The sequence below is a fragment of the Methylobacterium sp. NMS14P genome (genome assembly GCF_028583545.1).
In the GTDB taxonomy this organism is placed as follows: Bacteria; Pseudomonadota; Alphaproteobacteria; order Rhizobiales; family Beijerinckiaceae; genus Methylobacterium.
This window is the reverse complement of the sequence record NZ_CP087106.1, coordinates 1,011,697-1,123,245: the sequence shown is the minus strand read 5'-3', so window position 1 is coordinate 1,123,245 and position 111,549 is coordinate 1,011,697. Positions and strand designations below refer to the sequence as shown.

Genomic DNA, 111,549 nt, shown 5'->3' with positions numbered 1-111,549 from the left:
CACGACCTGAGACCCGTCCCAAGACCCGTCTGCGCGATCCCGAGCCGGCCGACGCGCCGCGCGCGCGGAGGCCGCGCGTGAGCGATCCGGCGCGGGACCTGTTCGGGCCGGGCGGCAAGGGCGCCGCGGCCCGCCCGCCCGAGCCGCGGCGGCGCCTGGACGCCTCGGCTTCCGTGGCGACGCTCGCGGCCGCCGAGCCCGAAGGCGGCTACACCGCCTCCGACATCGAGGTGCTGGAGGGACTGGAGCCCGTCCGGCGCCGGCCCGGCATGTATATCGGTGGCACCGACGAGCGGGCGCTGCATCACCTCTTCGCCGAGGTGATCGACAACTCGATGGACGAGGCGGTCGCCGGCCATGCCAGCTTCATCGAGGTGGAGCTCGAGGAATCCGGCGCCCTCGTGGTGACCGACAACGGCCGCGGCATCCCGGTCGACCCGCACCCGAAATTCCCCGGCAAGTCGGCGCTCGAGGTCATCATGACCACGCTGCACGCGGGCGGTAAGTTCGACTCGAAGGTCTACGAGACCTCGGGCGGCCTGCACGGCGTCGGCATCTCGGTGGTGAACGCGCTCTCCGACCTGCTCGAGGTCGAGGTGGCCCGCAACCAGACCCTCTACCGACAGACCTTCTCGCGCGGTCACGCGCAGGGCGCGCTGGAGCTGGTCGGCCGGGTGCAGAACCGGCGCGGCACGCGGGTGCGCTTCCACCCGGACGCCCAGATCTTCGGCTCGCTGAGGTTCGACCCGCGCCGCCTGTTCAAGATGGCGCGCTCGAAGGCCTACCTGTTCGGCGGCGTCGAGATCCGCTGGCGCTGCGCCCCCGCCCTCCTCGAGGGGCTGGAGGACGTGCCGGCCGAGGCGGTCCACCGCTTCCCCGACGGGTTGCGCGACTATCTCGCCCGGGACATCGACGGCAAGGAGCTCGTCACCGAGGCGATGTTCTCCGGCAAGATCACCAAGCCGGGCTCGCACGGGTCGCTCGAGTGGGCGGTGGCCTGGATGGTCGCCGAGGACGGGTTCTCGCACTCCTACTGCAACACCATCCCGACCCCCGAGGGCGGCACCCACGAGGCCGGCCTGCGCGTCGCCCTGCTGCGCGGCCTGCGCGAGCACGCCGAGCGGGTGAACCAGGCCAAGCGCATGACGGCGGTGACCACCGACGACGTCATGGCGACCTGCGCGTCGATGCTCTCGGTCTTCATCCGCGAGCCCGAGTTCCAGGGCCAGACCAAGGACAAGCTCGCCACCGTGGAGGCCCAGCGCATCGTCGAGACGGCGGTGCGCGACGCCTTCGACCACTGGCTCGCCGCCTCCCCGGCCCAGGCCAACAAGCTCCTCGACTGGGTGATCGACCGGGCCGAGGAGCGCCTGCGCCGCCGCCAGGAGAAGGAGGTCGCCCGCAAGAGCGCGACCCGCAAGCTCCGCCTGCCCGGCAAGCTCGCCGACTGCTCGGCGGCCGGCACCGCGGGCTCGGAGATCTTCATCGTCGAGGGCGACTCGGCCGGCGGCTCGGCCAAGCAGGCCCGGGACCGGGCGACCCAGGCGATCCTGCCGCTGCGCGGCAAGATCCTGAACGTCGCCTCGGCCTCGCGCGACAAGCTCGGCGCCAACCAGCTGATCTCGGATCTCACCCTGGCGCTCGGCTGCGGCACCGGCTCGGCCTTCCGCGAGGCGGACCTGCGCTACGACAAGGTGATCATCATGACGGACGCCGACGTGGACGGCGCCCACATCGCCTCGCTGCTGATCACGTTCTTCTACCGCCAGATGCCGAGGCTGATCGACCGCGGCCACCTCTACCTCGCGATCCCGCCGCTCTACCGGCTTCAGCAGGGCTCGAAGGTGGCCTACGCCCGGGACGACGCGGACCGCGAACGGATCGTCAAGACGGTCTTCAAGGGCGGCAAGGTCGAGATCGGGCGGTTCAAGGGCCTCGGCGAGATGATGCCGGCCCAGCTCAAGGAGACCACCATGGACCCGAAGAAGCGCACGCTGCTGCGCGTCGCGGTCCTGGACGAGGCCCGGGAATCGACCGGCGACACGGTCGAGCGCCTGATGGGCAACAAGCCCGAGGCGCGCTTCGCCTTCATCAGCGAGCGCGCGGCCTTCGCCGAGGGGGCCGACCTCGACATCTGACGCGGTCGCCGACACGGGCGCGCCGGCGCAACCTCGCCGCGCCGGCCGACGGGGCCGCTCCGTCCTCGCGGGCGGAGCGAAGCCATCCGAGATCGCGCGACTCCGGTGGACGGGGCGCCGCTGGGTTGCTGCGCTCCGCTCGCCGAGACGGGCTCCGGTCGCGGCCTAGCGCGGCGGCGCGATCACCTTGGCCGGGTCGAAGGGCTGGGCCGCCGCCACCGCGTCTTTGCCCATGTTGAGGACCGCAGAGAACCGGTCGCCGCCGGGCCGCAGCACCAGGGCCCCCGGCTCGACCGCGATGAGCTTGCTGCCGAGGCCCAGGAAGCCGCCGACATCGATCACCACGGCCCTGAGCGTCCCGCCGTCGGTGATCAGGAGGTCCTCGATCTTGCCGACGCTGTCGCCCGCGGCGTTGCGCACCGTCACGCCGATCATCTTCGTGGTCAGGAAGCTGACGGGCTTGAGCCCCTGACGCTTGGCGGCGTCCTCGGCGCTCGCCGCCTCCATCAGCCGCCCCACCCCCTTGCCGTCCGTCGAGGTGCCCGGCCCCGTGCCCGGCAGGATCGTGTCCTTGCCGATCACGCTGGCGTCCTGCGCGGCGGCCGGTGCGCCGGCCAGGCCGAGGGCGGCGAGCGACAGGAGAAGGATTCGGCTTCGCATGGCTGATCGCTCCGCGCGCCCGCTCCCTGCGTGGAAGGCCCTGTCCGGATCCCTGTGGGGCGCCGCGGTCTCAATCGCGGGCGGCGCGCGCGGTTCCGGCCGTCCCTGTCGCACTCGGACCGGTCGACCGGCGGCCCCGGAACGCGAAAGGGCCCGGCCTTGCGGCCGGGCCCTTTCGGTGCGCGGAGCCGGGCGAGCCGGCTCCGGCATTCGATCTCAGTACGAGCCGAACTTGTAGTTCAGGCCGGCGCGGACGACGGCGAACTCGGTCTTGGCGGCGGCGCCGTTGAGGTAGGCGGTGCCGTTCGGGGGCAGGAGGTTGCCGTAGAACACGCCGCCGGCGGCGTTCTTCTGGCGGTCGAGGCTGACGTACAGACCTTCGACCTTCAGGGTCACGGCGTTCGAGCGGAAGAAGTTCAGGAACGAGTCGGTCGGCAGGGCGTACTCGATGCCGCCGCCGGCGGCCCAGCCGGTGCGGAAGCTGTCGCGGAAGCGGTTGCCGGAGAAGTTCTGGTCGTCCTGGCCCGAGCCGTAGGCGAAGCCGCCGGTGCCGTACACGAGGGTGCGGTCGAAGGCGTAGCCGAGGCGGCCGCGCACCGTGCCGAAGTAGTCCAGCCCGTTCCCGCTCGTGGCGACGAAGGCGCGCGGGGCGGCGAACGCGATGCCCGGGGCGCCGCCGAAGGCGTAGTTCTGGGTGGCGTTGGCGCGGCGAGCGAAGTCGACGTACTGGGCATCGGCCTCGAAGCCGATCACGACGCCGGAGCCGGGCGTGAACTGGTAGTTGTAGCCGATCTGGGCGCCGCCCGAGAAGCCGTCGTTGTTGCTGCGGTTGTTGACGCTGACGACGCCGGCGGTGCCGGGCGAGTTGATCAGCGAGCCGCCGGGCAGGGCGTAGTTGCTGGTGTTGCGGCTGTTGGCGTCGAAGCCGTAGCCGGCGTTCACACCGAAGTAGAAGCCGGTCCAGGTGAACACCGGCACCGGCGTGAACACCGGCGGCGGCGCGGCGCGGCGCGGCAGGTCGGCGGCGGACGCCGCGGCGGTCATGCCGGCGAGGACGGTGGATGCGAGGAGAAGCTTCTTCATGGTGGTGTTCGGTCCTGGGGTTAGCTTGAGCCGGCAGCCTTCTAGGCGCTCTCGGATGGCGGGTCTGTCGCTTTCCTGCAACAAGCCTCCTCAGGCTAGGGACATCTCGTCAACGAAAGATGAAGACTAGGCGGCCCCGTCCCACAGCAGACGGACCGGCCGCGCGCCTCGCCCGGGCGCGGACAGTTGCAAAAGGCCGGAAGAGTATCTGCGTTGCGCGTCGCGCATATTGGCGGACGCCGCCGCGATCCGGGCGAGATCGCCCGAGGTCTCTGCTGGGCCGCCCTGGAGCGAACGTTTTATTCCGGCACAACTTTGGCGAGAAAGGCGCGGGTTCGTAAGCGCTCGGTTAACCCTGTTGCCCGAAGGTCCGCCGCACGCGGACTCGTCCGCGATCCCCCATCGCGCCCCGCGCCGAACCCCGGTCCCGGCCGGCGGAGATTGCTGTCCATGCGGAGCCCCGACGATCCGAACCGGACGACCTTCGGCAAGCGCCGGACCGTCGTGGCCGCGCCCGACCCGCAAGCCGGTTCGCAGGCCGGTTCGCAGGCCGGTTCAACTTCTGCGCGGGCGGCGCGCGCGAAGCCGATCGGGGTCGCGGGCCCCCTGCCCTGGGCGTTGCGCGTGGCGGGCCTGGTCGGGATCGTCGCGGTGATCGGCGCCTATCAGCTCGCGCGGATGAGCCGGCCCGACGTCGCGATACCGGGGGCCGCTCTCGCGACGGCGGCGCTTCCGCCGATGGCCGAGCCCGAGACGACCGGCGCCATCGCGGCGGCGCGATCCGCTCGGACAACCCGCCTGGACCCCTGCGTCGCGCCCGCGCCCGACCGTCTCCGCCCCTGATCGGAGGCCGTTCCCGCGGCCGATCCCCTGTGCGCGGGCACGCGCTGTCGCCACTGCGAGATTGACAAGTCGCGCCAAGGCCCTAACTGACAGGGAGCATGCGCCCCGCGGCCCCGGGAGCGTCCGAGCGCCCCGCGCGAGCCTTTCCCAGCCGTTGCCGCGACGGTGTCCTTCGCGCCGGCCGGGCGCGCAACGGTTCCTGAACGCAGATGCCTTTTTCCGACCTGGGACTGAGCGAGAAAGTCCTGAACGCCGTCGAATCGGCGGGTTACACAGAGCCGACGCCGATCCAGGCCGAGGCCATCCCCCACGTGCTGGCGCGCCGCGACGTCCTCGGGATCGCCCAGACCGGCACCGGCAAGACCGCGGCCTTCACGCTGCCGATGCTGACGCTGCTGGAGAACGGCCGCGCCCGCGCCCGGATGCCGCGCACGCTGATCCTGGAGCCGACCCGCGAGCTGGCCGCCCAGGTGGTCGAGAATTTCGACCGCTACGGCACCAACCACAAGCTCAACGTGGCGCTGATCATCGGCGGCGTCTCCTTCGCCGACCAGGACGCCAAGCTGATGCGCGGCACCGACGTGCTGATCGCCACGCCGGGGCGCCTGCTCGACCATTTCGAGCGCGGCAAGCTGCTGCTGACCGGCGTCGAGCTCCTGGTCATCGACGAGGCCGACCGCATGCTCGACATGGGGTTCATCCCCGATATCGAGCGCATCGTGAAGATGGTGCCGTTCACCCGGCAGACCCTGTTCTTCTCGGCCACCATGCCGCCGGAGATCGAGCGGCTGGCCGACATGTTCCTGCACAACCCGCAGCGGGTCGAGGTGGCCCGGCCCGCCTCCACGGCGACCACAATCACGCAGCGCCTCGTCGCTACCGGCTCCGAGGGCCATTCCAAGCGCGAGCGGCTGCGCGACCTGATCCGCGGGGAGGCCGAGCTCAAGAACGGCATCATCTTCTGCAACCGCAAGCGCGACGTCGCGCTGCTGCAGAAGTCCCTGGTCAGCCACGGCTTCGACGCCGCGGCGCTTCACGGCGACATGGACCAGCGCGCCCGCACGACGGCCCTCGACGCGTTCCGCAACGGCGAGACCGCCCTGCTGGTCGCCAGCGACGTGGCGGCGCGCGGCCTCGACATCCCGGCGGTCAGCCACGTCTTCAACTTCGACGTGCCGCATCACCCGGAGGATTACGTCCACCGGATCGGTCGCACTGGCCGCGCCGGTCGGAGCGGCACCGCCTACACGCTGGTCGCCCCCGACGACACGCGCTCCCTCGGCGCCATCGAGGCGCTGATCGGCCAGCCGATCTCCTGGCTCGATGGCGACCTGTCGAGCGTGGCCGACGCGTCCGGCGACACCGGCACGCGCCACCGCGGCCGGTCGAGCGACGGGCGTCGGGGCACGCGCTCCGCCAAGAGCGGCGGCAGGGGCGCCGACAAGGGGAGCGCCGACAAGGGGGGCGCCGACAAGGGCGTCGTCGAGAGGAGCGCCCGGAGCGCCGGCGAGGCCGAGGAGGTCCGCGAGCGTCCGACCCGGTCGCGCGGCGGCCGCGGCGCGGCGCGGTCGGAGAGCCGCCCGGACGACCGTCCCGAGAACCGCTCTGAGAGCCGCCCCGAGACCCGTCCGGAGCCGCGCGCGCCGGGCCGCGCGTCAGGCCGCGGCGGAGAGTCCGGGCGCGAGGAGCGCGGGCGCCGGATCGACGCGGACGGGGACACGCCCGTCGGCCTCGGCTCCCACGTTCCGGCATTCCTGCTTCGACCAGTCTTGGCGAAGAAGGATAAGTAACAGACGTCTGTTTGGGCTTAACTGTCCGGCTACCAGGCGGCCGTATATCAAGTCTGGGTGACGGCGCATGCGCGCCGGACGCCCCGGACCACGGGATACGGATGAGCCAGGAGACCTATTCGGATCGCGATCGCAGCTTCGCGCTGGCGAAGCGCAGCCACGATCTGATTCGCGATTACGGCCCCTCCGCGACGCCGCGCGCCTACGCCGTCTGGTACGCTTACGTCTCGGGGGAACTGCCGCTCCTCGCCGACGCCGTGAAGCGTCTCACCAGCCAGAACGGCTGCCTCACCGAGGGCGACATCGACGACCTGCACGAGACCTATCTCGACGGGCGGCGCCTCGCGAGCACGACCGACGACGTCAGCCGCGTCGTCCTCAGCGAGATCGCGGCCGTCACCGAGATCCTGGACCTCTCCCTGGGCTCGACGGCGCAGTACAGCGAGTCCCTGCGCGGGGTCGCGCAGGATCTCTCCCAGGGCGTCCCGAGCCGGGCGCGGTTCGGCGAGATCGTCGCGACCCTGGCCGCCACGACCCGGGAGGTCGCCGCCAACAACCGGATCCTCGAAGCCCGCATGCGCGAGACCCGCAGCGAGATCGAGACGCTGCGCGAGAAGCTCGAGGCGACCCGGCGCGAGAGCCTGACCGACGCCCTGACGGGGCTGGCGAACCGCAAGCATTTCGAGGAGACGCTGAAGGCGTCCATGGAGACGGCGCGGGCGCGCAGCACGCCCATGAGCCTGATCATCCTCGACATCGACTTCTTCAAGCGCTTCAACGACCTGTACGGTCATCTCACGGGCGACCAGGTCCTGCGGCTCGTGGCGATCGTGATGCGCGAGAATGCCGGCAAGCAGGCGCAGCTCGCCCGGTTCGGCGGCGAGGAGTTCGGGATCATCCTGCCGGGGGCCGACCGGGCGGTGGCCAAGCAGGTGGCCGAGACGGTCCGCGCCAGCGTCATGGGACGCGAGCTGGTCAAGCGCTCGACCGGCGAATCGCTCGGCAAGGTCACCATCTCCCTGGGCGTCGCGGTGCTGCGCCCCGGCGACACGCCGGCCTCGCTGATGGAGCGGGCCGACCTGTGCATGTTCGCGGCGAAGCGCGCCGGCCGGAATCGCTTCCTGGACGACGCCGCCGAGTCGCTGTCGCAGGTGGCCTAGGCCGGGTCCGACCGCGTCGCGGCCGCTTCACCCGTCTCCCGGGGCCGCGCGGCGGAGCCCGGCAGACAGCCCCGCCGACGCGGCACGATCTTCAGCGACGGCGATGCCGGAGGCCGGCCTCGCCTGGGGCGTCGCGGAACGACGGCGCGGACCACCGGTCGTCGGGCTGCACGACCGGGATGCCCGTTCGGGAGCGCGGAACCCTCGGCTCCGCCGGAGCCGGGGCGGCTTGCGCGGTCGCCCGCGCCGACCCGCGCGGAGCCCTCAGGCCTGCGCGGGCAGGCGGTCCGCCGAGACCGGCGTGATCGCCACGGACTCGCCGCAGCCGCAGGCCGACGTCTGGTTCGGATTGTTGAACACGAACTGCGACGCCAGCTTGTTGGTGGTGAAATCCATCTCGGTGCCGAGCAGGAACAGCACCGCCTTCGGATCGACGAACACGCGCACGCCGCGATCCTCGACCACGTCCTCGCCGGGCTTGGCCGCCTCGGCATATTCCATCGTGTAGGACATCCCGGCGCAGCCGCCGTTCCGGACGCCGACGCGCAGCCCGGCGATCGGCCGGTCGGCGTCCGCCATGATCGCCTTGATCCGATCGGCGGCGCGATCGGTCAGCGAGAGAACCTTGAAACCAGCGGACATCGTCACCCTCCCGCCCATCCGGGTTCAAGGCCCGGGGACGCGCACTCTGACGCGCACAAGATAAGCATTGCCTCGGGGCCGGTCCACCGCGGCGGGGTCACACCGGTCCGGCAATCGCCGCCCGAGCCCGCCTCAGGCCGCCTCACCGGTCAGCCGCGCGAAGGCCGCCAGGTCGACGTTGCCGCCGCTGATCACCACGCCGACGCGCCTGTCCTTGACGTCCACGAGGCCGCTCAGCACCGCCGCCGCCGCGAGGCAGCCGGTCGGCTCGACCACGAGCTTCATCCGGCTGGCGAAGAACCGCATGGTCTCGACGAGCTGCGCGTCGGTGACGGTGAGGATGTCGGACACCTGCGCGCGGATGATCGCGAAGGTCAGGTCGCCCAGCGCCGTCGACTGCGCCCCGTCGGCGATGGTGCGGGGCACCGGGATCGTGACGACTCTGCCCTCGCGGAACGAGCGCTGCCCGTCATTGCCCGCCTCCGGCTCGACGCCGATCACCCGGCAGCCCGGCGACAGCGCGGCGGCGGCGAGCGCGCAGCCCGCGAGCTGTCCGCCGCCGCCGAGGCAGGCCACCAGCACGTCGAGGGGGCCGGCCGTCTCGATCAGCTCCTGCGCCAGCGTCCCCTGCCCGGCGATGACGTCGGGATGGTTGAAGGGCGGGATCAGCGTCAGGCCGCGGGCCTCGGCGATCTCGCTGCCGAGGGCCTCGCGATCCTGGGTGTAGCGGTCGTACAGGACCACCTCGGCGCCGTAGCCGCGGGTGGCGGCGATCTTCGCCGCGGGGGCGTCGCCCGGCATGATGATGGTGGCGGGCGCCCCGAGCAGCCGGCTCGCCAGCGCGATCGCCTGGGCGTGGTTGCCGGAGGAGTAGGTGATCACCCCGCGGGTACGGGCCGCCTCCGGCAGGGCGCTGATCGCGTTGTAGGCGCCGCGGAACTTGAAGGCGCCGGCCCGCTGCAGGTTCTCCGCCTTGAAGAACAGGCGGCCGCCGGTCATCGCGTCCGCCGTGCGCGAGGTCAGGACCGGGGTGCGGTGCGCGGCCCCGGCGATCCGCTCCGCGGCGCGGGCCACGTCGGCGAACGTGGGAAGGCCGCCAGCCGCCGCACCGGGTTCGCCCTGCTGGGTGTCGTGCATCGTCGCCTGCATCCCATCCGCCCGGCGCCGCACCGGAAGAAGCGGGCCGCAGCCCCTCATACGGGCGTTTCGGCCCGCATGCATCCGGCCGATTCACATGCGCAAGCGGAGCCATTCGCCGGCTCGCCGCTTATACCCAGCGACAACTTGGCAGGAACGCTGGGGGGCGGCATCGCCATGGCCATCGAGACCACGTGCAGGCCCGCGCAGCGGCTACGCGACGACGGAGTCGCGCCGTGAGCGCCCGGGACCGGGCCTCGTGCGACGCGACGACCGAGGTCACCTTCCGGGGGCGCGGGCTGGCGCTGCGCTCCGGCACGCGGCTGATCCTGCTCGTCTGCCCACTCTGCTCCCAGCGCAACGCGCAGCGCGGCGCGGAGCGCGGGATCTGCGAGTGGTGCGCCTACGTACCGTCTCCGGACCAGGCCGAGCCCGTGGATCGCGGGCACCGCTGAGGTTCAGGACCGGTGTCGGACGCCTCAGAGTCGCCTCAGATCCATGATCTCAGATTGATTTTCGACTAAGTACTATCTCCGGTTGCATGACCGGGCGCGGCTCGTCAAACTCCCGACGGGGGCCTGATTGGAGGGCGCATGCAACCGTCCGAATGCTGCATCTTTCGGATGACCATCGCCTCTGTGATCGGCAGCTGCATCACGCTCCTGCTCGTCCGGGGGCTCGATCCGCTGTTCGCCCTGCTGCTGATCCCGATCGGCGGCAGCGTGGCGACGGTTCTGGTGATCCTGCTGTTCCAGGCCGTGAGCCTGACGCTCGCGGCGCGGTCCGGTCCGCACTGACCGGTCGGTGGCGGCGCGGGTCGGACCCACGTCCGACCCGCGCGCCGCTTCGGCCGCCGATCAGGTGTGGATCACCTTGCCGTAGGCGTCGAGCACGCTCTCGTGCATCATCTCGCTGAGCGTCGGGTGCGGGAACACCGTGTGCATCAGCTCCTCCTCGGTGCTCTCCAGGTTCATCGCCACCACGTAGCCCTGGATCAGCTCGGTCACCTCGGCGCCGACCATGTGGGCGCCGAGCAGCTGGCCGGTCTTGGCGTCGAACACGGTCTTGATCAGCCCGTCCGGCTCGCCCAGCGCGATCGCCTTGCCGTTGCCCGCGAACGGGAACCGGCCGACCTTCACCGAGAACCCCTGCTCCTTGGCCTTGGCCTCGGTCAGCCCGACGCTGGCGATCTGCGGCTGGCAATAGGTGCAGCCCGGGATCTTGGCCTTGTCCATCGGGTGGGTGTGCAGGCCCTTGATGGTCTCGATGCAGATGACGCCCTCGTGCTCGGCCTTGTGGGCGAGCATCGGCGGGCCGGCGACGTCGCCGATCGCGTAGAGGCCGGGCACGTTGGTGCGGCCGAGCCCGTCCGTCACCACGATCCCGCGGTCGATCTTCACCCCGAGCTTCTCGAGACCGATATTCTCGATGTTGCCGACCACGCCAACCGCCGAGATCAGCTTCTCGGCCGTGATCTGCTGGGTCTTGCCGTCGCCGCCCTCGACGGTGGCGGTGACCGAATCGGCGCCCTTCTCGACCTTCGTGACCTTGGCGCCGGTGAGGATCTTGATGCCCTGCTTCTCGAAGCGCTTGCGGGCGAGGCCGGCGATCTCGGCATCCTCCACGGGCAGGATCTGCGGCAGCAGCTCCACCACGGTCACCTCGGCGCCCATGGTGCGGTAGAACGAGGCGAACTCGATGCCGATGGCGCCGGAGCCCATCACCAGCAGGCTCTTGGGCATCGTCTCGGGGACCATGGCCTCGTAGTAGGTCCAGATCAGCTTCTTGTCGGGCTCGATCCCGGGGATCGCGCGCGGACGCGCGCCGGTCGCCACGATGATGTGCTTGGCCTGGTAGGTGCCGGCGCCCTTGGCGCCCTTCGGCGCCTCGGCGCGCTTCGTCTCCTTCACGGTGACCTGGCCGGGCTGGTTGCCCTGCGCGGCGCTGTCGACCGAGGCCTCGCCCCAGATCACGTCGACCTTGTTCTTCTTGAGCAGCATGCCGACGCCGCCGTTGAGCCGGGCCGAGACGCCGCGGGAGCGCTTCACGATGGCGGCCGTGTCGAACCCGACCTTGTCGGCCGTCAGCCCGTAATCGCCGGGGTGCTGGAAGTAGTGGAAGATCTCGGCCGAGCGGAGCAGGGCCTTGGTGGGGATGCAGCCCCAGTTCAGGCAGATGCCGCCCAGGTGCTCGCGGTCGACCACGGCGGTCTTGAAGCCGAGCTGCGCCGCGCGGATCGCGGTGACGTAGCCGCCGGGCCCGGCGCCGATGATGAGGACGTCGTAGGTGTCGGACATCGTGTGCTCCGGCTCAGACCAGCATGCCCATCGGGTTCTCGATCAGCCCCTTGAAGGCCGAGACCAGCTCCGCGCCGAGCGCCCCGTCGAGCACCCGATGGTCGCACGACAGGGTGCAGGTCATGACCTGGACCACGGCCGGCGCCCCGTCCTTCACGACGACGCGCTTCTCGCCCGCACCCACCGCCAGGATGCTCGATTGCGGCGGGTTGATCACCGCGGTGAAGTGCTTGATCCCGAACATGCCGAGGTTCGACACCGAGGTGACGCCGCCCTGGTACTCCTCGGGCTTCAGCTTCTTGGCACGCGCCCGTGCGGCGAAGTCCTTCATCTCGTTGGAGATGGTCGAGAGCGTCTTCTCGTTCGCCCGGCGGATCACCGGGGTGAACAGCCCGCCGTCGATCGCCACCGCGACGCCGACCTCGGCGTGCTTGAAGCGCAGGATCCGGTCCTCGGCCCAGACCGCGTTGGCGGCCGGGACGCGGGTCAGCGCGAGGCCCATCGCTTTGATGACGAAGTCGTTCACCGAGAGCTTGAAGGCGGGCTTGCCGTCCTTGTCCTTGCCGGCGGAGCCGTTCAGCGTCTCGCGCAGCTTCATCAGCGCGTCGAGCTCGCAATCCACCGTCAGGTAGAAGTGCGGGGCGACCTGCATCGCCTCGGTGAGGCGCTTGGCGATGGTCTTGCGCATGCCGTCGAGGGGGACTTCCTCGTAGGCATCCTTGGCGAAGAAGCCCTTGACCTGATCGGTCGTGAGCCCGGCCGGCGCGCCGCCCGCGGGGGCGGCCTTCGGGGCGGGGGCAGCGGCCTTCGGCGCCTCGGCGGCGGGCTGCGCGGCGGCGGGCGCCTTGGTGGCGCCGGAGGCCTTCGCGGCCTGGACGTCGCGGGCGATGATGCGGCCGTGCGGCCCGCTGCCCTGGACGGCGCCGAGATCGACGCCCTCCTGCTTGGCGATGCGCCGGGCGAGCGGCGAGGCGAAGACCCGGCCGCCCGAGCCGGCCTGCGCGCCACCCTGCGGAGCGCCGCTCGGCTGCGCGCCCTCCGGTGCGGCGTTCACCCGCTCGTACGACATGTGGCCGCCGCCGGGCGTGGTGTTCTGCGCCGCGGCCGACGCGTCGGACTTGGGCTCCGGCTTGGACTCGGCCTTGGCCGCGCCGTTCGAGGCGGCCTTCGGCGCGCCGCCGGCCTGCACGCTCGACGGGTCCTCGCCCTCGGCGGCGATGATGGCGATCAGGTCGTTGACCGGCACGTCCGCGGTGCCCTCGGGGACGAGGATCTTGGCGAGGACGCCCTCGTCGATGGCCTCCACCTCCATGGTGGCCTTGTCGGTCTCGATCTCGGCCAGCACGTCGCCGGACTTGATCGCGTCGCCCTCCTTCTTGAGCCACTTGGCGAGGTTGCCCTTCTCCATGGTCGGGGAGAGCGCGGGCATCAGCACGTTGATCGGCATGGCATCAGGTCTCGGGCAAGGCCGGGGCGGCCGGATCGTCGAAGGGGAAGAGGTCGTCGAGGGGGAACGGGACGGCGTCGAACGGCGGCAGGGCCACGGTCTCGCCGCGCTGGACCGTGGCGGGGAGTACCCAGCGCCCGTCCGCGAGGGCGAAGCCTTCGAGTACGCCGGCCGCCGGGTCGAGCAGCCAGAGATGGCCGACGCCGGACCCTGCATAGATCCGGCGCTTCGGCCCGCGATCGAGGCGAGTCGTTGACGGCGCGAGGATCTCGCAGACCCAATCCGGAGGCGTCTCGATGAAAGCATCCTCGGGTTCGGTCGGCATCCGCTCGCGGCGCCAGCCCGCAAGATCGGGCACGACCACCTGGGATCCAAGGTGAAGCTCGGGCTCGATGATGAAGACCCATCCGCCGGGACCGCCGCGGCTGCGTGCGAACGGCCGATCCAGCTCTCCCGACAGGTGGGCCGCGGCAATGCCGTGCCGCGGCCTAGGCCGCGGATGCGTCTCCAGCACGCCGTCGATGATCGCGGCGACGCGATGCTCCGGGACCGCCTCCAGATCCGCGTAGGTCGCTTGCCGGACAGCCGCCTCAGCCATGGTCGGCCGCCATCGTCAGTTGAGGCCGCCGGGGTCGAGCCCCTCGGCCTCCCACCCGGCGCGGATGCGCTCCAGCGCCTCCTCCTCTGACATGTCGGTCTCCAGCGCGTAGGCGCGGGCCGCCTGCCGGGCGAGGTCGATCAGCAGCCGGCCCCAGGTCGCCGGGTCGTCGAAGGAGCGGCGGAGCGCCACGCTGACCGCGCCATCCACCACGGCCGCGCGCAGCACCTCGATGCCGCCCTGTTCGAGGGCATCGGGCGGGATAGCGAGTTCGGCGAAGTCGGTGCTGGAATCCTGGCTCATGGCGCGCCGGCTGTTCCTCGATCCTGGCCGGGGCGGGCGACAGCGTCGCCCGCGCGCCCGTCACTTGTAGCAGACGCTCTTGGCGGCCTCGACGACCTCCGCCACCGTCGGCAGGGCCAGCTTCTCGAGGTTGGCCGCGTAGGGCATCGGCACGTCCTTGCCGGTGATGCGCAGGACCGGCGCGTCCAGGAAGTCGAAGGCGTCGACCATCAGGCGGGCCACGATCTCGGCGCCGACGCCGGATTGCGGGAAGCCCTCCTCCACGGTGATGCAGCGGCCCGTCTTCTTCACCGACTCCACCACCGTCTCGGTGTCCATCGGGCGGATCGTGCGCAGGTCGATCACCTCGGCCTCGATGCCCTGCTCGGCCAGCGCCTGCGCGGCCTTGAGGGCGTAGGTCATGCCGATCGCGAAGGACACGATCGTCACGTCGCTGCCGGTGCGGTGGATCTTCGCCTTGCCGATCGGCAGCACGAAGTCGTCGAGCTTCGGTACCGGGAAGGACTGCCCGTACAGGATCTCGTTCTCGAGGAAGATGATCGGGTTCGGGTCGCGGATCGCGGCCTTGAGCAGGCCCTTGGCGTCGGACGCCGTGTAGGGCGCGATCACCTTGAGACCCGGCACGTTGGAGTACCACGCGGAATAATCGTGGCTGTGCTGGGCGGCGACCCGGGCGGCGGCGCCGTTGGGCCCGCGGAACACGATCGGGCAGCCGAGCTGGCCGCCGGACATGTACAGGGTCTTGGCCGCCGAGTTGATGATGTGATCGATCGCCTGCATGGCGAAGTTGAAGGTCATGAACTCGACGATCGGCTTCAGGCCGGCCAGCGCCGCGCCCACGCCGATGCCCGCGAAGCCGTGCTCGGTGATCGGGGTGTCGACGACGCGCTTCGGCCCGAATTCCTGCAGCAGGTTCTGGGTGACCTTGTAGGCGCCCTGATACTCGGCGACCTCCTCGCCCATGACGAAGACGTCGCCGTCGCGGCGCATCTCCTCGGCCATGGCGTCCCGCAGGGCCTCGCGGACGGTCTGGGTGACCATCGGCGTGTCGGCCGGGAACTCCTCCATCACCGGCTCTTGGGCCTTGTTGGTGATGACGGCCGGCGCGGCCGGCGCCTTGGGGGCGTCGTCGCCGGTCTTGGCGGCGGGGGCGGCCTTGTCGGCCATGCCCTCGGCCTGCATGTCGGGCGTCGGGGCCGGATGGCCGCCGCTGCCGTTGGGCTTGGCGCCGCCGCCCGACTGGACGCTCGCCGGATCCTCGCCCTCGCCGGCGATGACGGCGATCGGCGTGTTGACCGCGACGCCCTCGGTGCCCTCGGCGATCAGGATCTTGGCGAGGATGCCCTCGTCGATCGCCTCCACCTCCATGGTGGCCTTGTCGGTCTCGATCTCGGCCAGCACGTCGCCGGACCTGATCGGATCGCCCTCCTTCTTCAGCCACTTGGCGAGCTTGCCCTCCTCCATGGTGGGCGAGAGGGCGGGCATCAGGATGTCGGTCGCCATGCTCAGCTCTGCGGTCGTCTTTTCGTTGGGGGGGCGGCCAGCTTTGTCGTCCGCGCTCAGGCGTGCGCTTCGAGCAGGATGTCGGTCCAGAGCTCGGACGGATCCGGCTCGGGATCGTTGGTGGCGAACTCGGCCGAGGCGTTGACCGTCTCGCGGACCTTGGCGTCGGTGGCCTTCAGATCGGCCTCCGGCACGCCGTGCAGCTCGAGCAGGCGCTTGCGCACCATCTCGATCGGGTCGTGCTCGTCGCGCATCTTCGAGACCTCGTCCTTGGTCCGGTACTTGGCCGGATCGGACATGGAGTGGCCGCGATAGCGGTAGGTCTGCATCTCCAGGATGTACGGGCCCTGGCCGGTGCGGGCGTGCTCGATCGCCCGGGTCGCGGCCTCGCGGACGGTGCGGACGTCCATGCCGTCGACCTGCTCGCCCGGGATGCCGAAGGAGAGGCCGCGCTTCGAGAAGTCGGTCTGCGCCGAGGCCCGGGCCACCGAGGTGCCCATGGCGTAACGGTTGTTCTCGATCACGTAGACGACCGGCAGCTTCCAGAGCGCGGCCATGTTGAAGCTCTCGTAGACCTGGCCCTGGTTGGCGGCGCCGTCGCCCATGTAGGTCAGGCTGACCTTGCCGTTCTCCCGGTAATGGTCGGCGAAGGCGAGGCCGGTGCCGAGGGAGACCTGCGCGCCGACGATGCCGTGGCCGCCGAAGAACTGCTTCTCGCGGCTGAACATGTGCATCGAGCCGCCCTTGCCGCGGCTGTAGCCGCCGCGGCGGCCGGTCAGCTCGGCCATGACGCCCTTCGGGTCCATGCCGCAGGCGAGCATGTGGCCGTGGTCGCGGTAGCCGGTGATGACCTGGTCGCCCTCGACCGAGGCCATCTGCATGCCGATCACCACGGCCTCCTGGCCGATGTAGAGGTGGCAGAACCCGCCGATCAGGCCCATGCCGTAGAGCTGGCCGGCCTTCTCCTCGAAGCGCCGGATCAGCAGCATCTCGTGATAGGCGTGGAGATCCTCGTCCCGCGTGAACTGGGGCATGTTCGGCGCGGGGCGGTGCGCCTCGGCGGCCTGAGGGCTCGCGGCCTGCACCGGCGCGGACGACGCGTCCTTTGCGGGCTCCTTGGCAGGCTCCTTGGCGGCGTCCATCGGCGCTCTCCCCGTGATTCCACGCGACTTCGTGGGGGTGTAGGACAGCGACGATTGGAAAGCGAGGGCTGCCGCTCTGACAGGAAGCCGCTCTTGTCAGAAGACTTTCGGGACTAAGGAAAACGGGCCCCTGGACTTCCGCGGGTCAATCGCGGGACCTCCGCGGAACTGTCAGGGCGTGATGATGACCACGTCGTTGGCGTGGACCCGGCCCAGGACGATCCGGGCACGCTCCTCCAAGAGGTCGCGGTCGATCTGGTCGCTCTTGAGCAGGTTCACCCGATGCTCCCAGACGGCGCGCTCGGCCTTCACGGCGGCGAGCTCCTGGCTGAGGCCGTAGGCGCGGATCTTAAGGGCCTTCTTGGCCTCGAGGCCGCGGTTGCCACTCTCGGCCTGCCACACGAAATAGCCGACCACGAGCGCCGACAGGGTCCAGAGACCCAGCGGCAACACGACCATTCTGACTCGGCGGCGCACGACCATGGCGCGACCCTCGCGCGGAAAGGTTAACGGTTCTTTTCGACCGCGCCGCGGTCGGGACAGGACCGCGACGGGGCCGGACCGCGGCCGGGACGAACAGGGGCGAGCCTGAGGCATGGACCTGACGCATCTGGGACGCTGGATCGCCGCGCACGCCACGGCGACCGACGACCACGACACCCTGCTCGCGGGCTTCTGCGAGTCGCTGGTCGAGGCCGGCCTCCCCGTCTGGCGGGTCAGCGTCATGGCGCCGGCCCTGGACCCGACGCTGCGCGGCGTCAGCCTGAACTGGCACGCGGGCGAGGGCATGTCCTTCGTCGCCAACGCCCACGGCGCCGACGAGGAGAGCGACTGGCTCCTGAGCCCCGTCTACGCCCTGGTGGAGACGGGCGAGACCTTCGGCCGCTGGCGCCTCGACGCGCCCGGGCTGGCGGTGGACTTCCCGGTCCTGAAAGCCCTCGGGGCGCAGGGCGGCGTCGACTACGTGCTGCACATCGCCGAGTTCGCCCCCGGCACCGCGCTGCGGGGCATCGCGGTCTCGTTCTGCACCCGCGCCGCCGCCGGTTTCACCGAGGCGGACCTCGCCGCGATCGCCGGTGTCCTGCCGTTCCTGACGCTGGCGATGGCCAAGATGGGACTCGCCCACACGTTCCGGGAAGTGTCGGCCACCTATCTCGGCCGATCCACCGCCGAGCGCATCCTCGACGGCCAGATCCGGCGGGGCGAGGGACGGGCCGTGCCGGCCGCGATCCTGCTGACCGACCTGCGCGGCTTCACGGCCCTGGCCGACCGGGTGGATCCGGCCGACATGGTCACGTGGCTCAACGAGCATTTCGACGCCCTCGGCGACCCGGTGGCACGGCACGGCGGCGAGATCCTGAAATTCTTAGGCGACGGCTTCCTGGCGATCTTCCCGGTCCCGGACGCCGACACCCTGCCCTGCCCGGTCTGCGGCGGCGCCCTCGACGCCGCGATCGAGGGGCTCACCGCCAACGCGGCGCTCAACGCCCGCCGCCGCGCCGCGGGGCTGCCCGAACTCCCGGCCGAGTGCGTCGTGCATTTCGGGACGGTCATCTACGGCAATGTCGGGACCGAGCGGCGCCTCGACTTCACGATCATCGGGCGGGCGGTCAACGAGGCCAGCCGGATCGAGAGCCAGTGCGCGGCCCTCGGCCACGAGCTCCTCGTTTCGGACTCCTTCGCCGAACGGTGCGCCCGGCCGCTGGAGCCCGTCGGGACGATCGAGCTGCGGGGCCTGTCGCGGCCGATGCGGGTCTGGACCGTGCCGGGGGAGCCGTCCGGTGCGGCGATGACCTGAGGCGGGCGCCATCATTCCGGGGCGCCGCAGGCGAGCCCGGACCCGGAGGGGCACGCCGGGGGCGGGCAATCCAGACAAGCCGACGCGCCCAGATCTCGCTCCGACAGCGGACCTGGGTTCCGGGCTCCGCTGCGCGGCCCCGGAATGACGGGGCGAAGCGGCTGCGATGCGTGGGCAGCGAGGGGGAGTGCCTCGCCGACTGCCTCAGAACAGCGCGCAGCTCCGCTGCAGCACCAGTCCGACCGCCCCCTGCGCGAAGCGGCGCCGGTAAGCCTCCTGGATCTCACGCAGGGCCGCCACCGCCTCGGGCGTCGGTTCGGTGACGATCAGGACGATGCGGGCGGCCTCGTGGACGATCCGTCCGTCCGGCCCGCGCCACTGGCCCCGACCGGCGAAGACTGTCAGCCCGTCCGGGAAGCGCGGGGTGATCCGCTCGGCCAGGAACCGGTCGAAGGCCGCGCCCGGGACGCGGCCGCCGTCCGGCCGCGACAGGCCGAACAGCAGCTGCGCGCTGAGCGTCGGGCGGGCACCGTCGCAGAGCGGGTCCGCGCGGGCCGGGCCGGCCGCCCCGACACCGAGCAGGCCGGCCAGCAGGATCCGCCGGATCAGCGGCGGGCGAGCTGCTTGAGCGCCGACGGGCCGGCGTAGAGCGCCTGCGGGCCGAGGCCCTCCTCGATGCGGATCAGCTGGTTGTACTTGGCCAGTCTGTCCGAGCGGGCGAGCGAGCCGGTCTTGATCTGCCCGCAATTGGTGGCGACCGCGAGGTCCGCGATGGTCGAATCCTCGGTCTCGCCCGAGCGGTGCGACATCACCGCAGTGTAGCCGGCGCGCTGGGCCATATCGACCGCCGCCAGCGTCTCGGTGAGCGAGCCGATCTGGTTGACCTTGATCAGGATCGAGTTGGCCGTGCCGTCCGCGATGCCGCGGGACAGGCGCTCGACGTTGGTGACGAACAGGTCGTCGCCGACGAGCTGGCAGCGGTCGCCGATCTTGTCGGTCAGGAGCTTCCAGCCGGCCCAGTCATCCTCCGACATGCCGTCCTCGATCGAGACGATCGGGTAGGTGGCGACGAGCTGCGCGAGGTAGTCGACCTGCGCCTCGATGGCGCGGGTCTTCCCCTCGCCCTCGTACGCGTAGGCGCCGTCCTTGAAGAATTCGGTGGCGGCGCAGTCGAGGGCCAGGGCCATGTCCTGACCCGGCTTGAAGCCGGCGGCGCTGATCGCGTCCATCACGAAGTCGAGGGCGGCCTCGGCGGACGGCAGGTTCGGGGCGAAGCCGCCCTCGTCGCCGACATTGGTGTTGTGGCCGGCCTTCTTGAGCTTGCCCTTCAGGGTGTGGAACACCTCGGAGCCCATGCGCACGGCCTCGGCGAGCGAATCGGCGCCCACCGGCATGATCATGAATTCCTGGAAGTCGATCGGGTTGTCGGCGTGCGCGCCGCCGTTGATGATGTTCATCATCGGCACCGGCAGCACCCGACCCTGCACGCCGCCGACGTAGCGGTAGAGCGGCAGGCCCGAGGCCTCGGCCGCGGCCTTGGCCACCGCCAGCGACACGCCGAGGATCGCGTTCGCGCCGAGGCGCGCCTTGTTGGGCGTGCCGTCGAGCTCGATCATCGCCTCGTCGACCGCGACCTGGTCCTCGGCCTCCATGCCGCCGATCGCGTCGAGGATCTCGGTCTGGGCCGCCTCGACCGCCTTCAGCACGCCCTTGCCGAGGAAGCGATTCTTGTCGCCGTCGCGCAGCTCCACCGCCTCGTGGGCGCCGGTGGAGGCTCCCGACGGCACCGCGGCGCGGCCGAAGGAGCCGTCCTCCAGGATGACGTCGACCTCGACCGTGGGGTTGCCGCGGCTGTCGAGGATCTCGCGGGCGCTGATATTGGTGATCGCGGTCATGGAACGTCCTCTCGCGGGGGCCGCGGGTCGGCGGCCGCGCCCAAATCAGAGGGTGCGGCGCATCGCGGCGGCTTATCCGTCAAGCCGCGGCCGGCGGCAAGCGCCGGGACTGTGACGGCGCACAGCCGGGTTCGCCCGGGAAAGCGTCGCGGATCAGGCGGATGCGCGCCGCGCCGGGAGGCTCTATATGGCCGCCCATGACCTCCACCGACGATCTCCAACTCGGCCAGCCGACGCCCTTCCCCACTTCGCCCGAGGAGGCGCGGCTCGACCGGGTCCCGAACCCGCACGCGGACACCGACTACGTCGCCCGGTTCACCGCGCCCGAATTCACCTCGATCTGCCCGGTCACCGGGCAGCCGGATTTCGCGATCCTGGTGATCGACTACGTGCCGGGTGACTGGCTCGTGGAGTCGAAGTCGCTGAAGCTCTACCTCGGGTCGTTCCGCAATCACGGCGCGTTCCACGAGGATTGCACGGTGGCGATCGGCAAGCGGCTCCGCGACCTGCTGGAGCCGCGCTACCTGCGCATCGGCGGCTTCTGGTATCCCCGCGGCGGCATCCCGATCGACGTGTTCTGGCAGACGGGCGAACTGCCGAAGAACGCGTGGCTGCCGGACCCCGGCGTGCCGCCCTACCGCGGACGCTGACCGGACAAACGAGAAGGGCGACCGGCTCGCGCCGGTCGCCCCCGATCCTTCCGGATCTCCGATCTCAGTAGCCGTAGCCGTAGTAGCCGTAGCCCGGAGCGGCGTAGCCGTAGCCGCCGTAGACCGGGGCGTAGCCGTAGCCGTAGGACGGGGCGTAGCCGTAGCCACCGCCGTAGTAGCTGTCGCGGGCCGCGCCCGCGGCGATCGCACCGGCCGCGAGGCCGGCGATGCCGAGGCCGATGGCGGCACCGGTGCCGATGCCGCGACGGCCGCGGTAGTAGCCGTGGCCGTAGCCACCGTAGCCGCCGTGATAGCCGTAGGGACGCGCCTCGGCGCTCGTCGTGACGGCAACGCTGCCGAGGGCCATGGCGGCAGCAGTGGCGATGATACCGATCTTGCGCATAGTGTTCCTTCTCGATCCTCGATCGAACATGCCCAATAACGTGGCCGCATCCGGACAGTTCCAGATTTCACGGCGGGCTTGCGTGCGAATCCGCACTCAGTCGGGATTATGAACCGCCGTTCATCGTTCCCGCCTCTCCGTCGACTGCGGTCAAGCTTGGGTGCCTCTTCGCCAAGAGCCTCCGAACTCTTGGGCGGAACCGTCCGTGGCTGCCGTGACGACTGCGGCGCGCGAGACTTCTGTCCTGTCGCCGCGACGGCCGCTCCGAACGCGCGGAGGAAATCCATCCTCTCCCGGCCCGGCCGTGCTACGGTTACGCGCGGAGGACCGACGATGGATGCCCTGACCCTGATCCGCGACAGCTTCGCGCCGCTGGCCGGCAAGCGGATCGTCGATATCGGGTGCGGCCCCGGCACGCTCGCGCGGCGGCTGGTCGACGCGGGCGCGCGGGTCACCGGGATCGATCCCGGCGCGGCGGCGCTCGCCCGGGCGCGGGACTCCGTGCCGGAGGCGCGCTTCGAGGCCGCGACCGGCGAGGCCCTGCCCTTCCCCGACGCCAGCTTCGACGGCGCCGTGATGCTGAACGCGCTCCACCACGTCCCGGACCCGGCGGCGGCCCTCGCCGAGGCGGCGCGCGTGCTGGTCCCGGGCGGACGGCTCGTCGTGGTCGAGCCCCTGGCGGAGGGCAGCTTCTTCGACGCGCTGCGGCCGATCGAGGACGAGACCGCGGTCCGCGCCGCCGCCCAGGACGCCATCGCGGCGGCCCTCGCCCGCGGCGCCTACACGTGCCGCCGCGACGCGACGATCGCGCGGCGGGAGCGCTTCGACTCCCTCGACGCCTTCCTCGCCCGCGTCAGCGCCGTGGACCCGGCCCGCGAGGCGACCATCCGGGACCGGCGATCCGTAGTGGAGCAGGCCTTCCTCAGGGCCGCGGCGCGCGAGGCCGACGGGCACTTCGGCCTCGTCCAGCCCCTGCGGATCCACGTCCTGGAGCCGGCGGCCGCCTGAGCCTGTCAGGCGGTCCGGCGCTTGGCGAGGCGGTCGAAGGCGAGGAGCTCCTCGAGCAGGGCCGGCATGTCCTTCAGCGCCACCATGTTAGGGCCGTCGGACGGTGCCCGGTCCGGGTCGGGATGGGTCTCGATGAACACGCCCGCCACGCCCACCGCCACGGCGGCGCGGGCGAGGACGGCGACGAATTCCCGCTGGCCGCCGGAACTCGCCCCCTGCCCGCCGGGCTGCTGCACCGAGTGGGTGGCGTCGAACACCACCGGCGCGCCCTGCGTCACCTGCGCCATGATCGGCAGGCTGCGCATGTCCGACACCAGCGTGTTGTAGCCGAACGAGGCGCCGCGCTCGGTGACGATGACGTTGGGATTGCCCGCCTCCGTCACCTTGGCGGCGACGTGCTTCATGTCCCAGGGCGCCAGGAACTGGCCCTTCTTGATGTTGACCGCCCGGCCGGTGGCGGCGGCGGCCAGCAGCAGGTCGGTCTGGCGGCACAGGAAGGCGGGGATCTGGAGAACGTCCACCGCCTCGGCGGCGGGGGCGCACTGCTCGGCGGCGTGCACGTCGGTCAGCACCGGCAGCCCGAGGGTCTCGCGGATCTCGGCGAAGACCGGAAGCGCCCCGTCGAGGCCGATGCCCCGGGCGGCGCTGCCCGAGGTGCGGTTGGCCTTGTCGAAGGAGGTCTTGAACACGAGGCCGACGCCCAGGCCCGCGGCCATCTCCTTGAGGGCGGCGGCGATCTCCAGGGCGTGCTGGCGCCCTTCGAGCTGGCACGGGCCGGCGATCAGCGTCAGCGGCAGGTGGTTGGCGAAGCGCGCGTCGCCGACTTGGACGACGGGGCCGGGTGTCTCGATCTTCGACATGCCGGCCGGTCTAGCCCGCGCGGCGGATCCGCGAAAGCCCGGGCCGGGGCGCGACCCGGCAGACCGTGCGGTCCTCCCAGAGGGCGTCGGTGCGCGGTCCGGTCTCGCACAGCATCAGGATCCGGCCGGCACCGCCCCGGCGCGGGGCATCCGCCAGCAGGCTGGCCTGGTGGAGGTTGAGCGCCAGCACCTCGATCGCGGCGGCGTCCGCCCCGGCGAGCGCCTGCGCGGCGCGGCCGATCAGGACGAAGTAGGCCGGCGCCGGCTCGCGGTCGCGGGAGGCCACGGTGATCCGGGCGGGGGCGCGGCAATCGAGGCTCAGCCGCTCGGCATCCTGCGCCCGGAACACCGCCACGGGGCCGGCGCGCCCGGCCAGGGAGGCGCCGGTGGTGCGGATCACCCGCGCGGCGAGGACGTCGCAGGCATCCGCCGCCCGGGCCGGGGCCGGCCCGAGCAGGAGCGCGCCCGCGAGGACGGTCAGGGGGGTGAGACGCAGCATCGGGACATCCGCGGCGGGAGACGGTCGCCCTTGGGAGATAGCGCGCCCGGCGGCGGGCGCGAAGCCGCGCCGCTCCGCGGGGCGTGGACAGGGGCGCCCGGATGACCGATCTGAGCGGGCGGCGCGGCGCCGCACGCCGCTCGCAGATCAGGCTCCGACGCGGCCATGCTCCGAACCCTCCTCGCCTCCGTCCTGCTGGCCCTGCTGCCACCGGGACCCGCTTCCGCGGAGCCGCCGCCGCAGCCGACCTACGGGCCGGAACTCGAGGGCTTCGCCTACCCGTTCGAGGTGGAGCGGTTCCAGTTCACGTCGCAGCGCCAGCCGCTGCAGATGGCCTATCTCGACGTCCGCCCGGCGACGCCGAACGGCCGGACCGCGGTGCTGCTGCACGGCAAGAACTTCTGCGCGGCCACCTGGGAGAGCCAGATCCGGGCGCTGAGCGCGGCCGGATACCGGGTGATCGCGCCGGACCAGATCGGCTTCTGCAAGTCGAGCAAGCCGGCGGCCTACCAGTTCACCTTCCGGCAGCTCGCCGAGAACACCCGCGCGCTCCTGGCCAAGCTCGGGATCGAGCGCCCGATCCTGGTCGGCCACTCCACGGGCGGCATGCTGGCGGCCCACTACGCCCTGCTCTACCCGAAGGCGGTGGAGCAGCTCGTGCTGGTCAACCCGATCGGCCTGGAGGACTGGGTCGCCAAGGGCGTGCCGCCGACCTCGGTGGAGCAATGGTACCAGCGCGAGCTGAAGGTGACGGCGGCCTCGATCCGGGCCTACGAGACGGCGACCTACTACGCCGGCGCCTGGGAGCCCCGCTACGAGCCCTGGGTGACGATGCTGGCGGGCCTCAACGGCGGCCCCGGCAGGGAGGCGGTCGCCTGGGACTCGGCGCTGCTCTACGACATGATCCTCACCCAGCCGGTGGTCTACCGGTTCCCGCAGATCGCGGTGCCGACGCTGCTCCTGATCGGCCAGAAGGACAACACGGCGATCGGCAAGGACCTCGCGCCGCCGGAGGTGCGGGCGAGCCTCGGCAACTATCCCGAGCTCGGCAAGGCGGCCGCCAGGGCCATCCCGGGCGCGCGGCTCGTGGAGTTCCCGGATCTCGGCCACGCGCCGCAGATGTCCGACCCGGAGGGGTTCAACGCGGCGCTGATCGCCGGGATCGCGGCGCGTTAGGCGCCGATGACCCCTCCCCGGTGCCGACTAGGATGTCGGCACATCGCGGTCGCTGACAGCGACGTGGACCGCAGGGCTCGACGCGCCCCCTCTCCCGAACGGGAGAGGGGACCCGCGCCCGATCCTGGCGCGGGACGGGATCGTCCAGGATCCTAGAAGTAGGACTTCAGCACGCCCCGGCGGCGGACGTCGAGGGTCGCGCAGTGGAACGACCCGCCGAACGGGCCGTAGCTGAGGAACGGCGCCGGGATCGGGTCGAAGCCCCAGTCCTTAAGGGCCTTGATCAGCGTCGGCTGGCTCTGGTCGACGACGATCTTCTTCTCGGTGATCGCCAGGACGTTGATCGAGGTCCAAGGCGAGCACATCGAGATCTTGCTCATGAAGCCCTCGACCGGGTCGGGGCGCGGGGCGACCAGCACGTCCCACTTCTTGAGCACCGCCGGGAGCTTCTCGACGTCGACGTAGTCCGGGTTCACCAGAACCTTGCCGGGGGCGAGCGGCATGAACGACGAGTCGATGTGCATCGGCTGCGGGCAGCGGCTCTCGATCTCGTGGATGCGGAAGCCCGGGCCGAGGTGGCGGCGCAGCCACTCGATGCCCATCAGGTTGGTCACGTTGGAGCGGGTGACGAACAGGTCGCGGCCGCAGCGGACGAAGTCGGCGGCGTCGAAGACCGGCTCGAACTCGTTGACCGTGAACTGCATGGGCTCGCCGGCCTTCAGGTTCGGCACCCGGTAATCGTAGTTGTAGAGGTCGTCGGTCAGCTGCGGGCGCGGCGCCGAGGTCCAGCGGGCGCCGGCGCGGAAGTACTCCTTGAACAGCGACCGGTAGGCGTCGCCCTCGAAGTAGCGCGAGCGCCAGCACATCGGGCTCTCGATGATCTCGTCGCCGATGACGAGGTAGGGATCGCGCGGGCAGGCGACGCAGAAGCCCCGGGAGGACCAGCGCGGCGCCTTGAACTTCTTGGAGAAATCCACCGTGTCGGGACGGCGGACCTTCACGCCCTCGCCGGCCAGGATGGTGATGAAGTTGTCGAGCTCGGCCTGGGCGAGCTTCTTCATGAACTTCGGATACTTCCAGCCGCTCGCCAGCCGGTAGAACGGCTGCGCGGCGCGCGGCAGGTTGAAGATCACCGTCAGGTGGTGGGTCGGGATCGTGGCGCCGTCGAGCGAGCCGACGATGACCTCCTCCAGCGGGTCCCACTCGTTCCACGCCATCACGGGCGACTGGGGAGCCGGCACGCCCGGTCCGGTCCCGCCCGGGAGACCGCCCGCATGCGTGTCGTCGGTCACGGCCTCCAGGGCCGTGATCGGTGATTCGCGCTCCATGACGTGTGCCCCTTCTGCGACGTGCCGCGGCCTTCTGCGCGGGCTTCTCAGCCCGGCCGCCGCTTTGGCCCCCGGTGTGTCAAACGGGTGATAGACACCGCTAATCCGTGCTGCAACGTGACAGAAACGTTCCCGGGCCGACGGACCTATTTCTGCCGCGACCGTGACCGATTTCCCGCATCAAGCCTTTTGCGAGCTTGAAAGACGACAATGAAGCGCCTGACGACCTTGGCCTCGATCGCCGGTCTGTGCACGGTCGTCGGCCTGTTCATGTCCTCCGGTCTGGAGGACGTGTCGGCCGCCGTCGTGAGTGCCGGCTGGGGCGCCGCCCTGGTGGTGCTGGCGCGCCTCGTGGCCGTCGCCTGGGCGGGGCTCGGCTGGTACGTCGTGTTCCCCGCCGGCGCGACCAAGCTCGCCGACTGCGTCTCGCTCCGCTTCGTCCGCGAGGGCATCAACACGCTGCTGCCCGTCGCCACCGTCGGCGGTGACTTCGTCGGCGCCCGCCTCCTGTCGAAGCGCAACGTCCCGGGCGCGCTCGCGGGCGCCAGCATGTTCGTCGATCTGATGACCCAGGCGCTGACGCAGCTCCTGTTCACGGTGGCCGGCCTCGCCCTGCTGGTCCTGATCTCCGGCGACGGCCCGATCGCCCACACGGTCGAGGGCGGGCTGGCCCTGGCGGTCCCGGCGCTCGGCGCCTTCTACCTGATCCAGCGCCGGGCCGGTCACCGCCTGATCCAGGCCCTGCTCAGCCGCTTCGCCTCCGGGCGCGAGTGGCGGGCCTTCGGCGCCATCGACCAGCTCTACGACAGCCTGCGCCGGCTCTACGGCAACCACGGTCGCTTCGCGGCGGCCCTCGCGGTCCACCTCGTCGGCTGGGTGATCGGCACGCTCGAGGTCTATGTCTGCCTGCGGTTCATGGGCTACCCGATCGACTTCGCGCAGGCGCTCATGATCGAGAGCCTCGCCCAGGCCGTGCGCGGCGCGGCCTTCGCGGTGCCCGGCGCCCTGGGCGCGCAGGAGGGCGGCCTGATCGCCCTGTGCGGCCTGTTCAATATCCCGGCCGAGGCGGCGCTCGCCCTGTCGCTGGTCAAGCGCTTCGCCGATCTCGGCGTCGGGCTCCCGAGCCTCCTGCTCTGGCACCGGATCGAGTCCAAGCTCCGGTCCGAGGCGCCCGAGGAAGAGGAGCGCGAGCCGGAGCCGGAGGCCGGGCGCAAGGCCAAGAGGATCGCGCAGCCCGCCACCCTCGGCCCGTTCTACAGCTACGCCCCGCCGCGCATGGGGGCGCGGCTCGGCGACGGCGAGGAGTTGAAGAAGTGCGCCTGACCCGCCGGCTCGCGGCCGCCCTCATCGCCGCTCCCATGGCCCTGACCCTGCTCGTCCCGGCCCCGTCGTGGGCCGCGGACGATCCGGCCGTTCAGACCGTGCGCGACCTGTACGCCGCCTTCTCGGCCGCGCTGAAGGACGGGCCCGGCCCCCTGCCGGCCAGGGTCGAGGCCGTGGGCCCCGCGCTCGACAAGGCGTTCGACTTCCCCGCCATGACCCGCATCGCGGTGGGCTCGAAATGGTCGAGCTTCACCCCGGAGCAGCAGGCGGCGGTGATCGACGCGTTCAAGCGCAGCCTGACCGTGACCTACGCCAACCGGCTGGCCCGCGCCGCCGGCGGCAAGTTCGACGTGACCCCGAAGGTCGAGGAGCGGGGCGCCCAGCGCGTGGTGCCGACCCGCGTCACCGCCGCGGACGGCGACGATTCCGCCGTGGACTTCGTCGTCAACGCCGACAACCGCATCCAGGACGTCCTGCTCAACGGCGACGTCAGCGAGATCGCCGCGCAGCGGAACGCCCTGTCGGCGCCGCTGAAGTCCGGCGGGGCCGACGGCGTCGTGAAGTTCCTCCGGGCGCGGGTCGACGGCATGCTCGCGGCCAAGCCGACGCCCTGAGCGGCGCCGGCGCCAGCGCCGACCTGAACCGGCCGTTCGCGGCCATCGCCGCCTCGGCGGCCGGACGACCGCACGGATCCCACCGGATGGATGTCTCCTCGCTGGCGCTGCTCGGCCTCTCGTGGCTCTCGCTGCTCTGCCTGATCCTGGCGGCGGCGGGCTGCGTCTACGGGCTGGCCGCGGCCACCTGCGCCGGCCGCTACGCGGGGCGCCGCCCGCCCGTGCTCCCCGCCGGCGCGACGCGGCCCTCCGTGACCGTGCTGAAGCCGCTCTGCGGCCTCGAGCCCAATCTCTACGCGAATCTCGAGACCGTGCTGCGCCAGGACTACGCCGGGCCGGTCCAGGTCCTGTTCGGCGTCCAAAAGTCCACCGATCCCGCGATCGGCGTGGTCGAGCGCCTGCAGCAGGCCTATCCCGACGCCCGCATCGACCTGGTGATCGACGGTCGGCAGCACGGGTCGAACCGCAAGGTCTCCAACCTGATCAACATGGCCGAGGCCATCGCCCACGACGTGGTGGTGCTGGCCGACAGCGACATGGTGGTGGGCTCCGACTACCTGGAGCGCCTCGTCGCGGAGCTGTCGCAGGACGGCGTCACCGGCGTCACCTGCCTGTACCACGGCGTCCCGGCCTTCCGGGGCCTGTACGACCAGCTCTCGACGCTCGCGATCGACACCCACTTCCTGCCCAACGTCGTGATGGGCCTGAGCCTCGGGCTGGCGAAGCCCTGCTTCGGCTCCACCGTGGCCTTCACCCGGGCGAGCCTGGAGGCGGTGGGCGGCTTCCGCACCTTCCGCAACGATCTCGCGGACGATTACGCCATCGGCGCCGCCCTGCGCGGCCTCGGCGGCCGCGTGGTGATCCCGAGCTTCACGATCGGTCACACCAGCGTCGACACCGATCTCTCCGGCCTGTGGCGGCACGAGCTGCGCTGGAACCGGACGATCCGCACCGTCGACCCGGCCGGCTACGCCGGCTCGATCGTCACCCACGCCTTCCCGCTCGCCCTGCTGGGCGCGCTCCTGCCCGGCGCCGGGACCGGCGCGCTCTGGGTCGCCGCCGCGGCGCTGGCGAGCCGCGTGCTGCTCTGCCGGCAGCTGGAGCGGGCCTTCGGCCTCGCCCCGCACCCCTACGGACTGTTGCCGATCCGCGACATCCTCTCCTTCCTGAACTTCTCCTGGGCCTTCGTGTCGGGGTCGGTGACATGGAAAGGTCACGATTATCACGTGGTTGCGGATGGCACACTGATCCCGGACGCCGAACTCGGCCGCGATGCCGGCGCGCCGCTCCGCTGAACCCGGCTACCTCTCCCCCGCCCTCCCCCGGCATTGCCCTGAGGCCTTGAACCCCATGCGCACGCTCTTCCTCCAGGCCCCCACCTTCGACGGTTTCGACGGCGGTGCCGGCTCCCGTTACCAGGCCAAGCGCGAGATCAAGTCGTTCTGGTACCCGACCTGGCTGGCCCAGCCGGCCGCCCTGGTGCCGAACTCGAAGCTGATCGACGCGCCGCCGCACAACATCAAGCTCGCCGAGATCGTGGCCCAGGCCAACGACTTCGACCTCGTCGTGCTCCACACCTCGGTGCCGTCGTTCAAGTCCGACGTGAAGACGATCGAGGCGCTCAAGGCCGCCAACCCGAAGCTCATCGCCGGCCTGATCGGCGCCAAGGTCGCGGTCGACGCCGCCGGCGCGATGGCCCAGGCCCCGGTGGTCGACTTCTGCGCCCGCAACGAGTTCGACTTCACCGTCAAGGAGGTCGCCGACGGCGTCCCGATGTCGGAGATCAAGGGGCTGTCCTATCGCGACGCCAACGGTGTCGTGGTCCACAACGAGGACCGCGAGATCATGACCGACATGGATCAGCTGCCCTTCGTCACCAGCGTCTACAAGCGCGACCTGGAGATGGAGAAGTACTTCATCGGGTACCTCAAGCACCCCTACATCTCGTTCTACTCGGGCCGGGGCTGCAAGAGCCGCTGCACCTTCTGCCTCTGGCCGCAGACGGTCGGCGGCCACACCTACCGCACCCGCTCGGTCGCCCACGTGATCGAGGAGATCAAGTACTGCCTGAAGGAGTTCCCGCAGACCAAGGAGTTCTTCTTCGACGACGACACCTTCACCGATAACCTGCCGCGCGCCGAGGAGATCGCCCGCGAGCTCGGCAAGCTCGGCGTCACGTGGTCGTGCAACGCCAAGGCGAACGTGCCGCGCGAGACCCTGAAGGTGCTCAAGGAGAACGGCCTGCGCCTGCTGCTTGTCGGCTACGAGTCCGGCAACCAGCAGATCCTGCACAACATCAAGAAGGGCATGCGGGTCGAGGTCGCCGAGAAGTTCACCAAGGATTGCCACGACCTGGGCATCGCCATCCACGGCACTTTCATCCTCGGCCTGCCGGGCGAGACGAAGGAGACGATCCAGGAGACGATCGCCTTCGCCAAGCGGATCAACCCGCACACGATCCAGGTCTCGCTGGCCGCGCCCTACCCGGGCACCTTCCTGTACAAGCAGGCGGTGGAGAACGGCTGGCTCGACATCGAGAACGCCGAGCTCGTCGACGAGAACGGCGTGCAGGTCGCGCCGCTGCACTACCCGCACCTCTCGCACACCGAGATCTTCACCTCGGTCGAGGAGTTCTACAAGAAGTTCTACTTCCGCGCGCCGAAGATCGCCTCGATCGTCAGCGAGATGGTGCGCTCGCCCGACATGATGAAGCGCCGCCTGCGCGAGGGCGTCGAGTTCTACCGCTTCCTCAAGGAGCGTCAGGGCACCGCCAAGGCGGCGTGAGTCCGGGGTCCGGGGCCTGCGGCCCCGGCGGAGAGTGCGGGGCAGAGCCCCGCGCCTTCTTCCAGGGCTCCAACCCTGGACCCGTCGACACCCGTTACGAGGTTTGCGTGAAGCGTCTGGTCGTCACCGCGGACGATTTCGGGCTGAGTCCCGAGGTCAACGAGGCCGTCGAGCAGGCGCATCGCGACGGGATCCTCACGGCGGCGAGCCTGATGGTCTCGGCGCCGGCCGCCGCCGACGCCGTCGCGCGGGCGCGGCGGATGCCATCCCTGCGGGTCGGGCTGCACCTCGTCCTCGTGGAGGCGTGGCCTACCCTCCCCGCCGCGGACCTGCCCGACCTGACGGACGAAGCCGGCCTGATGCGGGCCGACATGGCCCGCCTCGGCCTCGACTTCGCCCGCAGGCCCGCGGCCCGGCGCCAGCTCGCCGCCGAGATCCGCGCGCAGTTCGAGGCCTACCGGGCCACCGGCCTGCCGCTGGACCACGTCAACGCCCACAAGCACTTCCACGTCCACCCGCTGATCGCCGGGGCGGTGCTGCGCGTCGGCCGCGACTTCGGGATGCGCGCCCTGCGGGTTCCCCGGGAGCCGCGCGAGATCCTGCGCCGCGCCGAGCCCGGAGCCCGGCCGCGGGCCGCCCTCGACATCGCCCCCTGGGCGGCGCTGCTCGCCGTCCGCGCCCGGCAGGCCGGGCTGCTGATCCCCGACCGCACCCTCGGCCTCGCGTGGTCCGGCGCCATGACGCCCGCCCGCGTCGCGGCCCTGCTGGCCGAACTTCCGGACGGTCTGACCGAGCTCTACACCCACCCGGCCACCGCCGCCGGCTTCCCCGGCGAGGCGCCGGGCTACCGCTACGCCGACGAGCGGGACGCGCTGATCGCCCCCGCATCCCGGTCGGCTGCCGACGCGTCGGGCGCGGTCCGCGGCGGGTTCTCCGACTTCCTCGCTTGACCGGGACAGATGTCTGACTTTAGTCAGACAGTATGGGACCTGCCGAGATCGCCCGCGTCCGCCGGTTCGCCCGCGCCGTCACCGCCGAGGTCGGCGCGCTCGATTCCTCGTTCCTGGGTCGCGGCCGCCCCCTGGGCGCGGCGCGCGTCCTGAACGCCATCGGAGCCGGGCGCGCGGAGATCGGTGCGATCCGCACCTATCTCGGTCTCGATTCCGGCCTGATGAGCCGTCTCCTGCGGAGCCTGGAGGAGGAGGGGCTGGTCGCGACGGCGCCGCATCCCGCGGATGCCCGCCGCCGGATCGCGTCCCTGACGGAGGCCGGGCGGCGCGAGTTCGCGGCCTACGAGGCGCTGTCGGATGCCCGGGCCGTCGCCCTGCTGGAGCGCGCGCCGCAGGTGGAGGCGCTCCTGCACGCCATGGACCGGGTCGCCCTGGCGCTCGGCCGCGACGCCGTCGCGATCACGGAGGCCGATCCCGCGAGCGAGTCCGCCCGCGCCTGCCTCGCCGCCTACTACGCCGAGCTGGGGAGCCGATTCGCCGGCGGGTTCGACGTCGCCCTGTCGTGCGACCCCGAGGCCAGCGCCATGGTGCGTCCGCGCGGCGTGTTCCTGCTCGCGTGCGCCGACGGCCTGCCGGTCGGATGCGTCGGACTCAAGGGAGGCGGCGGCGCGGTCGCGGAGATCAAGCGGCTCTGGGTCGATCCCGCGGCGCGCGGGCTGGGCCTCGCCAAGCGGCTCATGGAGGAGTCCGAGGCCGCCGCCCGCGGGCTCGGGGTCCGGACGCTGCGGCTCGACACCAGCAGCGCCCTCCCCGAGGCGCTGGCGCTCTACCGGCGGTCGGGCTGGGTGGAGATCGACCGCTTCAACGACGACCCGTACCCGGACCACTTCTTCGAGAAGGCCGTCTGAGGCCGCCCGGGGCGCCGGCCGCGACGGGCCGGCGCCACTCGCCAATCCTACTTGGCCGGCACCGGGTCCTGGTGCGGGGCGGCCTTGCGCAGGGCCGCGCCGGCCGCCTTCTCGGCTTCCGGACGATCCTCGTCGGGCTGCTCCGGCGGCTCGCCGAGGGTCGCCGGAACCACGAAGAACGCCGCCACCAGGGTGAAGAACAGCGACAGCGCCAGCAGCTTGCCCATGCTGGCCGTGCCCGGATGGCTCGACAGGACCAGCGACCCGAAGGCGCTGCCCGTGGTCAGCGCCGAGAAGAAGATCGCCCGGGTCAGGCTGGAGGCGAGCATGTCGGTCACGCCCGCCCGCCACGCGATCACGTAGTAGATGTGGAACGCCACGCCGACCGCGAGCATCAGCGGCAGGGCGATGATGTTGGCGAAGTTCAGCGGCATGCCGACGATGCGCATCGCCATCAGCGTCCAGAGGGTCGCGATCACCAGCGGGCCGAGGGTCATCGCCACGTCCCAGGGCTTGCGCAGGGCGACCGACAGGATGACGAAGATCAGCACGAAGGCCGTCACCGCCGCCTGCACGAAGGCGCCCAGGATCGTGTAACTCGACTGCGTCGTGGCCACGGGCGCGCCGGTCGCGTGCGGGGCGACCTTCAGGACCTCGTCCGAGAACCGGCGGAGCACCGTGTCGTCGTTCGAGTCGCCCTTCGGGTGGACCTCGATGCGCGCCCGGCCGTCTGCCGCCACCCAGTCGGCCTTGAGCTGCGGCGGCAGGTTCTCCAGCGTGATCTTCTCGGGATGCAGCAGGTCGCGCAGGCGCGCGAGCAGCGGTACCAAGTCCTTGGTCAGCGCCACCGAGGCCGCCTCGCGCAGCTGGATCGGGCCGGCGGCGAGCTTGTCCAGGGTGCCGGCGAGCTGCTTGGCCTCCTGGGCGCCCTTCGCGTCGCCCTTGGCGTCGGCCGAGAGGCCGTTGAGCGCCGCGGCGGCGTCCTTGAGCGCCTTGACGTTGTCGGCGTCGGTCGGCGGCGGCGGCCGGCGGCCGGGATTGAGCACCGGGTCGAGGAGCTGGGCCGTGTCGGCGATCTGGGCCAGCTTCTTGTCCTGATCCCGCGGCACGAAGGTGTCGATGCTGTTGACCGAGGCGGTGACCGGCAGGGCCAGGAGCGTCTTCGACAGCGACGGGACCTCCGCGACGCTGGGCGCCAGGACGTCGATGAAGTTCGGGCTGGTCTCGGGATTCTTGATCAGGTCCAGATAGGTCGCGATGGACTGCGTCTTGGCGCTGCGCAGGTGCATCGGGTTCGAGTCGAACGGCAGGTGCCAGAGCAGCGGCGCGCCGGCCAGGGTCACGAGGCCGACGCCGATCAGGATCGGCTTGCGGTGCCGGATGATCCACGGGTCGACGCCGACGAGCCAATCGGTCTGGACCGCGGCCTTCTCGCCCACCGGCTTGAACACCGCGATCAGCGCCGGCAGCAGGATCAGCGAGAACAGGAAGGCCACGATCATGCCGACGCCGGCGATCAGGCCCAGCTCCGACACGCCCCGGAAGGCCGTGGGCAGGAAGGCGAAGAAGCCCGCCACCAGCGACACCGCGGCGAGCGTCAGCGACCAGCCGACGCCCCGGGCCGCGGCGCGGATCGCGCTCTCCAGGGTCGGCTGCTCGTAGCGGTCGGCCCGGTAGCGCACCGAGAACTGGATGCCGAAATCGATGCCGAGTCCGACGAACAGGGCGGCGAAGGCCACCGAGATCGGATTCAGCTCCTTGACCATGATGAGGCCCAGGGCGGCCGTGACCACGAGGCCCGCGAAGGTGGTGATGATCACCGCGCCGACGAGCTTGCCCGAGCGCAGGGCCAGCCACAGGAACAGCACGATCGCGCCGACGATGATGCTGTTGTTGAGGCCGGCATCCTCCGACAGCGTCGCGAACTCCTCGTCCGCCACCGCCACCGTGCCGGTCAAGCGCATCCGCAGGCCGTTCTGGCCGTCGATCCCGAGATCCTTGGCGACGTTGCGGATCAGCTTGGTCGCCTGGTAGCCCGGCTCCAGGGCGTTGAAGTCGAGGACCGGCTGGATCACCACGAACTTCATCTTGTCGGTGACGCTGGTCTCACCCCCCGACAGGAGCTCCTGCCAGGACATCCGCGCCGGCTGACCCGCCAGCACCTTCTGCAGGGTGGCGTCGATCTGCCCCATGGGCTTCTCGAGATCCTCGATCTTGGCGTCGCCGGTCTTCACGCCGCGCGCGCCCAGCGTCAGCACCCGCATGATGCCCCGCAGCGACGGGTCGGCGGCGAGCGGCCCGAGCAGACCCTGCTGCTGGGTCAGCGCCTCGAGAGTCTTGTCGAGGTCCGCCTGCGACATCAGCAGCAGGCCGTTCTTGTTGAAGAACGGTCCGCCGTCGGGCCGGTAGACCGTCTCGATCAGGTTCTTGTGCGCCGTGAGCGCCTTGGCGAGGTTGGCGGCCGCCTCCTCGGTCTCCTCCGGCGTCTCGCCGTTGATGACCGCGACGATGGTGTTGCTGCGCTGCGGGAACGCCTTCTCGAAATTGATCTCGTCCTGCCGCCACGGCTCCTTCGGGTCGATCAGCCGCTCGACATCGGTGTTGATTCGGAACAGGTGCGCCGCGACTCCGAGGCTCGCGACCGTGAGGAACGCCGTGAAGGCGATCACGATCCACCGATACCGCACCGAGAACGCGACGAGACTTTCGATCACGAGCACCCTGCCTGTTCGCGTCGGACGCGCCCCGTGCGCGACCGGCTCCTGCCATCTGTCCGGTCCGGACCCGGGCCACCGACGCGGGCGGGCTCAGGGCTCCGCCGCGCGATCGCTCCGCGATTCGGTCGGGGGCGCATCGGGTTCGAGGAACGCCGCACCGCCCGATCTGAACGCGCCGCGCGCGTCCGGCCACCGACTGACTTCGCCCGATGCGGCCCGCGATCAGGATACCCGTCGCGGGCCAGGACTTGCATCGCGGCCACGAGGCTCAGTAAAGAGGGCGATGCCAGATTGCAACGCGGCCGCCATGGCGCGCATCCCGCGCCCGCCCGTGTGCGCTAGCGCACGGCGATTCCGGCGCGGCCACCCGAATCCTGGGATTACGGTCGTATTGCCGACGCAATGCACGTGCTGTCCTCAACGATCGGGCGCTTCCGTCCACGGACTTCGCACACGCGGTCCATGTGGCGCCGTTGCGTCAGGAGCGGAATAAGATGTCATCGCCCCGCCGAAACGGGGTCGTTTCAGATTAGTTCCAAGCTAGATCGCTGGAATTCGAGATTTTTTCGCGTTAAGCACCCCGATGCCCCGGGGTCGACGAAGTAAGGAGCCGCAATCTTGGGTATCCCCCTCCGGTACGTCGCGAAGATCGGCGGCTACATCCTGAAGCAGCACCTCACGGGCCGCAAGCGTTACCCGCTTGTGATGATGATGGAGCCGCTGTTCCGCTGTAACCTGGCCTGCGCCGGCTGCGGCAAGATCGACTACCCGGACGAGATCCTGAACAAGCGCCTCCCGGTCGCCGACGCGCTCGAATCGGTGCGCGAGTGCGGCGCCCCGGTGGTGGTGATCGCCGGCGGCGAGCCGCTCCTGCACAAGGACCTGCCGCAGATCGTCGAGGGCATCATCGCCCAGAAGAAATTCGCGATCGTCTGCACGAACGCGCTGCTCCTCGAGAAGAAGATCAAGGAGTACAAGCCCAGCCCGTACTTCACGTGGTCGATCCATCTGGACGGCGACAAGGAGATGCACGACCAGTCGGTCTGCCAGCGCGGCGTCTACGACAAGGCCGTGGCGGCGATCGCGAAGGCCAAGGAGATGGGCTTCCGGGTCACCATCAACTGCACCTTCTTCAACAATTCCCAGCCGGAGAAGATCGCCGACTTCTTCGACAGCGTGACCCGGATGGGCATCGACGGCATCACCGTTTCCCCCGGCTACGCCTACGAGCGCGCCCCCGACCAGAAGCACTTCCTGAACCGCAAGGCGACGAAGGACCTGTTCCGCGGCGTGTTCCGGCACGGCAAGGAGAAGGGCCGCGAGAAGTGGACCTTCCAGCAGTCGGGCCTGTTCCTCGACTTCCTGGCCGGCAACCAGACCTATCACTGCACCCCGTGGGGCAACCCGACCCGCACCGTGTTCGGCTGGCAGAAGCCCTGCTACCTGCTCGGCGAGGGCTACGCGGCGACCTTCAAGGAGCTGATGGAGACCACCGACTGGGATTCCTACGGCACCGGCAACTACGAGAAGTGCGCCGACTGCATGGTCCACTCGGGCTACGAGGCCTCCTCGGTGGTCGACTCGGTCCGCAAGCCCTGGAAGCCGCTGGTGCACGCGATTCGCGGCATCAAGACCGACGGCAAGATGGCCCCCGAGGTCAGCCTGGAGAATCAGCGCCCGGCCGAGTTCGTGTTCTCGCGCAACGTCGCGCAGAAGCTGTCCGAGATCAAAGCGGCCGGCGTCGACACGAAGCAGGAAGCCCGCAAGCGCACCGCCGCCTGACCGGCGCGCACGACCGACGAGACGAGATGAGACGAGACCCGCGGCCGCGAGGCCGCGGGTCTCGCCGTTTCCGGATCCCGCGGCGCGTCAGCCGAGCCGCGGCACGTGCGGGGCGCAGTCCCGCGGCAGGGTCCCGTCGAGCCGCGGATCCGGCGCGACCTCGACGTGAACCGCGAAGGGCACGAAGCCCGAGCGCCGGTAGAAGCCGAGCGCGCCGGGATGGTCCAGGGTGCATGTGTGCACCCAGAACCGCGTGATCGGGCGCGCCCAGGCCCGGCCGATCGCCGCGTCCATCAGCGCGCGGCCGAGCCCGGTCCCGACCGCGTCCCCGGTCAGTCCGAGGAAGACCAGCTCGCAGGTGCCGGGCTGGCGGAAATCCAGCTCCAGCATGCCGACGTTCCGCCCGTCCCGCCGGAGCGCGAGGATCTCGACACCGTCGTCGGCCAGGATCGCCGCCAGCGCCCCGTCCGCCAGGGTGAGGCGCGAGAACCAGAGCCAGTCGGCACCGACCTCCCGGAACAGGCTCCGGTAGGTCTCCGGGTCGGTGCGCGCCAGGGGCTCGAGGGCGATCCCGGGCGGGAACGGCCGTCCGGGACGCGGGGGCGGCGGGCGGAGCATCTCCAGGCTCGTGACGACGGTGGCGAGATGCCCCGGCGGCACCGCCGCGTAGCCCGGGGTGAGGGTCGGGATGCCGGTATCCGGAAGCATGGATCTCCTCCTCCGCGGTCGCGCCGGCGCGGCCCTATCACGCGGCCCGCGGGCGGCGGTGCGCGACCAGCCACGGCAGCACGCAGGCCGCCGACACCGCGATCGCGGCGGCGTAGGCCGCGACCGGGTCGATCCGCCCGAGCAGCAGGTGCACGCAGACATAGAAGGCCAGCACGCCGAACGCGCCCTGGGCGCTGCCGCGCACCACGTCCAGCGCGGCGCCGACCCCGTCCTGCGCCCGGGCGAAGACGATGAGCGGCCAGGAGATGATCGGGATCGGCGCCAGGACGCCGCTCAGGCCGGAGCCGAGATGCGGCGCCAGCCCCGAGACCATCAGGACCAAGGCGGTAGCGGCCGCGAGCCGGGCCGGCATGTCCCAGCGCGGCGGGCGCGCCCGGCGGACCGGCGGCTCGGTCCCCGCGCGCGGCCGGCACAGGGCGACCACCAGCGCCATCGCCGGCAGGTCGATCGCCGTGGCGAGCCACAGGCTGGGCTGGATCACGCCGTGGAGCAGCGCGCCCGCGAGGACGAAGGCCGCCAGGGCGAGGAACACGGACGCGAGGATCCCCGTCCGCGGCGCGGCGACGGCGTAGGCGAGATAGCTGACCGTGACGGCGCCGAGCCCCTCCACCGAGCCGATCGCCGCGTCGGCGGCGAAGCGCTCGCCCTGCTCGGCGGCGAGGTAGATCGAGATCGGCGCCGAGGTGAGCGGCAGGCCCGAGAGCAGGCCGCCGACGAGGCTGCCCCACCGGCGCGCGGCCGCCGACACGGCCCACATCAGGGTCGGCGTGACGACGATCTTGGCGGCGATCAGGCTCATGGCGACCGGCGGGGCCCCGGGGCCTCAGGCCGCCTGGGGCGGCCCGTCATCCTCCGGGTCGGCGGGCGAGTTGAGGATGTCCTCCAGCTCGTCGACCAGCCGGTCGACCTGGTCCTCGGTGGCGAGCACCTTCAGCACTTCCCCGGTCTCCGTCTCCACGGCCAGCTCGATATGCGGCCCGACCCGGGCGGTCAGGATCCGGGCCAGGATCTTGATTGCACTCATGCGACTGCCTCCTCCGCGGCGATGAGGCCGACCGCCACCGCCGGCCCACAGGTCGAGATCCCGTCGCGGGCGCCGCCGATCCGGTCCGCTAGCAGCGCCACCAAGGGCGTCGAGGACCGGCCGAGACGCTCGGCGAGGCGCGCGCCCACGAAGGCGCCGGCGCCGCACAGGACGAGGGGCGCGTCCGCGCCGAGATCGGGCCGGCTCAGGAGATCCGCCGCCGCGTCGTGCAGCAGGCGCAGCTGCGCCTCGGCGAAGTGGGCGGCGAGCGCCGTCCAGGCCGCCGCGGGCGCCTCCGCCCGGTCGCGCCCGACGATCCGGGCGAGCCGGGTCTCGCTCTCGGCGACCGTCTTGCCCTTGCGGTCGCCGCTCGGCTGCTGGTCGGCGCCTTCGGGGAGCAGGCCGAGGATGCGGTAGACGTCCGCCATGTGGGCGAAGGTCTCGGTCATCAGGCGGGTCCGGCGGCCCGCGAAGGGGGCGTGGTCGGACAGTGCGATCACCGGCGTGCGCACCGCGCCGGTGTAGACGAGTTCGCCGGTCTCCAGCCGCTCGGCGTCGCTGTAGCCGGTCGCGGCCGGCCGCCCGCCCAAGACGGGAATCAGGTCGGCGGTGGTCGAGCCGATATCGACCAGCAGCGCGTCCGGGACGTGCCGGCCGGCGAGCGCCGCGGTGGCGTGCCAGTTAGCCGAGGCCACGTCCGCCGACAGGGATGCCGCCGCCTCGGGGGCGACGAGGCCGGAGCGGCCGGCGTAGATCCGCACGGTCCCGGCGAGGTGCGACCCGGCCCATCCGGAGAGCGCCGCGACGCCGTCGCGCCGGTCGGCGAAGCAGTCGGTCAGCTCGCCCGTCATGGTCACGGCGTGCAGGGCCGCGCCGCGGGCCCAGTCGGGGGCGGCCTCCAGCGCCCGGTCGAGGGCCGGCAGGCCCTGCCAGAGCGGGCACGGCACCTGGGCGGCGGCCGCGACCCGGCCGTCCTCGACCAGGGCGACCTTGACGTGGACCCCGCCGAGGTCCCACCCGATGGTCGTTGGGTTTGATGAGCGCATGGGACCGCGATGAGCGCCTCGATGGACCACAGGATCGGGCGCCCCGGCTTCGCGGTGATCCCGGTGCTCGATCTCCGGGGCGGCCGCGTGGTGCGGGCGCGCCGGGGCGAGCGCTCCTCCTATGCCCCGATCGAGACGCCCTTGGCAAAGGGCTCGGCGCCGGACGCGGTGGCCCGCGGGCTGGTCGACGCGTGGCCCGCCGCGACCCTCTACGTCGCCGATCTCGACGCGATCATCGACCGCGCCGCGCCCGATCTCCGCGCCCTGGAGACGATCGCCCGCGCCTGCCCGGGGATCGCCCTGTGGGTCGATGCCGGCTTCGCCGAACCGGAGGGCGTCGCGGCGTTCCTGGAGGCCGGCCTCGGGCGACCGGTGATCGGCAGCGAGAGCCAGGCGGATGCCGACCTCGTGACGCGGCTCGGCGACCGGGCGGTGTTCTCCCTCGACACGCGCGGCGCGGAGCGGCTCGGCCCGGCGGCCCTCCACGACGATCCCGCGCTCTGGCCGCCGGAGGTGATCGCCATGACGCTGGCGCAGGTCGGCGCCGGGGCCGGCCCGGACCTCGCGGCCCTGGGAGCCCTGCGCGCGCGGGCGCCGGATCGCCGCCTCTACGCGGCGGGCGGCGTGCGCGGCCCGGACGACCTGCGGGCGCTCCGGGCTGCCGGGATCGCCGGGGCGCTGGTCGCCTCGGCCCTCCACGACGGCACCCTGTCCCGCGCGACGGCGCCCGACCTCGCCTGACGCTTCCGGCCCGGGCCCGCGGCTGCTAAACCGCGCGGCAGAGAGACCACCGACACGAGCCGTCAGACGATGGAAAAGTTCACGACCCTGGAGGGCGTCGCGGCGCCCCTGCGCACGATCAACGTCGATACCGACCGGATCATCCCGGCGAAGTACCTGAAGACGATCCGGCGGACCGGGCTCGGCAAGAGCCTGTTCGCCGAGATGCGCTACCGCGAGGACGGCTCCGAGAACCCGGACTTCATCCTCAACCAGCCCGCCTACCGGAACAGCAAGATCCTGGTCTGCGGCGACAATTTCGGCTGCGGCTCGTCCCGGGAGCACGCGCCCTGGGCGCTGGCCGATTTCGGCATCCGCTGCGTGATCTCCACGAGCTTCGCCGACATCTTCTTCAACAACTGCGCGAAGAACGGCATCCTGGCGATCGTCGTGTCGCCCGAGGATCTGGAGAAGCTGTTCGAGGACGCCGAGCGCGGCGCGAACGCCACCCTGACGGTCGACCTGGCGGCGCAGACCATCCGGGGACCGGACGGCGGCACCCTGCATTTCGACGTCGACGAGGGCCGCAAGCACAACCTGCTGAACGGCCTCGACGAGATCGGGCTGACCCTCGAGCGCGTCTCGTCCATCGACGCCTACGAGCAGAAGCTCGCCCAGCGCGAGTGGGCCTGAGCAGCCTGCTTCGCGTCCCGACGGCGGTCGCGTCGCGCTGAGGCGACCGCCGGTCAGGCCCGGATCCCGGGCCCTGTCTCACCCGAGCCGCACGGACAGCTCGACGTCGTCGGCGAACGGCACCGAGAGGTAGCCGCGGCTCGGCGCGCGCACCCGCGCCAGGTAGTCCGGGCTGTGGTCCGCGTTGTCGGCGACCACGAGGGCGCCCGGTCCGAGGCGGCTCTCCACGAGGCTCAGAACCTCCGGATAGAGCCCCTTCGCCCCGTCGAGGAGAAGCAGGTCGACCGAGTCGGGCAGGTCGAGGCCGAGGGTCTGGAGGGCGTCGCCCTCGCGGAACTCGACGAGGTCCGCGAGCCCGGCCTCCATCAGGTTCGCCCGCGCCCGCACCATCTTGGACGGCTCGAACTCGCAGGTGATGAGCCGGCCGCCGCCGTTGTCGCGCAGGGCCGCGGCGAGGTGCAGGGTCGAGAGGCCGAAGGAGGTGCCGAACTCGACGATCGTCCGCGCCCGGCGGGTCCGCGCGAGCATGTAGAGCAGCCGGCCGGTCTCCCGCGAGACTGCGAGGGGCATGTCCTTGAGCCGGCTGTAGAAGTCCCGGTAGCCGGTGCGGCTGCCCATGAGGCGCGTCCGCTCGTCCGCCGAGAGGTCGCCGATGGCGCTCAAGGGTGAGGAGGCCTCCGCCTGCGCGAAGAGACTGTCCAACAGCGACGCGATACGCGGTTCGGCGAGTGTGGATGCTGAGAGTGACATGGCGCGTTGCTTTCCGTCTTGCGCGTTCAACTGAACACGACGCAGAGTACCGGCGCCCCCTGCCCGTGCCTATTCGCGTTCCGAGCCCCGCCCCATGCCCGACCGGCCAAGTCTCGGAATTTCCAAGCGAAAGCAGCCCCGGCAGGCGCGCTCCAGCGACCTCGTCGCGGCCGTTCTGGAGGCGGCCGCTCAGGTTCTGGCGGAGGTCGGGGCGGCGCGCTTCACGACGGCGCGGGTCGCCGAGCGCGCCGGCGTCAGCATCGGCTCGCTCTACCAGTACTTCCCCAACAAGGCGGCGATCCTGTTCCAGCTGCAGAGCGACGAGTGGCGGGACACGACCGCCCTCCTCGCCGGCATCCTGACGAATCCCGCGACGGCGCCCGGCGCGCGTCTGCGCGCCGCCGTCCACGCCTTCGTGCGCTCGGAATGCGCGGAGGCCGCGATGCGCCGAGCTCTCGACGCGGCCGCCCCGGCCTATCGCGACGCGCCCGAGGCCGCGGAGCCGCAGCTCGCTGGCTCACAGGCCTTCCGCGATTTCCTGCGCGCGGCCCTTCCGGCCGTTCCCGAGGCAGATGTTCAAGTCGCGGGCGAGATCATCGCGATGACGCTCGGCACGGTCGGCGAGCGCATCTCGGAGGCGGTCCGGACCGAGGCGGCCACGGAGGCCTTCGCGGGCGCCCTGGCCGACATGCTCTGCGCCTATCTGGATCGCCTGGGCAGCCAAGACCGGGCCGGCGCGCCGTCCTGAAAACACGCCCCCGGCCCCGCCAGGTGGGCGCGGCCCTATCCCGGCCGGCTCAGCCGGCCTCGCCGGTGAACGCCTCGAAGGCGCGGGCCGTGTAGACCAGGGCGGCGCCCGCGTTCAGCGCCACCGCCACGCCCAGCGCCTCCACGACCTCCTCCTTGCTCGCGCCGGCCTTGCGGGCGGCGTCGGAATGCACGGCGATGCAGCCGTCGCACCGGGTCGTCACGGCGACCGCGAGGGCGATCAGCTCGCGGGTCTTCGCGTCCAGCTTGCGCTCGGTCGGCGCCGCCGCGGCGAGCTGGTCGTGGGCCTTGAGGAGGTCGGGGCTCACCGCACCGATACGCCCGAGCGTGCTGACGAGCTCGGCGCCGTACTGATTCCAGTCCTTCATCATGCGTCCTGTCTCCCTGTTCGGTGGGCCAGCCACTGACGGGCCGGCTCCCGATCAACCTACCGGTTGGTAGGCAAGCGGGTCAAGGCGAGGCGGGTTTCCTCACCGTTCGTTAACCCACATGTCGCCTGAATCCGCGCCCAGACTCCGTTCCGCATCGTGAGGATCGTCAGCATGCCGAAGCACCCGACGGGACCGAGGACGGCGCGCGCGCTCGGGCTGCTCGCCGGCATCGCGGTCCTGCCCCTGGCGAACCTGCCGGCCCGGGCCGATTTCGACAGCTGCCTCGCCGGCATCCAGTCCCAGGCGGCGACGGCGGGCGTCTCGGCGCAGACCTTCCGGTCCGCCACGAGCGGCATCGGCTACGACGACAAGGTGATCGAGCTGTCCCAGGCGCAGCCCGAGTTCAAGACGCCGATCTGGGACTACATGGCGGCGCTCGTCGACGACGAGCGAGTCGAGGACGGGCGCGCGGCCATGCGCCAGAATGCGGCGGCGCTCGCCCAGGCCGAGTCGCGCTACGGGGTCGACCGCTACACGATCGCGGCGGTCTGGGGCGTCGAGTCGAATTTCGGCAAGAACCTCGGCAAGATGCCGCTGGTGCAGTCTCTGGCGACGCTGGCCTGCTCGAACAACCGCCGCCGGGACTTCTTCCGCGGCGAGCTGATCGCCACCCTGCGGATCATCGAGCGCGGCGACATCGCGCCGGAGCGGCTGACCGGCTCCTGGGCGGGCGCCTTCGGCCAGACCCAGTTCATGCCGACGACCTATCACCGCCTCGCCGTGGACGGCGACGGCGACGGGCGGCGCGACGTTGTCGATTCGGTCGCCGACGCCGTCGCCTCCACCGCCAACTTCCTGCACGTCGCCAAGTGGCAGAACGGTCAGGTCTGGGGCTACGAGGTGAAGCTGCCCCGCGGCTTCAACGTCGGCGCCGCGGGGCGCAAGAACAAGAAGCCGGTCGCCCACTGGGCGTCGCTCGGCGTGACGCGCGCGGACGGGCGCCCGCTCTCGGGCGAGGGCCCGGCCGGGATCCTGGCGCCCGCCGGCATCGACGGCCCGGCCTTCCTGGTGACCCGGAACTTCGACGCGATCTACTCGTACAACGCCGCCGAATCCTACGGCCTCGCGATCGCGGTGCTGTCCGACCGGCTGCGCGGCAAGCCCGGCGTCCAGGCCGCCTGGCCGACCGACGACCCGCCCCTGTCGCGGGCCGAGCGCCGCGACCTCCAGACTCGGCTGGCCGCCCGCGGCTACGACGTCGGCGAGCCGGACGGCAAGGTCGGCCAGAAGACGCGCGACGCCATCAAGGACGTGGAGCGCCGGCTCGGCATGACGCCCACGGGCCGCGCCGGCGGCAAGGTGCTGGAGGCCCTGCGCGGCGGATGAGCCGACGGCTGATCACGTCGGGCTCCCCGTTCGAGCGGGATTACGGCTACTCCCGGGCGGTGGTCGACGGGGACACCGTCTACCTGTCCGGGACGACCGGCTACGACTACGCCACGATGACGATGCCCGACGGCGCCGCCGCGCAGGCCGAGGCCTGCTGGCGCACGATCCGCTCGGTTCTCGCCGAGGCCGGGACCGGCCTCGCCGGCATCCTGCGCGTCACCTACTACGTCACCGACCGGGACGATGCCGAGGCCGTGCTGGCGGTCTGCGGGCGGGTGCTGGCGGATGTCCGGCCCGCCACCACGATCGTGGTCGTGGCGGGCCTCCTGCGCCCCGAGATGCGCGTCGAGATCGAGGTGACCGCGCGGATCGGCTAGCCGCCGTACGCCGGGTCCGATCGCGCCGGCCCAGCGCCCACCCCGCGCCGTTCCGCCGGGCCGCGGCGCCCCTCCGATCCGCCGATGATATCGTTCCCCATCGTGCCCGAGCGGTGCGTGCAGGGGGCCGATTCGGTCCCGGTCATTCCGGGTAGTCGGGGCGTTCCGCCCGCGTGCCGCGGGCCTGATCTCAGGTTCTCCTTCGCCGATTGACGGCCCGCTCCTGCGCCCGGCGCGGACCGCGTCGCGGATCCCAGCTTCCTCGCCTGCTCTGCGCATCCGAACCGCGCGTCTTTCAGATCTCGATCCAGATCTGCGAGATTACGTTGACATGCGAGCTCAGATTTATCAGGTCACGCCGCAGAATTGCCGACGTTGGCGATCTTGTGTAACGTATTATGATGAAATATTATTGCGTAATAGTCTTTATCGCCGAATGATGGCGCAGATCGCGCTCGTGGTACTGCTCAGAGCGGTCATCGGTATCGCAGGGCTGCGAATATATTACCAGGAAATGGTGTCGGAGCGGCTGCAGTCCCTGCGCACGGTCACCGAGCTGTTCACCACCTATGCGCAAAGCCTCGAGACCCGGGTCGGGAGCGGCACCCTGTCCCGCGCGGCGGCCCTGGCGGAGCTGGCCGAGACCGCCATGGCCATGCGCTTCGACAGAGGCACCAACTACGTCGCCATCTACGCGATGGACGGCACGGTTCTGGCGGTTCCCGACCGCCGACTCGTCGGCAGCAACCAGCTGGAGACCCGGGTCAACGGCGTTCGCGTGGCCGGAACGCTGATCGAACGGCTGAACACCTCCGACACGGCGACGCTGAGCTATCTCTACCCCCGGCCGGGGCACGAAGGCCTGTCTCCGAAGACGACGCTCGCCGTCAGGTTCAAGCCCTGGGACATCATGATCGCGGCGGGGACCTACACCGACGACATCGGGGCCGCCTTCCAGGCGCTCGCCCTTGCGGCGACCGGCCTACTGGTCGGGGTCGGCGCGCTGGGGGTGATCGGCTCCTTCCTGATCGGGCGCGGCATCACGCGCCCGCTCGACCGCCTCGGCCGCCGGATGCAGGCGCTCGCCGAGGGCGACGGCGCGGAGCCGATACCGGGACTCGAGCGAACGGACGAGATCGGTCAGATGGCCCGGACCGTCGAAGTGTTCCGGCAGGCGCTGGTCGCCAAAGCCGAGACGGACCGGGCGGTCACGCGCGAAGCTGAGGCCAAGGTCCGGCACGCGCAGACCCTCGACGCGCTCATCCGGGCGTTCGAGGCCCGGGCCGGGGCGCTGATGACGGGCGTCTCCGCGGCCGCCACCGAGATGCAGACGACTGCCGAGGCGATGGCGCGGACGGCGTCGCGCACGAGTACCCGGGCGACGCGCGTCGCCGGAGCCGCGCAGGAGACCGCCGGGAGCGTGCAGAGCGTCGCCGCGGCCACCGAGGAGATGGCGATCACCATCCAGGAGATCTCCGGCCGGGTGGCGCAATCCTCGGCCAAGACCGCGCGGGCGGCGACCGAGGCGCGGCGCACCGACGCCCTCGTGGGCGACCTCGCGGACGGGGCCGAGCGGATCGGCGCCGTCGCCGGCATGATCGCGGGCATCGCCCGTCAGCCGAACCTGCTGGCGCTCAACGCCACGATCGAGGCGGCCCGGGCCGGCGAGGCGGGCCGGGGCTTCGCCGTCGTGGCGGGTGAGGTCAAGGCGCTGGCCGAGCAGACCGCCGCCGCGACCGGGGAGATCGCCGCGCGGATCGAGGCGGTCCAGGCCTCGACCCGGCAGGCCGTGGAAGCGATCCACGGGATCGGTCGCACCATGGACGAGGTCAGCACGCTCGCCGCGACCGTCGCGGCCGCGATCGAGCAGCAGGGCGCGACCACCGAGGAGATCGTGCGCAGCGTCGCGCGCGCGGCGGCCGGCACGGAGGCCGTCACCGGCAACATCGCCGACGTCTCGCAGGGCGCCCAGGCGACGGGCGACGCGGCCGAGCAGGTGCTCGGGGCCGCAAACGACCTGTCGCGGAGGTCCGAGCAGCTCTCCGCCGAGATCCACCGGTTCCTCGACGGGATCCGGGCTGCCTGAGGGGCCGTCGGCCAAGAAAAAACCGGCCCGGCTGAGCCGGACCGGTCTGAAACGGGGCGATCGCTCCGGCCTGCGGAGCGGATCGGACGGCTTACTCGGCGGCGGCGGGCGCCGGGGCCGGGGTGTCCTTGGCCTTGTAGCGGTCGGTGCGCTCGACGATGCGGGCCGACTTACCGCGCCGGTCGCGCAGGTAGTACAGCTTGGCGCGGCGCACCTTGCCGCGGCGGGCCACCTTGATCGAGTCGATCATCGGGGAGTGGACCGGGAAGACGCGCTCCACGCCCTCACCGTAGGAGATCTTGCGGACCGTGAAGCTCTCGTTGAGGCCGCCGCCCGAGCGGGCGATGCAGACGCCCTCGTAGGCCTGGACGCGGGTGCGCTCGCCTTCCTTCACGCGGACGTTGACGATGAGCGTATCGCCCGGCTCGAAATCCGGGATGGTCTTGGCGAGGCGCGCGACTTCCTCGCGCTCCAGCTGCTCGATGATGTTCATGGCATAGCTCCGGCCGTCGCGCCGTTCCGCCCCTCATGGGCGATCGGCGCCAGGATTTCGGCGATCCTGTTGTGAGTTGGGCGGCTCTCTACAGGATCGTCGCCGGCTTGTCGATTGGGTTGCTGCGGCGATCCTTCCGCGGTGCCGCCGGCGCGGCGGATCGTCGGTCGATTCGGGATCAGGGCCCGAAGCGCGCCGCCCGGGAAGCGCTCCGGCCTCGCGTCAGCGGCGCTCCCCGGATGCGGGTCGTACTTCGGGCAGCACGCAGGCGGAGAGGAAGGCGGCGAGATCGTCCGTGATGTGGTCGATATGCGGCTCGCGCACCGCCTCCTGCTCGAAGGCCTCGCGGTAGGGATCGGTGACCTTCGGCACCACCAGCACGGTCGCCATGCCGAGGTCGTGCGGCACCGCGAGGTTGCGGGCGATGTCCTCGAACAGGGCGGCGCGTGTCGGCTCGACGGCGTGCTTCTCCAGGAACCGCTCGTAGGTCGTGCGCTCCGGCTTCGGGACGAAGTCGGCGGCGGCGATATCGAACACGTCCTCGAAGTGGTCCAGGATGCCGAGCTTGGCGGCGACGTTCTCGGCGTGCCGGCGCGACCCGTTGGTCAGGATCAGCTTGCGCCCGGGCAGCCGCTCGATCGCGTCGCCGAGGCCCTTGTCGAGCTTGATCGACGAGTGGTCGATGTCGTGCGCGAAGTCGAGGAAGTCGTGGGGATCGATCCGCGACTCGACCATCAGCGCCGACAGCGTCGTGCCGTAGCGGTGGTAGAAGTACTTCTGAAGGGCGCGGGCCGAGATCCCGTCGAGCCCGTAGAGTTGCATCACGTACAGGGTGATGCGCTCGTCGACCTTCGGCCAGACCGCGGCGTCGCTCGGGTAGAGGGTGTTGTCGAGATCGAACACCCAGGTGTCGACGTCGGCGAAGCCGCGCGCCGCGGGCGTGGTGAACTGGGCCTTGTCGGGGTGGTGCACCGGAACCCCTCAGGTTGCTGTAGCCCTGGAATCTGGACCGGAACGGTCAAGCTCGCAAGTTCGATGCTTGCCCGGACCTTGCTTGGCCGGCCCTCCGGGGCGGTCGGGGGTACGACAATGCGCTGGGCGCGCGGAGGTTGCGCCCGCGCACCGCGGCCGGAGGCGGCGCGGTGCGCGGGCGGCCGGGTTCTCAGCCCCGGCGGATCAGGGTGCCGGCACCGTAATCGGTGAACAGCTCGAGCAGCACGGCGTGGTTGACCTTGCCGTCGAGGATGACGACCGCCTCGACGCCGCGCTCGATCGCGTACATGCAGGTCTCGATCTTCGGGATCATCCCGCCCGTGATGGTGCCGTCGGCGATCAGGCGCCGGCAATCCTCCACGGTCAGTTCGGGGATCAGCTTCTTGTCCTTGTCGAGCACGCCCGGCACGTCGGTGAGCAGCAGCAGGCGCTTGGCCCGCAGCGCCCCGGCGATCGCCCCCGCGAAGGTGTCGGCGTTGACGTTGTAGGTCTGCCCGTCCGCCCCGTAGGCGACCGGCGCCAGGACCGGGATCAGCTCGGCCTTGAGCACCGCGTCGAGGACGCCGCGCTCGACGTGGTCCGGCTCGCCGACGAGGCCCAGATCGACGGTCTGCTCCACGTGGCTCTCGGGATCGACGATGGTCTTCATCGCCCGCTTGGCGCGGACCATGTTGCCGTCCTTGCCGCACAGCCCGACCGCCCGGCCCCCCTCGGCGGAGATCCAGCCGACGATCTGCTTGTTGATCAGCCCCGCCAGGACCATCTCGACCACCTCGACGGTGGCCTCGTCGGTGACGCGCAGGCCGCCGCGGAACTCGGACTGGATGCCGAGCCGGTCGAGCATCTTGCCGATCTGCGGTCCGCCGCCGTGCACGACGATCGGCTTCAGCCCGGACTGCTCCAAGAGGACGATGTCCTCGGCGAAGTCCTCGGCCGCGGCCCGGTCGCCCATGGCGTGGCCGCCGTACTTGATGACCACGATCTCCTGGTCGTAGCGCTGCATGTGGGGCAGCGCCTGGGCCAGGACCTCGGCACGCACGTGCACGTTGGGCAGTTCGGTCATCGCGGTCCTTCACCGATCCTTGGGTCGGGTCCTCGGGGGCGGATCCGGGCCTCCCCGTCGGGCGGGGGCGCTTCTACAGGAAGCCGCCCGCGCTGCGAAGCCGCCCCGCGCGCCTTCTCCGACGAGCGCCGCGGACCGGCGGCCGACGCGGGGCGTCCCCGGGCCCGCTGTCAAACTACAGTCATCCTTCGTGGGTGTTGCATTCTCGTGACAGACTGGAGCAGATCCAGGCTGGCCCGGGTTGCATCCGCGTGCGGCCGGGATCATGTTGCATCGCAGCAAGCCGCAGGGCGAGCTGCCGGGAGGGCCCGATGCGGATTGCGATGATTGGGGCCGGATATGTCGGCCTGGTCTCCGGCGCCTGCCTGGCCGATTTCGGCCATACGGTCGTGTGCATCGACCGGGACCCCGACAAGATCGCCAGCCTCAACGCCGGCCGCATGCCGATCTACGAGCCGGGCCTCGACGTCCTGGTTGCCGAGAACGTCCGCCAGGGCCGGCTCGCCTTCCGCTCGACCATGCGGGAGGCCGTGGCCGAGGCCGACGCGGTGTTCATCGCGGTGGGCACGCCCTCCCGCCGCGGCGACGGCTTCGCCGACCTGAGCTTCGTGTTCGACGCCGCCCGGGAGATCGCCGGGGCGCTGTCCGGCTTCACCGTGGTGGTGACCAAGTCGACCGTGCCGGTGGGCACCGGCGACGAGGTCGAGCGCATCATCCGCGAGACCAATCCCGGGGCTCAGTTCGCGGTGGCGTCGAACCCCGAGTTCCTGCGCGAGGGCGCCGCCATCGCCGACTTCAAGCGCCCCGACCGCATCGTCGTCGGCGCCGAGGAGGCCAGCGCCGAGGCGGTGATGCGCGAGGTCTACCGGCCGCTCTACCTCAACCAGGCGCCGGTCATGGTCACGTCGCGGCGCACGGCCGAGCTGACCAAGTACGCGGCGAACGCGTTCCTGGCGGCGAAGATCACGTTCATCAACGAGGTCGCGGACCTGTGCGAGGCGGTGGGCGCGGACGTGCAGGCGGTGGCGCGCGGCATCGGCCTGGACAACCGGATCGGGTCGAAGTTCCTGCATGCCGGCCCGGGCTACGGCGGCTCGTGCTTCCCCAAGGACACGCTGGCGCTGGTCAAGACCGCGCAGGACGCCGGCACGCCGCTGCGGCTGGTCGAGACGGTGGTGGCGGTCAACGACCAGCGGAAGCGCGCGATGGCGCGCAAGGTGATCAAGGCCTGCGGCGGGTCGGTGCGGGGCAGGACGGTGGCGCTGCTCGGCCTGACCTTCAAGCCGAACACCGACGACATGCGCGACGCGCCCTCGCTGGCGATCGTGGCGGGCCTGCAGGACGCCGGCGCCGTGGTCCGCGCCTACGACCCCGAGGGCATGGAGCAGGCGCGGGCGCTGATGCCGGCTGTGGATTACGCCGAGAACGCCTACGCCTGCGCCGAGGGCGCCGACGCCGTGGTGATCGTGACCGAGTGGAACGCGTTCCGGGCCCTCGACCTCGACCGGCTGCGTCGGGCCATGTCGTCCGGCGAAGCGGCCCCCGTGCTGATCGACCTGCGCAATATCTACGACCCCGTGAGCGCCGCGCGCCACGGCTTTACCTATTGCGGGGTCGGACGAACCAAGGAGAGCGTCGCCCGGATCGGGTCTTGATCAACGCCGCGCGGGCCCGCGGACCCGGATTTCTGTGCGGGGGATGCGCGACATCGCGAAGGTTTCTTCCGGAATCGGCATCGATGCCGCTAGACGGACCGCGGCCGCGGAGGCGCAACTGTGGCTTTCTCGTGATCGAGCCCGCGTCTCGACAGCCGGTCCTGCGGTCCAAACTTGGCATTTTGGCCGTAGGAATTGGATAAGCTTCTGATGAATACATGTCACAGCCTCTGGCAATTTTGCCACGCAGGGATGACCTCGCGTTGGGGCTGGTTGGACACCGCAATGGTGCCACAGTAAGGGGTGAGAGGGTACTCACTCGTCGAGAGCCGAGCCGACTTCCGATAACGAGCGTGTGCGAACCGAACGTGACACAACGTACAGACATTGCGATCGTCGGACGCGCATGCCGACTGCCCGGGGCCCCCAGCGTGGACGGCCTGTGGTCACTCCTCTCCGAGGGGCGCTGCGCCGTCAGCAAGGTGCCGGCCGACCGGTTCTCCCTGGAGCGGTTCGCCCACCCGCGCGCCCATGAGCGCGGCAAGAGCTACACCTGGGCGGCGGGTGTCATCGACGACGTGTGGTCGTTCGATCCGGCGGTGTTCGGCATCTCGCCCCGCGAGGCCGAGCAGATGGATCCGCAGCAGCGGATGCTGCTGGAGCTGACCTGGGAAGCCCTCGAGGACGCGGGCCTGCGCCCGTCGAGCGTCGCCGGCAGCAATATCGGCGTGTTCGTCGGCGCCTCGTCCCTCGATTACGGCAACCTGCGCATCCTCGACGCGCCGTCGGGCGACGCCTACGCGGCGACCGGCAACACGCTCTCGATCATCTCGAACCGCATCTCCTACATCTTCGACCTGAAGGGCCCGAGCTTCACGGTCGACACGGCCTGCTCGTCCTCGCTCGTCGCCTTCGACAACGCCGTGCAGGCGATCCGGTCGGGCCGCGTGGACACCGCGGTCGTCGCCGGCGTGAACGTGCTGGCGAGCCCGTTCAACTTCATCTGCTTCTCCACCGCGCAGATGCTCTCGCGCACCGGCCTGTGTCAGGCGTTCTCCAAGAACGCCGACGGCTACGTGCGCTCGGAGGGCGGCGTGGTGTTCGTGCTGCAGTCGGCCGAGGCCGCGCGGCGCAACGGCGCCACCGTGCGCGCCGTGGTCGCCGCCTCCGGCATCAACTCCGACGGCCGGACCACCGGCATCTCCCTCCCCTCGGGCTACGCCCAGGGCGCCCTGCTGGAGAAGGTCTACCGCGAGGCCGAGATCCGGCTCGACGACCTCGCCTTCATGGAGGCGCACGGCACCGGCACGCCGGTGGGCGACCCGATCGAGGCCTCGGCCATCGGCTCGAAGCTCGGCCGCGGCCGGCAGGCGCCGCTGCCGATCGGCTCGATCAAGACCAACATCGGCCACACCGAGCCGGTCTCCGGCCTCGCCGGCCTGATGAAGGCGACGCTCGCCCTGGAGCACGACCTCGTGCCGCCGTCGCTGCACGCGGCCGAGCTCAATCCCGAGATCCCCTTCGGCGAGCTCAACCTGGACGTCGTGCGCGCGCCGCTGAAGATCGGCCGCAACGGCCGCGAGCGCTTCGCCGGCGTCAACTCCTTCGGCTTCGGCGGCACCAACGCCCACGTCGTCATCACCGACGCCCCGGCCTGGTCGAAGCCCGCCGCGGCGACCGCTGAGCCCCAGGCCCAGGTGCTGCTGCTCTCGGCGCAGAGCCGGGCGGCCCTGAACGAGCTCGCCCTCGACTACGCCGAACGCCTCGAGGCCGCCCCCGAGCAGGTCGCGACCGTGGCGGCCGCGGTGGCGCATCGCCGCGAGCGCATGCCCGCCCGCCTCGCCGTCGCGCTCGACGGCAAGGCCGACGTCGCCGCCGCGCTCCGCGCCGTCGGCGAGGGCGAGGACACGCCGGACGCCTTCACCGGCACCGCGGTCGACCGCGTCGCCGAAGTGGCCTTCATCTACTCGGGCAACGGCAGCCAGTGGGCCGGGATGGGCCGCGAGGCCTACGAGGAGAACGCGACCTTCCGCGCGACCTTCGACCGGATCGACACCCTGTTCCGGGTCTACTCGGACTGGTCTCTGAAGGACGCGCTCTACGCCGACGACCTCGACGAGCGCCTCGCGCTGACCAGCGTCTCCCAGCCGCTGATCTTCGCCATCGAGAGCGCCTCGACGGCCGCGCTCAAGGCGAAGGGCCTGATCCCGTCCTACGTGCTCGGCCACAGCGTGGGCGAGATCGCGGCCGCCGAGGCCGCCGGGATCCTGAGCCTGGAGGACGCGGTCCGGGTCATCTACTACCGCAGCCACCACCAGGAGACGACGCACGGCCAGGGCACCATGGCGGTGCTGCTGATGCCGTCCGAGGAGGTCGAGACCTTCCTCAAGGATTACCCGACCCTCGACATCGCCGCCTACAACAGCCCCAAGGCCGTCACGGTCGCCGGGCCGGTGGCCGACATCGACGCCGCCCTCAAGGCCCTGTCGCGCAAGCGCCGCCGCGGCCGCAAGCTCGATCTCGCCTACGCCTTCCACGGAAGGCTGATGGACCCGACCGAGAAGCCGCTGCTGCGGGACCTCGCGGGGCTGAAGGCGAAGGCCGGCGCCACCGCGATGGTCTCCACCGTCACGGGCAGCGTGCTCGACGGCTCCCATTTCGGCGCCGGCTACTGGTGGCGCAACATCCGCGAGCCGGTGCGCTTCTGCGAGGCGGTGCAGGACGCCACCCGCCGCGGCGCCCGCGTCTTCGTGGAGGTCGGCCCGCGCGCGACCCTGATGTCCCATGTCGGCGACGCGGTCGAGCCTCTGGGCATCGAGACCGCCACGGTCGGCGTGATGCACCGCAAGGCCTCCGGCGGCGACCCGATCGCCAAGGCGGTCAGCGCCGCCCTCGTCCAGGGCGCGCAGGTCGACGAGACGCTGCTGTTCGGCGACGCGCCGAAGGGCGACGTGCGCCTGCCCTCCTACCCGTGGCAGCGCCGCCCGTTCCGCCTCGCCGACACCACCGAGGGCGTGGGCGCGATGAGCGCCCGCCCCTACCACCCGCTGATCGGGTCGCGCACGACCTTCGACGGGCTGGAGTGGAACGGCTTCGTCGACCCGGTGACCGTGCCGGAACTGGAGGATCACAAGGTCGACGGCCAGGTGATCATGCCGGGCGCCGGCTTCGTCGAGATGGCGCTGGCCTGCGTCCGCGAGGCCCTGCGCGACGACGAGGTCGTGCTCGCCGACTTCGAGATCGTGGCGCCGATGGTGTTCGCCGAGGACGCCCTGCGCGAGGTCGCGGTGCGCCTGTCGGGCTCCGGCAACGGCATCCAGGTGCTGAGCCGCCCGCGCCTGACCCAGACGCCCTGGCAGCTCCACGCCCAGGCCAAGATCGTCGAGGGCACCTTCTCGGCTCCGAAGGCGCCGGAACTCGACGGCTTCAGCTTCGAGACCGCGGGCGACCACGTGCTCACCGGCGACGCGCTCTACGCCAAGGCCCTCGCCTCCGGGCTCGGCTTCGGCCCGAGCTTCCAGCAGGTGGCGATGAGCGCCCGGCTCGACGACGCCACCATCGTGTCCGACCTGCTGCCGGCCGAGCCCGACACCCGCTACGCCCTCGTGCCGAACCGGCTCGACGCCTGCTTCCACGGGCTGATCCTGCTGTTCGCCGACCTGCTCGGCGAGAACGGCGGCAAGGCCTACATCCCGGTGCGCTTCGGCGAGGTCCGGCTGCTGCGCCCCGGCGCGGTGATCGCCCGCTCGATCATCCGCACCCGCCGCTGCAACGAGCGCTCGATCCTGGCGGACTTCACGCTCCTCGACGCCGAGGGCGCGGTCATCGCGACGATCCGCGAGGGTCGGTTCCAGGCCCTGCGCGCCAAGAGCGGCGGCGACCTCTCGGCCTTCGCGATCTCGCAGGTGCCGGAGCTCGCCACCGAGCCGACCGCGATCCCGATGGAGCGCCGCCCGAGCGTGGCCGCCCGGCTGCGCCCGCTCGCCGCCGAGGCGAAGGGGCCGGCCGACGCCGCCCTCTCGCCGGGCCACCTGCTGCTGGAGGGCTGGGCCACGTCGCTCGCCTACCGCCTCGCCTCCGGGCTGGCGCAGGGCGCGACCGTCTCGGTCACCGACAGCCGCGTGCCGGAGGCCCTGCGCCCCTGGCTGCTGAACGCCCTCTACGCCCTGGAGAGCAGCGGCCTCGCCGAGCGCGCGGGCCAGAACTGGACGCTCGGCGACGGTTCCGCCCTGCCGGCGCCCGACGAGATCATGCGCTGGATCGCCGGTGACCACCCGGACCTCTCGGCCGAACTGGTGCTGATCGCCGATGTCGGCGCCCTGGTCGACCGGCTGCTCGCCGGCACGCTGAGCGACGCGCCGGCCCTGCCGCAGGGGGCGATCGACGCCTTCGTGCTGCGCTCGGCCACCGCGCGCCACGGCGCCGACGTGGTCGCCGACCTGATCGAGCGGAGCCGTGCCCAGCTCCCGAAGGAGCGGGCGCTGCGGGTCCTGCAGGTGGGCTTCGGCCCGCTCTCGGCCCAGACCGCGACCTTCGCGGCCGCCGCCGAGGCCCGGCTCACCGTCTTCGAGACCGACCGCCGGCTCGCCGAGCGCGCCCGCCTGTCCCTCGGACGCGCCGCCGCCGTGGTCGAGACCGCCGAGGAGCTCGCGCCCGGCAGCTTCGACCTGATCCTGGCGTCGGGCAGCCTGCACCGCGGCGACCGCGGCCTGCCGGGCCAGCTCGCCGGGGCGCTCGCCACCGGTGGCCTGCTGGTGGCCGTGGAGCCGGGGGCCTCCCTGTTCCGCGACCTCGTGTTCGGCCTCACGGCCGGCTGGTTCGAGGAGGCCGCGGGCGGCCTGCCCGTGGGCCGGCTCGAGGATATCGAGGGCTGGCAGCGCGTCCTGAGCGCCCACGGCCTGGTCAAGGTCGAGGTCGAGCGGGCCGCGTCCGCCAACGGCGACGACCTGCTGCTGACGGCCGAGGCGCCGGTGCGTCCCGGCCCGGCTCCGGCCCAGAGCTTCGCCTTCATCATCGGCTCGGACGACGAGTTCGCGGCCGAGACCGCCTCCTCCCTGGCGACCCTGCTGGTCGCGGGCGGCGTGCACGTCTCGATCATCCTCGACTCCGAGACCTCCCTGATGGAGCTGGAGAAGGAGACCCCCGACACGGTGGTGTTCCTGGCCGGCGCCTTCACCCGCGGCGGCGAGGCGTCCGAGCGGCTGCGCGACCGCTGCCTCAGCCTGAAGCGCTGCACTGAGCACCTGGGATCCCGCCAGACCAAGCTCTGGGTCGTGGCGCCCGGCGCCACCCGCGACCGCGGCGGCCAGACCACCAACATCGAAGCCGGCGTGTGGGCCTTCTCCCGCACGCTCGCCAACGAGGCCCCGAACCTCGACGTCCGCCGCATCGACCTCTCCCCCGAGATGTCGTCGAAGCGCGCCTCCGAGCGCCTGCGCGACCTCATCCTCTCCGGCACCCCGGAGACCGAGATCGTGCTGGACGACGAGCGGACCCAGGTCGTGCGCTTCCACGCCGGCCGGCCGCAGCACCGGGATCCGGCCGATGCCGTCCCGGCCGAGGCCGCGCGCCTGGAGCGCAGCAACACCGGCGGCCTCAGCGAGATGGTCTGGGGTCCCGCCGAGCGCCGCACCCCCGGCAAGGGCGAGATGGAGATCGCGGTCGAGGCCACCGGCCTCAACTTCCGCGACGTTCTCTGGGCGCTCTCGATGCTGCCCGAGGAGATCCTGGAGGACGGATTCGCCGGCCCCCGCCTCGGCCTCGAGTGTGCCGGTCGCGTCACGGCCGTCGGTCCGGGTGTGAAGGGCTTCAAGGTCGGCGATCCGGTCGTCGCCTTCGCCCAGTCCGGCTTCGCCACGCACATCGTGGTGCCCGACCTCGTCGTCGCGCCGATGCCGCAGGGCCTCGACCCGATGGCGGCCGCCACCGTGCCGGTGGCCTTCCTCACCGCCTATTACGGCCTCGTCTCCTGCGCCCGGATGCGGCGCGGCGAGTGGGTGCTGGTCCACGGCGGCGCGGGCGGCGTCGGCCTCGCGGCCCTGCAGATCGCCAAGCTGAAGGGTGCGCGGGTCATCGCCACCGCCGGCTCCCGCGAGAAGCGGGCGCTCGTGAAGGCACTGGGCGCCGAGCACGTGCTCGATTCCCGCTCCCTCGCCTTCGTGGACGAGGTCCGGGCGATCACCGGTGACGGCGTCGACATTGTGCTGAACAGCCTGTTCGGCGAGGCGATGGAGCGCTCGCTCAACGCGCTCCGGCCCTTCGGCCGGTTCGTCGAGCTGGGCAAGCGCGACTACGTCGCCAACACCCATATCGGCCTGCGCCCGTTCCGGCGGAACCTCAGCTACTTCGGCGTCGACCTCGACCAGGTGATCCAGCACCAGGGCGACGACGGCGCGCGGATGTTCCGCGAGGTGATGGCCCTGTTCAACGACGGCGGCCTGAAGCCCCTGCCGTACCAGCCCTTCACGGCGGCCGAGACCTCGGACGCGTTCCGGCTGATGCAGCAGTCCGGCCACATCGGGAAGATCGTGATCAGCCCGCCCAAGGCCGGCACAATCATGAAGGACACGGCCCGGCCGTTCACGGTCTCGGCCGAGGGCGTCCACCTGCTGACCGGCGGCCTCGGCGGCTTCGGCCTGGAGGCGGCGCGGTGGCTGATCGACCGCGGTGCCAAGCACCTCGTGCTGGCCGGCCGCAAAGGCGCGGCCACCGACGAGGCCAAGGCGATCGTCGCGGAGCTCACCGCGCGGGGCGTGACCGTCGAGGCCAAGGCCGTCGACATCACCAGCCGCGCCTCGGTGGACCGGCTCATCGCCGGGATCGAGCAGGGCGGCAAGAAGCTGGCCGGCGTGCTCCACGCGGCGGCGGTTCTCCAGGACGGCCTGATCTCCAACATCGACGCCGCGGCGCTCGACGCGGTGATCGGCCCGAAGGTGATCGGCGCCCAGCACCTCGATGCCGCCACCCGCGACCGGAGCCTCGACTACTTCGTCCTGTTCTCCTCGGCGACGACCTTCATCGGCAATCCCGGCCAGGGTTCCTACGTGGCCGCCAACGGCTTCATGGAAGGTCTGGCGCGGCAGCGCCGCCGCCGCGGCCTGCCCGCGCTGGCGGTGGCCTGGGGAGCCATCGGCGACGTCGGCATGCTCGCCCGCAACAAGGCGGTCATGGAAGGCCTCGCCGGCCGCGTCGGCGTCACGCCGATGGAGGCCCGCCGCTGCCTCGACCTGATGGCCGAGGCGCTGGGAAGCCAGGGCGCGTCCCCGGACGAGGCCGTGATCGCGATCGCGGCGATGCACTGGGGCAAGGCGCGCGAGCGTCTCGCCACCATGCGCTCGCCGAGCTACGCCGAGCTCGGGTCCGACCAGCAGGCCGAGGCCGGCGGCGTCCAGGCGATCAACATCGGGGCCCTGCTCAAGGGCGGTGATATCGACTCGGTCCGCAAGACCGTGTCGGACGCGATCGTCGAGGACATCGCCCGCATCCTGCGGCTGCCGAAGGACGACATCAGCCGCGTGCGCCAGCTCTCGGAGATCGGCCTCGACTCGCTGATGGGCGTCGAGCTCGGCGCCAGCCTGCAGGAGCGCTTCGCCCTCGACGCGCCGCCCGCCGGACTTTCGTCGGGCATGACCGTCAATGAGCTGTCGGAGTCCTTAATTCAGGCGGTTTCCGCGCCCATGGACGAGACGGCCGGCGTCGCGATGAGCCTCGTCTCGAAGCATGTCGGCGGTGAGGTCGATGCGCAGATCCTCGCGCCTCTCAAGGAACTCATCGAGCAGACGTCCAGCGAGATCAAAGAGACCAACTCATGACCGACACGGCACGGCCGGACGGTGGGCGCGCGGCGCTCGCCGGCTTCGTGACCAACCGGCTCGGGCGCGCGACGCCGCGCCCGGCCCCCGTCAAGACGGCCTCTCCCGCCGGCAAGTCGGCGGCGCAGAACTTCGAGAACCTGCCGGGCTACCGCGAGCTGAAGCTCCAGCGCCAGGCGGCCGATCTGATTGGCCTGGGCAACCCGTTCTTCCGCGTCCACGACGCCAAGGCCGGGGCCACGACGCGGATCGACCAGAAGAGCTTCACCAACTTCTCGTCCTACGATTACCTCGGCCTCAACGGCCACCCCCGGGTGAGCAACGCTGCCCGGGAGGCGATCGAGGCCTACGGCACCTCGTCCTCGGCGAGCCGCGTGGTCGCGGGCGAGCGGCCCGGGCACATCAGCCTCGAGCAGGCGCTGGCCAAGCACTACCAGTCCGAGGGTTGCGTGGTGATGGTGAGCGGCCACGCCACCAACGTCACGACCATCGGCGCGCTGCTGGAAGCCGGCGACGTGATCTTCCACGACGCCCTGTCGCACAACAGCATCGTCACCGGCGCGCAGCTGTCCGGTGCCCAGCGTCGCTCCTTCGCGCATAACGACCTCGACGCGCTGGAGACCCTGCTCCAGTCGACCCGCCACGAGCATCGCCGGGCGCTGATCGTGGTCGAGGGCCTCTACAGCATGGACGGCGACGCGCCGGACCTCGCCGGGCTCGTGGCCCTCAAGAAGCGCTACGACGCGTGGCTGATGGTCGACGAGGCGCACGGCCTGGGCGTCACCGGCCGCACCGGCGCCGGCCTGTTCGAGCATTGCGGTGTCGATCCCCGCGAGGTCGACATCTGGATGGGCACGCTGTCGAAGACGCTGTCCACCTGCGGCGGCTACATCTGCGGACCGATCGCGCTGATCGAGTACCTGAAGCACACCGCCGGCGGCTTCGTGTACAGCGTCGGCATGTCGCCGCCGCTCGCGGCCGCCGCCGAGGCGGCCCTCGCGGTGATGCATGCCGAGCCGGAGCGGGTCGAGCGCCTGCGCCAGAACGGCACCCTGTTCCTGGCCACCGCCAAGAAGCTCGGCCTCGACACCGGCTTCAGCCTCGGCCTCGCGGTCGTGCCGATCATCGTCGGCGACTCGCTGAAGGCGGTGACGCTGTCGGACCGGCTGTTCCGGCGGGGCATCAACGTGCAGCCGATCATCCACCCGGCTGTGCCGGAGCGGGCCTCGCGCCTCCGCTTCTTCCTCACGTCCGAGCACACCCCCGACCAGATCCGCGACACCGTGAACGCGGTGGCCGAGGAGCTGGCCGCCATCGACAAGGGCGGCTCGCTGATCGAGCAGCTCCTGGCCAAGCGGGTCTGAGCCCGGCCGGGGCCGCGGGCCCCGGTCGCCTGAGAGCCTCACGAAGCCGAAGGGGGCGCGGATGACATCCGCGCGCCCTTCGGCATTCGAGCGACCGGTCTCCGCGGCCTCGGTCGGACGCGCGCATCGGCAGGATCGACGCGACGGGAACCGGGGCCGCGCGATCCCGGCGTCCGTCGCGAGGCGTCGGGCGCTTACTTGGTGTAGAAATAGGCGGTCGAAAGCGACGAAACCGGTCCTGTGACGCCGTTGAAGGCGGTGAGGACCTTCTGGACCTCGGTGAAGGGCGCGTTCGACACGTAGATCAGGTCGCGGTTGCGCATGCGGAACGCCTGGGAGACGAACAGGCTGTTGGGGTCGCGCATGTCGATCCGGTAGACCACCGGCACCAGCGGCGTGCCGAGCAGCCTCGAGCTGGGGCTGAGCCGGCGCACGACGCTGGCCGGCTCGAACCGGAAGATGAACGTCCCGGCCGGGTCGGCGGCGAAGTCCGACAGGCCGCGCGCCTTGGCCAGCGCCTGCGCCAGCGTGATGCCGTCGGCCTGGAACGGCAACTCGGTGCTGTTGCCCAGCGCGCCCACCGCGATGAAGGTCTGCGGGTCGCGCACCAGGGTGAGCACGTCGTTGGGCCGCAGGTAGATGTTCTCCCTGGGGTTCGACACCACCGTGGTCAGCGGCACGGTCGCGGTCACCGGACCGCGCGAGAGCCGCACGAAGGTCTCGTTGACCGGCGCGCGGTTGCCGCCGGCGGCGGCGATGACGTCGAGGATGCGGTCGCCGTGGCCCGAGAGCGGCAGGCGGGCGCCGGCGGCGCCCTCGCCGGTGACGGTCACGGCCTGGGAGATCGGGCGGGTGACCGAGACCAGCACCTGCGGCTGGATGGCCTTGCCGGCGAGCTCGTTCTCGATGAGCGACTGGACGTCCTGGGTCCGGCGGCCGGCGACCTTGATGCGGCCGGCGTAGGGCACCGAGATGGCGCCGTCGCGCCCGACGGGCTGCTCGGGGATGAGGGCGGACTTGGAGCCCGCGGAGAAGCGGTCGGCGACGAGCGGCCCGGAGAACAGGCCGCCGGACCCGGCTTCCCAGACGGAGACCGAGACCATGTCGCCGATGCCGATGACCGGCTCGGAGGAGGGGCGGTGATCGCCGAAGGAGGCGAGCAGGCTGTCCAGGGGGCGGCCGCGCAGGGCCTCGACCACCGAGGGGGTGACGTCGATGATCTCGTAGCGGGCAAGGATCCCGCCGTCGGCCGTGGCGACCTCAGCCCCGGCCTGGATCGCGCTCGCCGTCGGACCCGCCGCGGGCAGGTACGTGCAGCCGCCGGCAGATCCAGCCGCCAGGGCGGCCATCAGGGCGGTGCACGCCGTCTTACGCAGCATCACAAAGACTTCTCCTCGCCGAGCCCGCGCCATCGCTGGCCCGGGCCGGGATATCCAGTTTGACCGCCAAACGCTGCGATCGCTTTAACGGCCGCGCCGGAGCGGCGGCCGCCGTACGGACGGTTGCGCTATCCGCGGGCAATGCGTCACCAGCGTGGCACAGCCACGCTTATGCCGCGCAAGCTTAACCGTATCATGTCCCCGCGGCGATGTCCGCAGGCGCGGTCGCGAGACTCCCGCGCAGCGCCCGCCCGAGCTCGTCGGCGGCGATGTCGACGCGGCGCGGGGCCTCCTGCGGGCGGCCGAAGCGGAACAGGGCGTACTCGGTGGTCCGCCCGCCGAAGCCCGGCTTGCAGCTCGGCAGCGACGGTGCGTGGTCGCCGAACACGCAGAGCGTGATGGTCTGGCCGCGCTCGCGGGCGATCGCGTCCAGGCCCGCGACGAGATCCTCGACCATCCGACCGGTATTGGCGACGTGGTGGAGATACTGCGCCTGCGGATCGTCGATGCCCGGCAGCCGTCCGGGCTTCCACGGGCCGTGGTTCTCCATGGTCACGCAGAACAGGAACAGCGGCGCGCGCCGGGCCCGGACTTCCGCGAGGAGCCGCGCGCCGAGGGCGACGTCCCCGACATAGGGGCCGACGCGCGGGGCCTCCGCGAACGCCTCCCCCATCACGAGATCGGCGAAGCCGAAGGCCTCCATCACCCGCGCCCGGCGGAAGAAATCGCGGTGGAACGGGTGCAGGAACAGGGTCCCGTAGCCCCGTCCACCGGCGAGCCGGGCGAGGCTCGTCGGCTCGTCGCCGCTTCGCGACGTGTAGGGGTCGTAGCGGCCGAAGCCGAGGCTCTCGGACGGCCGGCCGGTGAGCACCGCGTGCTCGCTGCGCATCGTGTAGGCGCCGTGCGCCGGAACCCGGAGGCGCCCGTGCTGCGCGGCCCGGGTGCGGAACAGGTCCATCGCCGGCAGCTTCGCGCCGCCGAGCCGCTCCGGATCGACGAAGGACTCGAGCTGGATCACCACGACGACGTCGTCGCCCGGGCCCTCCGGCAGCGCCGGCGCCGCGGGCACCGGCACGCCGCCCGCCATCGCCCGGGCGGTGTAGCCCAGGAGGCTCGCCGGGAGGCCGACCCGGGTCACGTCCGCCTCCAGGTCGGGCTCGGGGAACCAGCGCGCGATGAGTCGAGCGAGCGGCGGGCGCGGGGCCGCCTTGACCAGCAGCCAGAGCGCGAGCGGGAGGCCGAGCATCGACAGCACCCGCGGGAGGGTCGCGGTGGGCAGCACGCTCGGCTCGATCCAGTACCACAGCGCGGTGACCGCCAGGGTGAGCAGGACCGGCACGGAGATGCGCGGGTTCCACAGGGGCGGGATGTAGTAGAGCTGCGGGTGCCGCGGCACCTGGGGCAGCAGGGCGAAATCGCTGAACAGCAGCGGCTCGCCGATCACCGAGCGCTTCGCCCGGCTGACGACGATCAGGATCGCCACGGTGATCGCGCAGGTCAGCCCGGCGAGCCAGGGCCGCCACGAGAACTCGAACCAGAACAGCAGGATCAGCAGGTAGCCGAGCAGCCGCAGGCCGAGATCCCGGGGGGCGAGGCTCGCCCGGGTGATCGAGTCGCCCGCGAACACCTCCAGGACGAGGCACACGGCGAGCGCGAGACCGGTGGCGATGAGGAACGTCGTCAAGACACGGACACTCGGCGTGGGGCGGGCGTGCTCGCCGCCGGGATCCGATCCGGCGGGAAACAGCGCGCGGGAGCAAGGACTTGCGGGCCGTTCCTGATCCAGAGTGATCGGAGTCGGCCCCGGGGCGTGCGGCTGCGGGCTGACTCTAGCAGCGCGCGCTATCGCTTTGGTGTCACATCAGGGTCTCGCGGAACCGGATTCGCGCCGCGCGTCCTGCCTAGCGCGGTCCGCCGCCGGCCTCGCGACCGACGCCGCGCCGGCTGCGCAGGGCCCGCACCACGGGATTGAGGAGGCCGTAGCGGGCGCGCATGACCAGATGGGCCGTCCGGCCGAGGGACAAGGCGTTGCGCGGCGCCGCCGCCCGGGCCGCGCTGAGGCGGTCGAGGAGCTGCTCCGGGGTGCACGGCTTCATCGCCACCGGGTCGAGGTAGCGCGCGTAGAGGATCATGGCGCCGGCCACCAGCTCGTCGAGGTTCAGCCGGCGGCCGCGGTCGGCCCCCGGCGCGAGATCCTCCGACAGGCCCCAGCCGGAGTAGAACGGCCGGCCGTGGGTCGCCACGGTGAGCCCGCGGATCAGGGCCTCGAACCCGGCGAGCGACGTCATGGTCTCGACGTGATGCACCCGGTCGAGGAGGTCGACGATGCTGAGGCCGCCCACGATCCGGTCGGCCAGGGTCAGAACCTCCGCCTCCGGGATGATGCCGGGACGGAACCCGGCCTCCACGTCGGGATGCGGCTTGTAGAGCAGGAACGCGTCCGGGTTGCGCCGCCGCGCCGCTTCCAGCAGCGCCCTGTTCGAGCGGACCAGCGGCGAGCCGTGGCGCACCGAGGCGTCGTCCTCGACCTGACCGGGCACGAGCACGATCCGCCGGCCGGCCGGCCAGTCGAGCGAAGCGGCGTCGAGGCCGACATTGTACTTGCTGAGCCGGCGCGCCACGACCTCCTCGCGCAGGCGCCGCGCCCGGGCAACGAGGTCCGGGGTGAAGTCGGCCTCGGCGAGCAGCCGCTGCAGGCGGCTCTCCCGGCGCGGGTCGTAGTAGATGCCGAGGTCGTCCACCACGATGGAGGCGCCGGGCTGCAGGCTGGCGCCGAGCCCCACGGAGCGCAGGAACCCGTCCTCGACGCGGGCCAGGGGCAGCCCGGCCCGCGCGCAGGCCTCCTCGAGCTGGCCCGGTGCGCGCGTCGCCCAAGCGAGGATGCGGCCGCCGTGGCGCTGCCCTGCGGCGATCGCGGCCTCGGTGGTCATGGTGTGGATCGGCCGGCCGGCGGGCCCGGTGCCCAGGACGTCGAGGGCGGGCCGCTTCCAGCGCGACATCCCGACATAGACCACCCGCCGGTCGTTCTCGGCGAAGCGCGCGGCGAGCCACGCCACCCGCTCGGCGCAGGTCGCGCGGTCGATCGGCGCCCGGCTCCAGGGATCGAGGTAGTGGACGCCGCCCTCCCCGCCCAGGGGCACGCCGTCGAGGGTGATCCGCAGGGACGCGTAGCCGGCCTCCGGCGAGTCGTAGGGGCTCAGCATGGGCCCGGGCGCGACCACGAGCCGGCGCCCCCCCGTCAGCGCCAGCAGGCGCCCGGCGAGGCTGCCCGCGCCCCAGGCCGCGCCCCAGGCCGCGCCGATGGCGCCGGGGCGTGCCGGACCGAAGGCGAGGCCCGTCGCGGCCTCGATCTCCGCCCGCAGGCGGCGGATCGTGCGGCCGGTCGCGTAGAGCGACGGGGTCGGGTCAGCGGGCATGGTCGGTGCGTCCGGCTCCGGTCGGGTTGAGGTGCGGAACCCGCCTGTAGCGCATTTTCGCCGGCATGGGATGGTGTTGCAACGCGGGGACAACCTGAGCGCGCGTCGCCGTCGCCACGTCCTGGAAAGGATTTGGACATATCGTCGCCGCGATTGGCCGCCTAATCCGAAGGCTGAGCCGCAGGCGCAGGACCGTTGCAGACGGGCCACGCCGGCGCGGAAATGCCATGCCGCGGCATGGCTTCGGATTGCGGGCCCGCCGGGCACCGTGCCACCTCAAGAGTCTCTCGCCGGCTCGGTTCATCCGGCACAGGGTCAAGGACAGAAGCGCCGCGGAATGCAACAGCCCGCCCCCGACGCCCTCCGCGACCGCCCCGCGACCTTCCTCTTCCTGCAGGGCATCGCGACGCCGTTCTTCTCGGATCTCGGAAAGGCGCTGCGCGCGCGGGGACACAGCGTCCGGCGCATCAATCTCTGCCCCGGCGACTGGCTGTTCTGGAGCGGCGAGGCCGACAATTACCGCGGCCGCCGCGAGGCCTGGGGCGAGTATCTCGAATCCTATCTCGACCGCGAGAGCGTGACCGACATCGTGCTGTTCGGCGATTGCCGGCCGTTCCACAAGGCGGCCCGCATGATCGCCGAGTATCGCGGCCTGCGGGTGCACGTGTTCGAGGAGGGCTACATCCGCCCGAACTGGATCACCTGCGAGCTGGGCGGCGTGAACGGCTTCTCGTCCCTCCCCCGGACGGCCGCCGAGATCCGGTCCCTGGCGCGGCGCCTGCCGCAGCCCGGCCGGGCGATGCCGTCGACCGGCGACATGGCCCGCCGCAGCGTGTGGGACGTCGGCTACAACCTCGCCAACGTCCTGTTCCCCTACCTCTTCCCGCATTTCCGCAGCCACCGGCCGACCCATATCGCGGCCGAGTACGCCGGCTGGATCAAGAAGTTCACGCGCCGCGCCCATACCCGCCGCGAGGCGGCGCGCTGCGACGAGATCTACCGCGCGGTCGGCTGCGATTACTTCCTGCTGCCGCTGCAGCTCGACAGCGATTACCAGATCCGGGTCCACTCGCCGTTCCTCGGCGTCGAGGGCTTCATGGACCGGGTGATCAAGTCCTTCGCGGACGGCTCGTCGGCGCCGACCCGGCTGCTGGTGAAGCTGCACCCGCTCGACAGCGGACTGATCAACTGGCGCAAGTTCGCCCGCGCCTCGGCCCGGCGCCACGGCGTCAGCGACCGGCTCGACTTCATCGACGGCGGCGACCTCCCGGCCCTGATCAAGGGCGCCCGCGGCGTGGTCATCGTCAACTCGACCGTGGGGATGCTGTCCCTGGAGATGGGCTGCCCGACCCACGCGGTCGGCACCGCGATCTACAACATGGCCGGCCTGACCCATCAGGGCGACCTCGACAGCTTCTGGAAGAATCCGACGCCGCCGGAGATGGACCTGATGGCGGATTTCCGCCGCGTGGTCCTGCACCGGACCCAGGTCAACGGCGGCTTCTTCTCCGAGGAGGCGATCGACCGCGCGGTGGCCGGCTCGGTGCCGCGGATGGAGGCGGCGCTGCCCGACTCGATGCTGGCGGCGGCGCGGGCGGTCAGCGAGGTCGCCGAGCGGGACGGCGAGCTCGCGCCGGTCTACTGACCGGACCCGCCGCGGCCCCGAGTCGGCGCCGTTCGGCGGCCTTTGAAGTGGCTTTCACCGCCGGTGAGCCTTTCCCGACCTTGATCTTTCCCCGCGCGGCGGCGTAACCCGCCCCATGCCCCGCATTCTGATCACCGGCGCGTCGAGCGGCATCGGCGCCGCTCTGGCGCGCCACTACGCGCAAGCCGGCGCGAGCCTCATCCTGGTCGGCCGCAACGCCGAGCGGCTGGAGATCGTCGCCCGCGACTGCCGCGCCGGCGGCGCCGCCGTCGAGACCGCCCGACTCGACACCCGCGACCGGGCCGCCACCGCGGCGCTGGTCCACCGGTCGGACGCCGAGGGCCCCCTCGACCTCGTCATCGCCAACGCGGCGGTGAACGGCGGCAACCAGGAGGGGCAGGTGGAGGCCGAGGACGTGGCCTTCGAGACCGCCGACATCAACTACACCGGCACGCTCAACGTGATCCTGCCGACCCTGACGCTGATGCTCCAGCGCGGGCACGGTCAGATCGTGCTGCTGTCGTCGCTCGCGGCCTACGCGCCGCTCCAGGACGCGCCGGCCTATAGCGGCGCCAAGGCGGCCCTGGTCGCACACGGCCTAGCCCTGCGCCAGAAGGTCGCGCCCCGGGGCGTGAAGGTCAACGTCGTCACCCCGGGCTACGTGAAGACGCCGATGGGCGGCGAGCTCAAGGGCTGGCGGCCGCTGGAAATCAGCGCCGAGGAGGCGGCCGTGCGGATCGCCAAGGGCATCGCGGCCAACCGCGACGTGATCGCCTTCCCGTACATCCTCACGGCGCTCGCCCGCACCGTGCTGCTCCTGCCCGAGAGCGTCCGCAAAGCCGGCCTCTACGCCTTCCGGTTCCAGCGCCGGAAGCGGCGCTGATGGCGCGGCCGAGGATCGCGCTGTTCGTCCTGGAGGCGCTGCCGAACGCCCGCACGGTGCGCCGGCTCGTCGCCGATCTCCGCGGCGACGTCGCGCTGGTGGGGCTCTCGAACGCCGAGCGGCCGTCGAGCGGCGGCCTCACGGGGCAGATCCGGCGCCACCTCGCGCGCTCGGGCGCCGGGATCCTGCCCTACCTCGCGGTCAATTTCGGCCTCCCGGACCTGCTGCGGCCCCTGGCGCCCCTGACCCAGGCGGCGTCCGGAAGCGGCGACGCGCCGGAGGCGACGCCGCTCAGGACCCTGTGCCGCCGCCTCGGCATCCCGACCCTGACGGTCGACGACGTCAACGGCCCGGAGGTCGCGCGGGCACTGCGGGACGCGGCACCGGACCTGATCCTCACCTACCATTTCGACCAGATCCTGAGGCCCGAGATCATCGGCCTGGCGCGGCTCGGCGGCATCAACGGGCATCCCGGCCTGCTGCCGCGCCACCGGGGCCCGGTGCCGACGATCCACGCGCTGGCCGACGGGCCCGGGCAGTTCGGCATGACCCTGCACCGGCTGGCCGCCGCCATCGACACCGGCGCGATCCTCGCTCAGGAAGCGGTGGCGCTGCCCGAGGGCACCACCGCGACCCGGGCCTCGGTGGCGCTCCACGCCCACGGGCGCGCGATGCTCGACCGGCTGCTCGACGAGGTCGCGCGGACCGGCACGCTGCCGGAGGGGCGGACCGCGCCGGTTCTGCCGTACTGCCCGTTCCCCGACCGCGCGCTGCTGGCCGGGCTCCGCCGCCGCGGCCTGCGCCTCACCGACGGCCAGGATCTCAGGGACGCGCTGAGCCTCTCCGCGCGGGCGTCTTAACCCTCGGTTAAGGCTGTTCGGCAAGGACTCGGTCAGATCCTCGCCGTCGACAGGGCCCGCGCATGCCGGACACCAGCGCCCTCAACTCGGCCGCCGGCGCCCTGGCCGCCGGCCGGCAGGTGCAGAGCGGGCGGATCCGCGCGATCTCCGAGAACCTCGCCAACGCCGATTCGGTCCCGACCACCCCGGGCGGTGCCCCCTACGCCCGCAAGATCGCGGTGTTCGCCCCGGTGGCGGCCGACAGCCCCCGCGACCCGGTCGGCCGGATCGCCCGCGACACCACCGGCTTCCGCACCCGCTACGATCCGACCAGTCCCGGGGCCGACTCGACCGGCTACGTCCGTCTGCCGAACGTCAACGTCGCGGTCGAATCGGCCGACCTGCAGCGGGTGGTCCGGAACTACGAATTGAGCCTGAGCGCCTCGGCCTCGATCAAGACGCTCGCGCAGGCCACCATCAACCTGATCAGCTGAGCCGACCGTGCCGCCGGCCGTAGCCGGCGTAGATCGCGAGGCCGATCGCCAGCCAGATCGCGAGGCGGATCCATGTGTCGGCTGGGAGCGAGGCCATCAGCGTGACGCAGGACAGGATCCCGAGCCCCGCCGTGAGCGTCACCGCCGGCACGCGGAACGGGCGCGCCCGGTCCGGATCGGTCCGGCGCAGGATCAGCACCGTCGCGCAGACGAGGCAGAACGCCAGGAGCGTGCCGATGCTGACGATCTCGCCCAGCACGTCGATGGGCACGAGGCCCGCCACGGCCGCCGTGAACAGGCCGATCACCAGCTGGCTCGCCACGGGCACCCGCGTCACCGGATGGACCCGGCAGAAGATCCCCGGGAGGAGCCCGTCGCGGGCGATGGCGAAGAAGATCCGGCTCTGCCCGTAGAGGGCGGTCAGCGCCGAGGTGGTCAGGCCGATCAGGGCGCCGACCTTGATGATCGTCGAGAAGCCCGGCAGGCCCATCACGTCGACCGCCTTGGCCACCGGGTCGGCGACGCCCAGGTCGCGGTAGGGCACGAGGCCGGTGAGGACGGCCGCCATCGCGACGTACAGGATCGTGGTGATCAGCAGAGACCCGATCAGGCCCACCGGCGCGTCGCGCTGCGGTGCCCGACACTCGCCCGCGGCCGTCGCCACGGTCTCGAAGCCCACGAAGGCGAAGAACACCACCGCGGCGCCGCGGAACACGCCGCTCCAGCCGTAGGCGCCGAAGGTCCCGGCATTCTCCGGCACGAAGGGGTGCCAGAGTTCCGGCCGGAGATGGGCCGCGCCGACGCCCACGAAGGCCAGGATGATCGCGACCTTGCAGGCGACCAGCAGCCCGTTGATCAGGGAGGCCTCCCGGGTGGCCCGCATCAGCAGGGTGCTGAGCAGCAGCACGATCCCGGCCGCCGGCAGGTTGACGAGGCCGCCGTCCCCGGGCGCCCCGGCCAGGGCCGGAGGCAGATGCAGGCCGAACTCCGCCGCGAGGGACTGCGCGTAGCCCGACCAGCCCACCGCCACGGTCGCCGCCGCCACGGCGAATTCCAGGACGAGGTCCCAGCCGATGATCCAGGCGGGGAAACGCCCGAGGCTGGCGCGGGTGTAGGTGTAGGTGGATCCCGCCTCCGGGATCATGGCGGCCAACTCGGCGTAGCACAGGCCGACGAGACCGCAGGCGATGCCGCCGATCACGAAGGAGAGGCTGAGCGCCGGGCCCGCGTACTGCGCCGCCGCTGTTCCGGTGAGCACGAAGATGCCGGCGCCGATCGTGGCGCCGAGGCCGATGGCGACGAGCCCCGGCGCGGTGAGACTCCGGGCGAGGTCGCGCCCCGCCCCCGCCCGTTCACCCGTGGTCACCGCGGACTCCGCCATCGCGTCCGTTTCCCCTCGCCCGGATCGTCACCCGGCATATCCCATGCCCGGAGGACGTCATCCGCGGAATCGTACTGGCCGTCCCCTACTGCCACGCTCCCGGTCCGGCCGCGAGCGGATACAGCTTATCGCCGCAGCGCGCCGGCGGCCCCGTCGGGCGCACCGGGAACGCCCGCGCCGGGCGGAGGCGGTGCGGTGGCCGGGCCGCCGATCATCCGGGTGTCGGTCCGGAACGCCCGAGCGACGAGGCCGCAGAAGCGGATGAAGGCGCTGCCCTGCGGGGTGATGACGTAGCCGTCACCCGCCCGCGCGACGTTGCCGGAGGCCTGCTGCTCGGCCAAGCGCCGCTCCATCTGCCGGAACTCGCCGAGATAGACCCGCTCGAACACGGCCCGCGCCCGCTCCGGGGTGAAGCGCTCCCCGGGTTGGGCGGCCATCTGACCGAGCAGGAACACGCTGATCGACCGGTCGACCGTCACCGGCAGGATCACGAAGGCGCTCAGGTTGAGGGACAGCGACAGGACGCAGGCGCCGAGGGCGTCCCGCCGGCGCAGCCCCCAGGGTCGGCCGAGTCCGGCCAGGGCCGCCGTGACCGCCAGGGTCAGCAGGAAGGCGACCGCGAGCAGGATCAGGCCGCGGTAGAACAGGATCGTCACACCCGACCAGAGATCGGTCTGGAACAGCAGCACGAAGCTCGCGAGGCCGAAGACGATCGCGCCGGCCTGCAGCAGCGCCTGGGCGCAGAGCCAGCGCAGGGCCTGCCCGGCGCGCCGGCGGGCGGGTGTCGTGGGACCGGCCTCAGTCATGGAGATCCTCGACCCGCAGGATCCGGACGAGCGGATCGGCGTAGACCGCGGGGCTGCGCCAGACCCAGGAATCCGGGCTGCTCCAGGGGGCGTCCTGCGCGGTCACGACCAGGGCGCCGATCCCGGCCGCCTCGGCCCGCCGCCGCACCGCGGGGCCGTCCAGGCGGTCGCGGAAGATCGGCGCGACGCCGGCCAGCCGCGCGGCCACGGCCTCCGGCGGGGCGCCGAACAGCCGCGCCTCCGCGTCGGCCACCCCCGTCGGCTGCAGACCGTAGAGCCCGAAATCGAACACCCGCCGCGGCAGAGGCGATTGCTGCAGCACCAGGTCCCGGGGCAGGTGCGTGCCGGCCCAGGCGTAGGCCGCGCGCAACGCCCGGTCGATATCGGGACGGCCGGCGAGGCGGGCGAAGGCGGGCCGGTCGGAGGCCGGATAGGCGCGCATCCCGACGAAGCCGTAGAGGGTCGTCGCGTAACCGAGGATCAGCAGCGCGGCGAGGAGCCCGGGAAACCGGAGCCGCCGCGCCTCGCTGAGGCGGGTCAGGGCGACCACGGTCCAGACCAGGGTCGCGACCTGCGCGAGCAGGACCACGCGCGCGCCGAGATCGTTGTTGAGGATCGCCGAGCGCAGGACGCCGCCGAGGAGCAGGCTCGCCGCCGCGCAGAGGGTGAGCAGCCGTCCGGCCTCACGGCCATGGGCCTGGCGGCGGGGCACGAGGCGCCAGAACAGCAGCGCACCGGCGGCGCAGACGCCCAGGGCCGTGTAGTAGTTCAGGGGCAGGAGGATCAGGCGGAGCGCGCTCAGGGCCGGCTCGTCGGCGAGGCCGTCGAGTGGTCCGAATCGCCGGATCGAGAACCGGATCGGCGCGCCGCCGTCGGTCCGGTTGGCCAGGACGCTCAGCAGGTAGGGGGTGGCCAGCGCGGCGCTGAGCAGGCCGGCAACGGACAGCCGGGCCGCGGCGCGCCAGCGGCGCTCCAGGCCGAGCAGCACCAGCCAGGCGCCAGCCGCACACGCCGTGCCGAGGCAGACCCAGACGGACAGACCCGCGCAGGCCGCGAAGGCCAGCGCCGCGACGCCGATCGCCGCCGCCTCCGCGCGCCGGTCCGGCCGCGTCCGGTCCGCGACCTCGGCCAGGGCCACGAGACCGAGCCACCCGGCCAGGGCGCCGGCGACGTGGTGCGGCACCCAGACCAGCGAGGCGGGCCAGTTCAGAACCTGCTCGTTCAGCCATTCCGGGATCGGCAGCCAGCTCCCGGAGGTCGCCCGGTCGGCGAGGACCAGCAGGATGTCGAGGCTTCCGGCCGGCAGCAGCAGCAGCACCGCGCGGCGCACGTGCCGGGGCACGGCGTCCGCGACGAGGCCGGTCGCGGCGAGGAGCCGGTCGAGCAGGCCGAGGAGCGCGAGGCCGGTCCAGAAGGCCAGGCCCGCGAAGGCGGTTCGGCCGTCGACCAGCCGGCCGCCCGCCCAGTCGACCAGGGCGGTGAGCGTGTAGAAGCCGTAGTAGTAGCCCGCCCGCTCGGGCCGGGCGAAGAACGGATCCACCGGCGGCAGCCCGTGCTCCACGATCGCGCGGGTCAGGGCGGCGTGCTTGACGAGATCGATGACCGTCACGGGCCGGTAGAGGGCGGCGCCGGTGTCGACGTCGATCAGCGCGTAGGCCACGACGCCGAGCCAGAGAAGCGCGAGGGCGAGCGCCGCCCGGTCGAGGGACTCGCGCAGGCTCCGCAGGGCCGGCCGCAGCGCGACGAGCCCCGCGGTGCCGGTCGCGAGGGCCGCGACCGGGACGCCGCCCGCCTGGATCAGCAGGCTTTCGAGGGCGGGCAGGAGCCCGATCCCGAGGAGCGCTGCGCACAGGAGACGGTCGCCGGGCGCAAGCGTGCGGAACCCGAGGATGCCGGTCAGCCCGCCCAGGGCGTAGCCCGGGAGGAGAACGAGGGGGATGCCGAGCAGCGTCGCGGCGACGACGCCGCACGCATCCGAGAAGGTGCCGTTCATCGCCGGGCCGCGGTTCGTGAGCGGTTCCGGGTAGCACGGGGGCGTTAACCGTTCTTTTGGCGAGGCCGGCCCGCCGCGACGCGCGGCCGCCGCGGCCCGCCCGGCTCGGGACTGGCATAACCGTCGGTTTCGTGTATGGATCGCGCGGCCTCGACCCGGCTTGCCGGGCGGGGCTTGAGCCGCTTGGCGCTGTGACCGTGCTGGACGACATCCCGGCACCGGCCGAACGCCGAGCCCGCGCGCGCCCGTTGGGGGCGCCGCATCCGACCAGCACAACCCGAAAGGCACGCGATGTCGATCACGGCAGAGCGCAAGACCGCGCTCATCAAGGAACACCGCAAGGACGCCAAGGACACCGGGTCCCCCGAGGTCCAGGTGGCGATCCTCACCGAGCGGATCACCAACCTGACCGGCCACTTCAAGACCCACGGCAAGGACAACCATTCCCGCCGCGGCCTGCTGAAGCTGGTCTCGCAGCGCCGCTCGCTGCTCGACTACGTCAAGCGCAAGGACGAGGCCCGCTACCGCGCCCTCATCGAGCGTCTCGGCATCCGCCGCTAAGGCGCGCTACGCGCGGTTCCGGGCCCGGCCCGGGGCCGCGTTTCACCATCGCGGGCTGCCGGAATGGGTCCGGCCTCCCGACAAACGGGCCGCTTCGAGGCGCCAGCGTCGGGGCAGGATCGCGAGACACTTCGCCGAGGATTTTCCGGCGCAGTGTCTCGCCGTCTTGCCCCCGGGCGGCGCCGGGCTTGGGCCCGCCGCAGGCAAGGAAGAGATCGAGAATGTTCGACGTTCAACGCGAAGAGCTGATGTGGGGCGACCGCAAGCTCGTCCTGGAGACCGGCAAGGTCGCGCGCCAGGCCGACGGTGCCGTCATCGCCACCTACGGTGAGACCTCGGTGCTCGCGACCGTGGTCGCCGCCAAGGAGCCGAAGCCCGGCATCGACTTCATGCCGCTCACCGTGAACTACCAGGAGCGCGCCTACGCCGCCGGCCGCATCCCGGGCGGCTACTTCAAGCGCGAGGGCCGGCCCTCCGAGAAGGAGACCCTGGTCTCCCGCCTGATCGACCGCCCGATCCGCCCGCTCTTCATCGAGGGCTGGCGCAACGACACGCAGGTCGTCGTCACTGTCCTGACCCACGACCTCGAGAACGATCCCGACATCGTCGCGATGGTCGCGGCCTCCGCGGCCCTGACCCTGTCGGGCGTGCCGTTCATGGGCCCGATCGGCGGCGCCCGCGTCGGCTACATCAACGGCGGCTACCGGCTGAACCCGCTGGTCACCGAGACCAAGGAAGAGTCCAGCCTCGACCTCGTCGTCGCCGGCACGCAGGACGCGGTGCTGATGGTCGAGTCGGAGGCCAAGGAGCTCTCCGAGGACGTGATGCTCGGCGCCGTGATGTTCGGCCACAAGCACTTCCAGCCGGTGATCGAGGCGATCATCCGCCTGGCCGAGAAGGCCGCCAAGGAGCCGCGCGACTTCAAGGCCCCCGAGAACGCCGACGTCGAGAAGGCCGTCCTCGAGGTCTGCGAGGCGGAGCTGCGCGCCGCCTACACCAAGACCGTCAAGCAGGAGCGCTACGCCGCCGTCGACGCCGTGAAGGCGAAGGTGATGGCCGCCCTCTGCCCCGAGGGCGCCGAGAAGTACCCGGCCGAGAAGGTCAAGGCGGCCTTCAAGGAGGCCCAGTCGAAGGTGGTCCGCTGGAACATCCTCGACAGCGGCGCCCGCATCGACGGCCGCGACGTGAAGACGGTCCGCTCGATCCTCTCCGAGGTCGGCGTGCTGCCCCGCGCCCACGGCTCGGCCCTGTTCACCCGCGGCGAGACCCAGGCGCTCGTCGTGGCGACGCTGGGCACCGGCGAGGACGAGCAGTTCATCGACGCGCTGGAAGGCACCTACAAGGAGCGCTTCCTGCTCCACTACAACTTCCCTCCCTACAGCGTCGGTGAGACCGGCCGGATGGGCTCGCCGGGCCGTCGCGAGATCGGCCACGGCAAGCTCGCTTGGCGGGCGATCCGTCCGGTCCTGCCGCCGGCCCACGAGTTCCCCTACACGATCCGCGTCGTGTCGGAGATCACCGAGTCCAACGGCTCGTCCTCGATGGCGTCCGTCTGCGGCGGCTCGCTGTCGCTGATGGATGCCGGCGTCCCGCTGCGCCGTCCGGTGGCCGGCATCGCCATGGGCCTCATCCTCGAGGGTGAGCGCTTCGCGGTCCTGTCCGACATCCTGGGCGACGAGGATCACCTCGGCGACATGGACTTCAAGGTGGCCGGCACGGACGAGGGCGTGACCTCGCTCCAGATGGACATCAAGATCGCCGGCATTACCGAGGAGATCATGCGGGTCGCCCTCGACCAGGCGAAGGACGGGCGCGCCCACATCCTCGCCGAGATGGCCAAGGCCCTGACCGCTGCCCGTCCGGAGCTGGGCGAGTACGCGCCGCGCATCGAGACGATGCAGATCCCGACGGACAAGATCCGCGACGTGATCGGCACCGGCGGCAAGGTGATCCGCGAGATCGTCGAGAAGACCGGCGCCAAGATCAACATCGAGGATACCGGCGTCGTGAAGATCGCCTCTGCCGACGGCAAGGCGATCAAGGCAGCCTACAACTGGATCCGCTCGATCGTGGCGGAGCCGGAGGTCGGCGTGATCTACGACGGCACGATCGTGAAGTGCATGGAGTTCGGTGCCTTCGTGAACTTCTTCGGCGCGAAGGACGGCCTGGTCCACATCTCGGAGCTCGCCGCCCAGCGGGTCGCCAAGGTTCAGGACGTCGTCAAGGAAGGCGACAAGGTCAAGGTGAAGTTCCTCGGTCAGGATGACCGCGGCAAGATCCGCCTGTCCATGAAGGTCGTCGACCAGCAGACGGGCGAGGACATCACCGACAAGATCAAGGCGCAGCGCGACGCCGACCGGGCCGAGCGCGGCGAGGAGCCGCGCGAGCCCCGCGAGGGCGGCCGCCATCGCGGCGAGCGCCGCCGCGAGGCCGGCGAGTAAGCACGCGGGACGCTCGCGCCGTCCGCGGTCGGCGCGGGATGTCTCAGCTGGGCGCGGTCCTCCGGGGCCGCGCCCTTTTTGTTGCGTCTCCGGCAGGCGCACCCATCGGTCGTCGACCGGGAACGGGGCGCCGGATGCCGCGTTCCCCCGCGACTTCCCAACCGGAGACCCTCATGGCCAACGACATGATGCACGACATCTTCAGCGGGCAGCCGAACCTGTCGACGACGGAGCGCGCCGTCTCGGTCGCGCTGGGCCTCGGCATCGCGGCGGCCGCAGCGCAGCCCCGTCCCAACAAGCTCCTGAGCCTGCTGGCGCTCGTGGTCGGCGTCGGTCTGGCGGTCCGGGGCGCGACCGGCCACTGCGCCGTGAAGGCCGCGTCCGAGCATCTCTGAGCCCAAGCCGTTCGAGGGCCTCAACGTCACCGTCTTTGCGAGCGCAGCGAAGCAATCCAGGCAGCGCGACGTTCGACATCGTCGCGCTGCCCTGGGTCACGTCGCTGTGCTCGTGATGACGGAGGCGCGCTCGAGTGGGCGCTCCCGACCGGAATGCGGCAGACCGACAATGAGAAAGGGGCGCCCCGCGGGGCGCCCCTCGTCGTATCCGGACCTGCCGGACGGGTCAGTAGGTGGTGGTGCGGCGGCCGGCGATCAGCCCGTAGATGAACAGCACGACCACGGCACCCACGATGGCGCCGATGAAGCCCGCGCCCTGGTTGGGGCCGTACCACCCGATCGCCTGGCCCAGGAAGGTCGCCACGAAGGCGCCGACGATGCCGAGGATCGTGGTCAGGATGAAGCCGGCGGGCTCGTTCGGGCCCGGCATGAGGAACTTGGCGATGACGCCGGCGAGAAACCCGATGATGATGGTCCAGAGAATACCCATGACTGACCCCAAGGCGTGATTGTCGATGGCGGCAGAACGCTTCGAGGCCCGCGACGGTTGCCCGCACCCTGGCCGGCGATGACGATTTTCCTCGGGTTCCCGCGGCGCGTGCGCGCGCGGCCCTTTACGGCTAGGCCGGTGCGGCGGCAGATACGCCGGTTCTCGAGGATGTGGAGACGGGTATGGACATTCAGCGGATCGAGCCGGGCAAGCGGATGTCGCAGGCCGTCACCTTCGGCGACATGGTCTACCTCGCCGGGCAGGTCGCGTCCGACACGGTCGGCACCGGGGTCACGATCCAGACCCAGCAGATCCTGTCGGAGATCGACCGGCTCCTGGCCGCGGCCGGCAGCGACAAGGCGCGGATCCTCTCGGCCACCGTCTACCTCGCCGATATCGCGACCTTCGCCGAGATGAACGCCGCCTGGGACGCCTGGGTCGCCCCGGAGAACCCGCCGGCCCGCGCCACCGTCGAGGCCAAGCTCGCCGCACCCGAGTATCTCGTCGAGATCGTGGTCGTGGCCGCGAGGAGCCGGTGAACGGCCCGCGCCGGAGCGTCCTGGCGGCGGCTGCGGCCGTCCTCGCGGGAGGGCTCCTGGCGGTCCTGCCCCTCGTGCGGCCGGCACCGGCCGCCGAGGAGCGTGTCGTCAACATCTACAACTGGTCGGACTATATCGACCCGCAGGTGCTCGAGGCCTTCACCCGCGAGACCGGGATCAAGGTCGTCTACGACACCTACGACAACAACGAGATCCTGGAGACCAAGCTGCTCGCCGGCCGGTCGGGCTACGACATCGTCGTGCCGTCGGGGCCGTACCTGCAGCGCCTGATCCGGGCCGGCGCGTTCCTGCCCCTCGACAAGTCCAGGCTGAAGAACCTCGGCAACCTCTGGCCCGAGGTGAGCAGCCGGCTGGCAGCCTACGATCCCGGCAACACCTACGCCGTCGACTACATGTGGGGCACGACCGGCATCGGCTACAACGTCGCCGCCGTCCGCGAGCGCCTGGGCGCCAACGCGACGGTGAACTCGTGGTCCGTCGTCCTCAATCCCGCCTCGGCGAACAAGCTGAGGGAGTGCGGGATCATGATGCTCGACAGCCCCGAGGACCTGATCCCCAGCATGCTCCCGGCCTTCGGCGCGAAGGCGGATTCGAAGCGCTGGGACGACCTGACCCTGGTGACCGACGCCCTCTACAAGGTGCGCGGCGCCGTGCGGAAGTTCCACTCGTCGGAGTACATCCAGGCGCTGGCCAACGGCGACATCTGCCTGGCCGTCGGCTACTCGGGCGACATCATGCAGGCCAAGCGCCGCGCCGAGGAGGCCAAGAACGGGATCGACATCGCCTACGTCGTGCCGAAGGAAGGCGCGCTGATGTGGTTCGACACCTTCGCGATCCCGAAGGATGCCGCCCACCCGGCCGAGGCGCTGGCCTTCATCGACTACATGATGCGGCCCGAGGTGGCGGCGGCCAACACCAACTTCGTCTCCTACGCCAGCGGCAACCTCGCGGCTAAGAAGTTCGTGAAGCCCGAGATCCTGAGCAATCCCGGCATCTACCCGGACGAGGCGACGATGCAGCGCCTGTCCATCAACACCGCCTGGGACGACCGCACCCAGCGCTTCGTCACCCGCCTCTGGACCCGGGTCCGCACCGGGCGCTGACGCGGATCCCGGCGCGGCTCCGTCAGCGCCCCGTCTCCGCGGGGACGCCGTGCCGGGCGAGCCACGCGCGGACCGCCGCGCGGGTCTCGCGCGCGGTGTCGTTGAGCAGGCGCTCCGGGGTGGTGAAGAAGTACGGCTGGAAGGTCTTCCGCTGCGCGTTGCGCAAGGTCGGGTCGATTCCGGCCTCGAGCAGCCTCAGCACCCAGGGATTGGCCGCGCCGACCTGCGCGGCCACGTGCAGCAGCGAGTTGCCGGTGGCGTCGATCCGGTTCGGATCCGCGCCGGCCCGCAGCAGCAGCGCGATCTGCGTCTCGCGGCGGTTCTGGACGGCGCGGAACAGCGGCGTCCACTGACCGCGCGGGCTCACGGGGTCGACCGGCGCGCCGTGCCGCAGCAGGATCTCCAGGTAGGCCGGGTCCTCGACCATCGCCGCCATGTGCAGCACGGTCTCCTGATCGAGCCCCGGCACGGACGGGTCCGCGCCCGCGTCGAGCAGGGCCGACACGGCGTGCGGCCGCGCGTTCCAGATCGCCCATTCGAGCAGCGTGAGGTTCCGGTCACCGCGGATCGAGAGATCCAGGCCGGGCGCCAGCGCGGCGATGCGTTCCACGTCACCGCGGGCGACCGCCGCGGCGATCGTGGCGACAGGGGATGTCCGAAAGGCGCCGCTGTAGTCCCCGGTCGGGATCGCCATGATCGCTCGCTCCTCGGCAGCGATCGATTCGGCGCTGCGTGACGCGGGCGATGTGACCGGGAAAGACGGGGGCGCCGCAAGGGGCACCCTGCCAGTGTCGCAAAGGAGATGAACGGCCGGCGCGCGACGCCCTCAAGAAGCGACATCGCCGCGGTGCCGGTCGAGACCGTCCGCGGCGATGCTCAGAGGGTCCGGGCTCGATGCTCTAGTGCTTCAGGTCGTCCGGAACCTTGCCGCCGTTCTCGGCGAGCTTCTGCATGACCTGCTTGTGCAGCCAGATGTTCATGCTCGCCGAATCATCCTTGTCGCCGGTGTAGTGGAGCTCGTCGGCGAGCTGCTTGCGCGAGGCGAGGCCGGAATCGAGGCCCAGCAGCTTCATCAGGTCGACGATCGAGTGGCGCCAGTCGAGCGTCTGGGGATTCTTCTCGGCGAGGCCGGTGAGCACCGCCGCGACGTCCACCGGCTCGCTGCCGCCGGCCGTGCCGGGGGCCGACGGGGTGGAGGGCGTGCTGGTGCCGGCCGGGCCGCCGGAGCCGGCGTTGGGCGCGGGGGCGGCGTCCGCTGTGCCGCCACCGAACGGATGGAGGATCTTGCTGACGATGCTGCCGAGGAGGCTCATGGATCCGCTCCGATAATCGAGGCCCGATCTCCGCGCCGGGCGGCCATTCAACTGGCTGTGAGCCTCGGCGTTCCGCGATTCGCCGGGCACGGGACGGTCGGCGCGGCGCCGCCCGGAGCGATCAGGAGGGTGCCCAGAGGGCGGCGACGAGCGCGGTCCGCTCCTCCGCGAGCGTGCTGTTCGGGACCGGGCGGCCGGCGCGGGCGTACCAGTAGCGCGCATTACCGTCGTCGCCCTCGACTCGGTGGAGATGGGCGTGGACCCAGGCCGCGTCGGGCCCGCCGGCGTCCTGCACGAGGCGGTGGGCCCGCTCCCAGGCGGCGGAGGCGGGGCCGGACGCCTCCCGGGCGAGCCACCAGAGCGCTGCGAGCGGGGCGATCCAGCCGCTCGGCGGCTCGGACGCGGTGAGTGTCGCGGCGAAGGCGGCGGGCAGGCTCTCGGTCACGGCTGTCTCCTTGCCCGGGCGTTTCAGCGGCCGGCGACGCGCTCCGGCTGCCAGCGCCCGCGGCGCTGCCGGGCGGACCACGCGTAGCGGGCGTCGCCGTCGAGGCGATCGAGATGGTCGGAGAGGCGGTTGCGCTCGAGCCAGGACAGGGCCGCCTCCAGCTCCGGGAGGGTCATGGTCGCGCGGCCCTTGCCGAGCACCCGCTTGAGAACGGCGTTGTAGCGGTGGGCGAGGTTGCCACCGCGGGGCACGCGCAGGGAGGTCTCGTCCTCGACCGCCTGGGCGGCCACCGCGGCTGCGAGCCGCTGGCGCAGGGTCCGCTCGGTGACGGAGGGCGGTTCGGGCGCGGGCGCCGCGGGAACCGGTTCGGGGAGGCGCGGGCGCAGCAGGGCGTAGCGCATCCCGATCGCGTTGCTCTCCAGGGGCGTGATCCCGCCCGGCTCGTCGTCGCGCCAGCGGGTCCGCTCGGGTACGACGGCGCTCGCCGGCCGCTCGCGGGGCGGCCGGACGCTGCTGCCCTGCTCGGTCTCGAGTTCCAGGCGGAACCGGGCGAAGAGCGGGTCGTCCGGGTGGAAGATCAGCGCCTGCTGCCCGTCGTAGGGCCCGGCATGGGGGTCGACCCGGGTGGCCCGGGCGAGCATCTGCTCGAGCCAGGGCCGGGAGCGGATATGCGTCAGGGCCGCGACCACCGCGACCTCCGGGGCGTCGAGACCCTCGTACGCCATCGCCACCGTCACCAGCACGGCCGGCTCCGGCGTGAGCCGGAACGCGGCCAGGGCCGCGTGGGCGTCGCCCTGGCCGGAGGTCGCGAGGCGGACATCGCGCGCGCCCTGCCCGGCGGGCATCCAGTCCCGCAGGGTCGCGAGATAGGCCCGCGCGCTCGCCTGATCGGGCGCCACCACGAGGAGCTTGCCGAGCCCCCGGGCCGGCTCGCCGGGCGGGAGATCGCGCTCGGCCCGGCGCCGGGCGCGCAGGCGCTTCGTGGCGAAGAACGCCTCGCTCAGAAGGTCGCGGGCGAAGCCGGTCCGCAGGGCGGTGAACAGGGCCGGCCGGGTGGTGATCCGGACCGAGCCCGCGCCCAGCCGGTGCGGCCCGACGCGCGGGCTGTCGCCCGCGATCCGGCCGCCCTCCAGCCAGCTCGCCTCGCCGTCGATGGCGCCGAACGTCACCGGCAGCACCGCCCGCTCGGCCAGCGCCTGCGCCCGCGAGTACCCGATGACCGCGAGGCCGGGGGCGTCGAGGTCGAGTTCTGGCCCGCGGCCGGGCGCGGCGGCCTGGTAGGGCAGCCCGAGGATCCGCCGCCCGTCCGCCCGCTCCAGCGTCCCGGACAGGTACAGGCGCACGGTCGCCGCCTCCATGACGGGCAGCATCGCGCGGGACCACGCGCCCGCCTCGGCGTCCTCCGCGGTGGTCTCGTCGGCGCCCGGGCGGCCGGGGACCGGCAGGTGATGGACCTCGTCGACCACCAGCAGGGTGCGGTGCGCCCGCGCCTCCGCGAGGTGGAGCGCCGGGGCGGCGGCGACCGCCTGATAGGTGGTGACGTAGCCGGCCAGACCCCGCGCCGGGTCGCGCTCGTTGTCGGCGGCCCGCACGCTGAGGGCGTGCCCGAAGGCCGCGCGCCACAGCGGGTCGGCGAAGGCCTCCTCGGCCTGTAGCCGCAGGGAATCCCGCGGCACCACCCAGACCACGCGCTCGACGAGCCCCGCCGCGATCAGCCGGTGCGCGGCGATGACCGGCAGCAGCGACTTGCCGCCGCCCGGCGTGACCGCGGCCAGGATCTTCCGGACATGGGCCGCCTCCCCGCTCGCCATGGCCGCGACCAGGGCCATCAGCGCGCGCTGGTGCGACCGCAGGGACGGGGCGGGACGGGTCAAGGGCCGGCGAAGCAGGGCGACATCCGCACACCGTGGCCGATCCGGATTCCTTTGTGAATCCCCGGAGTCGCGGAACGTTCGCGTTTTCGTCCCGGCGCCGGAGCCTCGGGCAACGTGGGGCCGGGAGAGGGCCGGCCCGAGACGGGGGACTTCCTCGATCGCGGCGCTTCCGAGCGAAACCGCCCCGCTCTCAACGATTGCCGCACCCGGCGGGCCGGATCGGCGCACCATAAGCGTTGACACCCGGCCCACCCCTCACCATAAGGGCGCCGCGGGCGATGCCCGCCTTGGGGGAATGTCCCGAGCGGCAAAGGGGGCGGACTGTAAATCCGCTGCGTAAGCTTCGTAGGTTCGAGTCCTACTTCCCCCACCAAGTTCTTCCCGATCCCGTCAGCCTTGTTTCGCCAGCGCGGCCTCGATGCGCGCGGCCGCGGCGGCCGAGAAGCCTTTCCCTTCGAGTCCCTGTCCCGCGGCCGCCTGACCGGTGAGCGAGCGGCGCTTGCCCCCCGGCAGATGCGCCCGCCGCAGCGCGTGGGCGTCCCGATGGCTGGCATGGGTGATCGCGATGGCCAGCGCGTCGGCGGCGTCCGCGACGCGGAACTCGGCCTTCGGCAGAAGGAAGCGGACCATCGCCTGGATCTGCACCTTCTCGGCGTGGCCGGAGCCCGCCACGGTCTTCTTGATCAGGTTGGGGGCGTACTCGAACACCGGCAGTCCGGCGAGGGCCGGCACGAGCAGCGCCATCGCCCGCGCGTGTCCCAGCTTGAGCGTCGCCTGGGCGTCCTTGTTGACGAAGGTCTCCTCCACGGCGACCTCGTCGGGCCGCACGGCCTCGACGACGCGGCCGATCCCCTCGAACAGCTCCCGCAGGCGCAGCGCCAGCGGGAGCTCTCCGTCCGAGGTCACGACCCCGCAATCGCCGTAGGTGAGCTTCGTGCCCTGCGCGGTGATCAGGCCCCAGCCGGTGCGGCGGAGTCCGGGATCGATCCCGAGGATGCGGACGGCGCTGGTCATGGGGCTCCACGGCTCGGTGCACGGCCCGAGGCTGCCGTACGTATCGTGAACGCTTGGTTTCACCAAGGTTCCGGTCGCGGCGGTGGCCGGCCGTAGCCGTCCCGGCGCGGTGCCGGGTCGAGCTCACCCCCGGCGGCCGAGGAGGATCAGCGCCGTTCCGGCGAGGCAGACCGCGCTGCCCGCGAGGTCCCACCGGTCGGGCCGCTGGCCCTCCGCGAGCCACAGCCACAGGACCGAGGCCGCCACGTAGACGCCGCCGTAGGCCGCGAAGGCGCGCCCCGCCGCGGGGCTGTCCACGAGGGTCAGCAGGGCCGCGAAGGCGGCCAGCGAGGCGAGGCCCGGCAGCGCCCACCAGGCCGACCGACCGAGCCGCAGCCAGGCCCAGAACGCGAAGCAGCCGGCGATCTCGGCGAGGGCGGCGGCCGCGTAGGCGAGGAGGGTCATCGGGTCAGCTTGGCACGGCGCGCCGCGCGGGACGAGCCCGGCCCCGGGGGCGGGCGGCGACCGGCATTAAGCTCCCGGCAAGGAGGATCCGGTCGAGTGCCGCCATGAGCACGCACGCGAGCACGCACGAGACCCAGGGCGACCGGCTGCTGTTTCCGGGTGACGCCCGCCTTCGCGACGCCGTCCTGGCCTGGATCGAGGCGCTGGCGCGGGAGCGGCGGATGTCGTCCAACACCGTCGAGGCCTACGGGCGCGACCTCCGCCAGTTCCTCCACCATCTCGCGTCCCGTCAGGGGACGCCAACGATCCCGATGCTGATCGGGCTCAAGGTGCGGGACATCCGCGGCTTCATGGCCGCGCGCCGGGCCGACGAGGTCTCCGGACGCTCGCTGATGCGCATGCTGGCGGGCCTGCGCTCTTTCGCGCGCTTCCTCGAGCGCGAGGGCTTCGGCACCGTCTCGGCCCTGGGCGGCGTGCGCTCGCCCAAGGTCCCGCGGCGGCTTCCGCGCCCCCTGCCCGTCTCCGCCGCCGTGGCGCTGACCGATACCGCGATCCGCGCCGGCGAGGAGCGGGAGCCCTGGGTCCTCGCCCGGGACGCCGCCGTGCTGGCGCTGCTCTACGGCGCGGGGCTGCGCATCTCCGAGGCCCTGGGTCTGACCCGCCGCGACGCGCCCCTGCCCGGCGTCGATCAGGTCACCGTACTCGGCAAGGGTGGCAAGCAGCGCATGGTCCCGATCCTGCCCGTCGTGGCGCAGGCCGTGGCCGACTACGTCGCCGCCTGTCCCCTGCCCCTGCCGCCGGAGGGACCGCTCTTCCTCGGCGCCCGGGGCGGCCCGCTCTCGCCGCGCATCATCCAGTACACCGTCGCGCGCGCCCGCGGCGCCCTGGGCCTGCCAGAGAGCGCGACGCCGCACGCCCTGCGGCATTCCTTCGCAACCCATCTGCTGGCGCGCCAGGGCGAGCTGCGCGCGATCCAGGAACTTCTGGGCCACGCCTCCCTCTCCACGACGCAGCTCTACACGCAGGTCGACGCCGCCCGTCTCATGAGCGCCTACGCGGCGGCCCATCCCAGAGCCGGCCATTGACCAAGATTGCTAAAAACTTCGACTTCGAGGGAGCTCATCAGCGGCTATAGGCGCGTCATCCGGTTCGCCTAGTGCAGAGCCGCGCTCTTTAAGAGCTTCGTCACGATCCTCAGCCAATATGGGCTAAGAACGGGATCGGCTTGGGCGGGCGTCATGGATCTTGAGGATGGGAGGTCGCCGGCACGCGTCGTGATCGCGGATTGCGATCCGGGCCGCCGCAACTCCCTGAGGGAGATCGTCCTGCGATTCGATCCCCACGCCGTGATCGACGAGGCGACGTCGGGTCAGGCGCTCCGCGATATCCTCCTCCGCCACCGTCCGACCCTGGCCTTCGTGGGGCTGCAACTCGACGATCTCAGCGGACCCGAGGCGGTCGCCGTGGCGCGCCGGGCGGGTGCGGAGCCACCCTGCCTGGTGCTGGTGGCGACCCGCGTGCTGCCGCACTGGCAGGAGATCGCCACCAGCCTCGGGGCCTACGAGGTCCTGAAGACGCCCCTCGACCCGAGCCATATCGAGCCGCTGCTCCACGCGGATGCCCGCCGTCGCGTGCCGACCCGGGCCCTGCTCGCCTGCTCGACCCCGGCCGGTCGCTCGGCGATCAGTCGCGTCGTGGCGCGCAGCGGCTTCGCGATCGAGCTCGACGAGACGGATGACGGCCGCCACGCTCTCAAGCAGCTGAAGCTCGCCGCCTACGACTTCGCCTTCATCGACGTGAAGCTCGGCGGCATCGACGGGCTCGAACTGGCCTGCCAGATCCAGCCTCTCGGCCTCGCGACCCGGATCACCCTGCTGACCACGTCCGATCTGGAGCCCGTCGCCCAGGCCGGCCGCTACTTCGGCGTCGACGCGGTGCTGCGGATGCCGTTCTACGCCCGCGACATCGACCTGGCTCTGCACAACGCGCTGGGCCTGCGCCGGCCGTATCTGCTGAACGCCCTGACGGCCCCGCCCGCGCCGAGCGCGCTCCTGCGGATCGCCGACCTGCCCAATCCCCGGCGCAAGATCGCCTGATCCCGCGCCGAGGCTTCTCCCTAAGGGCCACACAGGTTCGAGGCGCGCGGCTCGTGACGGAGCGCGACAGGCCCCCTCTCCCGTGCGGGAGGGGGCGCTCCCCTTCGAGCTGGCGGCTGCGCCCGCCGAGATATCCAACTCGTGTAGCCGTGGGCCTTCGCCCCTCAGACGTGGATCGCGCGCTTGTTCACCGCCAGCGCGGCTTCCTTGACGGCTTCGGTCAGCGTCGGGTGCGCGTGGCAGGTGCGGGCGATGTCCTCCGACGAGGCGCCGAACTCCATCGCCACCGCCACCTCGGCGATCAGGTTGCCGGCATCCGCGCCCACGATGTGCACGCCGAGTACCCGGTCGGTCTGGGCATCGGCCAGCACCTTGACGAACCCGTCGGTGGTGCCGTTCGCCTTGGCCCGGCCATTGGCCGTGAAGGGGAACTTGCCGGCGTTGTAGGCGACGCCGTCCTTCTTCAGCTCCTCCTCGGTCTTGCCCACCGAGGCGACCTCCGGGAACGTGTAGACCACGTTCGGGATCACGCCGTAGTTCACGTGGCCGGACTGGCCGGCCAGCATCTCGGCGATCGCCACGCCCTCGTCCTCGGCCTTGTGGGCGAGCATCGGGCCGGCGATGACGTCGCCGATGGCGTAGATGCCGGTGACGTTGGTGGCGTAGTGGGAATCGGTGAGGACCCGGCCCTTGTCGTCCCGCTGGACGCCGACCGTGTCGAGACCGAGGCCCTCCGTGTAGGGCGTCCGGCCGATGCAGACGAGGACCACGTCCGCCTGAAGCGTCTCCGCCGCGCCGCCCGCGGCCGGCTCGACCGTGACGGTCGCGCCGCCCTTCTTGCCGACCTCGACGCCCGTCACCTTGGTGGACAGCCTGAAGGCAACGCCCTGCTTGGTGAGGATCCGCTGGAACTGCTTGCCGACCTCGCCGTCCATGCCCGGCAGCACCCGGTCGAGATACTCGACCACGGTCACCTCGGAGCCGAGCCGGCGCCAGACGGAACCCAGCTCCAGCCCGATCACGCCGGCGCCGATGACGAGGAGCTTCCTCGGCACCCGGTCCAGCTCCAGGGCGCCGGTCGAGGAGACCACGACCTTCTCGTCGATGGTGACGCCGGGCAGGCGCGCCACGTCCGAGCCGGTGGCGATGACGATGCTCTTGGTCTCGAGCATCTGGTTGCCGCCGTCCTCGGCGATGACCTCGACGCGGCCCGCTCCGGCGATCCGGCCGGTGCCGTGGAAGGTGTCGACCTTGTTCTTCTTGAGCAGGAACTCGACGCCCTTGGTGTTGCCGGTGACGCCCTCGGCCTTGAAGGCCATCATCTTCTTCAGGTCGAGCTTCGGGGTGCCGACATCGATGCCGAGATCGGCGAAGTGCGTGTTGGCCTCCTCGAAGGCCTCGGACGCGTGCAGCAGGGCCTTGGACGGGATGCAGCCGACGTTGAGGCAGGTTCCGCCGTGCGTCGCGCGCTTCTCGACCACCGCGGTCCGCAGGCCGAGCTGCGCCGCGCGGATCGCGCAGACGTAGCCGCCGGGGCCGGTGCCGATGACGACGAGATCGTAGGACATGAGGCTTCGCTTCCGCTCGGTCGTGCCGCGTGTGGGACGGGCAGGGAATGTCAGGTCGGGCTGAGGCTCAGCGGCCGCCGCCGACGTCGAGGATGGCGCCGGTTGTGTAGGCGGCCTCCTCCGAGAGGAGCCACACGATCGGTGCGGCCACCTCCTCGGCGGTGCCGGCCCGCTTCATCGGGACGCCCGGGCCGAGGCGCTCCACCCGGTCGGGCTCGCCGCCGCTGGCGTGGATGTCGGTTGCGATGATGCCGGGCGCGACCGCGTTGACCCGGATGCCGTCGGCGGCGACCTCGCGGGAAAGCCCGATCGTCAGCGAATCGATGGCGCCCTTGGAGGCCGCGTAGTCCACGAACTGGCCGGGGCCGCCGAGGCGCGCCGCCACCGAGGACAGGTTGACGATCGCGCCCCCTGCCCCGCCGCGCTTGATCGACATGCGCCGCACCGCCTCCCGCGCGCACAGGAAGCTGCCGACCACGTTGGTGGTCATCATGCGCTGGAGGCGGGCGACGCTCATGTCGGCGACGTCAGACTTCACGTCGACCACGCCGGCATTGTTGACGAGCGCCGCGAGGCGGCCGAGGCCGTCGGCCGCCTTGAACAGGGCGATGACGTCGGCCTCGTTGCCGACGTCGCCCTTCACGGCGAGCGCCCGTCCGCCCTTGGCGGCGATCGCGTCCACCACGCCCTGCGCGGCGGCGGCGTCCGACACGTAGCTCAGGCAGACGGCGTAGCTGCGCTCCGCCAGGAGGAGCGCCACCGCGCGGCCGATGCCGCGGCTGCCGCCCGTGACGATCGCGACCCTGTTCTCAGCGCTCGACATGGCTGCCTCAGAGGTCCAGCACGAGGCGCGCCGGATCCTCCAGCGCCTCCTTGACCCGCACCAGGAAGGTCACGGCCTCCTTACCGTCGACGATGCGATGGTCGTACGACAGGGCGAGGTACATCATCGGCCGCGCCTCGATCTTGCCGACGCGGACCACCGGGCGCTCCTCGATGCGGTGCATGCCGAGGATGCCGGATTGCGGCGCGTTTAGGATCGGCGTCGACATCAGCGAGCCGTAGATGCCGCCGTTCGTGATCGTGAAGGTGCCGCCCTGCATTTCCTCGATGGAGAGCTTGCCGTCGCGGGCCTTTTTGCCGAAGCCGGCGATCTTCTTCTCGATCCCGGCGATCGACAGGTCGTCGGCGTCGCGCACCACCGGCACGACGAGGCCCTTATCGGTGCCGACCGCGATGCCGATGTGGTAGTAGTTCTTGTAGACGAGATCCTGCCCGTCGATCTCGGCGTTGACCGCCGGCACGTCCTTGAGGGCGCCGATCACCGCCTTGGTGAAGAAGCCCATGAAGCCGAGCTTCGTGCCGTGCTTCTTCTCGAAGATGTCCTTGTACTGGCTTCGCATCGCCATCACGGCCGACATGTCGACGTCGTTGAACGTCGTCAGCATCGCCGCGGTGTCCTGCGCGTCCTTCAGGCGGCGCGCGATGGTCTGGCGCAGCTTCGTCATGCGCACGCGCTCCTCGCGCGCGGCGTCGTCCGGCGCCGAGGGCGCGCGCGGCAGAGTCGGGCGCGCCTCCTTGGCGGGGGCCGACGGAGCCGGGCCCTTGGCGATCGCGCCGAGCATGTCGCCCTTGGTGACGCGGCCGTCCTTGCCCGAGCCGTTCACGCTCGACGGATCGACGCCCGACTCCCGGGCGAGCTTCGCCACCGCCGGACCGTTGTCGCCGACCGGGCGCTGCTGGGCCGCGGGAGAGGCGGCATCGCCGTGATTGCCGTAACCGGCCGAGGATTCCTGGGCGGGCGCCTCGGCCTTCGCGGGCGCGGCGGCCTTCGGGGCCTCGCTCCGAGTCTCGGCCTTGGTCTCCGCGGCCTCCTTCGGGGCGGCCTTCTTGGCCGAGCCGCCGCCGGCTCCGGCCTCGACGATCGAGCCGAGCAGGGCGCCGGGCTCCACGGTCTCGCCGTCCTTGACTAGGATCTCGCCGAGTTCGCCGGCCGCCGGGGCGTTCACCTCCAGGGTGACCTTGTCGGTCTCGAGCTCGACGATCGGCTCGTCGGCCGCGACCGTGTCGCCGGGCTTCTTGAACCAGCGGCCGATCGTGGCCTCGCTGACGGATTCGCCGAGGGTCGGGACGAGGATGTCGGTTGCCATGCTCTCTTCTGCCCCGCGGGGGGCCTCCTCTGGATGTCGGGCCGCGACGTCAGCGCCGCAGGATCAGGGATGGAACGGGCGAGACGGTGTACCGGAAGCCTGCCTGCGCCATCAGGACGGGATCTGCTTCGCCGAGCGCCTCGGCCTGGGCCGCGTCGTCGGCCTCGACCAGGGCCAGGCCCCAGGTGCCGCCGGACTCGAAGACGGGCCCGACCGCGATGGCGGTCCCGGCGGCCGCCTGCTCCATCCAGTAACCGGAATGCGCCGAGAACAGCGCCTTCTCGGCCTCCGTCGCGTCGAACGGGAAGCTCGGGCGGGGCGGTTCCAGACGGAGCAGGAAGTAGGCCATGGCCGGACGATCAGACCGCCAGGGCCTCGTTGAGGAAGGCCTGGAGCTGCGCCTGGTGCTTCGACATCTGGCCGACCGCCGTGGAGGCGGAGGCCGGACGGCCGACGTAGCGGGCGCGCTTCACCGCGGAGCCGGCCTGGCCGAGCACCCACTCGAGATAGGGCTCGACGAACGACCAGGCGCCCATGTTCTTGGGCTCCTCCTGGCACCAGATCACGTCGGCGTTGCGGAAGCGGGCCATCTCGTTGGCCAGCGCCTTCAGGGGGAACGGGTAGAGCTGCTCGACGCGCATCAGGTAGATGTCGTTGAGGCCGCGCTTCTCCCGCTCCTCCAAGAGGTCGTAGTAGACCTTGCCCGAGCACAGCACGACGCGGCGGATCTTGTCGTCGCGCACCAGCTTGTTGGTCGCGCCCTCCTCCTCGGCGTCGTCCCAGAGGACGCGGTGGAAGGTCGAGCCCTCGGCGAGCGCGTCGAGGTTCGACACGGCGCGCTTGTGGCGCAGCAGCGACTTCGGCGTCATCAGCACCAGCGGCTTGCGGAAGTCGCGCTTCAGCTGCCGGCGCAGGATGTGGAAGTAGTTCGCCGGCGTCGTGACGTTGGCGACCTGCATGTTGTCCTCGGCGCAGGCCTGGAGGTAGCGCTCCAGGCGGGCGGAGGAGTGCTCGGGCCCCTGCCCCTCGTAGCCGTGCGGCAGAAGCAGCACGAGGCCGGACATGCGCAGCCACTTGCGCTCGCCGGACGCGATGAACTGGTCGATCACCACCTGGGCGCCGTTGGCGAAGTCGCCGAACTGGGCTTCCCAGAGGACCAGGGCGTTCGGCTCGGCGAGCGAGTAGCCGTACTCGAAGCCGAGCACCGCCTCCTCGGAGAGCATCGAGTTGATGATCTCGATCGAGGCCTGCCCCTCGCGGATGGCGTTGAGCGGCGTGAAGCGCTGCTCGTTCTCCTGATCGATCACCACCGCGTGGCGCTGCGAGAAGGTGCCGCGCTCCACGTCCTGGCCCGACAGGCGGACCCGGTTGCCGTCGAGAAGCGTCGCCCCGAAGGCCAGGGCCTCGGCGGTCGCCCAGTCGATGCCGACCCCCGTCTCCACCGCCTTGGCGCGGTTGTCCATGAAGCGCTGGATCGTGCGGTGCAGGTGGAAGCCGGGCGGCGCCTGCGTGATCCTGCGCCCGATCTCCTGCAGGGTCTCGGCCGGAACGGCGGTGCGGCCGCGGCGCGGATCGTCCACGTCCTCGTGCACGGCCTTCACGCCGGACCAGCGGCCGTCGAGCCAGTCGGCTTTGTTGGCCTTGTAGTTGGTGGCGACGTCGAGCTCGCTGTCGAGCATCCCGCGGAACTCGGCCTTGCGGGCGTCGAGCGCCTCCTGGGTGACGGAGCTGTTCTCGACGAGCTTGCGGCCGTAATTCTCCAGCACCGACGGGTGCTTGCGGATCCGCTGGTACATCTTCGGCTGGGTGAAGGCCGGCTCGTCGCCCTCGTTGTGGCCGAAGCGGCGGTAGCACAGCATGTCGATCACCACCGGCTTGCCGAACTTCTGGCGGTACTCGACCGCGACCTTCGCCGCGAAGGTGACGGCCTCGGGGTCGTCGCCGTTGCAGTGGAAGATCGGCGCCTCGACCATCTTGGCGACGTCGGACGGGTAGGGCGAGGAGCGCGAGAAGCGCGGATCGGTCGTGAAGCCGATCTGGTTGTTGATGATGAAGTGGATCGAGCCGCCGGTGCGGTGACCCTTCAGGCCCGACAGGCCGAAGCACTCCGCGACCACGCCCTGGCCCGCGAAGGCGGCGTCGCCGTGGATCAGGAGCGGCAGCACCGTGCGGCGCTCGATGTTGGGCTTGGCCCACTGGTCCTGCTTGGCGCGGACCTTTCCGAGCACCACCGGATCGACGATCTCGAGGTGCGACGGGTTGGCGGTGAGCGACAGGTGGACGTTGTTGCCGTCGAAGGCGCGGTCCGAGGACGCGCCCAGGTGGTACTTCACGTCGCCCGAGCCCTCGACCTCGGCCGGGGAGGCCGAGCCGCCCTTGAACTCGTGGAAGACCGCCCGGAAGGGCTTGGCCATCACGTTGGTGAGCACGTTGAGCCGGCCGCGGTGGGCCATGCCGAGCACGATCTCGCGGACGCCGAGCGCGCCGCCGCGCTTGATGATCTGCTCCAGCGCCGGGATCATCGACTCGCCGCCGTCAAGGCCGAAGCGCTTGGTGCCGGTGTACTTGAGGTCCAGGAACTTCTCGAAGCCCTCGGCCTCGATCAGCTTGTTGAGGATCGCGCGACGGCCCTCGGGGGTGAAGGAGATCTCCTTGTCCTTGCCCTCGATGCGCTCCTGGATCCACGCCTTCTCGGCGGGGTCGGAGATGTGCATGAACTCGACGCCGAGCGTCTGGCAGTAGGTCCGCTCGAGGATGTCGACGATCTCGCGGACCGTGCCGAACTGCAGGCCGAGCACGTTGTCGAGGAAGATCGGGCGGTCCCAGTCGCTCTCCTGGAAGCCGTAATGCTGCGGGTGCAGCTCCTCGTGGTCGCCGCGCGGGGCGAGACCCAGCGGGTCGAGCTTGGCGTGCAGGTGGCCGCGCATGCGGTAGGAGCGGATCAGCATGATCGCCCGCACCGAGTCCTTGGTGGCCTGCTCCACCGAGACGCCGGTGGTGGCCGTGACGCTGTCCTGCGGCTTGCCGGGCTTGGCGTCCTTGCCCTCGCGGGCGACGATCTTGTCGCCGATCGCCTTCTCCAGGGCGCCCCAGTTGCCGTCCAGCGCCGAGACCAGCTCGCCGTTGAGCGGCACCGGCCAGTTCGGGCGCTCCCAGGAGGCGCCGGCGGCGTTCTTCTCGACCAGGGTCTCGTCCTCCCCGAGTCCCTTGAAGAAGGCCTGCCACTCCGGATCCACCGAGGACGGGTTGCGGGCATAGGCCGCCTGCAATTCCTCGATGTAGGCGGCGTTGGCGCCGTAGAGGAACGAGGTTTCGAGGAGCGCTTCGTTCACGTCCTGGCGTGCCATGGTGCGTCCATCCTGATCGCGCGGGCAGGCTCCCCTGCCCTTCGGGCTCCCCGTCCGCGCGGCGGATCACCCTCAAACCGAAACGGGGCGGGTGACCGCCCCGCCGAAATCGTCTGCACGCCCGATATGGGCGTTGCGGCCCTGCGATGGCCGCAACGCAGGCGTGTCGGGCCTCAGCCCTTCAGGACCTCGACGAGCGTCGAGCCCAGCCGGGCCGGCGACGGCGACACGCGGATGCCCGCGGCCTCCATGGCGGCGATCTTGTCCTCGGCGCCGCCCTTGCCGCCCGAGATGATCGCGCCGGCATGGCCCATGCGGCGGCCCGGAGGCGCCGTGCGGCCGGCGATGAAGCCGACCATCGGCTTCCTGCGGCCGCGCTTGGCCTCGTCCTTCAGGAACTGCGCCGCCTCCTCCTCGGCCGAGCCGCCGATCTCGCCGATCATCACGATCGACTCGGTCTTCGGGTCGGCGAGGAACAGCTCCAGCACGTCAATGAACTCGGTGCCCTTCACCGGGTCGCCGCCGATGCCCACCGCCGTGGTCTGGCCGAGGCCGGCATTGGAGGTCTGGAACACCGCCTCGTAGGTCAGCGTGCCCGAGCGGGACACGATGCCGACGGAGCCGGGCCGGAAGATGTTGGCCGGCATGATGCCGATCTTCGACTCGCCGGCCGTGACGATGCCGGGGCAGTTCGGCCCGACGAGGCGCGACTTCGAGCCCGTCAGCGCCCGCTTCACCCGCACCATGTCGAGCACCGGGATGCCCTCCGTGATGCAGACGATCAGCGGCACCTCGGCACTGATCGCCTCGCAGATCGCGTCGGCGGCGCCCGGCGGCGGCACGTAGACCACCGAGGCCTCGGCGCCGGTGGCCTCGCAGGCCTCGGCAACGGTGTCGAACACCGGCAGGCCGAGATGGCTGGAGCCGCCCTTACCGGGGCTCGTGCCGCCGACCATCTTGGTGCCGTACGCGATGGCCTGCTCCGAGTGGAAGGTCCCGTTCTTGCCGGTGAAGCCCTGGCAGATGACCTTGGTGTTGGCGTCGATCATCACCGACATGATCAGGCTCCCTTCACGGCGGCGACGATCTTCTGGGCGGCGTCGTCGAGGTCGTCCGCCGGGATCACGTTCAGTCCGGAATTGCGGATGATGGCCTTGCCCTGCTCGACGTTGGTGCCCTCGAGGCGCACCACCAGCGGCACCTGCAGGCCCACCGCCTTCACGGCCGCGATCACGCCGTTGGCGATCACGTCGCACTTCATGATCCCGCCGAAGATGTTGACGAGGATGCCCTTCACGTTCGGGTCGGCGGTGATGATCTTGAACGCCGCCGTGACCTTCTCCTCCGAGGCGCCGCCGCCGACATCGAGGAAGTTCGCCGGCTCCTCGCCGTAGAGCTTGATGATGTCGAGCGTCGCCATGGCGAGGCCGGCGCCGTTGACCATGCAGCCGATCGTGCCGTCCAGCGCGATGTAGGCGAGGTCGTACTTCGACGCCTCGATCTCCTTGGCGTCCTCCTCGGTCTCGTCGCGCAGCGCGACGATGTCGGCGTGCCGGTAGAGGGCGTTCGAGTCGAAGGCCATCTTGGCGTCGAGGCACTTGAGGTGCCCGTCGGCGGTCAGCACCAGCGGGTTGATCTCGAGGAGGCTCATGTCCTTGGCCACGAAGGCCGCGTAGAGCTTCTCGGTCAGCGCGGCGGCCTCCTTGGCCTGGGCGCCCGACAGGCCCAGCGCCTTGGCGACGGCGCGGCCGTGATGGGGCATCACGCCGGTGGCCGGATCGACCGCGATCGTGTGGATCTTCTCGGGCGTGTCGTGGGCGACCGCCTCGATGTCCATGCCACCCTCGGTGGAGACCACGAAGGCGACGCCGCCCGTGGCGCGGTCGACCAGCATCGAGAGGTAGAATTCCTCGGCGATCTGGGCCCCTTCCTCGATGTAGAGGCGGTTGACCTGCTTGCCGGCCGGGCCGGTCTGGATGGTCACCAGCGTCTGGCCGAGCATCTCGCCGGCGAACTGCTTCACCTCGTCGATCGACTTGGTGACGCGCACGCCGCCCTTGGCGCCCTCGGGTGCGCCCTTGAAGGTGCCCTTGCCGCGGCCGCCCGCGTGGATCTGGCTCTTCACGACCCAGACGGGGCCGCCGAGCTCCTTGGCGGCGGCCTCGGCCTCCGACGGGTTGAAGATGGCCACGCCGCGGGAGACGGGCAGGCCGAACTCCTTCAGCACGGCCTTGGCCTGATATTCATGGATATTCATCGGAGCCTCGTAGGGAGGAGCGAATAGGTGGCAGCGGGCAGCGCGTAGAGAGATCGAGCGATTGGGATTCGAATCTCCGAAACGCTACGCGCGGCCCGGTCTCCGCTTACCGGTCAGGCGAGGTTGCTGTCGACGCCCTTGCAGGCTTCGATGAGGCCCGTCACCGAGGCGACCGACTTGTCGAACATGGCCTTCTCGGCCGCGTCGAAGGTCACCTCGAGCACGCGCTCGACGCCGTTCGCGCCGATCACGATCGGCACGCCGATGAACATGCCGCTGACGCCGTACTGGCCGTCGAGGTAGGCCGCGCAGGGCAGGACCCGCTTCTTGTCGCGCAGGTAGCTCTCGGCCATGGCGATGGCGGAGGCGGCGGGCGCGTAGAAGGCCGAGCCGGTCTTCAGCAGGTTGACGATCTCGCCGCCGCCCTTGCGGGTGCGGTCGACCATGGCGTCGAGCTTCTCCTGGGTGGTCCAGCCGAGCTTGACGAGGTCGGTCAGCGGCACGCCCGCCACCGTCGAGTAGCGGGTCAGCGGGACCATGTCGTCGCCGTGGCCGCCGAGCACGAAGGCCGTGACGTCCTCCACCGAGACCTTGAACTCCTCGGCCAGGAAGTGGCGGAAGCGCGCCGAGTCGAGCACGCCGGCCATGCCGACGATCTTGTTGGTCGGGAGCCCCGAGAACTTCTGCAGCGCCCAGACCATGGCGTCGAGCGGGTTGGTGATGCAGATCACGAAGGCGTCCGGCGCGTGGGTCTTGATGCCCTCGCCGACCGCCTGCATCACCTTGAGGTTGATGCCGATCAGGTCGTCGCGGCTCATGCCGGGCTTGCGCGGCACGCCGGCGGTGACGATCACCACGTCGGCGCCCTTGATGGCGGCGTAGTCGCTGGCACCCGCGTAGGTCGCATCGAAGCCCTCGACCGGGGCCGCCTCGGCGATGTCGAGGGCCTTGCCCTGCGGCACGCCGTCGACGATGTCGAACAGCACCACGTCCCCGAGATCCTTGAGGCCGGCCAGAAGGGCCAGGGTGCCGCCGATCTGGCCGGCGCCGATGAGCGCGATCTTGTTGCGAGCCATGTCGGATGTGTCTCCGCTGCGTTCGACTTCGGTGATGCGTTGCGCGAGGCCGGGAAAGCTCGTCCGTCAGGGGCCGAGGCCGGATTCGCCACTCTGAAATCTGCGCGGCTGTGTGGCCGAAAAGCACCGTGGCTTCAACCCGATGCGCGGTGCGCGGGCGATGCGCCCGGGGCGTCGGACTGCCCCCGGCATGCCCGATGGGCACTCCGAAACGTCAACGTCGCGAGTGTTTTAGGTGCAGTGCACCCTGCCGCGCGGCCGCGCCGGGGCCGCGATGACAGATCTCAGAACCTGTCATTTCGGGTCGCGGCGGGCGGCCCGGAGCGCGCCGGACCGTCGGAAACGGCGAAGGCCCGGACGGGGTGTCCGGGCCTTCGGAAGGTCCTGTACGGGCGCGGCGGATCAGAGGATGCCGGAGCGCAGGACCCGCTGGATCGCGTGGATGACGGCCCCGAACCGGGCCTCGATCAGGTCGCGCGGCACCTCGGCATCGTGCTGGATCGCCAGCGGATGGGTGAAGCGGTAGCTCGCGTCGAAGATGTAGGCGATCGCCCGCTCCCGGTCTCGGGCCGAGAAGATCCCCGAGGTGATGCCCTCCTCGACGACGCGCTCGACGAGGCTGCGCAGGCGCACGCGATGCCGCCGGGCGATCGGCCGGGCCGACACGGTGGCGTCGAGGTGGACCGCGAACAGGTTCGGCTCGTCGAACAGGGCGTCCCGCTGGACCGTCGCGAGGGCGGTCAGGAGGCGCTCGATCTTGTCGTCGGCAGGGTCGGGCGCGTCGGCGATTCCGGCGAGCCGGGCCTCGACCTCGCGGAGCCAGCGGCCCGCCACCGCGTCGAGGAGCGCGTCCTTCGACGGGAAGTAGCGGTACACGTTCGCGTGCGTCATGCCGGCCTCGGCGGCGACGGCCACGACCGTCACGCGCTTGGGCCCGAGCCGCGAGAGGTGCTCGGTGGCGATCCCGAGCAGCCGCACGTCGGCCGCGACCGGCGCCCGCGGGCGGGCGGGGCTGGCCGCCTCACCGGTCTCGCGGAGTGTGCCGGATTCGGTGTCGGCGACGGTGATCTTGGCCTTGGCGCTGAGCGCCTCCTCCTTGGACCCGTCGGACTCTGGCTTGAGGAAAGGAAGCGGAAGGCGGGAAGTGGACAGGTGGTAGGGCGAGACGGACCCCCATCATACCGGCTGAAGCGTCCCGGCGCTTCGCGTTGACGTTACGGCTTCCCCCCGGGAGCCCGGTTACCTGAGCGGATTAGGACCGCTTAAACATCCCTATGTGTCAGTTTGCCTTGAGAAGGCAACAAATTTTTCTCGTTATCACCTGCGTCAGAAGCGGTTCTTCCACGCCCGCAAGGCGACGAACACAGCCTCGGGATCGCTTTCCGGCGGCAGCTCGACGGACTTCGCCAGGGCGGGCTGCCCGCTGCGCAGGAACGGGTTGGTCGCCCGCTCCGCACCCATGGTCGAGGGGATGAGGAAGCGGCCCTCGGCCTGGGCGCGCTCGGCCTCGGCGAGGCGCGCCTTCAGGTCCGGGTTGTCGGGATCGGCCGCCAGGGCGAAGCGCGCGTTGGAGAGTACGTAGTCGTGGCCGCTGAAGACCTGCGTCGCGTCGGGCAGGTCGTCGAAGCGCCGCAGCGAGCGGTAGAGGGTCTCGGGCGGGCTCTCCATCACCCGGCCGCAGCCCAGGGTGAACAGGGTGTCGCCGGCGCAGACGAGGCCGGCCCCCGCGAACCAGTAGGTCACGTGGTCGGCGCAGTGGCCCGGCGTCTCCCAGACCTGCGCCTCGAGCCGGCCGACCGCGACCGTGTCGCCCTCCCGCACGGTCACGTCCACCTGCGGGACCGCGTCGCCGGCCCTGGCGGGGGCGACCACCCGGGCGCCGGTCGCCCGCTTCACCTCCGGGATGCCCTCGACATGGTCGCCGTGCCGGTGGGTCACGAGGATGTCGGTCAGCCGCCAGCCGGTCTCGTCGAGGGCCCGGAGGACCGGTCCGGCCTCCGGCACGTCGATCGCCGCGCAGGCGCCGGTCTGCGGATCGCGGATCAGCACGCCGATATTGTCGCTGCGGCACAGGAAGGTGCGAATCTCGGTCTCGGCGGCCATCGGACGGAGTCTCCCAGGAGCGCGAATGGGCGCGGGGCGGCGCGAAATCTGTTGCCGTGAACAGGTGATGGTCCGGCCGGGTTCCTCCGGCGCTTGCCGCGCGGCGCGCGGCTCACCATTGAGTACGACGACCGTTCCGTCCGCGATCTCCTGTTCCCCCATGCGTCTCGACGTCAACGGCTTGCGGGCCTTCTACGCCAGCCCTCTGGGCCGCACGACGCATCGCGTGGTCGGCCGCGCGCTCCACGACTTCCTCGGGTCGGTCTCGGGGCTGCGCGTCCTCGGGATCGGCTACGCGACGCCGTATCTCGGGCCGGTCCACTGCATCGCCGAGCGCACCCTCGCCTTCATGCCGGCCACGCAGGGCGTGGTGAACTGGCCGGGCACCGGGCGCTCCTGCGCGGCGCTCGCCGATCCCACCATGATGCCGCTGCCGGAGGCCGCGATCGACCGGGTGATCCTGGTCCACGCCCTCGAATCGGTGGAGAGCCCGACGGAGCTGCTGCAGGAGGTCTGGCGGACCCTTACGCCGGGCGGCCGCATGATCCTCGTGGTGCCCAACCGCCGGGGCGTCTGGGCCCGCCGGGAGGCGACGCCCTTCGGCCACGGCCAGCCCTACAGCCGCTCGCAGCTCGGGCGGCTCATGCGCGACACGCTGTTCTCGCCGGTGAGCTGGGCCGAGACCCTGTACATGCCGCCGGCCCGCTCGCGCCTGATGCTGCGCACCGGGCCCGCCTGGGAGTGGCTCGGCACCGGCCTGTCCCTGCCCTTCGCGGGCCTGCACGTGGTCGACGCGACGAAGCAGCTCTACCGGCCGGTCGCCGTCCAGCAGGTGCGGCGCGCCCGCCGCCTCGCGCCGGCCCGGGTGCTGGTGCCGGCCCCCTCCCCGGGTTGACCCCGATGAGCCTCGACTTCACCACCCAGCAGTTCCTGCTCGCCCTGTCGGCCCTGTTCTCGATCGTGAACCCGATCGGGGGCGCCTTCATCTTCGCCCAGGTGGCGGGCGCCTTCAGCCACGCCGAGCGCGTGCTGCTGTCGCGCCGGATCGGCGTCTACGCCGCCCTGGTGATGCTCGGTGCCCTCTGGGCGGGCACGCCGATCCTGAACTTCTTCGGCGTCACCCTGGGCGCGCTGCGCATCGCCGGCGGCCTCGTGGTCATGTCGTCGGCCTGGACCCAGCTGAACCGGCCCGAGGCCCGGGAGGCGCGCAAGCAGGCCGAGGCCTCCGGGTCGGCGGGCCGCGGCCCGGTCCCGGCGGAGCCGCCGGGCGACCCGGCGCCCGGTCCCCTCGCCGACATCGCCTTCTTCCCCCTGACGCTCCCGTTCACGACGGGGCCGGGGACGATCGCCGTCGCCATCACCCTGGGGGCCAACAGGCCGGAGGCCTACGCGGAGCGATTCGGCTTCTACATCGGCGTCACGCTGGCGGCCCTCGCGGTCGCCGCCACGGTCGCGGTCCTCTACGCCTCCGCCGACCGGGTGGTGGCCTTCATCGGCCCGGCCCGGGCCCGGGTGATGGGCCGCCTCTTCGCCTTCCTGCTCCTGTGCGTCGGCACGCAGATCCTGGTGAACGGCCTGATCGACGTGTTCGCGCCCCTCGCCGCGGCGCGGTGACGACCGGGTCACCGCCGACAGGGCCGGGCAAGGCCCGCGGCCCAGATGATCTACGCGGATTCCGGCCGGCCGAATCGATCGAATTGCGGACGATGTCCGATAACTTGTGTGTTCATCCAGATCTTATAGTCGTGCTTCGCTAATTATTACAAATAGTACAAATATAAAACTTCATTAACGATCTCGTTCTAGAGCATTAGTCGAGAAAAGATCTGGTTTTTTGAGGCTTGATTCACTCGTATGTCCGAGCATGCTCATGTAGGAGCCTCGGCCGCGGCGAGGAAGACTTACGGCCGGGGCCGCCGGCGAAGCGGATCCAGCAACGGAGTGCAGATCGTGGCGACGGACGTCATCGCGAGGCCCGAGCGTCGGCCGTCCGCATCCGGGCCTCGTGCACGGAGCGGCCGCGCCTCTGCCGACCCGTGCACGACCGGGTCCCGCGCGTGATGCGACCGGCATCCCGGGCGCGCCGTCGAGCCGACGCGCGCCGCTTCCCGCCCTCGCGGGCCGTGCGGTCCGGCCCGAGCCCGTGAACCCCCGAGATCCCGCAGCCCGGTGCCGCGCGCGGAGCGCGCGTCCGGCGGCCACCCCGCGCGTATCAGCAAGGAGACACCGCATGACCGACACGACCCAGATCAAGGTTCCGGCCTGGTACAGCCCGGACGAGATCCACGACATCCAGCGCGATCTCCTGGGCGCCGCCGCGAAGGTTCTCGTGCTCTGCCTCGGGGGCAAGGGCGGTGTCGGCAAGACGACCATCGCCCTCCAGGTGGCCGACCTCTGCGCCGAGGTCGGTCCGGTGCTGGCGATCGACACCGACCCGGCCAACCGGCACTTCCACACGGCGCTCATGCAGGAGACGGTGCCCGGCAGCGACAACTTCGTCCCGCGCCGCCCCGGCGTCACCGCCGTCCGGCAGCGCCTGCGCGCCGAGGACAGCGTGGGCCGCGTCGACCCGACCCTGTGCCAGGACCTGATCGAGCGCGTGACCGAGGCGGCCGAGCGCTTCGTCGTGGTCGACTTCCCGGCCGGCGACACCGAGACGACCCGCCGCTGCACCGAGATCATCGTGGAGAGCTGCCGGGAGGCGAATGTCCGCCTCGCCGTGGTGGTCGCGGCCGGCGCGGTCGATCCCACCGCCCTGGAGGTCCTGCGCGAACTCCGGCCCATGCTGATCGAGTGCGACCGCGCGATCCTGGCGAAGAACACCGCCCAGGCGACCAACTTCGACTATCTCGAATCGTCCGATCTCGTGCGATCCCTGCGGAAGCAGTCGAACTTTCGCGTCATCGAGATCGAGCGGATCGGTGAGCGGCTGATCGAGGCCCTGCGGGTCCAGAACATGACCTGGCAGGTCCTGGCGAACAGCGCGCCGATGCGCCTGCGGGTCGAGGGCCGCCGCCTGCGGCGCAACTTCCACACGGCGTGGCGGGATGCGCTCCGGCCGTGACCAACCTCGAGCGGTTCTACCGGTCGGTCCACGGCCGCGATCTCCAGCCCTGGGAGCGTCAGCTCGCGGTGCGGATCGCGGCCGCCCTCAACACCACGACGGACGACGACTTCGTCGTCCACCTGCTACTGGTGTACATGTCCACCAACGCCATCACGAACATGTACAACGAGCTGGTGGCGGCCCGGAACGGTCTCGCCGAACACAACCGGGACCTCATCCGGGCGCTGACGGCGGACCTGCGGCGCAACAGGCTGATCACCTACGTGCTGCTCGGCGCGGCCGCCCTCGGTGTGCTCGTCGGCGCCGGCATCCTCGGCACCGTCCTCAACCTCGCGCAAGGCTCCGCGGCCAGCGCGGCGCGCCTCGCCGCGGCGCTGGAATCCTGCGAGTCGCGCGGCCCGGCCGGCGCCCAGCGCGGCCTCGGGATCGGCCGCTGAGCCGAGGGAACCCGCCGCCGGCTCACTCGAGGCGGACGGACACGCTGTCGCTGGCGCCGGTCGCGTCCAGGACCGAGATCCGGGCGAAGCCCGCGCCCCCCGGAGCCCACTCGGCCTTCCGCCGCGGCGTCTGGACGACCGGCTGACCGTCGACCAGCCAGGTGAGCGGCGGCACGCCGCCCAGGGCCTTGAGGGCGAGGCCAGGACTGCCCTCCGCGGCGCCGTGCCGGTCCGCCGCGAGGCCGAGATCGATCCGCGCCCCGTCGGGCGGGTAGGCGATCCGCAGCGCCGGTCCCGCCACCTCGGCGGTCTCGCGCCGGAGGCGCCGCAGCGGCGGCGGCAGGCTCGCCGTCCCGACCACCAGCGCGTCCCGCGGCTGGGAGACCGGCTCGGGGTCGATCCCGAGGCGCGCGAAGGCGTCGAACAGGATCGGCGCCGCGACGGTGCGGCCCACGAGCCCCGGCACCGCGGCGCCGTCCGGGCGCCCGGCCCAGACGACGATCGTCACGTGACGGTCGAAGCCGGCCGCCCAGGCGTCCCGGTACCCGTAGGAGGTGCCGGTCTTGTACGCGATGCGGTTCGGCAGGGCGTTCTCCGGCGGCGGCGTCCCGCGCAGGATGTCGGCGACGTACCAGGCCGCGACGGGCTCCGCGACGCGGTGCCGGGATTCGGCCGCGACGCCGTCGGCGCGGCGCAGCAGTTCCGGAACCGCGCCGCCGCGGGCGAGCCCCGCGTAGAGCCGGGCGAGGTCGGTGACCGTGATGCCGAGGCCTCCGAGCGCGACCGGCAGCCCGGGGGCCGCCTCCCGCGGCAGCTGGATCCCGACCCCGGCGGCGCGCAGCCGGGCGATGAAGCGGGCGGGACCCACCGCATCCATCAGCTCGACCGCCGGCACGTTGAGCGAGAGCTGCAGGGCCCGCCGGGCCGTGACCGTGCCCTGGAAGGTCAGGTCGAAATTCTCCGGCGCGTAGCTCGCCGAGAAGCGGGCCGGACGATCCTCCAGCAGAGTCTCGGGATGCGCGAGACCGTCCGCGAAGGCCATGGCGTAGACGAAGGGCTTCAGCGCGGAGCCGGGCGAGCGCACCGCGAGGGTCATGTCGATGGCGCCGCGCCTTGCCGGATCCAGGTAGCCGGCGCTGCCGACCTGGGCGAGCACCCGCCCGTCGCGGTTGTCGAGGACGAGGATCGCGGCCGAGAGGTCCGGACCGGCGGCGGCGGCGCGCTCGGTCGCCAGGGCTTCCAGCCGCTCCTGCAGGCGCCCGTCGATCGCGAGGCGGATCGTCGAGGCTCCGGGATCGGCCGCCACCGCCTCCTCGGCGGCGTGCGCCGCGATCATCGGGAACGGCTTGCGCGCCGCCGGCACCGGCTCGGCCCGGGCGGCCTCGGCCTCCGCCGCCGTGAGGATGCCCCGCGCGACGGCCACCGCCAGGACCCGGTCGCGGGCGGCGCGGGCGCGCTCGGGGAAGCGGTCCGGGCGGCGGGTCTCGGGCGATTGCGGCAGGGCGACGAGCAGGGCCGCCTGCGCGGCGGTCAGCCGGACCGGCTCGCGCCCGAAATACGCGACGCTCGCCGCCCGCACGCCCTCCAGCGGACCGCCGTAGGGGGCCAGCGCCAGGTAGAGATCGAGCAGCCCGGCCTTGCCGAGGCGTCGCTCCAGCGCGACCGCCCGCACCATCTGGCGGAGCTTGGCCTCGAGCGACCGCTCGCGCCGCGGCTCGACGAGGCGCGCCACCTGCATCGACAGGGTGGAGGCGCCGGACACGATGCGGCCGCGGGTCAGCCACTGGCGGGCGGCGCGCAGCACCGCAGCGGGATCGACGCCGGGATGCGCCGCGAATCGGCGATCCTCGTAGGCGAGCAGCATCGCCCGGTAGCGCGGATCGACCGCCTCCGCGGTGACCGGCAGGCGCCAGCGCCCGTCCGCCCTCGCGAAGGGGCGCAGCAGCGTGCCGGACCGGTCCAGCACCACCGTCGAGCGTGATTCGGCCGCGGCCAGGTCGAGGGGCGGCAGCGCGTCGGCGTAGCGCCAGACCGCACCGGCACCGACCCCCAGGAGACCGAGGCCGAGCGCCGTCGCTCCGAGCGCCGCGCGCAGACCCCTCGCCCGCTTCCGGGGAGGCGCCGACGCGCGCGGATCCGACCCGTCGTGCGGCACGCATCCTCCCGGCTTAGGCTCCGACAGCGCAGGATCCCGTGTTCCCGCGCGATCGACAAGCCCCCGGGCCGGCCGGCGTCCCCGACGGCTGGCGCCGGCCCCGCCGCGGCCGGCCTCTCGCGCCGTTCCCGACCGGATCGGGACGGAGGCCTCGGCCGAACCCGTGCCACACGAGGCGCGGGTCTCCTCTCCCGTGCGGGAGAGGTATGCTCTCGCAGAGAGCCGGGTGAGGGATCAGGTCCGTCCGGATGAGCCTCACCCTGCCCGAGCCGCAACGGCGCGCGCGATCTCGAAGCGTCTTGTCCCTCACCCCAGCCCTCTCCCGCAGGGGAGAGGGAGAGTGGCGCGGGTCTCGATCGGGGTCGCCATCTCTCCGAACCGTTGCGACTCGATCGGACGCGGCTTCAGGCCGTGCCGACGCCCCGCAGGTCCGCGAAGGCGGGGCGATCCGGGCGATTCACCCGGACCGGGAACGGCACGACGTTGGAAGCCATCGGGGCGGTCGCTGTCTCAGGGGGCTGCGCCGCCTTGCGCGCCTTGCCGGGCTTCGCCCAGCGCTCGATCCGCTTGAAGTAGGTCCGCCTCGCCAGCCAAGCCGGAACTCGCCTGCCCTTCCGCATGATCTGTCCCTCGCCGTTGCGTACCGAGTCCCCCTCAGACCCGCGCCCCGAACGCGTCAAGCGGTTCGAATCACGGCTGTATTCACGATACGAGCGGATCCCGGGGAGCCCCGCATCCCCCGTTTGGGTGACGCGGGAGGCCCGGCCGCGACCGTCAGGCCGCCGCGTTCTCCTTCGCCCGCTCCAGCGCGAGCTTCGTGACGGCCACTTGGTCGACCTTGCCGGTGCCGAGCATCGGGATCGCGTCCAGCACCACCACCTCGGCGGGGATCGCGACGTCGGAGGCGCCGCGGCCCTTGGCGAAGCTCTGGTAGGCGGCCCGAGTCGCGCCCTTCTCCTGCGTGAACAGGATCAGCCGCTCGCCCTTGCGCGCGTCCGGCACCGCCGCGACGGCGCTCGAACGGTCGGGCCAGAGCTCGGCGGCCAGGGACTCGATGCCGGCGAGGGACACCATCTCGCCGGCGATCTTCGCGAAGCGCTTGGCCCGGCCCTTGATCGTGACGAAGCCCATCGGGTCGATCGCCACGATGTCGCCGGTGTCGTGCCAGCCGCCCGGCGGCGGCTCCAGCACGCCGGGCTTCTCGGCGCGCAGGTAGCCCAGCATGATGTTCGGCCCGCGCAGGGACAGGCGGCCGCCCTCGTCGATCCCCGGCACCGGCTCGAGGCGGGTCTCGATCCCGGGCAGGATCCGCCCGACCGTGCCGAACCGGTTGAACATCGGCGTGTTGAGGGCGACGACCGGCCCGCACTCGGTGACGCCGTAGCCCTCCAGGATGCGCAGCCCGAACTTCTCCGCCCAGGTCTTCCGCGTGGTCTCCTTCACGGCCTCGGCGCCGGCCACGACGTAGCGCAGCGAGCGCAGGTCGTAGGAATGGGCCGACCGGGCGTAGCCCGTGAGGAACGTGTCGGTCCCGAACAGGACGGTGCTGTTCGAGCCGTAGATCAGCTCCGGCACGATCCGGTAGTGCAGCGGCGACGGGTAGAGGTAGACCGGCACCCCCGAGACCAGGGGCAGGACCAGCCCGGCGGTGAGCCCGAAGGCGTGGAACACCGGCAGGACGTTGAACACCTTGTCCATCGGCCCGAAATCGATCCGGGCCGCCACCTGCGCCACGTTGGCGAGCATGCAGCGGTTGGCGAGCACCACGCCCTTCGGCGTGCCCTCGCTGCCCGAGGTGAACAGCACCGCGCCCGGATCCTCGCCGGAGCGCGCCACGAGGGGACGGCGCGGCGCCAGGAGGCCGCGGATCTTGTCCCCGGTCGTGATCCCGGCCCGCACGTCCTCGAGGTAGATCAGCTCGACCGAGCCGCGGATCGCCTCCACGAGCGACCCCAGCCGCCCCTTCTCGATGAAGGCCCGCGAGGTCAGGATCTTGCCGACCTCCGCCGCCCGGCAGGCCGAGAGCACGTTGGCGGGACCGGCCGAGAAGTTGATCATCGCCGGCACCCGGCCCGCGGAGGCGAGGGCGAACAGCGTCACCGCGGCGCCGTTGGCGTTCGGCAGCATGATGCCGATCCGGCCGCCTACGGGCGCCAGCGGCATCAGCTTGCGCCCGAGGATGTTGGCACCCATCACGAGCCGGCTGTAGCTGAGGCGGCCGCCGACCGGATCCTCCAGGGCGTTGCGGCCCCAGCCGTGGCGCTCGCCCGCCTCGATCAGCGCCGCCATCAGGCCGCGGTCGATGTCGGCGGTGCGGAACACGAGGTCCGACATGATCCCGTAGAGGGCGGCGCCCGCCGCCTGCCGCCGCGCCTTGCCCTTGAGCGCGGGGTCCACGGTCAGGCGCACCGGCGGCATCACCGTCACGGTCACCTTGGGCCACCAGCGGCGGCGCACCTGCCCGCGCGACAGCCGCGAGAAGACGGTGCGCTCCAGGCCGTCGAGCTTCACCGGGACGACCATCGCGCCCGACTTGTCGGCGATCAGACCGGCGCCGTCGTAGACCTTCATCAGGCTGCCGGTGACCGTGAGCCGGCCCTCCGGGAAGATGATCAGGGTCTCGCCGCTCTTGACCGCGTTGATCAGCGTCCGGGTGGCGAGCGGCCGGGTCGGGTCCAGCGGCATCGCCTTGGTGACGCGCAGGAACGGCCGGACCCACCAGCGCTGCGCGATCCCGCTGTCGATGGCGAAGACCGGCTCCTGCTCGAGGAGCGACAGGGCGAGCGGCGCGTCGAGGAACGAGACGTGGTTGAGGGCCACGATGGCGTTCGGCCCGGCCGCCGCGAGGTTGTCGAAGCCGCGGACCTCCAGCCGGTAGAACGCCCGGAACAGGATCGACAGGGCGTCGCGGAACGGGCTCGTCGGCAGGGTCGCGAACACGACCGCGCCCACGATCAGGTTCAGCACCGCCACCACGGCGAGCAGGCTCGCGATCGTCAGGCCCGCGCCCTGCAGCGCCGCCAGCGCCAGGGTACCGGCGACCATGAAGGCCGCCGTCATGACGTTGACCGCGCCGATGATTCGGGCGCGCATCGCCTTCTCGGCCCAGGCCTGCACGGCTGCGAAGGACGGGACGATGTAGAGGCCGCCGGAGATCGCGAGTCCGAGGAAGTCGATCCCGGTGCGCAGGCCGTGGCCGGTCTGCAGGAAGCCGAGGGGGCCGAGCGGCTCGGCGGGCGGTGCCGGCAGGTGTCCGATCGTCCACGCGAGGTCGAGGCCGAACAGGCCCATCAGCACCGCGCCGACCGGCGTCGGCAGCAGCACGATCCGGCCGCTGGCGAGCCACGAGGCGAGGCCGGACCCGATCGCGATGCCGATCGAGAACAGCGCCAGGAGCAGCGTGATCACCGTCTCGGTGCCGTTGAAGGCGCCCCGCACCAGCACCGGCAGCAGCGACAGCACGACCACGCCGACCAGCCAGAACCAGCTCACCGTGAGCGAGCCGCGCCACAGCCGCGTGTCGGCCCAGAGGTCGCGCAGCAGCGCGTAGGTCGAGCGGGCGACGTTCGGGTCGACGCGCAGGTCTGGAGCCCCCTCGCCGGTCGCCGGGATCATCCGGGCCGAGAGCCAGCACAGGATGGCGAAGCCCATCACCAGGACGCCGAACAGGAGGCCCGAGCCGCCCATCGCCGAGGCCGCGCCGGCCGCGATCGTGCCGAGCAGGATCGCCAGGAAGGTCGCCGCCTCCACGAGGGCGTTGCCGGCGGGCAGTTCCTCCCGCCGGAGATGGTCCGGCAGGATCCCGTACTTGATCGGGCCGAACAGCGCCGCGATCGTCCCGAACAGGCCCAGCGCCACGAACAGGACCGGGATCGAGTGCAGGAGGAAGCCGAGCACGGCGGTGCCGGCCGCGAAGATCTCGGCGAACTTGAGCCGCCGCGCCATGAGCGCCTTGTCGTACCGGTCGGCCCACTGGCCGCCGAGACCCGACAGGATGAAGAACGGCCCGATGAACACCGCGCTCGCCAGGGTCACCAGGACGCCGGCATGGGCGTCCGCCTGGCCGCCGATCCCGAACAGGATCAGGAAGGCGAGCGCGTTCTTGAGGAAGTTGTCGTTGAACGCCGAGAAGAACTGGCACCAGAACAGCGGCGCGAAGCGCCGCGCAGACATCAGGGTACGGAACATGGCGATCTCTCGGTTCCGAACCTGACTGGCCCACGAGAGACCGTCAGGTCAAATCGGACCGAGGCGAACGCACAGGGATCGCGGGGGCCGCGCGGCCGGGCCGTGTGAACCGGCACGGCTCAACGCCGCCCGGCCGTCGATCCGCACCCGCGCGTCAGGCCTTGTGGACGAGGCGGCCGCGTCGCGCGACGGCGGCCCCGGCGTGCCGGGCGATGAACGTGTGCAGGGCGGCGCCGAGATCGTAGGACCAGTAGACGTGGGCCGCGACCGCCGAGATCACGAGGAGCACGGCCCCGACCGCGCAGGCCGGCACGAGCAGCAGGCCGGTCAGGACCATCCCGACGGCGGTCCGCTCGGCCAGGGACGCCTGCGGCCACGGGTCGATCGGGAGCGAGAGCAGGGAGAAGCGTCGTCCAGTGCGCATGGCTGCGACCCTCGATGGTTCGGCATGACGCGGTACAGGCAGTCAACAGCGGCCACCGTCGGACGTTGCGTCCCGGACCGCGAAATCGGCATCCCGATCGGCATCCAGATCGGCTTCCCCGTGACGTTCCGGCCCAATCCGGCGGCGCAACCGAGCGCGCCGCACCGTGTTGCCGGTTCGGTCTGTCGAGGAAGAGGTGGGTATGGCACGGGTTGCGGTCGTTACCGGAGGCACGGCCGGAATCGGGCTCGCCACCGCGCATGAATTCGCCGCGCGCGGCTGGTCGGTGGCGGTGATCGCGCGGGATCCCGGCCGTCTCGCCGCGGCCGAGCGGGCGCTCGCGGCCTACGGCCAGCCGGTGCTGGCGATCGGCGCCGACGTCGCGGACCCGGAGGCCGTGGACGCGGCCGCCGAGCGGGTCGAGCGCGAGCTCGGCCCGATCCGCGCGTGGGTGAACAACGCCATGTCGACGGTGGTGAACCCGGCCGACCGAATCACCCCGGACGAGTACCGGCGGGTGACCGAGACCACCTATCTCAGCCAAGTCTACGGGACGCTCGCCGCCCTGCGCTACATGAAGCGGCGCGACCGCGGCGCGATCATCCAGGTCTCGTCGGGCCTCGCGATCCGGGCGGCGCCGCTGCAGGCGCCCTACTGCGCGGCCAAGTTCGCGGTCTCGGGTTTCACCGACGCCCTGCGCTGCGAGCTGCTGCACGACCGGGTCAATGTCAGCCTCAGCGTGATCTACCTGCCGGCGGTCAACACGCCCCAGTTCAACTGGGCCCGGAACCGCACCGGCCACCGCCAGTACGCGCCGGACCCGGTCTTCGACCCGCGGCTCTGCGCCGAGGCGATCCTGTACGCGGTCGAGCACCCGCGCCGCGAGGTCTGGGTCGGGCGGTCGTCGGTGATGATGGCGGCCGCCCAGGCGCTGGCGCCGGCGCTCGCCGACCGCAAGGCCGCCTCCATGTGGGCGGCGCAGCTCTCCGACGAGACCATCCCCGAGATGGCGGGCAATCTCGACGCGCCCGTGCCCGGCCCCGCCGGGATCGACGGGCGCTTCTCCGGCCGGACCAAGGCGGGCCGCGCCGAGTTCGTCACGAGCCGCACCCGCGACGTCGTGGTCGGCGGCCTCGTCGGGCTGGCCCTCGTCGGCCTCGCCGGCACCGTCCACGCCGCCCGGTCGGCGCGCCGGCTGCCGGGGCGGACCTGACCGCTGTAACCGACCGCGCCGCCTTGTTACACCCGTTCCGGTTGATAGGCTTGCCGCCGTCTTTGCGAGCGGAGCGAAGCAATCCAGCCGGCGCTACGCTCCCCGGTGTCGCGCTGCCCTGGGTCGCTTCGCTGCGCTCGCGATGACGGAGAGGGCGGCCTGAACCGGGACCATCTCATAGATACTGCCCCGAGGAAGGTCCCAGACGATGCCCGGCTATCTGCCCTTCGCGGGCGCCCTGAAGCTGCCTGCCTACACCTGCGACAATTGCGGGTTCTGGCAGCGGCACTTCGAGGCGCCGGCCGCCTGCCCGATGTGCCTCGACGCCCGCCACGTCGTGCCGCAGGACGGCTGGCGCTTCCGCACCGCCCGCGAGGCGCAGGAGGCCTTCCCCTGCCACTGGCAGGAGCTCGAGTCGGGCGTCTGGCGCTTCTGGAACGAGCCGGTCTCCGGCATCGGGCCGTCCGCCTACCTGATCCAGACCGAGCGCGGGAACATGGGATTCGAGGGCTGCCCGGTCTTCAGCGAGGCCGCCCTCGACCAGATCGAGCGGCTCGGCGGGATGACCGTCCTCTCGGCCTCGCACCCGCATTCCTACGGGGCGCTGCCGCAGCTCCAGGACCGGTTCGACCCGGAGCTGTGCCTGCCGGCGGCCGACTTCACGTGGAGCGCCGCGCTCCAGGTGAGCTGGCCCTACGACGACTTCCTCGAGCCGCTGCCGGGGCTGGAGCTGCACCGCACCGCGGGCCATTTCGATGGCCACGCGATCCTGTACGACCGTAGGCGAAGGATCTGCTTCTGCGGCGACGCGCTGAAGTTCGAGCTCGACCCCGCGGATTTCCGCCGGGCCACCACGATCTCGGCCCACAAGGCCTTCGTGCGCGGGGTGCCGCTCACGCCGTTCGAGCTGCGCCGCTACCGCGACGTGTTCGAGCGCCTCGACTTCGCCCAGACCTGGACGCCGTTCGAGCCCGCCCGCAATTGCGGGCGGTCCGAGGTCCTGGCCCTGCTCGACCGGCTGATGAGCGGCCGGTCGCACGCCGCGCCGGTGCCGCTCGACAGCCTGCGGGTTCAGTGCCGGTAGAGCGGGTCGTTCTCCAGGCGGATCGGCTGGCCGTGGGGCGTCGCCTCCGCGGCCCTCAGGAAGGCGTCGGTCCGCGCCGCGACACTCTCGGGCCCCGCCACGCCGCGCTCGGCCAGGAGCGCCTCCAGCGTCGCGAGC

At 71.6% G+C, this 111,549-nt stretch carries 98 protein-coding genes and 1 tRNA gene (1 of these 99 only partly in view); 44 read left to right on the top strand and 55 right to left on the bottom strand.

Annotation, left to right across the window (positions count from 1 at the left end):
* The first annotated feature begins 77 nt into the window (after positions 1-77).
* Positions 78-2,138, top strand: a complete 2,061-nt coding sequence (gene parE / locus LOK46_RS05285) for a DNA topoisomerase IV subunit B (protein WP_273562809.1) — start codon at positions 78-80, stop codon at positions 2,136-2,138.
* Positions 2,139-2,303: 165 nt separating this feature from the next.
* On the opposite strand, the gene LOK46_RS05280 is transcribed toward parE, so the two are convergent.
* Positions 2,304-2,798, bottom strand: coding sequence for a PRC-barrel domain-containing protein (locus LOK46_RS05280; protein ID WP_273562808.1), 495 nt, complete (start codon positions 2,796-2,798; stop codon positions 2,304-2,306).
* 216 nt (positions 2,799-3,014) lie between these two features.
* The gene (locus LOK46_RS05275) at positions 3,015-3,881 is read right to left on the bottom strand and encodes an outer membrane protein (protein WP_273562807.1); all 867 of its coding nucleotides are present in this window, start codon (positions 3,879-3,881) and stop codon (positions 3,015-3,017) included.
* Between the two features lie 450 nt (positions 3,882-4,331).
* On the opposite strand from LOK46_RS05275, the gene LOK46_RS05270 reads away from it, so the two are divergent.
* From LOK46_RS05270 to LOK46_RS05260, 3 genes are all read left to right on the top strand, one after another.
* On the top strand, positions 4,332-4,724 hold the full coding sequence (locus LOK46_RS05270) for a hypothetical protein (RefSeq protein WP_273562806.1): 393 nt from the start codon (positions 4,332-4,334) through the stop codon (positions 4,722-4,724).
* 209 nt (positions 4,725-4,933) lie between these two features.
* Positions 4,934-6,514, top strand: a complete 1,581-nt coding sequence (locus LOK46_RS05265; RefSeq protein ID WP_273562805.1) for a DEAD/DEAH box helicase — start codon at positions 4,934-4,936, stop codon at positions 6,512-6,514.
* Positions 6,515-6,615: 101 nt separating this feature from the next.
* The gene (locus LOK46_RS05260; RefSeq protein ID WP_273562804.1) at positions 6,616-7,674 is read left to right on the top strand and encodes a GGDEF domain-containing protein; all 1,059 of its coding nucleotides are present in this window, start codon (positions 6,616-6,618) and stop codon (positions 7,672-7,674) included.
* 264 nt (positions 7,675-7,938) lie between these two features.
* On the opposite strand, the gene LOK46_RS05255 is transcribed toward LOK46_RS05260, so the two are convergent.
* Together LOK46_RS05255 and LOK46_RS05250 are read right to left on the bottom strand one after the other, a co-directional pair.
* Entirely contained in the window at positions 7,939-8,316 is a 378-nt protein-coding gene (locus LOK46_RS05255; protein ID WP_273562803.1) for a HesB/IscA family protein, read from the bottom strand.
* 132 nt (positions 8,317-8,448) lie between these two features.
* Entirely contained in the window at positions 8,449-9,465 is a 1,017-nt protein-coding gene (locus LOK46_RS05250; RefSeq protein ID WP_443192866.1) for a threo-3-hydroxy-L-aspartate ammonia-lyase, read from the bottom strand.
* A 224-nt stretch (positions 9,466-9,689) separates the two neighbouring features.
* Between LOK46_RS05250 and LOK46_RS05245 the strand changes: the two genes are divergently transcribed.
* Positions 9,690-9,908, top strand: coding sequence for a hypothetical protein (locus tag LOK46_RS05245; protein ID WP_273562801.1), 219 nt, complete (start codon positions 9,690-9,692; stop codon positions 9,906-9,908).
* Positions 9,909-10,076: 168 nt separating this feature from the next.
* Complete coding sequence (locus LOK46_RS05240; protein ID WP_273562800.1) at positions 10,077-10,250, top strand: hypothetical protein; 174 nt, start codon at positions 10,077-10,079, stop codon at positions 10,248-10,250.
* Positions 10,251-10,310: 60 nt separating this feature from the next.
* Here the strand turns inward: LOK46_RS05240 and lpdA (LOK46_RS05235) are convergent, their stop codons facing one another.
* The 7 genes from lpdA (LOK46_RS05235) to LOK46_RS05205 all read right to left on the bottom strand — a co-directional run bounded on the left by lpdA (LOK46_RS05235) (position 10,311) and on the right by LOK46_RS05205 (position 17,226).
* Positions 10,311-11,750 (bottom strand): dihydrolipoyl dehydrogenase, encoded by a 1,440-nt coding sequence (lpdA, locus tag LOK46_RS05235; protein WP_273562799.1) that lies wholly within the window; start codon positions 11,748-11,750, stop codon positions 10,311-10,313.
* A gap of 13 nt (positions 11,751-11,763) precedes the next feature.
* Positions 11,764-13,197 (bottom strand): pyruvate dehydrogenase complex dihydrolipoamide acetyltransferase, encoded by a 1,434-nt coding sequence (locus LOK46_RS05230; RefSeq protein WP_273562798.1) that lies wholly within the window; start codon positions 13,195-13,197, stop codon positions 11,764-11,766.
* 4 nt (positions 13,198-13,201) lie between these two features.
* The gene (locus LOK46_RS05225) at positions 13,202-13,795 is read right to left on the bottom strand and encodes a Uma2 family endonuclease (protein ID WP_273562797.1); all 594 of its coding nucleotides are present in this window, start codon (positions 13,793-13,795) and stop codon (positions 13,202-13,204) included.
* 15 nt (positions 13,796-13,810) lie between these two features.
* On the bottom strand, positions 13,811-14,098 hold the full coding sequence (locus tag LOK46_RS05220) for a DUF5076 domain-containing protein (protein ID WP_273562796.1): 288 nt from the start codon (positions 14,096-14,098) through the stop codon (positions 13,811-13,813).
* Between the two features lie 60 nt (positions 14,099-14,158).
* Positions 14,159-15,601: a pyruvate dehydrogenase complex E1 component subunit beta gene (locus LOK46_RS05215; protein ID WP_273562795.1), complete on the bottom strand. Its 1,443-nt coding sequence runs from the start codon at positions 15,599-15,601 to the stop codon at positions 14,159-14,161.
* A 56-nt stretch (positions 15,602-15,657) separates the two neighbouring features.
* The gene (gene pdhA / locus LOK46_RS05210) at positions 15,658-16,743 is read right to left on the bottom strand and encodes a pyruvate dehydrogenase (acetyl-transferring) E1 component subunit alpha (RefSeq protein ID WP_273562794.1); all 1,086 of its coding nucleotides are present in this window, start codon (positions 16,741-16,743) and stop codon (positions 15,658-15,660) included.
* A 171-nt stretch (positions 16,744-16,914) separates the two neighbouring features.
* On the bottom strand, positions 16,915-17,226 hold the full coding sequence (locus LOK46_RS05205) for an FtsB family cell division protein (protein WP_012317989.1): 312 nt from the start codon (positions 17,224-17,226) through the stop codon (positions 16,915-16,917).
* A 112-nt stretch (positions 17,227-17,338) separates the two neighbouring features.
* Here LOK46_RS05205 and LOK46_RS05200 point away from each other — a divergent pair, with 112 nt between their 5' ends.
* A complete protein-coding gene (locus tag LOK46_RS05200; RefSeq protein ID WP_273562793.1) occupies positions 17,339-18,541 on the top strand; it encodes an adenylate/guanylate cyclase domain-containing protein in 1,203 nt (400 codons plus the stop codon).
* A gap of 204 nt (positions 18,542-18,745) precedes the next feature.
* Here the strand turns inward: LOK46_RS05200 and LOK46_RS05195 are convergent, their stop codons facing one another.
* Positions 18,746-19,033 (bottom strand): DUF3574 domain-containing protein, encoded by a 288-nt coding sequence (locus LOK46_RS05195; RefSeq protein WP_273564542.1) that lies wholly within the window; start codon positions 19,031-19,033, stop codon positions 18,746-18,748.
* A gap of 113 nt (positions 19,034-19,146) precedes the next feature.
* Positions 19,147-20,436 carry a phosphopyruvate hydratase gene (gene eno / locus LOK46_RS05190; RefSeq protein WP_273562792.1) on the bottom strand — a complete coding sequence of 430 codons (1,290 nt, stop codon included), beginning with the start codon at positions 20,434-20,436 and terminating at the stop codon, positions 19,147-19,149.
* Between the two features lie 197 nt (positions 20,437-20,633).
* On the opposite strand from eno, the gene queF reads away from it, so the two are divergent.
* Positions 20,634-21,086, top strand: coding sequence for a preQ(1) synthase (queF, locus tag LOK46_RS05185; protein WP_024830863.1), 453 nt, complete (start codon positions 20,634-20,636; stop codon positions 21,084-21,086).
* Positions 21,087-21,150: 64 nt separating this feature from the next.
* On the opposite strand, the gene LOK46_RS05180 is transcribed toward queF, so the two are convergent.
* A complete protein-coding gene (locus LOK46_RS05180) occupies positions 21,151-21,489 on the bottom strand; it encodes a hypothetical protein (RefSeq protein WP_012317985.1) in 339 nt (112 codons plus the stop codon).
* Positions 21,490-21,822: 333 nt separating this feature from the next.
* On the opposite strand from LOK46_RS05180, the gene LOK46_RS05175 reads away from it, so the two are divergent.
* The gene (locus LOK46_RS05175; RefSeq protein ID WP_273562791.1) at positions 21,823-22,497 is read left to right on the top strand and encodes a class I SAM-dependent methyltransferase; all 675 of its coding nucleotides are present in this window, start codon (positions 21,823-21,825) and stop codon (positions 22,495-22,497) included.
* Positions 22,498-22,502: 5 nt separating this feature from the next.
* Here LOK46_RS05175 and kdsA read toward each other — a convergent pair whose 3' ends face one another.
* Together kdsA and LOK46_RS05165 are read right to left on the bottom strand one after the other, a co-directional pair.
* Positions 22,503-23,357 (bottom strand): 3-deoxy-8-phosphooctulonate synthase, encoded by an 855-nt coding sequence (gene kdsA, locus LOK46_RS05170; protein ID WP_273562790.1) that lies wholly within the window; start codon positions 23,355-23,357, stop codon positions 22,503-22,505.
* Between the two features lie 10 nt (positions 23,358-23,367).
* Positions 23,368-23,856: a hypothetical protein gene (locus LOK46_RS05165; RefSeq protein WP_273562789.1), complete on the bottom strand. Its 489-nt coding sequence runs from the start codon at positions 23,854-23,856 to the stop codon at positions 23,368-23,370.
* A 165-nt stretch (positions 23,857-24,021) separates the two neighbouring features.
* Between LOK46_RS05165 and LOK46_RS05160 the strand changes: the two genes are divergently transcribed.
* Positions 24,022-25,032 (top strand): alpha/beta fold hydrolase, encoded by a 1,011-nt coding sequence (locus LOK46_RS05160; RefSeq protein WP_273562788.1) that lies wholly within the window; start codon positions 24,022-24,024, stop codon positions 25,030-25,032.
* Positions 25,033-25,184: 152 nt separating this feature from the next.
* On the opposite strand, the gene LOK46_RS05155 is transcribed toward LOK46_RS05160, so the two are convergent.
* On the bottom strand, positions 25,185-26,360 hold the full coding sequence (locus tag LOK46_RS05155; protein WP_273562787.1) for an amidinotransferase: 1,176 nt from the start codon (positions 26,358-26,360) through the stop codon (positions 25,185-25,187).
* 210 nt (positions 26,361-26,570) lie between these two features.
* Here LOK46_RS05155 and LOK46_RS05150 point away from each other — a divergent pair, with 210 nt between their 5' ends.
* The 6 genes from LOK46_RS05150 to LOK46_RS05125 all read left to right on the top strand — a co-directional run bounded on the left by LOK46_RS05150 (position 26,571) and on the right by LOK46_RS05125 (position 32,939).
* The gene (locus LOK46_RS05150) at positions 26,571-27,683 is read left to right on the top strand and encodes a flippase-like domain-containing protein (protein WP_273562786.1); all 1,113 of its coding nucleotides are present in this window, start codon (positions 26,571-26,573) and stop codon (positions 27,681-27,683) included.
* Positions 27,674-28,297 (top strand): MlaC/ttg2D family ABC transporter substrate-binding protein, encoded by a 624-nt coding sequence (locus LOK46_RS05145; protein WP_273562785.1) that lies wholly within the window; start codon positions 27,674-27,676, stop codon positions 28,295-28,297. The genes LOK46_RS05150 and LOK46_RS05145 overlap by 10 nt, the downstream gene beginning before the upstream one ends.
* An 86-nt stretch (positions 28,298-28,383) precedes the next feature.
* Entirely contained in the window at positions 28,384-29,592 is a 1,209-nt protein-coding gene (gene hpnI, locus LOK46_RS05140; RefSeq protein WP_273562784.1) for a bacteriohopanetetrol glucosamine biosynthesis glycosyltransferase HpnI, read from the top strand.
* A gap of 55 nt (positions 29,593-29,647) precedes the next feature.
* Entirely contained in the window at positions 29,648-31,081 is a 1,434-nt protein-coding gene (gene hpnJ, locus LOK46_RS05135) for a hopanoid biosynthesis associated radical SAM protein HpnJ (RefSeq protein WP_056529596.1), read from the top strand.
* 107 nt (positions 31,082-31,188) lie between these two features.
* Positions 31,189-32,031, top strand: a complete 843-nt coding sequence (gene hpnK / locus LOK46_RS05130; RefSeq protein WP_273562783.1) for a hopanoid biosynthesis-associated protein HpnK — start codon at positions 31,189-31,191, stop codon at positions 32,029-32,031.
* Positions 32,032-32,063: 32 nt separating this feature from the next.
* Positions 32,064-32,939 carry a helix-turn-helix domain-containing GNAT family N-acetyltransferase gene (locus LOK46_RS05125; protein ID WP_273562782.1) on the top strand — a complete coding sequence of 292 codons (876 nt, stop codon included), beginning with the start codon at positions 32,064-32,066 and terminating at the stop codon, positions 32,937-32,939.
* Between the two features lie 47 nt (positions 32,940-32,986).
* Here the strand turns inward: LOK46_RS05125 and LOK46_RS05120 are convergent, their stop codons facing one another.
* On the bottom strand, positions 32,987-35,653 hold the full coding sequence (locus LOK46_RS05120) for an MMPL family transporter (protein WP_273564541.1): 2,667 nt from the start codon (positions 35,651-35,653) through the stop codon (positions 32,987-32,989).
* A 621-nt stretch (positions 35,654-36,274) separates the two neighbouring features.
* Here LOK46_RS05120 and hpnH point away from each other — a divergent pair.
* Positions 36,275-37,438: an adenosyl-hopene transferase HpnH gene (gene hpnH, locus LOK46_RS05115; protein WP_273562781.1), complete on the top strand. Its 1,164-nt coding sequence runs from the start codon at positions 36,275-36,277 to the stop codon at positions 37,436-37,438.
* An 87-nt stretch (positions 37,439-37,525) separates the two neighbouring features.
* Here hpnH and LOK46_RS05110 read toward each other — a convergent pair whose 3' ends face one another.
* Genes LOK46_RS05110 through LOK46_RS05095 form a run of 4 tightly spaced genes read right to left on the bottom strand, consistent with a single transcriptional unit; the run spans position 37,526 to position 40,237 of the window.
* The gene (locus LOK46_RS05110; RefSeq protein ID WP_273562780.1) at positions 37,526-38,146 is read right to left on the bottom strand and encodes a GNAT family N-acetyltransferase; all 621 of its coding nucleotides are present in this window, start codon (positions 38,144-38,146) and stop codon (positions 37,526-37,528) included.
* Between the two features lie 37 nt (positions 38,147-38,183).
* Positions 38,184-38,966, bottom strand: coding sequence for a hypothetical protein (locus tag LOK46_RS05105; protein WP_273562779.1), 783 nt, complete (start codon positions 38,964-38,966; stop codon positions 38,184-38,186).
* Positions 38,967-38,990: 24 nt separating this feature from the next.
* On the bottom strand, positions 38,991-39,191 hold the full coding sequence (locus tag LOK46_RS05100; protein WP_012317969.1) for a hypothetical protein: 201 nt from the start codon (positions 39,189-39,191) through the stop codon (positions 38,991-38,993).
* Complete coding sequence (locus LOK46_RS05095; protein WP_273562778.1) at positions 39,188-40,237, bottom strand: hydantoinase/oxoprolinase family protein; 1,050 nt, start codon at positions 40,235-40,237, stop codon at positions 39,188-39,190. Before LOK46_RS05095 ends, LOK46_RS05100 begins: the two co-directional genes overlap by 4 nt.
* Before the next feature lie 9 nt (positions 40,238-40,246).
* On the opposite strand from LOK46_RS05095, the gene LOK46_RS05090 reads away from it, so the two are divergent.
* Together LOK46_RS05090 and leuD are read left to right on the top strand one after the other, a co-directional pair.
* Positions 40,247-40,978, top strand: coding sequence for a HisA/HisF-related TIM barrel protein (locus tag LOK46_RS05090; protein WP_273562777.1), 732 nt, complete (start codon positions 40,247-40,249; stop codon positions 40,976-40,978).
* A gap of 69 nt (positions 40,979-41,047) precedes the next feature.
* Positions 41,048-41,650 (top strand): 3-isopropylmalate dehydratase small subunit, encoded by a 603-nt coding sequence (leuD, locus tag LOK46_RS05085; protein ID WP_020095295.1) that lies wholly within the window; start codon positions 41,048-41,050, stop codon positions 41,648-41,650.
* 78 nt (positions 41,651-41,728) lie between these two features.
* On the opposite strand, the gene LOK46_RS05080 is transcribed toward leuD, so the two are convergent.
* A complete protein-coding gene (locus tag LOK46_RS05080) occupies positions 41,729-42,400 on the bottom strand; it encodes an O-methyltransferase (RefSeq protein ID WP_273562776.1) in 672 nt (223 codons plus the stop codon).
* 94 nt (positions 42,401-42,494) lie between these two features.
* Here LOK46_RS05080 and LOK46_RS05075 point away from each other — a divergent pair, with 94 nt between their 5' ends.
* Positions 42,495-43,148 (top strand): TetR family transcriptional regulator, encoded by a 654-nt coding sequence (locus LOK46_RS05075; protein ID WP_273562775.1) that lies wholly within the window; start codon positions 42,495-42,497, stop codon positions 43,146-43,148.
* Positions 43,149-43,197: 49 nt separating this feature from the next.
* Here LOK46_RS05075 and LOK46_RS05070 read toward each other — a convergent pair whose 3' ends face one another.
* Positions 43,198-43,539, bottom strand: a complete 342-nt coding sequence (locus LOK46_RS05070; RefSeq protein WP_012317963.1) for a carboxymuconolactone decarboxylase family protein — start codon at positions 43,537-43,539, stop codon at positions 43,198-43,200.
* 171 nt (positions 43,540-43,710) lie between these two features.
* On the opposite strand from LOK46_RS05070, the gene LOK46_RS05065 reads away from it, so the two are divergent.
* The 3 genes from LOK46_RS05065 (at position 43,711) to LOK46_RS05055 (ending at position 47,391) form a co-directional block, all read left to right on the top strand.
* The gene (locus LOK46_RS05065; RefSeq protein ID WP_273562774.1) at positions 43,711-44,925 is read left to right on the top strand and encodes a lytic murein transglycosylase; all 1,215 of its coding nucleotides are present in this window, start codon (positions 43,711-43,713) and stop codon (positions 44,923-44,925) included.
* Positions 44,922-45,305, top strand: coding sequence for a RidA family protein (locus tag LOK46_RS05060; RefSeq protein ID WP_273562773.1), 384 nt, complete (start codon positions 44,922-44,924; stop codon positions 45,303-45,305). The genes LOK46_RS05065 and LOK46_RS05060 overlap by 4 nt, the downstream gene beginning before the upstream one ends.
* 331 nt (positions 45,306-45,636) lie before the next feature.
* Positions 45,637-47,391 carry a methyl-accepting chemotaxis protein gene (locus LOK46_RS05055; RefSeq protein WP_273562772.1) on the top strand — a complete coding sequence of 585 codons (1,755 nt, stop codon included), beginning with the start codon at positions 45,637-45,639 and terminating at the stop codon, positions 47,389-47,391.
* Between the two features lie 91 nt (positions 47,392-47,482).
* On the opposite strand, the gene rplS is transcribed toward LOK46_RS05055, so the two are convergent.
* From rplS to argB, 3 genes are all read right to left on the bottom strand, one after another.
* A complete protein-coding gene (gene rplS, locus LOK46_RS05050; RefSeq protein ID WP_020095288.1) occupies positions 47,483-47,884 on the bottom strand; it encodes a 50S ribosomal protein L19 in 402 nt (133 codons plus the stop codon).
* A gap of 222 nt (positions 47,885-48,106) precedes the next feature.
* Entirely contained in the window at positions 48,107-48,856 is a 750-nt protein-coding gene (locus LOK46_RS05045; RefSeq protein WP_273562771.1) for a pyrimidine 5'-nucleotidase, read from the bottom strand.
* 190 nt (positions 48,857-49,046) lie between these two features.
* Complete coding sequence (argB, locus tag LOK46_RS05040; protein ID WP_273562770.1) at positions 49,047-49,940, bottom strand: acetylglutamate kinase; 894 nt, start codon at positions 49,938-49,940, stop codon at positions 49,047-49,049.
* A 311-nt stretch (positions 49,941-50,251) separates the two neighbouring features.
* Between argB and LOK46_RS05035 the strand changes: the two genes are divergently transcribed.
* The 3 genes from LOK46_RS05035 (at position 50,252) to LOK46_RS05025 (ending at position 60,770) form a co-directional block, all read left to right on the top strand.
* A complete protein-coding gene (locus tag LOK46_RS05035) occupies positions 50,252-51,595 on the top strand; it encodes a UDP-glucose dehydrogenase family protein (protein ID WP_273562769.1) in 1,344 nt (447 codons plus the stop codon).
* Positions 51,596-51,963: 368 nt separating this feature from the next.
* Complete coding sequence (locus LOK46_RS05030; RefSeq protein WP_273562768.1) at positions 51,964-59,406, top strand: type I polyketide synthase; 7,443 nt, start codon at positions 51,964-51,966, stop codon at positions 59,404-59,406.
* A complete protein-coding gene (locus LOK46_RS05025) occupies positions 59,403-60,770 on the top strand; it encodes an aminotransferase class I/II-fold pyridoxal phosphate-dependent enzyme (RefSeq protein WP_273562767.1) in 1,368 nt (455 codons plus the stop codon). Before LOK46_RS05030 ends, LOK46_RS05025 begins: the two co-directional genes overlap by 4 nt.
* Positions 60,771-60,964: 194 nt before the next feature.
* Here LOK46_RS05025 and LOK46_RS05020 read toward each other — a convergent pair whose 3' ends face one another.
* The 3 genes from LOK46_RS05020 to LOK46_RS05010 form a co-directional block, all read right to left on the bottom strand.
* Complete coding sequence (locus LOK46_RS05020; RefSeq protein ID WP_273562766.1) at positions 60,965-62,149, bottom strand: polysaccharide biosynthesis/export family protein; 1,185 nt, start codon at positions 62,147-62,149, stop codon at positions 60,965-60,967.
* Positions 62,150-62,342: 193 nt separating this feature from the next.
* Positions 62,343-63,833: an LTA synthase family protein gene (locus LOK46_RS05015; RefSeq protein WP_273562765.1), complete on the bottom strand. Its 1,491-nt coding sequence runs from the start codon at positions 63,831-63,833 to the stop codon at positions 62,343-62,345.
* Between the two features lie 217 nt (positions 63,834-64,050).
* Positions 64,051-65,565: a capsular polysaccharide export protein, LipB/KpsS family gene (locus LOK46_RS05010; RefSeq protein WP_273562764.1), complete on the bottom strand. Its 1,515-nt coding sequence runs from the start codon at positions 65,563-65,565 to the stop codon at positions 64,051-64,053.
* 337 nt (positions 65,566-65,902) lie between these two features.
* Between LOK46_RS05010 and LOK46_RS05005 the strand changes: the two genes are divergently transcribed.
* The 4 genes from LOK46_RS05005 to LOK46_RS04990 all read left to right on the top strand — a co-directional run bounded on the left by LOK46_RS05005 (position 65,903) and on the right by LOK46_RS04990 (position 69,426).
* Positions 65,903-67,210, top strand: coding sequence for a capsule biosynthesis protein (locus tag LOK46_RS05005; protein WP_273562763.1), 1,308 nt, complete (start codon positions 65,903-65,905; stop codon positions 67,208-67,210).
* A 115-nt stretch (positions 67,211-67,325) separates the two neighbouring features.
* Positions 67,326-68,093 carry an SDR family NAD(P)-dependent oxidoreductase gene (locus LOK46_RS05000; RefSeq protein WP_273562762.1) on the top strand — a complete coding sequence of 256 codons (768 nt, stop codon included), beginning with the start codon at positions 67,326-67,328 and terminating at the stop codon, positions 68,091-68,093.
* Entirely contained in the window at positions 68,093-68,953 is an 861-nt protein-coding gene (locus LOK46_RS04995) for a formyltransferase family protein (RefSeq protein WP_273562761.1), read from the top strand. The genes LOK46_RS05000 and LOK46_RS04995 overlap by 1 nt, the downstream gene beginning before the upstream one ends.
* Before the next feature lie 62 nt (positions 68,954-69,015).
* Positions 69,016-69,426, top strand: coding sequence for a flagellar basal body rod protein FlgC (locus LOK46_RS04990; RefSeq protein ID WP_273562760.1), 411 nt, complete (start codon positions 69,016-69,018; stop codon positions 69,424-69,426).
* On the opposite strand, the gene LOK46_RS04985 is transcribed toward LOK46_RS04990, so the two are convergent.
* The 3 genes from LOK46_RS04985 to LOK46_RS04975 form a co-directional block, all read right to left on the bottom strand.
* Positions 69,419-70,807 (bottom strand): amino acid permease, encoded by a 1,389-nt coding sequence (locus LOK46_RS04985; protein ID WP_273562759.1) that lies wholly within the window; start codon positions 70,805-70,807, stop codon positions 69,419-69,421. The genes LOK46_RS04990 and LOK46_RS04985 overlap by 8 nt on opposite strands.
* Before the next feature lie 125 nt (positions 70,808-70,932).
* On the bottom strand, positions 70,933-71,613 hold the full coding sequence (locus LOK46_RS04980; protein ID WP_273562758.1) for a hypothetical protein: 681 nt from the start codon (positions 71,611-71,613) through the stop codon (positions 70,933-70,935).
* On the bottom strand, positions 71,606-73,606 hold the full coding sequence (locus LOK46_RS04975; RefSeq protein ID WP_273562757.1) for a hypothetical protein: 2,001 nt from the start codon (positions 73,604-73,606) through the stop codon (positions 71,606-71,608). Before LOK46_RS04975 ends, LOK46_RS04980 begins: the two co-directional genes overlap by 8 nt.
* A gap of 291 nt (positions 73,607-73,897) precedes the next feature.
* On the opposite strand from LOK46_RS04975, the gene rpsO reads away from it, so the two are divergent.
* The 3 genes from rpsO to LOK46_RS04960 all read left to right on the top strand — a co-directional run bounded on the left by rpsO (position 73,898) and on the right by LOK46_RS04960 (position 77,003).
* On the top strand, positions 73,898-74,167 hold the full coding sequence (rpsO, locus tag LOK46_RS04970) for a 30S ribosomal protein S15 (RefSeq protein ID WP_012317943.1): 270 nt from the start codon (positions 73,898-73,900) through the stop codon (positions 74,165-74,167).
* A 221-nt stretch (positions 74,168-74,388) separates the two neighbouring features.
* A complete protein-coding gene (pnp, locus tag LOK46_RS04965; RefSeq protein ID WP_273562756.1) occupies positions 74,389-76,608 on the top strand; it encodes a polyribonucleotide nucleotidyltransferase in 2,220 nt (739 codons plus the stop codon).
* Positions 76,609-76,781: 173 nt separating this feature from the next.
* Complete coding sequence (locus tag LOK46_RS04960) at positions 76,782-77,003, top strand: YgaP-like transmembrane domain (RefSeq protein ID WP_020093742.1); 222 nt, start codon at positions 76,782-76,784, stop codon at positions 77,001-77,003.
* A gap of 226 nt (positions 77,004-77,229) precedes the next feature.
* Here LOK46_RS04960 and LOK46_RS04955 read toward each other — a convergent pair whose 3' ends face one another.
* Positions 77,230-77,493 carry a GlsB/YeaQ/YmgE family stress response membrane protein gene (locus LOK46_RS04955; RefSeq protein WP_012317940.1) on the bottom strand — a complete coding sequence of 88 codons (264 nt, stop codon included), beginning with the start codon at positions 77,491-77,493 and terminating at the stop codon, positions 77,230-77,232.
* A gap of 182 nt (positions 77,494-77,675) precedes the next feature.
* Between LOK46_RS04955 and LOK46_RS04950 the strand changes: the two genes are divergently transcribed.
* Entirely contained in the window at positions 77,676-78,032 is a 357-nt protein-coding gene (locus tag LOK46_RS04950) for a RidA family protein (RefSeq protein ID WP_273562755.1), read from the top strand.
* Positions 78,029-79,156, top strand: coding sequence for a polyamine ABC transporter substrate-binding protein (locus LOK46_RS04945; RefSeq protein ID WP_273562754.1), 1,128 nt, complete (start codon positions 78,029-78,031; stop codon positions 79,154-79,156). The genes LOK46_RS04950 and LOK46_RS04945 overlap by 4 nt, the downstream gene beginning before the upstream one ends.
* Before the next feature lie 22 nt (positions 79,157-79,178).
* On the opposite strand, the gene LOK46_RS04940 is transcribed toward LOK46_RS04945, so the two are convergent.
* The 4 genes from LOK46_RS04940 to LOK46_RS04925 form a co-directional block, all read right to left on the bottom strand.
* Positions 79,179-79,850: an ankyrin repeat domain-containing protein gene (locus tag LOK46_RS04940; RefSeq protein WP_273562753.1), complete on the bottom strand. Its 672-nt coding sequence runs from the start codon at positions 79,848-79,850 to the stop codon at positions 79,179-79,181.
* 205 nt (positions 79,851-80,055) lie between these two features.
* A complete protein-coding gene (locus LOK46_RS04935) occupies positions 80,056-80,469 on the bottom strand; it encodes a DUF3597 domain-containing protein (RefSeq protein WP_273562752.1) in 414 nt (137 codons plus the stop codon).
* A 121-nt stretch (positions 80,470-80,590) separates the two neighbouring features.
* Positions 80,591-80,914 carry a hypothetical protein gene (locus LOK46_RS04930; RefSeq protein WP_273562751.1) on the bottom strand — a complete coding sequence of 108 codons (324 nt, stop codon included), beginning with the start codon at positions 80,912-80,914 and terminating at the stop codon, positions 80,591-80,593.
* Positions 80,915-80,937: 23 nt separating this feature from the next.
* Positions 80,938-82,743 (bottom strand): DEAD/DEAH box helicase, encoded by a 1,806-nt coding sequence (locus LOK46_RS04925; protein WP_337251973.1) that lies wholly within the window; start codon positions 82,741-82,743, stop codon positions 80,938-80,940.
* 334 nt (positions 82,744-83,077) lie between these two features.
* On the opposite strand from LOK46_RS04925, the gene LOK46_RS04920 reads away from it, so the two are divergent.
* Positions 83,078-83,161, top strand: a tRNA-Tyr gene (locus LOK46_RS04920).
* A 17-nt stretch (positions 83,162-83,178) separates the two neighbouring features.
* Here the strand turns inward: LOK46_RS04920 and ruvC are convergent.
* Positions 83,179-83,802 carry a crossover junction endodeoxyribonuclease RuvC gene (ruvC, locus tag LOK46_RS04915; protein ID WP_273562749.1) on the bottom strand — a complete coding sequence of 208 codons (624 nt, stop codon included), beginning with the start codon at positions 83,800-83,802 and terminating at the stop codon, positions 83,179-83,181.
* A gap of 123 nt (positions 83,803-83,925) precedes the next feature.
* A complete protein-coding gene (locus LOK46_RS04910) occupies positions 83,926-84,246 on the bottom strand; it encodes a YnfA family protein (protein WP_020093734.1) in 321 nt (106 codons plus the stop codon).
* Between the two features lie 104 nt (positions 84,247-84,350).
* Here LOK46_RS04910 and LOK46_RS04905 point away from each other — a divergent pair, with 104 nt between their 5' ends.
* Both LOK46_RS04905 and LOK46_RS04900 read left to right on the top strand, forming a co-directional pair.
* Positions 84,351-85,331: a tyrosine recombinase XerC gene (locus LOK46_RS04905; protein WP_273562748.1), complete on the top strand. Its 981-nt coding sequence runs from the start codon at positions 84,351-84,353 to the stop codon at positions 85,329-85,331.
* A gap of 189 nt (positions 85,332-85,520) precedes the next feature.
* The gene (locus LOK46_RS04900) at positions 85,521-86,342 is read left to right on the top strand and encodes a response regulator (RefSeq protein WP_273562747.1); all 822 of its coding nucleotides are present in this window, start codon (positions 85,521-85,523) and stop codon (positions 86,340-86,342) included.
* A gap of 164 nt (positions 86,343-86,506) precedes the next feature.
* Here the strand turns inward: LOK46_RS04900 and lpdA (LOK46_RS04895) are convergent, their stop codons facing one another.
* From lpdA (LOK46_RS04895) to gloB, 10 genes are all read right to left on the bottom strand, one after another.
* Positions 86,507-87,910 (bottom strand): dihydrolipoyl dehydrogenase, encoded by a 1,404-nt coding sequence (lpdA, locus tag LOK46_RS04895; protein WP_273562746.1) that lies wholly within the window; start codon positions 87,908-87,910, stop codon positions 86,507-86,509.
* A 67-nt stretch (positions 87,911-87,977) separates the two neighbouring features.
* The gene (locus LOK46_RS04890) at positions 87,978-88,733 is read right to left on the bottom strand and encodes an SDR family oxidoreductase (protein WP_273562745.1); all 756 of its coding nucleotides are present in this window, start codon (positions 88,731-88,733) and stop codon (positions 87,978-87,980) included.
* A 7-nt stretch (positions 88,734-88,740) separates the two neighbouring features.
* Positions 88,741-90,060, bottom strand: a complete 1,320-nt coding sequence (odhB, locus tag LOK46_RS04885; RefSeq protein ID WP_273562744.1) for a 2-oxoglutarate dehydrogenase complex dihydrolipoyllysine-residue succinyltransferase — start codon at positions 90,058-90,060, stop codon at positions 88,741-88,743.
* A 49-nt stretch (positions 90,061-90,109) separates the two neighbouring features.
* Positions 90,110-90,409 carry a YciI family protein gene (locus LOK46_RS04880; RefSeq protein WP_273562743.1) on the bottom strand — a complete coding sequence of 100 codons (300 nt, stop codon included), beginning with the start codon at positions 90,407-90,409 and terminating at the stop codon, positions 90,110-90,112.
* 10 nt (positions 90,410-90,419) lie between these two features.
* Positions 90,420-93,407: a 2-oxoglutarate dehydrogenase E1 component gene (locus tag LOK46_RS04875; RefSeq protein WP_273562742.1), complete on the bottom strand. Its 2,988-nt coding sequence runs from the start codon at positions 93,405-93,407 to the stop codon at positions 90,420-90,422.
* A gap of 173 nt (positions 93,408-93,580) precedes the next feature.
* Entirely contained in the window at positions 93,581-94,465 is an 885-nt protein-coding gene (gene sucD / locus LOK46_RS04870; RefSeq protein WP_273562741.1) for a succinate--CoA ligase subunit alpha, read from the bottom strand.
* A 2-nt stretch (positions 94,466-94,467) separates the two neighbouring features.
* Complete coding sequence (gene sucC / locus LOK46_RS04865; protein ID WP_012317923.1) at positions 94,468-95,664, bottom strand: ADP-forming succinate--CoA ligase subunit beta; 1,197 nt, start codon at positions 95,662-95,664, stop codon at positions 94,468-94,470.
* Positions 95,665-95,777: 113 nt separating this feature from the next.
* Entirely contained in the window at positions 95,778-96,740 is a 963-nt protein-coding gene (mdh, locus tag LOK46_RS04860; RefSeq protein WP_273562740.1) for a malate dehydrogenase, read from the bottom strand.
* Positions 96,741-97,142: 402 nt separating this feature from the next.
* Complete coding sequence (locus LOK46_RS04855; protein ID WP_012317921.1) at positions 97,143-97,718, bottom strand: TetR family transcriptional regulator; 576 nt, start codon at positions 97,716-97,718, stop codon at positions 97,143-97,145.
* Between the two features lie 348 nt (positions 97,719-98,066).
* Complete coding sequence (gene gloB, locus LOK46_RS04850; protein ID WP_273562739.1) at positions 98,067-98,843, bottom strand: hydroxyacylglutathione hydrolase; 777 nt, start codon at positions 98,841-98,843, stop codon at positions 98,067-98,069.
* 160 nt (positions 98,844-99,003) lie between these two features.
* On the opposite strand from gloB, the gene LOK46_RS04845 reads away from it, so the two are divergent.
* The 4 genes from LOK46_RS04845 (at position 99,004) to LOK46_RS04830 (ending at position 102,347) form a co-directional block, all read left to right on the top strand.
* Positions 99,004-99,738, top strand: a complete 735-nt coding sequence (locus LOK46_RS04845; RefSeq protein ID WP_273562738.1) for a class I SAM-dependent methyltransferase — start codon at positions 99,004-99,006, stop codon at positions 99,736-99,738.
* Positions 99,739-99,743: 5 nt separating this feature from the next.
* The gene (locus LOK46_RS04840) at positions 99,744-100,457 is read left to right on the top strand and encodes a MarC family protein (RefSeq protein WP_273562737.1); all 714 of its coding nucleotides are present in this window, start codon (positions 99,744-99,746) and stop codon (positions 100,455-100,457) included.
* A gap of 616 nt (positions 100,458-101,073) precedes the next feature.
* Positions 101,074-101,907, top strand: coding sequence for a nucleotide-binding protein (locus LOK46_RS04835; protein ID WP_273562736.1), 834 nt, complete (start codon positions 101,074-101,076; stop codon positions 101,905-101,907).
* Positions 101,904-102,347, top strand: a complete 444-nt coding sequence (locus LOK46_RS04830) for a hypothetical protein (protein WP_273562735.1) — start codon at positions 101,904-101,906, stop codon at positions 102,345-102,347. The genes LOK46_RS04835 and LOK46_RS04830 overlap by 4 nt, the downstream gene beginning before the upstream one ends.
* A gap of 22 nt (positions 102,348-102,369) precedes the next feature.
* Here LOK46_RS04830 and pbpC read toward each other — a convergent pair whose 3' ends face one another.
* The 4 genes from pbpC to LOK46_RS04810 form a co-directional block, all read right to left on the bottom strand.
* A complete protein-coding gene (pbpC, locus tag LOK46_RS04825) occupies positions 102,370-104,502 on the bottom strand; it encodes a penicillin-binding protein 1C (protein WP_443192865.1) in 2,133 nt (710 codons plus the stop codon).
* A gap of 404 nt (positions 104,503-104,906) precedes the next feature.
* Positions 104,907-105,122 carry a hypothetical protein gene (locus LOK46_RS04820; protein WP_273562734.1) on the bottom strand — a complete coding sequence of 72 codons (216 nt, stop codon included), beginning with the start codon at positions 105,120-105,122 and terminating at the stop codon, positions 104,907-104,909.
* Positions 105,123-105,276: 154 nt separating this feature from the next.
* Complete coding sequence (locus tag LOK46_RS04815) at positions 105,277-108,690, bottom strand: acyl-[ACP]--phospholipid O-acyltransferase (protein WP_273562733.1); 3,414 nt, start codon at positions 108,688-108,690, stop codon at positions 105,277-105,279.
* Positions 108,691-108,844: 154 nt separating this feature from the next.
* Positions 108,845-109,114 carry a hypothetical protein gene (locus LOK46_RS04810; RefSeq protein WP_273562732.1) on the bottom strand — a complete coding sequence of 90 codons (270 nt, stop codon included), beginning with the start codon at positions 109,112-109,114 and terminating at the stop codon, positions 108,845-108,847.
* Positions 109,115-109,316: 202 nt separating this feature from the next.
* Here LOK46_RS04810 and LOK46_RS04805 point away from each other — a divergent pair, with 202 nt between their 5' ends.
* Entirely contained in the window at positions 109,317-110,327 is a 1,011-nt protein-coding gene (locus LOK46_RS04805) for an SDR family oxidoreductase (protein ID WP_273562731.1), read from the top strand.
* 208 nt (positions 110,328-110,535) lie between these two features.
* Complete coding sequence (locus tag LOK46_RS04800; RefSeq protein ID WP_273562730.1) at positions 110,536-111,411, top strand: MBL fold metallo-hydrolase; 876 nt, start codon at positions 110,536-110,538, stop codon at positions 111,409-111,411.
* On the opposite strand, the gene LOK46_RS04795 is transcribed toward LOK46_RS04800, so the two are convergent.
* Positions 111,399-111,549, bottom strand: the 3' portion of a protein-coding gene (locus LOK46_RS04795; protein ID WP_273562729.1) for a nitrile hydratase accessory protein. The gene runs 173 nt beyond the window's last position; only the last 151 of its 324 coding nucleotides appear in the window; the start codon falls outside the window, past its right edge; the stop codon is at positions 111,399-111,401. The two genes, LOK46_RS04800 and LOK46_RS04795, sit on opposite strands and share 13 nt — an antisense overlap.

What these genes read in the sequence shown, in the direction of transcription:
- LOK46_RS05280 (WP_273562808.1), bottom strand. Translation starts at nt 2,798, where the DNA reads ATGCGAAGCCGAATCCTTCTCCTGTCGCTCGCCGCCCTCGGCCTGGCC.
- LOK46_RS05275 (WP_273562807.1), bottom strand. Translation starts at nt 3,881, where the DNA reads ATGAAGAAGCTTCTCCTCGCATCCACCGTCCTCGCCGGCATGACCGCC.
- LOK46_RS05270 (WP_273562806.1), top strand. Translation starts at nt 4,332, where the DNA reads ATGCGGAGCCCCGACGATCCGAACCGGACGACCTTCGGCAAGCGCCGG.
- LOK46_RS05265 (WP_273562805.1), top strand. Translation starts at nt 4,934, where the DNA reads ATGCCTTTTTCCGACCTGGGACTGAGCGAGAAAGTCCTGAACGCCGTC.
- LOK46_RS05260 (WP_273562804.1), top strand. Translation starts at nt 6,616, where the DNA reads ATGAGCCAGGAGACCTATTCGGATCGCGATCGCAGCTTCGCGCTGGCG.
- LOK46_RS05255 (WP_273562803.1), bottom strand. Translation starts at nt 8,316, where the DNA reads ATGTCCGCTGGTTTCAAGGTTCTCTCGCTGACCGATCGCGCCGCCGAT.
- LOK46_RS05250 (WP_443192866.1), bottom strand. Translation starts at nt 9,465, where the DNA reads ATGCAGGCGACGATGCACGACACCCAGCAGGGCGAACCCGGTGCGGCG.
- LOK46_RS05240 (WP_273562800.1), top strand. Translation starts at nt 10,077, where the DNA reads ATGACCATCGCCTCTGTGATCGGCAGCTGCATCACGCTCCTGCTCGTC.
- lpdA (WP_273562799.1), bottom strand. Translation starts at nt 11,750, where the DNA reads ATGTCCGACACCTACGACGTCCTCATCATCGGCGCCGGGCCCGGCGGC.
- LOK46_RS05230 (WP_273562798.1), bottom strand. Translation starts at nt 13,197, where the DNA reads ATGCCGATCAACGTGCTGATGCCCGCGCTCTCCCCGACCATGGAGAAG.
- LOK46_RS05225 (WP_273562797.1), bottom strand. Translation starts at nt 13,795, where the DNA reads ATGGCTGAGGCGGCTGTCCGGCAAGCGACCTACGCGGATCTGGAGGCG.
- LOK46_RS05220 (WP_273562796.1), bottom strand. Translation starts at nt 14,098, where the DNA reads ATGAGCCAGGATTCCAGCACCGACTTCGCCGAACTCGCTATCCCGCCC.
- LOK46_RS05215 (WP_273562795.1), bottom strand. Translation starts at nt 15,601, where the DNA reads ATGGCGACCGACATCCTGATGCCCGCCCTCTCGCCCACCATGGAGGAG.
- pdhA (WP_273562794.1), bottom strand. Translation starts at nt 16,743, where the DNA reads ATGGACGCCGCCAAGGAGCCTGCCAAGGAGCCCGCAAAGGACGCGTCG.
- LOK46_RS05205 (WP_012317989.1), bottom strand. Translation starts at nt 17,226, where the DNA reads ATGGTCGTGCGCCGCCGAGTCAGAATGGTCGTGTTGCCGCTGGGTCTC.
- LOK46_RS05200 (WP_273562793.1), top strand. Translation starts at nt 17,339, where the DNA reads ATGGACCTGACGCATCTGGGACGCTGGATCGCCGCGCACGCCACGGCG.
- eno (WP_273562792.1), bottom strand. Translation starts at nt 20,436, where the DNA reads ATGACCGCGATCACCAATATCAGCGCCCGCGAGATCCTCGACAGCCGC.
- queF (WP_024830863.1), top strand. Translation starts at nt 20,634, where the DNA reads ATGACCTCCACCGACGATCTCCAACTCGGCCAGCCGACGCCCTTCCCC.
- LOK46_RS05180 (WP_012317985.1), bottom strand. Translation starts at nt 21,489, where the DNA reads ATGCGCAAGATCGGTATCATCGCCACTGCTGCCGCCATGGCCCTCGGC.
- LOK46_RS05175 (WP_273562791.1), top strand. Translation starts at nt 21,823, where the DNA reads ATGGATGCCCTGACCCTGATCCGCGACAGCTTCGCGCCGCTGGCCGGC.
- kdsA (WP_273562790.1), bottom strand. Translation starts at nt 23,357, where the DNA reads ATGTCGAAGATCGAGACACCCGGCCCCGTCGTCCAAGTCGGCGACGCG.
- LOK46_RS05165 (WP_273562789.1), bottom strand. Translation starts at nt 23,856, where the DNA reads ATGCTGCGTCTCACCCCCCTGACCGTCCTCGCGGGCGCGCTCCTGCTC.
- LOK46_RS05160 (WP_273562788.1), top strand. Translation starts at nt 24,022, where the DNA reads ATGCTCCGAACCCTCCTCGCCTCCGTCCTGCTGGCCCTGCTGCCACCG.
- LOK46_RS05155 (WP_273562787.1), bottom strand. Translation starts at nt 26,360, where the DNA reads ATGGAGCGCGAATCACCGATCACGGCCCTGGAGGCCGTGACCGACGAC.
- LOK46_RS05150 (WP_273562786.1), top strand. Translation starts at nt 26,571, where the DNA reads ATGAAGCGCCTGACGACCTTGGCCTCGATCGCCGGTCTGTGCACGGTC.
- hpnI (WP_273562784.1), top strand. Translation starts at nt 28,384, where the DNA reads ATGGATGTCTCCTCGCTGGCGCTGCTCGGCCTCTCGTGGCTCTCGCTG.
- hpnJ (WP_056529596.1), top strand. Translation starts at nt 29,648, where the DNA reads ATGCGCACGCTCTTCCTCCAGGCCCCCACCTTCGACGGTTTCGACGGC.
- LOK46_RS05125 (WP_273562782.1), top strand. Translation starts at nt 32,064, where the DNA reads ATGGGACCTGCCGAGATCGCCCGCGTCCGCCGGTTCGCCCGCGCCGTC.
- LOK46_RS05110 (WP_273562780.1), bottom strand. Translation starts at nt 38,146, where the DNA reads ATGCTTCCGGATACCGGCATCCCGACCCTCACCCCGGGCTACGCGGCG.
- LOK46_RS05105 (WP_273562779.1), bottom strand. Translation starts at nt 38,966, where the DNA reads ATGAGCCTGATCGCCGCCAAGATCGTCGTCACGCCGACCCTGATGTGG.
- LOK46_RS05100 (WP_012317969.1), bottom strand. Translation starts at nt 39,191, where the DNA reads ATGAGTGCAATCAAGATCCTGGCCCGGATCCTGACCGCCCGGGTCGGG.
- LOK46_RS05095 (WP_273562778.1), bottom strand. Translation starts at nt 40,237, where the DNA reads ATGCGCTCATCAAACCCAACGACCATCGGGTGGGACCTCGGCGGGGTC.
- LOK46_RS05090 (WP_273562777.1), top strand. Translation starts at nt 40,247, where the DNA reads ATGAGCGCCTCGATGGACCACAGGATCGGGCGCCCCGGCTTCGCGGTG.
- leuD (WP_020095295.1), top strand. Translation starts at nt 41,048, where the DNA reads ATGGAAAAGTTCACGACCCTGGAGGGCGTCGCGGCGCCCCTGCGCACG.
- LOK46_RS05080 (WP_273562776.1), bottom strand. Translation starts at nt 42,400, where the DNA reads ATGTCACTCTCAGCATCCACACTCGCCGAACCGCGTATCGCGTCGCTG.
- LOK46_RS05075 (WP_273562775.1), top strand. Translation starts at nt 42,495, where the DNA reads ATGCCCGACCGGCCAAGTCTCGGAATTTCCAAGCGAAAGCAGCCCCGG.
- LOK46_RS05070 (WP_012317963.1), bottom strand. Translation starts at nt 43,539, where the DNA reads ATGATGAAGGACTGGAATCAGTACGGCGCCGAGCTCGTCAGCACGCTC.
- LOK46_RS05065 (WP_273562774.1), top strand. Translation starts at nt 43,711, where the DNA reads ATGCCGAAGCACCCGACGGGACCGAGGACGGCGCGCGCGCTCGGGCTG.
- LOK46_RS05060 (WP_273562773.1), top strand. Translation starts at nt 44,922, where the DNA reads ATGAGCCGACGGCTGATCACGTCGGGCTCCCCGTTCGAGCGGGATTAC.
- LOK46_RS05055 (WP_273562772.1), top strand. Translation starts at nt 45,637, where the DNA reads ATGCGAGCTCAGATTTATCAGGTCACGCCGCAGAATTGCCGACGTTGG.
- rplS (WP_020095288.1), bottom strand. Translation starts at nt 47,884, where the DNA reads ATGAACATCATCGAGCAGCTGGAGCGCGAGGAAGTCGCGCGCCTCGCC.
- argB (WP_273562770.1), bottom strand. Translation starts at nt 49,940, where the DNA reads ATGACCGAACTGCCCAACGTGCACGTGCGTGCCGAGGTCCTGGCCCAG.
- LOK46_RS05035 (WP_273562769.1), top strand. Translation starts at nt 50,252, where the DNA reads ATGCGGATTGCGATGATTGGGGCCGGATATGTCGGCCTGGTCTCCGGC.
- LOK46_RS05025 (WP_273562767.1), top strand. Translation starts at nt 59,403, where the DNA reads ATGACCGACACGGCACGGCCGGACGGTGGGCGCGCGGCGCTCGCCGGC.
- LOK46_RS05020 (WP_273562766.1), bottom strand. Translation starts at nt 62,149, where the DNA reads ATGCTGCGTAAGACGGCGTGCACCGCCCTGATGGCCGCCCTGGCGGCT.
- LOK46_RS05010 (WP_273562764.1), bottom strand. Translation starts at nt 65,565, where the DNA reads ATGCCCGCTGACCCGACCCCGTCGCTCTACGCGACCGGCCGCACGATC.
- LOK46_RS05005 (WP_273562763.1), top strand. Translation starts at nt 65,903, where the DNA reads ATGCAACAGCCCGCCCCCGACGCCCTCCGCGACCGCCCCGCGACCTTC.
- LOK46_RS05000 (WP_273562762.1), top strand. Translation starts at nt 67,326, where the DNA reads ATGCCCCGCATTCTGATCACCGGCGCGTCGAGCGGCATCGGCGCCGCT.
- LOK46_RS04995 (WP_273562761.1), top strand. Translation starts at nt 68,093, where the DNA reads ATGGCGCGGCCGAGGATCGCGCTGTTCGTCCTGGAGGCGCTGCCGAAC.
- LOK46_RS04990 (WP_273562760.1), top strand. Translation starts at nt 69,016, where the DNA reads ATGCCGGACACCAGCGCCCTCAACTCGGCCGCCGGCGCCCTGGCCGCC.
- LOK46_RS04985 (WP_273562759.1), bottom strand. Translation starts at nt 70,807, where the DNA reads ATGGCGGAGTCCGCGGTGACCACGGGTGAACGGGCGGGGGCGGGGCGC.
- LOK46_RS04980 (WP_273562758.1), bottom strand. Translation starts at nt 71,613, where the DNA reads ATGACTGAGGCCGGTCCCACGACACCCGCCCGCCGGCGCGCCGGGCAG.
- LOK46_RS04975 (WP_273562757.1), bottom strand. Translation starts at nt 73,606, where the DNA reads ATGAACGGCACCTTCTCGGATGCGTGCGGCGTCGTCGCCGCGACGCTG.
- rpsO (WP_012317943.1), top strand. Translation starts at nt 73,898, where the DNA reads ATGTCGATCACGGCAGAGCGCAAGACCGCGCTCATCAAGGAACACCGC.
- pnp (WP_273562756.1), top strand. Translation starts at nt 74,389, where the DNA reads ATGTTCGACGTTCAACGCGAAGAGCTGATGTGGGGCGACCGCAAGCTC.
- LOK46_RS04960 (WP_020093742.1), top strand. Translation starts at nt 76,782, where the DNA reads ATGGCCAACGACATGATGCACGACATCTTCAGCGGGCAGCCGAACCTG.
- LOK46_RS04955 (WP_012317940.1), bottom strand. Translation starts at nt 77,493, where the DNA reads ATGGGTATTCTCTGGACCATCATCATCGGGTTTCTCGCCGGCGTCATC.
- LOK46_RS04950 (WP_273562755.1), top strand. Translation starts at nt 77,676, where the DNA reads ATGGACATTCAGCGGATCGAGCCGGGCAAGCGGATGTCGCAGGCCGTC.
- LOK46_RS04940 (WP_273562753.1), bottom strand. Translation starts at nt 79,850, where the DNA reads ATGGCGATCCCGACCGGGGACTACAGCGGCGCCTTTCGGACATCCCCT.
- LOK46_RS04935 (WP_273562752.1), bottom strand. Translation starts at nt 80,469, where the DNA reads ATGAGCCTCCTCGGCAGCATCGTCAGCAAGATCCTCCATCCGTTCGGT.
- LOK46_RS04925 (WP_337251973.1), bottom strand. Translation starts at nt 82,743, where the DNA reads ATGGCCCTGGTCGCGGCCATGGCGAGCGGGGAGGCGGCCCATGTCCGG.
- ruvC (WP_273562749.1), bottom strand. Translation starts at nt 83,802, where the DNA reads ATGACCAGCGCCGTCCGCATCCTCGGGATCGATCCCGGACTCCGCCGC.
- LOK46_RS04910 (WP_020093734.1), bottom strand. Translation starts at nt 84,246, where the DNA reads ATGACCCTCCTCGCCTACGCGGCCGCCGCCCTCGCCGAGATCGCCGGC.
- LOK46_RS04905 (WP_273562748.1), top strand. Translation starts at nt 84,351, where the DNA reads ATGAGCACGCACGCGAGCACGCACGAGACCCAGGGCGACCGGCTGCTG.
- lpdA (WP_273562746.1), bottom strand. Translation starts at nt 87,910, where the DNA reads ATGTCCTACGATCTCGTCGTCATCGGCACCGGCCCCGGCGGCTACGTC.
- LOK46_RS04890 (WP_273562745.1), bottom strand. Translation starts at nt 88,733, where the DNA reads ATGTCGAGCGCTGAGAACAGGGTCGCGATCGTCACGGGCGGCAGCCGC.
- odhB (WP_273562744.1), bottom strand. Translation starts at nt 90,060, where the DNA reads ATGGCAACCGACATCCTCGTCCCGACCCTCGGCGAATCCGTCAGCGAG.
- LOK46_RS04880 (WP_273562743.1), bottom strand. Translation starts at nt 90,409, where the DNA reads ATGGCCTACTTCCTGCTCCGTCTGGAACCGCCCCGCCCGAGCTTCCCG.
- LOK46_RS04875 (WP_273562742.1), bottom strand. Translation starts at nt 93,407, where the DNA reads ATGGCACGCCAGGACGTGAACGAAGCGCTCCTCGAAACCTCGTTCCTC.
- sucD (WP_273562741.1), bottom strand. Translation starts at nt 94,465, where the DNA reads ATGTCGGTGATGATCGACGCCAACACCAAGGTCATCTGCCAGGGCTTC.
- sucC (WP_012317923.1), bottom strand. Translation starts at nt 95,664, where the DNA reads ATGAATATCCATGAATATCAGGCCAAGGCCGTGCTGAAGGAGTTCGGC.
- mdh (WP_273562740.1), bottom strand. Translation starts at nt 96,740, where the DNA reads ATGGCTCGCAACAAGATCGCGCTCATCGGCGCCGGCCAGATCGGCGGC.
- gloB (WP_273562739.1), bottom strand. Translation starts at nt 98,843, where the DNA reads ATGGCCGCCGAGACCGAGATTCGCACCTTCCTGTGCCGCAGCGACAAT.
- LOK46_RS04845 (WP_273562738.1), top strand. Translation starts at nt 99,004, where the DNA reads ATGCGTCTCGACGTCAACGGCTTGCGGGCCTTCTACGCCAGCCCTCTG.
- LOK46_RS04840 (WP_273562737.1), top strand. Translation starts at nt 99,744, where the DNA reads ATGAGCCTCGACTTCACCACCCAGCAGTTCCTGCTCGCCCTGTCGGCC.
- LOK46_RS04835 (WP_273562736.1), top strand. Translation starts at nt 101,074, where the DNA reads ATGACCGACACGACCCAGATCAAGGTTCCGGCCTGGTACAGCCCGGAC.
- LOK46_RS04820 (WP_273562734.1), bottom strand. Translation starts at nt 105,122, where the DNA reads ATGCGGAAGGGCAGGCGAGTTCCGGCTTGGCTGGCGAGGCGGACCTAC.
- LOK46_RS04815 (WP_273562733.1), bottom strand. Translation starts at nt 108,690, where the DNA reads ATGTTCCGTACCCTGATGTCTGCGCGGCGCTTCGCGCCGCTGTTCTGG.
- LOK46_RS04810 (WP_273562732.1), bottom strand. Translation starts at nt 109,114, where the DNA reads ATGCGCACTGGACGACGCTTCTCCCTGCTCTCGCTCCCGATCGACCCG.
- LOK46_RS04805 (WP_273562731.1), top strand. Translation starts at nt 109,317, where the DNA reads ATGGCACGGGTTGCGGTCGTTACCGGAGGCACGGCCGGAATCGGGCTC.
- LOK46_RS04800 (WP_273562730.1), top strand. Translation starts at nt 110,536, where the DNA reads ATGCCCGGCTATCTGCCCTTCGCGGGCGCCCTGAAGCTGCCTGCCTAC.